Raw genomic sequence first — 115,343 nt, 5'->3', positions numbered from 1 at the left:
CTGGTCCCACCGGCGTCGATCCTGATCCTCAAGAAGTACAGGTCTCCCGTTCGCGTCGATCCTCGCGGGAAAGCGTGCGGCCGTCAGTTCCATCAGCGCAAGCAAGCCAAACACCTCTGGTTCTGGCGCCAGGCGGATAAGAACACGGGCCAGTCGTCGTGCTTCACTGGCCAGTTCAATACGCATCCACGAGTCACCGCTGCTGGCGAAGGAACCCTCAGTGAAAATCAGGTACACCACGTGCAGTACTGAACCAAGCCGCTCAGGAATGTCAGCTGGTTCCGGAACGGTGAAGGGAACGTGCGCGGCTGCAAGAGTCTTCTTGGCGCGGGTGATGCGGGCTTGGATGGTAGGGACTGGGACAAAGAACGCCTTGGCGATCTCCTCTGTGCCAATGCCGCCCACCACCCGCAGAGTCATGGCAATCCGCGCTTCCCGAGACAACACCGGGTGACATGAGATGAACATCAAAGCCAGCACGTCGTCGTCGATCGAGTCCGGATTGAACAATGTATCCACGCCCGGTTCCTCCTCGGCGAGGCCGCGTGCCAGCAGGGCGTACTTTTCCTCAAGGGCAGCCTTCCGGCGGAAGGAATCGATTGCCCGGCGGCGGCCGGCAGTCAGCAGCCATCCGGCCGGTTCTGCTGGGACACCATTCACGGACCAGGACACCAAGGCCTCAGCGAGTGCTTCCTGCGCGAGGTCTTCGGCCAAGGCGAAGTCACCCGTGTAGCGGGCAAGGGCGCCGACAATGCGGGCGGATTCACTGCGCCACACCGCTTCGACGGCCGCCCTTGCCACGTTGTTTCCCATGTCAGGTACTGCTGTCTCCAGTTTTACGAACAGCTCACGACAGTATCCGGGACCGTTATCAGAGCTGGCCGGTCTGTTCGCGCCACGCCCGTTCCTTTTGGATCCATTCGTTGTCCTGCGGGAATTCGTCAATGCTGGTGACGCGTCGGATTTCAGTCTTGGTGCCGGCAGTCATGGGCGCGCGCTTGGCCCACTCGATGGCTTCCTGCTTGGAGGCAACGTCCAGGATGTAGTAGCCGCCAAAGAGTTCCTTGGTTTCGCCGTAAGGCCCGTCCGTGACGACGGGGGTTTCACCAGTGAAGTCAACCACGACACCCTCTTTCGCGTCGTCCAGGCCTTCCGCTGCGAGGAGGACTCCTGCACGGATCAGTTCGTCATTGAATTTGCCCATGGCATCGAGGATTTCGTTGAAATCGATATTCTCGAACTTGGCGTACGAAGCGTCGTCCGCCCGCATGATCAACATGTATTTGGCCATCTGACTCAATCTCCTGTGTTGTGGAAGGTCGCCCTTCGACCCTCTCATCCATAGGTCGAACAGCACGAGCGTAAATCGACAACATTTTGAGATGAATATCCGGTTCCCAGTTAATGTCACCGGCGTAGTCTGAAAGAACGGTGGAAAACGATTCTGTTGAGTCTGCCGGGAAGTGGTTCGAGGCACCATGGCACCAGAACATTTGTCCGATGAAGTTCTGCCGGACCAGGGTGCCGCCCGGACCGTCACCACCTACGCCACTCTCTTGCGGTCCGTACGCAGTGCCGGGCTCCTGAAACGCAGGCGAGGTTTCTACATCACGGTTTTTATCATCCTGATGGTGGCGTGGGCAGGCACGTGGGGCGGCTTCCTCCTGCTGAGGGACACATGGTTCCAGCTCCTCATTGCTGCGGGAATGGGTGTGGTCCTTACCCAGTTCGCGTTCCTGGCGCATGAAGCCGGCCACCGGCAGGTGTTTAAGTCCAAGGGTATGAATGAGTGGTCCGCGAGGCTTGTTGGTACGGCGTTGGTGGGTATCAGCTACTCCATGTGGGCACAGAAGCACACCCGGCATCACAATTTTCCCAACGTCATCGACAAGGATCCGGACATCCATACGGGCGTCATCGCATTCCACCCCGAAGCAGCAAGCACGCGCCGTGGCTTCATGGTGCACGTCACCCGCAAGCAAGGCTGGCTGCTGTTTCCCCTGTTGTTCTTCCTGGGCGTGAGCTTGCACGTCGACTCCTTGAAGTTCTTGCTGCATCAAAGAAAAGTCGATCACCGATGGGTGGAAATCCCGGTCATCCTGCTGCGCCTGCTGGCCATGCCCTTGCTGGTGTTCTGGCTATTGCCCCTGGGGATGGCGTTCGCGTTCCTTGGCGTTCAGTTGGGCGTGTTCGGCTTCTATATGGGAGCGTCCTTCGCGCCCAACCACAAAGGGATGCCCATCCTGGCTTCCTCAACCCGGACCGACTTCCTTAACCGTCAGATCCTCACGGCGCGGAATATCTCCGGCGGCAGGTTCATGGACGTGCTGATGGGTGGCTTGAACCGCCAGATCGAGCACCATCTTTTCCCCGACATGCCGCGCCCCTACCTGCACCGCGCCTCAGGGATCGTCAAAGCGTGCTGCAACGAGCTGGACATCCCCTACACCGAAACCAGTTTGGGGGCGTCCTACATGACAGTGGTGAAGTACTTGGACGAAGTTGGCTTGTTCGCTGGAGAGCCCTTCGAATGTCCCGTGATGAACCAGTTCCGTCCCCGCTAGCCAGTTCCGTCCCCGCTAAGTGCCAGACCACGTAGTAACAAACTCACTTGGGGCAGACCAGAAAGGATCCCCCGGACGTCGCCCGAGGGATCCCTCGCATCTGCCGAGCAGCCGGTCAGTTGCTCGGCGGCTCAGCGGCTGGGCCGATCAGCTCTCGGTGTCAGCGGCCACCTCCGCCGATAACTCCAGCCTCCACGGCTTTCGCCACCGCGTCGGCTTCTGCCTGGCTGAGTTTGCCGTCAGTAACAGCCTTGTCCAGTCTGGTCTTCAGCGCAGCCGAACGCTCCGCCGTAGCTTCCGTGCGTATCTCCTCCAACGCGGTGGTGACCTTTGCTTCGTCCACCCCCAACGCTTCGGCCAGCGACTTAGCCAGGGCCGCGTTCTGCGCCGTCCGGTCCGGCTTGGTTCCTTCGGTTCCTTCGGCAGGAGGCGCAGCGGGCTTGTTCGCCTCACGGAATGCCTTCAAGGCTTCGGTGACCTTGGCCTCGTCAACTCCGAGCTTGCTGGCCAGCTGGGTTGCGATCTGGCCGCCGTCCCGACCATGGCCGTGTCCGCCGGGCTTTCCGCCGCGGTCTGACGGAGTGGTGGCATCTGCAGACGAACTGGCGCTCGGCGACGGCGTGGTGGCTGCTGTCGCGATGCTGGTTGCGCCCAGGCCTGCGCCCAATGCCAGGGCTCCGGCCGCCACGCCCAGCGTTATTCTCTTGGTTTTCGACATGTACCTCTCCTCAATGAGCCGTTGATACGGCTGGTGTCTGAGGGACGAGCCTGAGTGCCGTCCTCTTCCAACGATGAGAGGACAACCCCAGCCCGCGCTGTCGCGAACCTGTCATTCGCCTGTGAAAGTGAACCGCAAGCTGTGAAGGAACTCCAAGAGCATCCGGTCCGTCAACGGCTGCGGCGGCTCAGCGTTCGCGGTCCAGGGCGTCCAGCAGCCGTTTGACCGATCCTCCCAGGTTCCACTCGGTGGCCAACTGTTCGAGTTCCGTCCGCGCCGCGCCGGTTACAGGACGCAGCTGAGCACCCGCATCTTCCAGTGTGGGCACCTTGAGGTCGCGCACCACGTTGACGACCGCGGGTGCCACCGTGAGGTAGTCGGCTGCGGCCGACAGTTTGGCTCGGATGGAAGCGGACAACCCGCCGTCGGGGTCTTCTGCTGCCATGAGCAGGCCTTCCAGCGAGCCGTGCTCGCCAAGCAAGGACGCAGCAGTCTTTTCTCCTATCCCCGCCACGCCCGGAAGTCCGTCTGAAGCGTCACCCCGCAAGGTGGCAAAGTCGGCGTATTGCTGGGGAAGGACACGGTATTTACCCACCACCACGACGTCAGTGACGAGCTCCAGGTTCCGCATGCCGCGTGCGGTGTAAATGACCCTGACCCCACGCCCGTCATCCACCAATTGGAAAAGATCGCGGTCTCCAGTCACCACGTCCGTGGGGATCTGGGCCTGGCTGGCATAGGTGCCAACAACGTCGTCGGCCTCGTGCTCATCTACCCCCACAACAGCAATGCCGGCGAGGTCAAGAACATGACGGATCAGGGGAATCTGGGCTTCCAGCGGGTCGGGCACCACCTCGAGGTCGGGACCATCGTGGTTGATCTCAGCCACCCTGTGCGACTTATAGCTGGGAATCAGGTCCACCCGCCATTGCGGCCGCCAGTCGTTGTCCCAACAGGCCACTACGTGGGTCGCTTCATAGTCGGTGGTGAGGCGGGTGATCATATCCATGAGCCCCCGCACGGCGTTCACCGGTGTTCCGTCGGAGCGGCGTATCGAATCAGGGATACCGTAGAAGGCACGAAAATACAGCGAAGCGGTATCCAGCAGCATCAGTCGGGGCATACCTGATCCTGACACGTCCGCGGCCCTTTGGGCAGGAACCCCTGGTCGATGCGGTGGTGAGGCGCCACAAACACTTGAAGACTACTGTGAGCGGCATTACGATTGTGTGAGCGATAATAGAACAACCTGTTCTATTATAGAACAAACCAGCGATTGATTGCCCACAAAGAAGTGAGGAAAGCCCGTGCAGTTCCACCACCACGGTTACGTATCCGGTGACCCGCGAGTCGAACCGGCCGCCGGCGTCGGCATCAACCGCCCAACCGGGCTGCCGGAGGAAGTTGACGTCCTCATTGTGGGCACCGGCCCTGCCGGAATGCTGACTGCGGCGCAGCTGTCCCAATTCCCCGACGTCACAACGCGGATCGTGGAGCGTCGCCCCGGCAGGCTCGCCATCGGCCAGGCCGACGGCATCCAGGCCCGCAGCGTCGAGACCTTCCAGGCGTTCGGGTTTGCCGAGCGCATCATCGCGGAGGCCTACCGCATCACTGAGATGGCCTTCTGGAAGCCGGACCCCGCCGACCATTCCCGCATTGTCAGGGCTGCCCGGGCAGTGGATGACCCCGCAGGGATCAGTGAATTCCCACACCTGATCGTGAACCAGGCCCGCGTGCTGGACTACTTTGCCGAGTTCATGGCCAACTCGCCCACGCGTATGACGCCGGACTACGGCTACGAATTCCTGGGTCTCCAGGTCACTGGCGAAGGTGAGTATCCCGTCACGGTGACGCTGGCCCATACGTCCGGTCCCAATGAAGGCCAAGAGCGCATCATCCGAGCGAAATATGTGGTGGGTGCTGACGGTGCCCGCAGCAAAGTCCGCGAGTCGATCGGCTGCCACCTTGCCGGCGACCAAGCCAACCACGCCTGGGGTGTCATGGACGTCCTCGCCGTCACCGACTTCCCGGATATCCGCACCAAGTGTGCCATCCAGTCCGGCGCCGGTGGCAGCATCCTGTTGATCCCCCGCGAGGGCGGGCATCTGTTCCGCATGTACGTGGACTTGGGCGAAGTCAACCCCAATGACAAGGGCGCGGTGCGCAAGACGACCATCGAGCAGATCATCCAGAAGGCAAACGACATCCTCCACCCGTACACGTTGGATGTCCGCAACGTTGCGTGGCACAGCGTGTACGAGGTAGGCCATCGCCTCACGGACAGGTTCGACGACGTTCTGCCGGAGGACCGCGGAACGCGCGCCCCACGGGTGTTCATCACCGGCGATGCCTGCCACACCCACTCCGCCAAGGCCGGCCAAGGCATGAACGTCTCCATGCAGGACGGCTTCAACATCGGCTGGAAGCTCGGCCACGTCCTCGAAGGCCGCAGCCCCGAAAGCCTGTTGGACAGCTACTCGGCTGAACGCCAGGTAGTGGCCAAGAACCTCATCGACTTCGATAAGCAATGGTCCACGCTGATGGCCAGGAAGCCCGAAGAGTTCGAAGATCCCGCAGAACTGGAAACCTTCTACACCAGTACCGCCGAATTCCCGGCCGGTTTCATGACGCAGTACGCGCCATCGATGCTGGTAGCCGAAGCACAGCACCAGGGACTCGCTACCGGCTTCCCCGTGGGTAAACGCTTCAAATCCGCGCCCGTTCAGAGAGTGTGCGACACCAACCCCATGCACCTGGGCCATCACGCCAAAGCGGATGGTCGTTGGCGCATCTACGTCTTCGCCGACACCGCACAGGCAGGGGCTCCGGGCCCCGTGGCGGACTTTGCCGAGTGGATCGCGAACTCGCCGGACTCGCCGCTGGCCGCAACGCCGTCGGGCGCTGACCGCGACGCCTGGTTCGACGTGAAGGTGATCTATCAGCAAGACCACACCGCCGTGGATATTAATGCCGTACCTGCAGCTTTCAAGCCCACGGTGGGACCGTTCAAGCTCACCTATCTTGAAAAGGTGTTCGGCACCGATCCCAACAATGACATCTTCGACCTGCGCGGACTCAGTCGTGACGGCGTAGTTGTGGTGGTTCGCCCAGACCAGTACGTCGCCAATGTGCTGCCGCTGACTGCTACTGCCGAACTCGGTGGGTTCTTTGCGCCATTGTTGGCTTCACGCCCGGGCGCTGGGCTCATTCAGGCGTAGCAACCAGCCGGTGGACGCAGAGGTCCCATAGGCGGATTGGGGAATGCCGGCAGGCCGCGACGGCCTGCCGGCATTTTTTACACCCTTGTAACGCAAACCACTAGAAGCAAACCAGATTGCAGAGTATCTTTATTGCAATACAGTTTGCAGAGTGATGTGGGTTACAAGGAGATTCGGTGAAGATCAGCCAGGACCAAGTGGGGGCACCCTCCGGGGCACGGGAGTCCGTGGACCACGCGTGGCTTGGGGACGCGCTCCCGGACGTAACCCTGTCCAAATCGCAAGCGCGGGTGGTGGAAGTCATCGCCCGCAATCCGCAGCTCTCCTCCTACGCCGATATAGCCGAAATCGCCCAACGGTCGGACGTGAACAACTCCACCGTCGTCAGGACGGCACAGCGGCTCGGATACCGGGGTTGGCCCGACCTGCAACGCGAACTCCGCTCCCGGTACCTGGTGATGATCTCCACCGAAGACACCCTGCTTGAACACGGTGAACACCGCAGTCCCCTCCATGATGCTTTGAACCATGACATTGAAAATCTCCGGCTGACCCTCGACTCCAACACTGCCGAGGATGTCGAGGCTGCCATCAGCGCCCTTGCCGCTGCCAAGTCCATCACCGCTATTGGCATCGGATCCTTCGCAGGCCCGGCAAGCGTTATGGCCCACCTTGGCTCGACCATGGGCTACCCCATCACGCTGGAAAACCGCGGCGGCGTCCACTTCGCGTCGGCGGCGAACAACCTCGGCCCCGGCGATGTCCTGGTGGTGGTCAATATGTGGCGGTCCGTCCAGCAAGTCATCGTCACCGCCGAAGCTGCCAAGCAGTCCGGGGCCACAGTGGTGGCCATCAGCGACATGCGCCGTGGCCGTCTCGCAGCAGCTGCTGACCACTTGCTGATCGTGGCATCAGAAGGCATCTCCTTCTTCCAATCCGTCACGGCCGCAAATTCGATGGTCTATGGACTGCTCGCCGGCATGGAAGCGGCCCACCCGGAACGCAGCCGTGCCGCCATCCGGCGTACGCAGCAGCTGTGGAAAGACCTGGATATCTACCTGGACTAAGCACCCACCACGGCCAGCACCCCGGCCATCAAGACCCATGCATTGCCCCAGCAAGGAGTACCACATGAGCAACAATCGTCGCGTCGCCGTCATCGGCCTCGGATCCATGGGCGGAGCCATGGCCGCCACCCTGCACCGCGCAGGCTGGGACGTTACCGGCTTCGATCCGTCGGAAGCCGCAAGGGAAGCTGCCGCCCGCACCGGCATTTCCACCACCGCAGAGATCAGTGAACTGGCAGGAACCCCCTACGCAGTCCTGTCCCTGCCCTCGGCCAAAATCGTGGAGGCCACCGTTCCGGCGCTTCTCGCAACCCCTGGCACTATGGCGATCATCGACACCACTACCTCGGAGCCTGGGACCAGTAAATCCATGGCCGGACTCGCCGCTTCCAGCGGTGCAGCATTCGTGGACGCCCCGGTTTCCGGCGGACGCGTCGGCGCGGCCAGCGGAAGCCTCAGCGCCTTTGTCGGTGCGACCACGGACGCTCTGACCGCCGCACGTCCCGTTCTTGAAGCGCTGACGGGCGGCCAGTACGCCCACATCGGCGGCCCGGGCAGCGGCAACGTCGTCAAATTGTTGAACAACGTTTTGGCCGCTGCCAACCTGGTGTCCGTGGGTGAAGCCCTGGGCGTGGCGAAGGCTTACGGCATTGATCCGGCCGTGGCGGCAGCCAGCATCAGCAACGCCTCCGGCGGCAGTAAGGTCTCAGCCGCCATGTACCCCACGTGGGTCCTGTCCGGCACGCATGATTCCGGATTCTCCCTGGGCCTTATGGCCCGGGATGCCGCCTTGGCCATTGACGTTGCCCGGCAGCTGGGTGAGGAACCGGAACTCCTGGCCGCGGCCGCCGGCCAGTGGCAGGACGCTCTGGCCGCCCTGGGCCCAACTGCCGACTTCACTGAAATCGCCCGGACCGTGGCACCTTCCATTACACCTGCCGGCGCTCCGAAAAGCACCCCGGACGCGTAGCACGCACTCCCTGAGAGAAGGACAGCATCTTGAGCATCACAACAGCCCCCACAGCATCCTCCACGGAGACCGCCCGGACAATCCTGGACGCGGCTTTTCCACATGGCCTCGGCGCTTTCATGGACGGGAAAGTAGTCCCGGGTTCCGGCAGCACCATCAATCTCACGTCCGCAGCTACAGGCGAACCATTCGCCGGCTACGCCGATCCTGGCGCCGAGGGGGCCAACGCCATCCTTGAAAGCTCGCTCCGCGGCGCCGAAACCTGGGGAAGGTTGAACGGCTTCGAACGTGCGGCCATCCTCCGCAACGTCAGCACAGTAGTTGCCGCGCACACCGAGGAACTGGCCATCCTGGAAGCAGGAACCACTGGCAAGCCCATCCGTGACGCCCGCGCCGAAGCCGCCAAAGTCGCCGAGATGTTCGGGTACTACGCTGGCTGGGCGGACAAGCTCACCGGCCAGACCATCCCCGTTCCTGGCCCGTGGCACACGTATACCGAGCGCGTACCTTGGGGAGTCGTCGTGGCCATCACGCCGTGGAACGCCCCGCTGTTCACCGCTGGCTGGAACTCAGCCGCTCCGCTGGCCGCCGGCAACGCCGTGATCATCAAACCCAGTGAGTTCACCCCCGCTACAACGGTGCGGCTTGCCCAGCTGGCCCACGACGCAGGGCTGCCCGACGGCGTCTTCAACGTTGCTGCCGGGCTGGGACAGACCGTTGGAGCAACGCTCACTACAGACCGGCGAGTGGGCAAGATCAGCTTCATAGGGTCGGTTCCCACCGGGCGCCGGGTGGCCGTTGCGGCCGCTGGTGCCGGTATCCCGGCCCTTCTGGAGCTTGGCGGCAAGAGCGCCAACATCGTTTTCGCCGATGCCGACCTCGAACGGGCCGCCGACGGGGCCATCTCAGCGATCTTCTCCGGCGCAGGCCAGTCCTGCGTTGCCGGTTCGCGTCTGCTGGTGGAGCGCAGCGTCCACGCCCGCTTCGTCGAACTGGTCGCCGACCGCGCCGCCAGGCTCCGTGTCGGGGACCCGTTGGACGCTGACACCGAGGTGGGGCCGATCATCACCGCGCCACAATTTGCGACCGTGACTTCGTTGATTGAGGCCGGAATGAACGACGGCGGCCGTCGGGTGACGGACCCGGCGCTCCCCGAGGCGCTGGCCGGCTCGGGCCTCGCCGGGGGCCACTGGGTCATGCCGACACTGTTGGACGGCGTCACACCTGCCAACCGATTGGAAACCACCGAGGTCTTTGGTCCTGTAGTGGGTGCCGATGCCTTCGACACCGAGTCGGAGGCGATTGCCCGCGCCAACAACACCAACTTCGGCCTGGCAGGAGCCGTATGGACCTCCGACATTTCCCGGGCACACCACATCGCCCGTGAAGTAAAAGCCGGGACTTTTTGGATCAACTCTTATAAGACCATCCACGTCGCCGTCCCCTTTGGCGGCTTCGGTGATTCGGGGCACGGCCGTTCCTCCGGTCCGGGCGTCCTGGATGAGTACACGCAGACCAAAGCGGTCTGGGTACCCACACGGGCAGCTGGCTCCCCGTTCCCGTCCCTGTCCTACTAGCAGGAATGATCATGGAAAATACCAACACAACATCAGCAGCTGACGATCTGCGCTCTGCGTTGAAAGACGGCGTCGCCACGTGGAGACCGAGGGTGCAGGCTCTATCTGAGAACCTGCACGCCAACCCTGAGATCTCCTTCGAGGAAGTCCAGGCGGCCGAAGCCATCACGTCCTTGTTGGCCGAGGGCGGCTTCGAGGTGGTCAAGGGAACAGCGGACCTCCCCACAGCGTTCTCGGCGAGCGCCGGAACCGGTGACCTCGTGGTGGCACTTTGCGTGGAATACGATGCTCTGCCATCCGTGGGGCATGCCTGCGGGCATAACCTCATTGCCGGGGCTTCGGTGGCTGCAGCTTTGGCTCTTCTCCCCCACGTTGATGAACTGGGCATCACTTTGAAGGCGATCGGGACGCCCGCCGAGGAACATGGCGGGGGCAAGGTACTCATGCTCGAACGCGGCGCCTTTGACGGCGTTGGCCTGGCCTTGATGGTCCATCCTGTCCAGGATGGCATCACCTACAACCCGGCAGGAACCACCGCACAGGCCGTGGGCCGGTACGAGGCAGTCTTCACCGGCAAGGCCGCCCATGCTGCGGCCGCCCCACACATGGGCGTCAATGCCGGTGATGCTGCGGTCCTGAGCCAGGTGGCCATCGGCTTGCTGCGGCAGCAGATACCGGGCGATCACCGCATCGCCTGCTACGTGGCTGAAGCCGGACATGTCACCAACATCATTCCTGATCATGCAGTGGTGCCGTTCGAGTGCCGGGCGTTCACGATCCCTGAGTATGAGGCGCTGATGGAGCGCGTCAAGCGATGCTTTGAAGGGGCGGCCCTGGCCACGGGAACCACCCTGGAAATCACTGCAGCGGAGCCACTGTACGAACCGTTGCTCCAGGACGGGGACCTGGCCGGCCACTGGACGGCAGCGATGGACGTCTTCGGCAAGGACACCTCGCCGGCGGCGGGCATGGGCGGTGGCTCCACGGACATGGGCAATATCTCCCAGGTCATTCCGTCCCTGCATCCGTGGCTCAGCATTCCCGGAGCAAACGTCCCTATTCATTCGCACGGCTTCGCGGCCTTGGCGAACACTCCCCAGGCGTACGCCGTGATGTTCGAGGCAGCCGCAGCGCTGGCTTGGACCGTGGCAGGCGCCGCATCCAATCCCCAACAGAGAGAACGCTTCGTCAAGGCGGCCTACCGCCGCGAAGCCCTGATCCAGGAAGCATCATCATGAGCACCAGCACCCCAACCGCGCGGACGGACAAGGCCGGCACACGGCTTACGCTTCCGATTGCCGCGCTCGCGTTTGTCATTGCCCTTGCGGTTCAGTTCATTGGCCAGGCCAAAATCGATCTGGGCATTGGCGCGATCATTATCTTCCCGATGGTGTGGGGCCTGATCCTTGGCCTGCTCGTCTCCATCCAGAAGTTCAAGCCGCTGGGCCTTGACCTTCAGCGGGTAGCCGCCGCACTTGTGGGCGTTGCTGTCTTGCTCTTGGTGGCAAGGCTGGCGTTCAATATCGGTCCGAGCCTTCCCAGCCTGATCAAGGCCGGCCCTGCCCTCCTCCTGCAGGAAGTGGGCCACTTGCTGGGAACCATCGTCCTTGCACTTCCGTTGGCCGTGCTGTTGCGGATGGGCAAGGCTACTGTCGGCGCCACCTTCTCGCTGGACCGCGAGCCCTCATTCGCCATGGTCTCGGAGAAGTATGGTCCGGACTCTGACCAATACCGCGGTGTCTTGGCCATGTACGTCTTCGGCACACTGTTCGGCGCCATCTTCATTACGCTGCTGACCTCCTTGGTGGCCAACTGGAAGATCTTCGATCCCCTGGCCCTGGCCATGGGCGCCGGCGTGGGCTCGGGCTCCATGATGGCCGCCTCCGCAGCGAGCATCATCGCGGCGTACCCTGCCGATCAGGAAGCAATTCTCGGCATGGCCGCAGTCTCCAACCTCATCACCACCATTCTGGGCGTCTATGTCGGCATCTACATAGCGCTTCCCGTGGCTGACAAGTTCTACAAGGTGCTGACCCGGAACAAGGAAAGCCAGAAGGTTGCCGCCGGCTCGGTGTCCCAGGTCCGGTCAGAAGCCGAGCTCGCCCAGGACGAAGTCCAGGCCGAAGAGAACCGCCGTTTCCGTGAGGAGGTCGCCAAGTCCTCCGCCGCAATGACGTTGCCGCTGTGGCTTTCCCTGTCAGTATTGACCGTTCTGGGTGTGGGTACAGCGGCGGTGGCGGCCAAGGGCTTGAGCCTTTCCATCCTGGCCGGTTACGGCATCATGCTGGCCCTTGTCCTGGTGAGCCTGTTGCTGGCCAAGATCACCAGGAAGATCTCCGCAATCGTGTTCATCACCACCATTGGCGCGTACATTTCCAGCCCGTGGTTCTTCGGGTCCGGTGTCCTGAACGAAGCCGTCAAGACCGTGGACTTCCTCTCCATCGCTACGGTGATGCTGACCCTCGCCGGCCTGTCGCTTGGCAAGGACATCCCCCTGCTGCGGAACATCGGATGGAAGATCATCCCCGTTGGCTTGGTGGCCATTACGGCGTCCTTCCTCCTCTCCACGGTGATCGCGGAATTCGCGTTGGGACTCTGGCACTAGTCAGCTCCGCCACTGCGAAAAGGTCTGTTTCCCGCTCGGGAAACAGACCTTTTTGGTTTCCTGACGCTCTGCCTGAGGAATGTCGGGGCAGTTGCCGTTCACCCTCCCGGAAAGCCGGGGATGTCTCGGCAGGCAAGTGCTGGATACGGCCCTAGTATTCGGGGCGGCTTGGGCGTAGAACGGCCCTATGGGCGATTGGCGCACGACGCCGGGGACAGTCCTGATGGTCACCTTGGCATGTCTGCTCACGGGATGCACCGTTAGCGGACCAGTTCCTGCGCCTACCCCTACAGGTACGGCCCCGGCTGCCGTTGAGTCCTTGGAGGGCACCATTGGCCGCTTCATGGAGGACGACGTCACCTCCGTAGTGGTGCAGGTGCGCTGGGAAGGCGGGGAATGGTCGCGGGCCTACGGCCTGCGTGATGGCCTGACCCGATGGCGGGACGGATGTTCGCCCACTGGCTACGGCTACGGCCACCGGGGAAGCGTCTACGGCTACCTTTCCACGTCGATCTCCAGCGATGACGGCGCCAGACAAGTCACTATAGGAATGGCCTTGCCCACCCTTCCAACGGAAGACGGGGATCCTGTAACCGGGCGCCGACTGGATCGGTACGCGTCGCAAATGGAACTGGCTGCGCAAAAGACAATAGAACAGTTGTGCGGATGACTACCATGAACCCCGCCGCACGGAAGATCCAGCGCGTCTATCTGACACTGACGCTGGGCAACACGATTGCGGCCTCCTTTATCTGGGGCATCAACACGTTTTTCCTGCTGGATGCCGGTTTGAGCAACCTGGAGGCTTTCGCTGCCAATGCTTTCTTTACGGTGGGAATGGTGGTGTTTGAGATCCCCACGGGAGTCATCGCTGACGGGTGGGGCCGGAGGGTTTCCTTCCTGCTGGGTACGGTCACCTTGGCCGCCTCCACGTATTTGTACTTTGTGCTCTGGCAGATCTCGGCGCCCTTCTGGATGTGGGCGGTGGTGTCCGTTCTGCTGGGCCTGGGTTTCACGTTCTTCTCCGGTGCTGTGGAGGCCTGGCTCGTTGATGCCCTGCAATTCTCGGGTTATGAGGGCGGACTTGAGACGGTGCTGGGCCGCGGCCAAATGGTGCAGGGTGTTGCCATGTTGGCAGGTTCCGTGGCTGGTGGCGTCATTGCGCAGGCGACCAATCTCGGAGTGCCGTTTCTTCTCCGGGTGGGCGTCTTGCTTGCCATGTTCGTCGTCGCTTTCTCCTTGATGCACGACGTCGGGTTCTCGCCTGAACGTTCAACCCACCCCCTCCGCGCGACCCGGGCGGTGCTGTCCGCATCGATCGATAACGGTGTCAAAAACCCGCCCGTCCGATACGTGATGTTGGCAGCTCCCTTCAGTGCCGGCGTCGGAATCTATGTCTTCTACGCACTGCAGCCCTACCTCCTGGACCTGTTTGGTGACCCGCGCGCCTACTCTGTTGCCGGGCTGGCCGCGGCGATCGTGGCTGGTTCGCAGATCCTTGGCGGTTGGTTGGCACCCCACGCACGGAGCCTTTTCCACAAACGCACGTCCGTCCTGATCTTCGGCGGTCTGGTGGGTGCCGTGATTCTCCTGGCCTTGGGTTTCACCGGCAGTTTCTGGGCGGCGCTGGCACTGCTGGCGCTCTGGGGCGTCGTGGGTTCCGCCGTAACTCCCGTACGGCAGGCCTATATCAACGACATGATTCCGTCGAAGCAGCGGGCCACAGTACTGAGCTTCGACTCGCTGATGGGTTCAAGCGGCGGCGTGGTGATCCAGCCGCTCCTTGGCCGGGGAGCCGACCTCTACGGCTACCCTGCGTCCTTGGCCATGGCCGGTGTCATCGAACTGCTTGCGGTGCCTTTCCTGCTGGCAAGCCGGAAGCAGGGATCGATGGCGGACCGGGCCAGCACCGCCGCGAGCGGAACGGACAAAGAGTCCTTGCCGTGACCAGCGGTCTCCCGGTCGCTATACCCCGCCACGGATGGACCCTGGTTAGCTGCCTTGACCGGAGGAGACAGTGACCGGATGTGCCGTCACGGGGAAAATGAGGTGCAGCCGGGAACAGGCCCGCTGAACCACGGACCGCAGCCAGGCGTTGGCTGGGTCTTCGGTTTGAGATGGATGCCAGTACATAGCCTCCACCAAGGAGGCCTCCAGGTCTCCGGTGAACTCCAGAACCTCGATCCCTGCCCCGCGTTGGGCCCTGGATGCCAGCATCCGCGGGACCAAAGCCACCAAGTCCGTACCCTCAACCAGGAGGGGCAGGGACAGGAAGCCTGCCACTGTCGCTGCCACCCGCCGTCGAACGCCCCGTGACTCAAAAAGTTTGTCAGCGGGGGTGCTGATCCCCTCACCGAAGTACCCCACCGCGTGCGGGACGCCAACTAAGTCCGCCAAGGTCACGGCGGGCAGCTGGAGCAACGGATTGGCGGCATCGACCACCGCCACAAAACTGTCACGGAACAGTTGCTTGTTCTCACCTTGCATCTTGTAACCGGTGGGCCCCACCAACAGGTCCATCTTGGAATACTCGGCCATGGTGCCCTCAAGACCGGAGGTTGGAACGAAGTCCACCACCACGTGTGGCGCCTCCTGCTGCAGGATGCCCCGCAGTGGTCCCACCATGAGGGCCGCCGCGTAGTCGGACGCCGCAATGACGAACTCCCGCTCGCTTGTGGTGGCATCGAATCCGGACCGGACACGCGTGGCCCGCTGGACATGAAGCATTGCCTCATCCACCAGCGGGACCAACGACTGCGCAAAGGGTGTGAGGTCGTACGTGCGGCCATGACGAACCAGGAGTTCGTCGTCGAAATGCCGCCTGAGCCTGGCCATTGCTGCACTGGTTGCCGGCTGGCTGAGTTGGAGCCGCTCAGCCGCCCGGGAAACGTTCCGCAATTCCAGCAGCACCTGCAATTGGGGCAACAGGTTGAGGTCCAGGTTCTTCATCCCCCTAGGTTATCCAGCCACGGCTACATCAGTGGCTGACCGGCACCAGCCGCGGTCCGCGAAACAGCACAGCCAGCAACGCCAGTGCGCACGCCAGGCCCAACGCCCCGAGCGCGAGGCCGAGGTTGCCGAGTGCGGCGGCTGTTGCGCCGAGGACAATAGGCGTCAGGAACTGACCAATGAACAAGGTTCCGGTCCAAATGCCGGTGCCCCGGCCGCGCTGGGAGAAGTCCAATCCGTTGACCGCCCACGTCAGCAGCGTCGGCAACAAGATACCCGTACCCGCACTGGCGATCACGGCCCCGAGGACGGCCACCGGAACGCTGCCCGCCACGGAAACAACGCAGAGCCCGACGGCGGCGAGGCCGAAAGCGCCAGCCAACAGTTTCCGGGTGCCCAGCTTGGCCAGGAAGCGGAATGAGATTGCCCCTGCTGCCGTTGCAAGCGAAGCGATCGCAGCCGCCCCGCCGATGAGGGCGGCATCCTGGACTCCCAAACCTGTAATGACGTACGGCAGGTGGACTATCAAGGCGTAGAAGACAATGCCGCCGAACAGTGTCACAGCAGCAGGTGCACCGATCTGCCGCCAGGGCACCGGCTGTTTCGCTGCCAGGCCCGTGGCTGGGTCCTGGGCCAGACTTTTGGCCGGTTCCCAGAGCTTGAAGATCATGGGGACCACCAGGACTGCGCTGACGGCGTACAACCAGAAGGGCGTCCGCCAGCTGATGCTGCCCAACGCGCCGCCCAAGGCAAAGAATGCTGTGGCAGCCAGTGCGCTCACCATGGTTTGGAGGCCCAAATATTTGTTCCGTTGCTGCCCCGCGTAGTAGTCGGTGATCAGGGTTGTGCAGCACGTCATGATGGCTGCCTCTGCAATACCTGCGCCGATCCGGGAGATCGCAATGGATTCGAGGGTGTCCAGCCATAGAGGTGCCGTGCCAAAGAGTGCGTAGGCCAGCATGGCGTAGATCAACAACTGCTTACGGCCCATCCTGTCAGCCACGTATCCTGCCAGGGGCGAAAACAGGGCCACGAACAGCGCTGGAAGTGTCAGGACCAGCGGCACAAGAATGGCGACTCCTGTGGTGTCCGCGAAAACCTGGTTGAGGGTGGGCAGGACAGGTGCCAGCAGGACCGCGCCCAGGACAGGCATGCAGCTTCCGGCAACGAGAAGTGCGGCTTGTGCCCTGCCCGCTTCCCGGATGGAGTCCGGACGGCGCGACTTGAGCGCAGTTGGATCGATGATGCTCATGGGTTGTTCCTTCGCCGTTGAAGAGTCCCTGGTATCGGCAGGGTCGCCGAGGGGATGCCCCCCGCTGTGACAAGGCTCACTTCATCGGGGAATAGCTGTTTGGGTATAGCTGGTATTCATGCGGCTGATAGATATGCCCGCTCCAACTATTTGTTTGACGGATAGCTCCTATCAGATACTTGCCCTTCTCCGGATAGGTGATGTGGCTCATGGTGGTTACAGGACCTGCAGAGAACTGTCCGAGCCATCAGTACATAGAAGGAATTCATCGTGGAAACTCCCCTCTCCCATCTTGCCCACCTCGAGATCACCACTCCGGACGTCGAAGCCTCGGCCCGTTTCTACGAGGAAAAGTTCGGCATGCGGATCATCGACCGCGTGGATGGCAACGTCTACCTTCGCTGCTGGGGCGATTACTACCGCTACAGCCTGGTCATCACCGAAGGACCCGAAGCATCGTTGGGCCGGATGGCCTGGCGCACCAACTCCCAGGCCGCACTCGAAGCCGCCGCAGCCCGTGTTGAAACAACCGGTGTGCAGGGCACGTGGACTGCTGGCGGACACGGTTTTGGCAAGGCTTATGAGTTCACCGGTCCCTACGGCCACCACATGCGCCTGTTCTATGACGTGGAGAAGTTCGTTGCCGAGCCCGGCTTCGAATCCACCTACCCCGACCGCCCTGAGCGTCGCAGCAGCCACGCAGCCGCTCCCCGATTCCTGGACCACGTCACGGTCGCCTCCTCCGACGTCCGGGGATTCGCCCAGTGGTACAACGAAGCCCTCGGCTTCCGTGTCATGGCCTTCGTCGATCTGGATGAAGCACCCATCACGGTCTTCTCCGTACTGACCACCAACGAGAAGTCCCACGACCTCGGCGTCGTCCTCGACACTTCCCAGCGCGCCGGCCGTGTCAACCACATCGCCTTCTGGGTGGACGCCACCGAAGACCTGCTCCGCACCGCCGACGTGATGATGGAAAACGGCACCCCCATGGAATACGGACCGTCCATCCATGGCGTGGGCGAGCAGAACTTCCTGTACTTCCGCGATCCGTCAGGCCTGCGGGTGGAGCTGAACTCCGGCGGCTACCGCAACTACGTCCCGGACTGGGATGCCAATACGTGGAAGCCGTCCGAAGGTTCCAATAACTTCTACAAGAACGGTGCCATGCCGCATTCCATGACCGAATCCTTCCCACCGGCTGAGGGTTTCACTGCAACGGAGGAAGGGGCTTCCGCCGAAATGAAGGAAGCCCTCCTGAACCCCTACGCAAAGCAGGGTCGGGGCTAGAGAACATGGCACACGCAACGTACTCCCTGATCCGCTTCCAGGAGCCCGGCGACACCAAGGCCAAGGCAGGCTTGCTGGTAGGCGAAAGGGTTCTCCCCCTGGACGAGGACGTCAACTCCCTCATCCTGCACTGGGAAACCACCGAAACCGAGCTGGACGATCTCGCGGCCACGGCCGGCGAGGACGCGGGCCTGGCCCTGTCCGCCGTCGAGGTCCTTGCCCCGGTTGAACCCGCTCAGGTGCTGCAAACCGGCGCCAACTACCGCAAGCACGTGATCGATCTTGCTGTGGCGCACCGCGAAGCGGGCCAGGATGCGGAAGAGGTGCGGGCCAAGACTGCTGCCATGATGGACCAGCGCGCAGGTCAGGGCACACCGTACTTCTTCATCGGACTTCCCACGGCCATCGCTTCAGCCACGGACGACCTCACCCTGCCGGCCTACAGCAAGTCCCACGACTGGGAACTGGAGCTCGCGGCCGTGATCGGTAAAGAAGCCTTCCGTGTGAGCCCCGAAGAGGCCCTTGACTATGTTTTTGGGTACACAATGGTCAACGACATCACCACCCGCGAGTACGTGTTCCGCAAGGACATGCCCGCGATTGGATCGGACTGGTATCGGGCCAAGAACGCCCCTGGCTTCCTGCCGACGGGGCCCCTCCTGGTGCCGGCCAAGTTCTTCGGTGATCCGCAGGACGTCCAGGTCACACTGAAGCTCAACGGCAAGGCCATGCAGGACGAGTCCACACAGGACATGATCTTCGGGGTTGCCAAGCTGGTGAGCGAAGCTTCCCAGACAATGCCGCTGAAGCCAGGCGACCTCGTGTTGACCGGCAGCCCTGCCGGTAATGGCCAGCACTGGGGCCGGCTCCTGCAGGACGGCGACGTCATGGAAGGCACCATCACCGGCCTCGGCACCCAGCTCATCCACTGCAAGGACGAACAGTGACCACCGATGCCGTTAACGTTGCCCTGATCCAGCGGAATGACCCGCTGGCCAGCATCGTGGCCGCCGCCAAGCAGTACAACAACTGGGGCCGCTGGGGCGAAGACGACGTGCTCGGCACCTTGAATTTCATTGATGCGGGTAAGCGGGTGGAGGCCGCATCGCTGGTAACCACCGGCGAAGCGTTCTCCCTGTCGCAGCCCTTCGACACCAACGGCCCGCAAAAGGGGTGGCGTCGCCGGACAAATCCCGTGCACACCATGACGGATACCGGCGTGGACGCCGAGCGGGGGAACCAAGGGTTCCCCCACGGCTTCGGGGGCGCCGATGACGTGATCGCCATGCCGTTGCAGTGTTCCACCCAGTGGGACGGGCTGGGCCATATCTTTGATCGTGGCAAAGCCTGGAACGGCCGCGCAGCCGGGGATGTAGTCACCTCCGAGGGCGACCTCGTCACCGGAATCGAAACCGCCGCAGCCAAGATCGTCACCCGCGGCGTGCTGCTGGACGTCGGCCGCGCACTCGGCCCGGACCTGGGACGCACCGATGGCGAACTGCCCGACGGTTTCGCGATTACCCCGGAACACCTGGAACGCACCATCGAACGTCAAGGCCCCTCCTCCGCTGTTCGCCGTGGCGACATCGTGGTGATCCGCACAGGCCAGTACACCCGGGTCCGCCGCGACGGGTGGGGCGACTACGCAGGAGGGTCCGCTCCCGGCATGTCATTCAGCACCGCCGAATGGCTGCACACCTCGGAAATCGCCGGAATCGCCACAGATACCTGGGGCTTCGAAGTGAGGCCCAATGAGTTTGAGGGCGCGTTCCAGCCCTTGCACCAGATCGCCATTCCCAACCTTGGTTTGTTCCTGGGGGAAATGTGGGACCCTGACGCACTGGCTCAGGCGTGCGCCGCCGATGGCAGGTATGACTTCATGCTCACTGCGGCCCCACTCCCCATCACCGGGGCTGTGGGGTCGCCGGTCAATCCCATCGCGGTCCGCTGACACCCCGTCCGCCACCACACGCAGCACAATAGGCAGTAACGCCGTCGACACAAAGGAGTCTTCAGATGGCAGCAGTACAGAGGGTCGGAATCGTTGGAGCGGGAGCCGCGGGGCTTACTGCCGCCATCCTCTTGGCCGACGCAGGCATCGAGGTGGAGGTCCTTGAGAAGGCCGCGGAGCCGCAAACCCTGGGTTCCGGGATCACGCTTCAAGGCAACGCCCTGCGAATCCTCCGTGACCTGGGTGTTTGGGATCGGGTGCAGGCGCAAGGGTACGCCTTCAGCACCCTTGGCCTGCGGGCCCCGGACCCCGCCGGCACAGTCATCGCAGTCCTGGAGGACATCCGGACCGGCGGCGACGATCTTCCGGCAACGCTCGGAATGTACCGGCCGGAGCTTACTGCCATCCTCCGCGACCGCGCCCAACAGGCCGGCGCCCGGATCAGCTATGGCAAAACAGTTACCGACATCGCTGACGACGGCGGCACCGTCACGGTCCGCACGGCCGATGGCTCCAGTGCCTCCTACGATCTCCTCATAGGCGCGGACGGGCTCCATTCCGCAGTCCGTAAAGCGATCGGCATCGACGTCGAGCCCAACCCCACCGGCATGGGCATTTGGCGGGCATTCGTCGAACGGCCCGACGACGTTGACCGGACCGACCTCACCTACGGCGGCCCCTGCTTCATTGCCGGCTATTGCCCCACCGGACCGGACAGCATTTACGCCTACCTCGTGGAGAAGGCGCAGGAACGCAGGCACGAAGACGGCCCCCGGGTCATGGCAGAACTTGCTGCAGCCTACGGTGGTCCGTGGAAGGAAATCCATACCAACCTGGACCACAGCGCGCGCATCAACTACACGTGGTTCACCTCGCATGTGGTGGAGGGCCCCTGGAATCGCGGCCGCACCGTCATCATCGGCGATGCCGCACACAGCTGCCCTCCTACGGTTGCCCAAGGGGCCGCCATGGCCCTGGAAGATGCCGCGGTGCTCGCGGAACTTCTGATCTCCGCTGACCACCTCACTGACACCCTGTGGAAAGAGTTCGAGGATCGACGCTTGGAGAGAGCCACAGCCGTGGTTAAGGCGTCCGTGCAGTTGGGCCAGTGGATGCTGGACGGCGTCCGGGACGCCGATGTGCCCGGACTCATGAATTCTCTGTCCACCATGTTGAAGGAACCCGCGTGAACACCCCTGCCCCAGACCATCAACCCGTCATCGATGTCCACGCCCATGTCCTCATTCCGGCCCTCCAGCAAGTAGTGGCGGCAGGTGACCCGGAGGGATTCGCGGCGCTCCAGGCCTTGGAAGTACTGAGGAACGGGCCCGAATCCATGGCCGCCTCGGGCGTCATGATCAAGGAGCGGTGGCAGCAGCTCACGGACCTGGACCGACGCTTGGCTGACATGGATGCCCAGGGCGTGGATGTTCAACTGGTCTCCCCGTCGCCTTCGCACTTCTATTACTTTGCCGGTGCGGAGCTCGCGCTGACATTGGCCAAGCAGGCGAACGAGGCAGTCCGGGAGCTCGTCGACAGGGCTCCAGACCGGTTGAACGGATTGGGGCTGGTGCCTTTGCAGCATCCCCACCTCATGGTCGAAGCGCTGGAGCACGCCGTCCAGGAGTGCGGCCTGCCGGGCGTGGAGATCGGTTCGTTCGCCGGCACGCCCGGCGATCCCGGCGATGGGGAGCGGACCACCGTGGAGCTGTCCGATCCCCGGTTGGAACCCTTCTGGAGCCGGGCGGAGGAACTGGGTGCCCTGGTTTTCCTGCATCCGTTCGGTTGTTCCCTGGACGAGCGTCTTGACCGGTTCTACCTGGCCAACACCGTTTCCCAGCCGGCTGAGAATGCTGTGGCCCTCTCCCACCTCATCTTCAGCGGGGTCCTGGACCGGTACCCGGACCTGCAGATCCTCGCCGCCCATGGTGGGGGCTACCTTCCCACCACGATCGGCCGTTCAGACCATGCCTGGAAAGTTCGCCCCGAGGCGCGGCGCTGCGCCGAACCGCCGTCGTCGTATCTTCAGCGGATCTTCTTCGATTCGCTGGTCCATAATCCCCGCGAACTGAGGGCCCTCATCGAAGCGGCCGGGCCCTCCCAGGTGATGCTCGGCTCTGACTACCCCTTTGACATGGGCGCGGACCACCCTGTTGATGAGGTTCATGCTGCCGGGCTCTCCGAAGCCGATTCCTCCCGGATTCTTGCCGGCAATGCCGCCCGGCTCGGTATCACCTCCGCGGCAGCCCTCACTGCCCGCCCCACCGCCTAAGGAAGAAACCATGGTCAAGATCGCCCGCTGGAACTACGACGGCGGTACTCGGGAAGGGTTCGTCGACGACGACAACTGCTTTGCCCTGTCCGAGGGACGCACCGTCCAACACCTGCTGGAAGCCGGGCTCGAGAAGACGCTGTCCATCGCCGCCGAAACCCGACGGACCGTGCGTCCTGTTGCCTTGCGGGACGTGCAGTTGCTGGCACCGCTGTTGCCGGGCACTATCAGGGATTTCGTTGCTTTCGAGGAACATGTTGAGGGGGTTCGCAAGAGCATCGATGGCGTGGCGGGCGTGGTGGCCGAATGGTACGAAGCACCGACGTTCTATTTCACGAATCCTCATACGGTGACCGGCACCGGCGCGGTGATCGGCATTCCTGCGGGGTGCAGCGAGCTGGACTTCGAGACTGAAGTCGCGGTCGTCGTCGGACACGTACCAGGCAGTGAGGGCAGGAACCTGTCCGGGTCGGACGCGCACCGCCACATCTTCGGCTACACGATTCTCAACGATTGGTCGGCGCGCGACCTGCAAAGGCGGGAGATGAAGGTCAGCCTTGGCCCCTGCAAGGGAAAGGACTTCGCCAACACCCTCGGCCCCTGGATCGTGACCGCCGATGAGTTCGAGCACCTGCACGACGACCAGGGATTCCTCCCCCTCACCATGGCGGTGGAGGTCAATGGCGACGTTATTGGCCAGGACCTCCTGTCCAACATGGGGTGGCCCTTCGCAGAGTTGGTGGCCTACGCCTCCCAGGACTCAGTGGTCCGCCCAGGCGATGTCCTGGGTTCAGGAACCTGTGGCAGCGGCTGCCTGGCCGAGCTATGGGGCCGGAACGGCGCCAAGACTCCCCCGCCCTTGAAGACCGGCGATTCCGTGCGCATGAAAGTGGGCGGTATCGGCTCGATTCTGAACACCGTCGGTGAACGGCGCGAAGCCGTCACCAGGGTTCCTGCCCGCTGCCGGCCAGGCACCAAGGACCTCAGCAGCCGAAAAATGGGGGAAACTGTCACTAACCACTAAAGAAAGCGCGGTCCACCTTTGATCTCCCTGCAGCAGGACCCTGAAGGCTTCGTTCGGATGAAGAGGCACTTCCCAGGCGGTGCCTCAGTATCCATACTCTTCACTGACGGAACCCAGGAAGTCTTTACCGGGCAAAGGCTCAACGACATCTACGACGAAGCGCTGGCCGCGTATCGCGCCGGCAACCACCTTGACGCCAAGGGATTCAACCGCGGCCCCCGGAAGAAGGTCCAGCAAACCATCGAGTTCATTCCCGTCTCGCCGGGCATGTCCGGGTAGCTCACCGTCGCCGGCCGGAGGCGTGTTCCACGCAGAAGGGCGTCCACGGCCGTGCCTCAAGCCTGTCCTCCGGAATGGCCGCTCCGCAGACCTGGCACGTTCCGTAGCTGCCTTGGGCAATGCGCCCCAAAGCAGCGTTGATCGCCTCCAGGCCGGCACGGCTTTGATCCAGGAGGGCTTCTGCCTGCGAGAGTTCGAACGCTATGGTGCTGCCCTCGGGATCATGTTCGTCGTCCACATTGGAGTCTTGACGTGCAAGGCTCACCGAGGTGATGTCGCTCCGCAGCGCCTTCACCAGCCCTAGTTTGAGGTCCCGCTCCTCCTCAAGGAGGACCCTGAACCGCTCTGCGTCCACCACGGAGGTTCAGAGTTCCACTGTTCCGCTCTCGCCCACACTGAACCGGGAGTTGGTGACCTTGGACTTAACCCACTGAAGCACCGTAGCGGCTGTTCCGCCCGGACTGGTCCAATACTCTGCCGAGTCCGAATCGACGTGGAGCAGGCATACCTCCGGAGTATCCGGCCCATCCGGATACCAGGCTTCCACCACCTGGTTCCACATGTCCCGGATCTTCTGGCGATCAGTGACCACTTCGGCGATACCAGCCACCGAAACCCACTCGGTGTTCTTGCCAAAGGAAACGTTGACCCTGGGATCCTGCCGCACATGCGCCACCTGCGAGGTGTCCAGTCCCGTAAAGAACCACATGTCGCCGTCGTCCTCGACGTCCTGAACGGCGAGCGGACGGCTGACCAGCGCGCCTTCTTGGTTGATGGTGGTCAGCATTCCGATCCTGGAGTCGTTGATGATGCCCGTGACCTTCTTGATGCCCTGCTCTTCAGTCATGCCTCGCCTCGCTCTTCTCCGTGCCGGGGACTTTCCCCAAACGGACAGCCTAATAGTAAGACTACTGATTTACTAGGAGGCCGAGGAATGTCGATAAAAGGCCAGGAATGCACGGCACTCCGCCTGCCGGGAATCATGGCGGCCTGTTGTCCGTTCTTCTTGATGATGACGGCCGACGGCGGTCAGGCATGCCTCCAAGGGGCAGCACACGACGGGAAGTTTGGGGACTGCCATGACGTTGGACGAAACACTTGGCCACTTGCGGGCCGCGCACCTCATGGTCCGCGATGCCCAGGAATGGGACGGTCTCACCACGGCACTGCGTTCAGCGTATGCTGCCGGCGACGAAGACCTCATCGAACAACTGAGACCGCCGTACCTCCAGTCATGGCGGACCGTGACGGGCAATGTCCTCAGGGACACGTTTGACTCCGCCGGCATTTCGGTTGCCGATCCCGCCCATCCTTGGGGAATTGCCACCTTAACCGCGAACGGATTCAGCGCAGAACCGGTGCTGTGCCTTGTTGATGAAGCGCACGCCGACGCCTCGGAAACTGCCCGGCCGGACACCGTCCGACTCCTTACCTTTTCCGAAGCACTGGACCACTACGCGGACTGCCTGGCGCCCTTCTTCGGCGATCGTGCCCAGCAACAACGGTGAAAATCCTGTCTCCCCACCGAATCCCTCGGCCGCTACGAAGCGGCTGAGGGCTCCTCCAGCAACGCAAGCAGCCGGGAAACCGCGTCCGGGAGTTCGGCACCGTGGGAAAACACCATCCTGTCCGGAGCCATATGGGCGATCTTCCAGAGCGAACGTTCGGCCTCCGCTGGATCAGCTGTGAAAGGCGCGGGTGGTCGCACCATGGTCCCGTCCATGACACCCACGGTGTCGCCCACGAACATCAGGCCCTTATCTTCCAGCAGCAAACTGATGTGGCCTTCGGTATGCCCGGGTGTCCGGATAACCCGCAACCCGCGGATCTGCTGACCCTCGGAGGCTCGCTGCATCAGTCCACCCGGGACCACGGCATCGGACTCGCCATCGCCGGCCCACACCGCAGCACCCGTCGTCCTGGACAGGACGTCCTCCAACCCGCCAACGTGATCCGGATGCGAATGCGTGAGCACAACGTCCGAGACGTCACCCCAGCCCGCGCCAACCCGGTCCAGCCCCCGTTCGATGTCGACCATACTGCCGGCCAGGCCCGCATCAATCAGCACAATCCCTTCAGCGACGGGAAGCACGAAGCAGCGTACGTCAAAGCTGAGCTTGTCCGGTCCTGCCATTCCCGCAGGCAGATGCACTTGCTGGACGATCGTTTCCAGCGGCCGGCTCATGGCTGTCGGCTTCCCGGCGGTCCGTCGATGATGCTGGGGATGTACTCCAGCAACTGGGAGCGCCCATCAAAGGTCCGGCTGTCCACCCATCTCAAGTGCGACGTCGGGGTAGCCATCGTAAATCCGTTCACGTCCGGTCTTTCCGGTAATGACGGGGAACACCACCAGCCGATACCTGTCCACCAAACCGGCCGTCAGCAATGAACGGCACAGGCTCAGACTGCCGAGGGTACTCAGCGTGCCCGTGCGCGTCCGCTTCATTTCCTTCACCGCTTCTACGGCATCGCCGGACACCAACTCCGAATTGGGCCAGGCCAAGGGCGCTTTGAGGGTGGAGGAGAAGATGACTTTGGGCATGGCCGCCAGACCTGACAAACTGGCGCCTTCCTCGTCGGAAAATCCGGATCCATCCCCCGACGCCTGCTCGGACATGCTGGACATCACCCGATAGGTGTTGGCGCCCATCAGCATGGTGAAGTCCTTCTTGCCTTCCTCCTCCAGCCACGCCAAGTACTCAGGGCCCTCAAGGCCCCACCAGCCTGGCCACCCCTCCGCGGAGGCGTAGCCGTCCAGGGAGATAATCAGGTCCACCATCAGGGTCGCCGATGACTCGCTTGCGGTTGACTGGCTCATGAGCTGCCTCCTCGGATTTACCGTGCGGGCCATGCTAGCCCCGGAGGGGAGAGCCATTCAAGGGTTCGGGGCTAAAGCACCAGGAGGGCAAATCCGCCAAGAGTACTCAAGATGCCGACTCCAGTGAGGATCCAACCGACAATCAGCACAGTGTGGTCGTGCCGCGGTGGTTCAAGTGCGCAGCGCGAAGGGTGGCAGACGTCGTAATGGACCACCACCGCCTGGGGCTCATGGCCTCCGGCGCCGGCAGGGACATCCAGCAGAACTTTTCGTTCCTCATCTGACTGGTCAACCCAGTGGAGGCCCATGAATCCCCCGGCGGAGAAGCGTTCACCGTCCGCGGTCACCCAAACGCATCGGCGCTTGGCGATGATCCAGGCACTGATCAACAAAGTCACGCCCGGGACAAACCCCACCCAGGTCATCATTTCCAGAATGGGGCCAAGAACGTCCACAGTACCGGCCATAGAGTCGATCCTATGTGCTGCGGGCCGGTGTCCGGGAGGTCATGAAGAAGGAGGTCAGACGTTGCGGTCCACCCGGGAGCGCCACAAAAGATAGACGAAGTATGGCGCTCCCACCAGAGCCGTCATGATGCCCGCCGGAATCTGCGCGGGAGCAATGACCGTCCTGCCAATCACGTCTGCGAACACCACCGTGCCGGCGCCAATGAGGGCGGCCACCGGAAGGACGCGGGAGTGCCGGGCCCCCACCAAGGTTCGGGCGGCGTGTGGCGCCACCAGGCCGACGAACGCGATCACGCCCACCGATGAAACAGCCCCCGCAGTCAAGAGCACCGCGATGGAGAGCAGGAGGAGGCGTGATCCGGAGAGCCCGATGCCCAGCACACGGGGAGAATCATCATCCACCGCAATGAGGTCCAGGTCCCGTCGCATTCCTGCCAGCACGGGAAGCGAGACCAGCAACGCAAGGAGCGGCGGCAGGACCGACGCGAAATTACGGCCATACGTGGAGCCGGACAACCACGTCAGCGCCTTCGTCTGGTTGGACGGGTCCGTACTCACCAAGAGGACTGTAATCATTGCGGCCAATCCCGCGGAGACACCGATGCCTATCAATACCAGGCGGTTCTGCTGCAGCCCGCCGCGGAAGGCGAGGCCAAAGACCAGCAATGCCGACAACGCCGCGCCCCCCAGCGCGGAGCCGGTGATGATCCAGGATCCTGCGGTGGGGACGGTGGTGATGACGATGATTGCCGCCAGCCCGCCACCGCCGGAGACGCCCAGGATTCCGGGCTCAGCCAAGGAGTTCCGGGAGACTGCCTGGATGAGCGCACCGGCAAGAGCCAGGGCAGCTCCTGCAAGAACCGCTGCCAGGACCCGGGGCATGCGCGTACCCAACACGGCACTGACACGGTTTCCGGACTGGCCCGTGAGCCAATTGACCAGATCACCGAGCAGGAGTTTCGCATCACCCAGCAGGGCTCCCGCCACCAGCAAGCCAGCGAGCACCACCAGAAGCCCGATCAATACCGTGAGGAAGAACCGGCGTGAACGCAGCCGCGCCAAGGCGTCGCCTGCAACACTCAACCCGGCATCGGACATCCGCATGGCCAGGACCACCAGGAAGACGGCGCCGAAGACCGTGGTGACTGCACCGGTGGGGACTTCGACGCCGGCTTGGGCACCGAAGAGGCCACGGACCAGCACGTCAGCCCCGATGACCACCACGGCACCGGCCAACCCGGAGATGGGCAGCAACGCCCGGTGCCGGCCAAGCCCGCGGAGCCGCGAGGCCAGCAGCCGAACAATGGCCGGGGCGCACAGACCCACGAACCCAATCGGCCCGGCGATGGTGACGGCCGCTGCGGACAGGACGACGGCAAGTACGACGGCGCCGACCCGGGCCAGGCGCGGATCCGCACCTGCCAGCCGGGAGGCGTCGTCGCCCAGGCCGAGTAGATCCATCCTGCGGGCGAGGAGGAACAAGCCTGCAATGGCCAGAAGAATGACCGGTGTGAACTGGATCAGTTCATCGGTGCGTGACTGGGCAAGGCTGCCCTGCCCCCAAGCGTAGAGTCCGGTGGTTTCCTGGCTGAACAACAGCAACAGCGCGCTGGTGGCCGAATGCAGGCCGAGGGCCAGGGCCGTGCCGGCCAACACCAAACGGATGGGACCGCCGTTGCCGTTGGCTCCCCCACCGGACAACGCCAGAACCAGCATCGCTGCAGCAAGTCCGCCGATGAAGGCAATACCACCGGACAGCAGCGCCGGCAGCGTCAGCCCGAAGGCGGCCACTGCCACGATGGCAAAGTGGGCGCCGGCGTTGACGGCCAGAGTGTCGGGGGAAGCAAGAACGTTGCGGGTGGCCGACTGCAATGCTGCACCGGCCACCCCCAACGAGACGCCGACCAACAGGCCGGCGAAAAGCCGCGGTACGCGCGAGGCGACCAACACTGCGGTTTCCTGGTCTGTTCCGCTTCCGGTGACCAGACCCAACAACTGCAACGGACCGACGTCGGCCGTTCCTTGCGTGAGGTGGATCGCTGAAAACAGAACCAGGACAACCATCCCGGCCGCAGCCACAAGGACCGGGCCGGAAAGACGCTGGACGCCTTTGCGTGCGCCGTGTCCGGTGGACGGTGCGGGGACGGGAGCACCCGCCACGGCCGTGGGTACGGTCATGGCGGGCCTCTTCACAGTGTCGGTCATGAGGTGGGATTACTTGGTGAGGGACGCGACGATCGCGTCGACATACTGGGTCATCGAGGCAGGGCCACCGAACATCCAGATGCCGTCGGAAAGGCGGTGCACTTTGCCGGAGGTTACGAACGGAAGTGACTTCCACACGGCGTTGTCGGTCAGCTGCTCGGTGAAGTCACCGTCAGCACTGTTGGTGATGTACACAAAGTGGTCGGCATTGACGGCGGTCAGGCCTTCGACGTCCGTGGAGCCCAAGCCGTAGGCGGGGTCGCCTTCAACAGTCCAGGGGTCGACGAGCCCGAGTTCGGTGTTGATGTCAGCCAGCAGGGATCCCTTGGTGTAGGGACGGATGGAAACCTTGCCGTCAGCAACCCAGCCATCGGCGAACGCCACGCGGGAACCGTTGAGGCCGGCCTTCTCAAGATCAGCTTTGCCCTTGGTGACAGCGGCATCGAACGCGGCGATGGCCTCCTCAGCCTTCTTCTCCGTGCCGGTTGCCTTGGCTACCAGCTTCAAGTTGTCTTCAGCCTGCGCAATTTGTCGGCTGCCATCGGCGGACTTCACCACAACAACGGGAGCCAACTCTTCGAGCTGCTTGATGACTGGTTCCGCCAGATCGGTGGTCGCAACGATCAGGTCAGGATCGAGGGACGCAATGGTGTCGAAGCTGGGCTCGTTGCGCGTTCCGATATCCGTGGGGGTGCTGTCCAGCTTGCCGGCGGTAACCCAGGCGCTGTAGCCCTTGACGTCTGCAACGCCTACGGGCATGACGCCGAGGGTGGTCAGGTTCTCCACCACGTTCCACTCGGTGCCCACCACGCGCTTGGCTGGGCCGTCCAGCTTGACTTCGGTGCCGCGGGCGTCAGTTACGGTGATGGGCTCGCCGGCCGCGGCGGTGCTGGACGCCTGGCTGGCGGGACCTTCGGTAGTGCCGCAGCCGGTGAGCAGGACTGCCAAGGCAGCGGTGGCGGCCAGGGCCTTGTGGATCTTCATGGACACGGGGGTCCCTTTCGTGTTGGGGTGCTTACGTTTGGTTGGAGGTCTTCAGCTGTCGTTGTGCCGGCCCACCGCGCGGGTGCGCAGCCGGCCGGTCAACGGATCAGTGTGGGTCACGATGGGGATTGAATAGACTTCGCTCAACAGCGCTGCGTCGAGGGCTTCGTGGGCTGGACCCGCTGCTGCAATCCTGCCCTCCGAGAGAACCACCACGTGGTCGGCCAGCGCGGCCGCTTCATCGAGGTCGTGCAGGACCACGCCGATCGCCACACCGTGGACGCGGGCGAGGTCGTACACCAGGTCAAAGATCTCCACTTTGTACCGGAGGTCCAGGTGGTTGGTTGGTTCATCCAGGAGCAACACCGACGTATCCTGGGCCAGGCAGCTTGCCAGCCACACCCGTTGCAGTTGTCCGCCGGAGAGTTCCTGGACACCACGATCGGCAAGTTCAGCGACGCCTGTCAGTTCCATGGCGCGGTGAACAGCGGAGGGTCCCTCGGGATCGGCAGCACGCCACCGTCCGCGGTACGGATGGCGACCGAACTCCACGACGTCACGAACGCTCAGTCCGTGCGGCACGGGCCGGCTCTGCGACAACAACGTTACGTGGCGGGCGAAGTCGCTGCGCTTCATCATCAGCGCATCCGATGCTTCTCCACCTCCAGGCCGGACCTTGATAGATCCTGAGGAGGCCTCATGCAGACGGGCGAGCGCACGGAGCAGCGTGGATTTGCCGCTGCCGTTCGGACCTACCAAAGCCACGATGCGGCCCGGCTCCAGGCGGAGTCCGGCACCGTGCACCACGTCCTTCTCCCCATAGCGGAGGACCAGGTCTGTGGCTTCAAGCCCGGAGAGCTCACTCAGTTCAATCACAAAACGAAAGATTAGCTTAGGCTTACCTAATTTCTAAAACCGTGTCAGAGGATGTCTCCCACACGCCGCCTCGGGACGGCTCGGGACGTGCAAGGCTTGAGACATGGACCTGGACATCTCCCCCACAGTGACTGTTCCCGCCTCGGAGCTGTCCTGGCGGTTTTCGCGGTCGTCGGGACCCGGTGGCCAGCACGTCAACACCACCGACAGCCGGGCCGAATTGATGTGGAACGTTGCCAAGACTGCGGCCCTGACGGATGGGCAGCTCCAGCTGCTGCTCAGGCGACTGGGGCCGAAGCTTGTTGACGGCGTCATCACAGTGACGGCCTCCGAGGAGCGGTCACAGCTGCGCAACCGCGAGATCGCCCTGGCCAAACTCGCTGACATCGTCAGGGCGGGCCTTGTTCCCGAAGTCATTCGCCGCCGCTCCAAACCCACCCGCGGCTCGGCCCGCCGGCACCGCGCGGCCAAGGAACTCAGGTCCGCCACCAAGCAGCAACGACGCCGGCCTCCAGCCGAGTAGTTCAGATTTCGGGCGACAATGAGCCTGACTAAGCCGTAGTGACCTCAACCCATTGCGCGCGCCACTCGGGAGCTTGGAAGGCTTCGCTCCAGTAGGCGGTTTCCTTGATAATCCTGCCGCCACGGAATTCGAAGATGAACACCGTCTGATACGCGGTTCCGCCATAGTCCAGCAGGGCCTCGGCCGTCACCAGGTTGCCGCCGCTCAGGAGGCGGCGCGGACTAATGGTGGGGAGTTGCGGGAAAGCACTGTAGATGGCCCTGCGGTTTTCCGCCCCGCGCACCACTTCCCCGGACTGGGGCCAATGCATCACGGCGTCGTCATGGAACAGCTCATCCATGACCTCGATATGCCGATCGTTGATGCAGTCGATCAGCCGCTTGACCACGTTCTCGTTGGTGCGCTGTTCATCCAGGATTTCGTCAGCCATGATCCGCATTGTCCTCCTGGGAGCCCTGTTGCACTACTGCTTGAGCGGCCCGGATCAGTTCTTCTTGATCAGGTCCATGAAGGCCTGGAGATGTTCGGCCATGTCTACTGATTCGTCGTAAAGCCAGCTAAGCTGGATGCCGTCCACCAATGCGGTGATGTGGCGGGCGAGGACCGACGGCGGGAAGCCGTCCCTCAGGCGTCCGGCGGCGAGTTCGCGTTCCAGCTCGGATTGAACTGAATCCACAAAATCCTGATTCCTCCGGAGGAGGAAATCGTGGGCCGGATGGTCCGGGCTGATGGCTTCGGCCCGGAGGGTGGCGTCTAGGTGGATGACGCCGCGGATTCCCGCGTTGTGGCGCATGACGGCAGGAACGGTTTCCAGCAGGCCCTTCTGGCTGATGAGCTCCCGGCGCCAGGGGCCCTCACGCTCTTCGCGGAGGACCAATACCGCCTCCAGCAGCGCTTCTTTGCTCCCGAAATGATGGAGGAGGGCGGTGTGGCTTGTGCCGACAGCCTCGGCTATCTGCCGGATGGACAAACCCAGGTACCCCTTTTCGGCGAAGACGACGAAGGCGGCCTCCACCAGTTCGGCGCGTTTCCTGGCGCCGTTGGCATAGGGGGCGCGCTTTCCTGTTCGGCCCGGTGCGCGGGCCGGTTGCTCGCGGGTTTCCTGGTTCATGTGACGACCTCCTTGGGATGAGGCTACCAAGTTTCTTTTCCACTTTGGTAAAGAAATCTGTTTGAAAGTATTCCAATATGGTCAAAGTTTGGTTAGCGTTGCTCGAAGACATCACGGGCCGCGTCCTCACCGGCCCGGATCACCGATCCCAAAGAGCCAACGGTGGCTCTGGTCCAAAGGAGGATTTTCATGGGTGACTCCACAGCGCAGACGCAGGTCCTGGCACCTGCCGGGCCAACAGCACCGGGCTCAACAGCCAACGCACCAGCCATCGCGCCGCCGTCGGGCAATGCACCGCAACAACCGCTGTCCAGCAAGAGGACCATGGCGCTGGTCCTGATCGCCGCCTTGGGCATGTACATCATGAGCCTCACGCTGGGCACGGCACTCTCGCTGCGCCTTGCCGTAGTTGATCCGGCGTCCAAGGAGACCAGCTATGGCATGGCCGTGTCCATCAGTTCGTTGATTCTCCTGGTCACCATCCCGCTCACCGGCGCCCTGTCCGATCGCACCGCAGGCCGGTTCGGACGGCGGCGTCCTTGGATCATCGGCGGGTTGGTCCCTGCGCTGATTGCCGCGGCAGTCATAGGCACTGTCCCCTCCACGCCCGTCATCGTGGCGGCGTACGTCGTTGCACTGGTGTCGGCACAGGCCGCCTTCAACGCTTACGCCGTCATTCCCATCGAGGCACTGCCTGACAATAAGCGTGCTCGGGTCATGGGTGCAATGGGCATGGCAGGCGCACTGGCAATGTCCGCGGGGTCCTACCTCGCCGCGTGGCTGGTGGACGCACCGTTGCTCATGATGTGCGTTCCCGTCCTGCTGGCGCTCGTCTGCAGCATTCCGCTGTTGGTCCTGTACAGGGATCCAGCGAAGACGCGCGCTGAATTGCCGCCGCTGGACCTCAAGGGCCTGGCGAAATCTTTCCTGGTAGATCCACGAAAACACCCCAACTTCGCGTGGGCGTGGGTTTCCCGGTTCCTTGCCGGCATCGCCATGACGGCGTTGTTCGCCTACTTCATCTTCTTCCTGATGGACGGGCTCGGCATGTCCATTGCTGAGGCCGGAAAGAGTGCCGGCCTGCTCACTCTGATCTCGGCTCCAGTCAGCATCCTGTTCTTCACCGCTTCCGGTTGGCTCTCGGACAAGATTGGCAGGCGCAAGCCGTTTGTGATCGCTGCTGCTCTGCTCATGGCCACGGCCCTGGTGCTCGGTGCCACGGCAGGCTCCTTCGAGCAGTTCGTGGTTGCCTGGATTGTGTTCGCCATGGGCCAGGCAATGTACCTCACCGTGGATCTGGCGCTCTGCGCAGCTGTCCTCCCGGATGCCCGGGACACCGGCAAGGACATGGCCGTCTTCAGCCTGGCCCTCAGTATCCCCAACATCATCGTTCCCGCAGCCGCCCCCGCGATCCTCGCAATCGGCAGCGGACACAACTATGGCTTCCTTTGGTTTGCAGCAGCCGCGCTGTGTGCCATGGGCAGCATCACCGTCACCTTCATCAAGGGCGTCCGCTGAAAAGCGGGCCACCTTTCCTGCACACAGACCCCAAAGGAACACACATGACCTCCTCCCAGTCCTTCCCCGCCGGCTTCCTCTGGGGAGTCGCCACCGCGGCCCACCAGGTCGAAGGAAACAACGTCAACAGCGACACGTGGTTCCTGGAGCAACTCCCCGGCACGATCTTTGCTGAACCTTCCGGTGATGCGATTGACCACTACCACCGCTACCGCGACGACGTGGCGCTCATCGCCGGCCTTGGATTCACCACCTACCGCTTCTCCCTGGAATGGGCACGCATCGAACCGGAGGAAGGACAGTTCTCGACGGCGGCGCTCAACCACTACCGCCGCGTGCTGGAGGCCTGCCATGAGCACAACCTCACACCGGTAGTGACCTTCCACCACTTCACCTCACCGCTGTGGCTACTCGGGGCCGGGGGCTGGGAAGACCCGGCGACTCCGGAGCGCTTCGCTCGCTATTGCGAGCGGGTCATGGAGCACTTGGGCGATCTCATTGGCGTTGCATGCACCCTCAACGAACCCAACCTCCCGTGGTTGTTGAAGGAATTGGGGATCGGTGGCGGACCCGCCGAGAGCCGTGGACAGGTACCTGTCTGGGCGGCTGCCGCTGAACGCCTTGGCATTGAAGCAGCCCGCATCGCCCCCTTCCAGTTCACGGTCTCGGAGCCTGGCTTTGAGGTCAAGCTCGCCGCGCACCATGCAGCCACGGTCGCCATCAAGGCACGCCGTCCTGAGTTGATGGTGGGTTGGACATTGGCGAACACGGACATTCACGCAGCACCGGGCGGGGAAACCAACGCAGAGCGTATTCGCCGCGACGTCAACGAGCGCTTCCTGGAGGCCTCCCGCGGAGATGACTTTGTGGGTATCCAAACGTACGGACGCACCGTCTTTGGAGCCGACGGCCTTGTGCATGCCGAGGACGGAGTGCCCACCAACCAGATGGGCGAGGAAATCTATCCTGAGGGTTTGGAAGCGACCATCCGCGAGGCTGCCCGCATTGCACGGATCCCGGTGATCGTCACTGAAAATGGCCTGGCAACCGAGGACGACACCCAGCGCTTGGACTACCTGCGAACGGCGGTCGCCGGCGTCGCCTCCTGCCTGGCCGACGGCATCGACGTGCGGGGGTACATCGCATGGACCGCCTTTGACAACTTCGAGTGGATCTTTGGCTATGTCCCCAAGTTCGGGCTGATTGCTGTCGATCGGGCGACTCAGGAGCGTACTCCGAAGCCCAGCGCCACTTGGCTGGGTGGCGTGGCACAGGACAATGGCGCGTCCCTTGCCCTGGGCACGTCCGGGTCCCTCGAGAACCAGCCCGCCTAGGACCGCCAGCCCGTCCGCGCCAACCTACCCTGATACTGGAGACCAATGATGACTACCTGGCATGCCCGCATGATCGCTGCAGACAAAGAGTTCGACGGCGCACCACTGATGCGCGGCGAATTCCGGCTCGACGAAGGCCACGGCGGCGTTGAGTCCGCAACCCTGTTCCTCTCTGCCCTCGGAGTTGTTGAGGCATGGGTTAATGGCCGGCGTGTTTCCGATGATCTGCTGACACCTGGATGGTCCAGCTACGAGTGGCGGGTGCGGTACAGCGAGCTGGACGTCACCCAGCTGGTGGGTCAAACGACTGTCATCGGGTTGGCGCTGGGCAACGGCTGGTATCGGGGGCGGCTGGCGTGGTCCGGCGGGTCCAAATACTACGGGCAGGAAATCGGTGCCTTCGCCGAAGTCCGGATCCGATTTACCGATGGCCACGAGCAAGTCGTCGGGACCGACCCATCCTGGACCGCAGGTGAGTCGGCCACCACGGCGAACGACCTCTACGACGGCCAGTCCATCGATGCCCGAAAGTTCGACGACGCGTGGCTGGCGCCGGGCTTCAGCTCGGGGAAATGGTCGGCGGTGCATGTGCTCGACGACGACCTCAGCCGCCTCGAGCCCTACATTGGTCCGCCGGTCCGCCGCCAAAGGGAGCTGAACCCGGTCAAGATCTGGACGTCACCTGCCGGAAAGGTGTTGGTGGACTTCGGGCAGAACCTGGTGGGGTGGTTGCGGGCATCAGTTACAGGGTCCGCCGGCCAGGTGGTGACACTGCGCCATGCTGAGGTCCTCGAGAACAGTGAGTTGGGTACCCGGCCGCTGCGTTCGGCCGAAGCTACGGATCGCTTCACGCTCTCCGGCGGCGAGGACGTCTTTGAGCCAACGCTGACCTTCCATGGATTCCGCTACGCGGAGGTTGACGGTTGGCCCGGCGGCGCCGAAACCCTGGCCAGCGAAGGTGGCCTGACCGCGGTCGTTATCAGTTCGGACATGAAGCGGATCGGTCACTTTACGTCCTCTGACCCTCTCCTGAACCGTCTTCACGAGAACGCGGTGTGGGGCATGCGCGGCAATTTCGTGGATGTCCCGACGGACTGCCCGCAGCGTGATGAGCGCCTTGGCTGGACAGGAGACCTCTCGGCGTTCGCGCCGAGTGCCGCGTTCCTGTTCGACAGCAAGGACTTCCTCCGCGACTGGTTGCGGGACCTTGCATTGGAGCAGAAACACGACGCCGATCTGGTGCCGTTTGTTGTCCCCAATGTCCTGAAGTACATCGAACAGCCGGCCGAGTTCGGCGCCCCGGACACCGCTGCGGTGTGGAGCGATGCTGCGGTATGGGTTCCGTGGGCACTCTGGACCGCCTACGGAGACAAGCGCGTGCTGGAAGAGCAGTTCGAGTCGATGACCGGCCACGCCAGGCGGCTTCGCAGCAAACTCTCACCCAATGGCTTGTGGGACACCGGCTTCCAGTTCGGAGACTGGCTGGATCCCGACGCCTCCCCGGACCAACCGTGGGCCGCAAAAGCCGACAAGCATGTAGTGGCGACACTGTGCGCCTTCCGAACGGCGTCCTTGGTTGCCGCAACAGCGGAGGTCCTCGGAGATGAGGGGGCTGCCACCGAGTTCGGAGCCATGGCACAGGAACTGCGGGCGGCATTCACGGAGCACTACCTTTCCCATGGCGTCATCACCAGCGACTGCACCACTGTCTACGCCCTGGCCATCGTGTTCGACATCCTGGGTGAGGCAGACCGGGAAATCGCAGGGCGCCGGCTCGCGGAGTTGGTGGAAAAGTCCGGTTTCCGCATCTCCACCGGTTTCGCGGGAACACCGTTCGTCACCGACGCACTGACAGTCACAGGCCACCTCGACGAGGCATACCGTCTGCTGCTCCAAACCGAAAACCCCTCCTGGCTGTATTCGGTCACCATGGGCGCCACCACCATCTGGGAACGCTGGGACTCAATGCTGCCGGACGGCAGCATCAACCCCGGTGAGATGACCAGCTTCAACCACTACGCGCTAGGAGCGGTAGTGGACTGGATGCACCGGACCATAGGTGGGCTGGCGCCGCTGGAACCGGGATACCGGCGCATCCTCATGGCGCCACAGCCTGGCGGCGGGCTGCAGTGGGCTGAAACCAGCTTGGAAACGCCCTTGGGATTGGCCTCGGTCCGCTGGGAAGTGGTTGGCGGCCGACTGGAAATCTCCGCAACAGTTCCGGATGGCGGCGAAGCCGTCCTACGGCTTCCCGGCGGGGACGACCAGATCCTGGGGCCGGGACATCACAGGCGCACCGGTGCCCTGCCGGAACTCACCTTCCATTGAGTGAAAATCGCAAGCCACGACCTGCCATCAATGGGCAAAGCTTGAAACAGGTATTGATGCCGACGAAGGAAAGAAGGAACCACATGTCCCTCAGCGTCGAGGAAATGAACACAACACTCCCCCTGGCCAACACGTTGCCAGGCGAGGCCGTCCCCTACTACATGGCTTCCGGGGAAGGCGCACGGTACGAGATCAACGGCCAGCTGGTCACCGTGATTGCCCGCGCCGCGGACACAGGCGGCATTTTCAGCGCCGCGTACGTTTCGGGCGGCATGGGTGCTGAGTCTCCTTTTGTCAGCCATGCGGTTGAACATAAAACGCTGTATGTGTTCGACGGTATCCTGCACGTCTGGCTGCCCGGTGAAAGCCGCGTCCTGACACCAGGTGATTCCGTGGTCATTCCTCCGGGAACTCCGCACGCTTACCGCATGGCCAGCCACTACACGCGCTTCCTCAATTGGATGACTCCAGGCGGGGCGGAGGCCTATTACGAACGCGTTGGTACACCCATCGACTCCCACGTTCCGCCAGTGCGTGCCGGACACAAGTTGACCGTCCAGGAGCAGGCAGAAGTTGGCGCCGAATTCGGCATCACGTTCCCGGACGTCGAACGCGTCCAGCCGAGCCTCCAACAGAATGCCGGCCTGCCGTCGTCGCTGAGCCCGTACTTCCTCAGTGCGGGCGAAGGCGAACGGCTGGTCAGCTACCAGACCATGTTCTCCTACCTCTCACGCCCGCAGAACACAGGGGACAACTACTTCGCAGTGCACACCAAGGGTGCCAAGTCGCCGTACATTCCGCTGCACTTCCATTCCGAGCACACTGAGAATTTCCTGTGTACTGAAGGCAGGATGTTCCTGTACGCCAATGGCCGCGAGATGCTCCTGACCAAGGGCGATTTTGTGCACGCCCCAGCCGGCACCATCCACTCCTTCGCGTTCGACGCCCACAACACCCAGATGGTGGGTTTCCTCACGCCATCGGTCTTCAACGGCTTCTTTGAGTACTTCAACAAGCCCACAGAGGACTACATCTACACAGAGGGCGGCGAACCGTACATGGACATGGAAGGCTTCGGCCGGGCCCAGGCCGAGATGGACCTGACCGTGGTGGGACCTCCCCCGCAGCGGCGGGTTGCCCTGGACCTCTAGTCCAGCCCAACGAGTCCAGCCCAACGCAAGCACAACGCAAGCACATCGCAGGAGGCCCGGATCCTTTCCAAGGATCCGGGCGTCCTGCGTTGTGGCGTTGAGTGGGTGCGGTGCTGTCTTAGCCGCGTTGTTGTACCAGCGCCCGTCCGTAGTCGTTGCCGTTGGGAGTCCGGACTACGCTGTGCATGTGGAACGGCGCAGGTTGGTCGTTACCGAGGAAAACGCCGCAGTGGTGATCCAACTCAAGAATGACCACGGGACTCTGGATGCGGAAGTAGAACGGATCCCCACCCTGCCAGCCGCCGATCCAGCAGAACCAGGTTTCCGCGTAGTGCTCCCGGATTTCCCGCAGGCGTGCAGCCTTGGGTCCCGCCGGCAGATAGGCGATGGAGTCGTCCACCACCCCTTCCAGCAAAGCCAACGCCGGGGCAGGCATGGAACTGACAGGGATGCCCTCGTAGGCAATGACCCTGTTGTCCTGGAAGCATCCAGCCAGATGCCGTTCGTCTCCCGGGTGCAGCCGTCCTTCAGGCATGGCAGGGTCTTGCAAGTGCTCGAAGATCACTGCCTCGGCACGGAGCGCCTCCGGCAGGGCCGCCATGAGTTCCCGGGCCAGGTGGATGCGTTCCTTGAAGACCTTCACGCCTTGGTGCGGGCCGTCGTCGATGACATCCGGTTCCGCACCCAAAAAGACCGGCGAGATGACCATTCGGGTCCCCATCACCAAACAGTTCAGTGCCAAGTGATGGCCGAACAGTTGCCAGCCCCACGGCTCGGATTCGGACGGCGTGCCATAGAGGGCAAAGTTGTAGCTGAACTCATTCATGAGGAGAGGCAGGTCCACCAAGTCACCCAGGAAGCCATTGATTCTCATCAGGTTCCGCGCCAATTCATAGCCCTGGGGGCTGAGGCTGGCCTTCACCAGGGACAGGGCAGCGTCACGGACGGCGGAGTCCTGTTCCTCCAGACGAAGGCCGGTGTCATGCTGCATGAATTCCGGGTTGGCCCAGCTCTGCCATTCGAGAGCGTCTACCGGGTAGCTGATACGCTCGCGCTGCGGCGCGCCCAGCAACGCGAACAGCTTGTCCGCAGCGGCCACCATGTCCGACGTCGGAGCCTCCTCGCCGGGACGGGCTTCACTCAGCGGAAACAAGCCTTCACGGATGGTGCCGTCACTGGTCACGCCCACAAATGGCGCCGGGTAGAGCTTCTTCCAGCCTTCGATCATGGGCCCTGCGAAAGAGTCTTCCTTGGCGGCCTCAGCGTAGGAGCGTGCATCCAGTCTCCGGAGTTTCGCCACCCGGGGATGGTCCGGCGCGTACAGGGAGTCACGAAAGGACGGCGTCGACATGTGCGGCCTCCTGGGTTGTGAGTGATGCGGGGTGGCTCCAGCCCGCGGCGACGAGCACGGCGTGTGCCGCAGCGTCAGCAGACGAACCGCGCCAGGCAACGTGTTGGTCAGGGCGGACAAGGACGGCGTCGGCAGCCCACAGCTCTGACATGGGCGTGCCGCTGCTGCCCGGCCGGATGGCCAGCACGGTCAGCGGCACGCCCTGGCCGGCAGCTGCAGCCAGAACAGGGGCATAGATGTCCTCAGTGGCGGCGCCGGCCAATGAACCAGAGTCCACCAGCAGCGTGAATCCGGGACCCAGAACGTCATAGATGGAGCTGCCACCCTCCAGCCATGCGTGGGGAAGCAGCGCACCCGGTGTGGCCGAGGCGACGTAGCGGATGGGGTCTTCGGCCGGTACGGGCGATCCATCCGGGACAACCAGCGGGGACCCTATGTAGGAGTAGCCGAGGACAAGGCCCAGTGAATCGAACTCGCTTTGCTTAACGCCAAGGGCTTCGTGGGCGCTTGCCCGCGCGGCGTCGCCGGCTGTTCCTTCAACTTCCAAAGCAGGATCAGCAAAGTGGTATGCGAGTGCCTTGCCGTTGGCCGCGGCGTCGTTGATGGTTCGTTGCGCCACTGGCCGCCGCTCCAGGCCGTAACTGTCCAACAGCTCCGGCCCGGCCCAGCCTTCCAAGGCGGCGGCAATCTTCCAGGCCAAATTCGCGGCATCGCCAATGCACGTATTGAATCCGTGGCCACCCCACGGAGGGTTCTGGTGTGCTGCGTCGCCCACCAGGAACACCCCATCCCGGCCGTAGTTGGGAGCCAGGAGCATCCGTGCCGTCCAAGGATCTGTGGCGATCACGTCGACATCGACGTCGGCCCCTGCCAGTGACCGGACCAATGCCACCGGATCCACGTCCTGGCCACCGGCTGAAACGTCCACCCCCTGGATGATGGCCCACCACGTCCTGTCCAAGTTCATCCGGCCCACCATGCCGGCCGTCCGGGGGCCAAGAACCCAGTACTGCACCGCCGGGTCAAGAGTGATGGTGTCCGCGAGGTCGGTGGAGCGGAACAGGATGCTGATGTTGGACAGCGCTGCCGATCCGCCCTCGAGGCGGATTCCCAAGCCACGGCGGACGGTGGACGAACCGCCGTCGGCTGCAGCCAGATAGGTGCACTCAACGGTTCCGAGGTTGCCGTCACTGTCGCTGACGGTGACGAGCTGTCCGCCGCCTGTGCCAGCCAGGAAGTCTTCAACCCTCAAACCGGTCAGCATTGTGGCATGCAGGGAGGCAGCTACTGCATCCCGAAGCACTGACTCCAGCACTGGTTGCGGCACTTGTTGACCACATTCCGGTTGAGGTTCGTAGCGGCCCGTTTCCAATTGGAAGGCGTGGGTAAAGCGCCGGATCTCCCGGCCAGTCAGCGAGGAACAGAAAATGACGTTCTGCGCGTACGCCACGGGAAGCGGAGCAGCGGCCCGCAGTGCCGCAGACAGCCCGATCCTGCGCAGATGCGTCATGGTCCGGGCATTGGTGGTCTTTGCCCGCGGACGGTCCTGGTCAATGGTGGTGCGTGGCTCAATGACCAGGCTCCGGATCCCGCGCTGGGCGAGGTCCAGGGCCAGGAACAGTCCGCTGGGCCCGCCACCGGAGATCAGGACGGGGACGTGGTCCGGCAGGTCCTCCAGTCGCGCGTTCGGGTCGGCGCCCATCAGGCCCTCGCCCGGAGGAACGGTTCGCCGACAGGGGTGACCAAGGTACCCAGTTTCTCGATGTCGACCTCAACGGTGTCACCTGGCTGCAGGAGCCATTGAGGTGACCTGGCGTATCCCACGCCTTCAGGCGTGCCGGAGGCAATGATGTCCCCCGGGTGCAGGGTGAAGGTTTCACTGATCAAGGAAATGATGGCCGGGACAGAAAAGATCATGTCCCGGGTGTTGCCGTTCTGCACTTCGGTTCCGTTGACGCGGGTGCGGACCTGGAGGCCATCCCGCAGATCGCCAACCTCATCCCTGCTGACCAAGGGGCCCAGCGGTCCTGTGAAGTCGCCGTTCTTGCCCAGCGTCCATTGGGACGTGAGTTTCTGGGCGCGGCGGGCGGTGAGGTCGTTGAACGTGGAGTAACCGAAGACGGCGTCTTCCGCGGTGGCCTCGTCAACGGACTCGACGCGTTTGCCGATGTAGGCAGCCACTTCGCCTTCCCAGTCGAGGCCGGCTTCGCCGCCCGGCACGGGCACCGGCACGTTACCGACGGACAGCGAGGCCGTCCATCGCCCGAACAGCGTGGGATACGGCGGCAACTCCACATCTTTGTAGCTGCCTTCGGCGGCATGGGCCCTGTAATTGAGTCCCACGCAGATCACGCGTGCCGATGCCGGAACCAGCGGCACCTCGATCACGTCCTGCCGCTCATGCCCGGAGCCAACATCAGCGATGATGGCCGGAGCTTTCTCCTGCCACCGGACTGCGTCGGCCCAGAAGTCCGTGATGGACGCCAGCGGGAAGACTTTGGTGCCGCTCAGGGCGGCAACCCAAGTACCGTCGTCGTGGTTGATACCTATGTACTGCATGGTGGACCTTTCAGCTTCGCCCGGAGGCGGTTGTTAGTAGGAGGGCACGGCAAAAGAGCCCCAATGCTTCTTGCCGGAGAAATTACGGGAGGCCGGCCTGGTGCCGGAAGAACGAGACCGTGGCGGACAGCGCCTTTTCGGCCGCCGCCGTGCTGCCGTCCGGAAGGGACCACATGTGGTCAGCCCCCTCCAACAGGAGAAGTTCGACGTCGGTGCCCGCCTTCTGCAGTTCACCCGCCAGGGATTGCGACTGGGCTGCCGGAACAAAACGGTCCGCTGTGCCGTGGATCAGCAGGAAGGGTGGGGCGTCGGGTCCCACGTAGCTGATGGGGCTCGCTGCAGCAGCAAGGTCCGGGTGGTCGGCCAGGACGGCGCCCACCAGCAACTCCTCGCGGGAGCCGGGATCGCTGGCCTTCGCCACGGCGTTGGACAGCGCCTGCTCCCCCATATGGTTCAGGTCCGTGGGCGGATACCAGGCCGCAACTGCGGCGACACCGCTCCCACCGTTGTGAGGGGATCCGTCAACAAGCCCCACCAGGCTGGCAAGATGGCCACCCGCTGAGTCGCCCCAGGCATAAATGCGGACGGGATCCACGCCGTACTCGTCGGCATGGTTCCGGAGCCATCGCACCGCAGCCTGGGCATCATGCAACTGGGCCGGGAACGGGGCCTCGTCGCTCAAGCGATAGTCAGCGGAAGCCACCACGAATCCGGCCTCCGTCAGCCTTTCGAAGGGATTCAGACCGAAACCGTCACAGACCGGTCCCAGCGATGAACGCTCACCGACGCGCCAGCCTCCACCGTGGAAATGGACGACGGCGGGACGTCGCCTGGCCTTGGCTCTGTCCGGGGCGGCCGGACCGCCCGGCCCCAACGAACCGTCCGGCAGGTACAAATCCAACAACAGCGGGCGGGATCCGTCGTCGCCGGTGCGGGCGAATTCAAGGCCCTTCAACACGCGACCATCCGTCATCGTCGACTCCCTTTGTTGCTTCTGCCGGATCCTCGATGTCCCGGCTTGTTCCTCCAAGGGTGCCTGACCGGCACCCGGACCTGAACTGGTGATTTCACTCATTGAAACCGCCGTGCTGTCATCAACGCACCCAACCCAGTACCAAGCCTCATACGATCCGGAATTCACGCCGGAAGAAGTCGACCGACCTTTCCAGGATCCCGTCCAGCTGGTCTTCGGCGAAGAAGAAGCAGTGGTCCGCCCCCTCAACCGTGACGAGATCATGGTGAACCCCTGCCCGCTCCAAGGCGCCGGCGAGCAGTTCGCTTTGAGAGTGCGGCACCAGTCCGTCGCTGTCGCCGTGGACCAGCAGGAACGGTGGAGCTTCGTCCGTGACGTACCCCAGGGGGCTGGCAGCATCCAAAAGGCCCGGATCTGCCGTGCCTCCCACCAACATGGTGCCGGGGTCGAGCGAAGCACCCTCAGGCACCGCCGCCACCAAGGGGCCGTTCAAGAATTCCTCCACCCCCTGCCTCCGTTGAACATGGGTGAGCGATGAGATGCCGTAGAAGTCCACCACGGCGGTGACCGAACTGGACTGCCCCTGGGCGCCCAGGCCACCCTCAAGGTCGTCGCGGGATCCGGTGAGCCCAAGGAGGGCCGCCAGGTGGCCGCCTGCCGATTCGCCCCAGGCACCGATCATTTCAGCGTCGATGCCGAAGACGTCCGCGTACTGCCGCAGATAGCGGACAGCCGCTTTGATGTCGTGGAGCTGGGCCGGGAAAGGCGCTTCCAGGGCGTGCCGATAGTCCACCGTGGCACAGGCAATACCCGCTTCGTTGAGGAGGCGGAACACCGAGTCCGGGGTGAACGTGGGTGGCAGCTCCCGGCGGTCCCCCAGCTGAAACGCTCCACCATGGATCCAGACCACCAGCGGAACTGGGCCGTCGCCCGTCTTCCTGGGCAACCACACATCCATGGACAGGCGGCGGAAGCCCACAGCGATGGCGTAGTTGAGTTCACGGTGCACCAGCGAGTGCTCGGACACTTCCTGGGGCGTGCCCGGAACCTGATAGGCGGGGAACGGCGGCGGCGCGGGCATGCGGCGTGGTTCGGCAGCAGCTGTGGTCTGAAGTGTCATGGGTGGCTCCTTAAGTATGGGGATTAATCATGGGGAAGTTTTTCAGGCGTAGTGGCAGGCGACATCCGAATCGCCCAGACGGCGCAGAGCCGGACGTTCGGTAGCGCAGAGTTCAGTGGCCAGTGGGCAGCGCTGACGGAACGGGCAGCCACCCGGAGTCGCCGCGACGGCCGCGGCAGTACGGACGCCCAGCGATTCCCGGACAGCCCGCCGCTCCGCTTGTTCCGCGGGACGCGGTACGGGCGAGGCTGCCACCAGGGCCTGCGTAAACGGGTGCTTCGGGTTCTCCGTCACCTCTGATACCGGGCCGGACTCCATCACCTGTCCCCGGTACAGCACCACCACCCGTTGGGCGAGGAACTGGACCACGGAGATGTCATGGGCAATGAACAGGTAGCTCAGGCCGCGCTCGTCCCGGAGGTCCGCCAGCAGATTCAACACTTGTGCCTGGGTAGAGAGATCCAGGGCGCTGACGGCTTCGTCGCAGACCACCAGCCTTGGCTCACAGATCAGGGCCCGGGCCACGGAGATGCGCTGCCGCTGGCCGCCGGAGAACTGGCTCGGGTACCGGTCCACTGCTTCACGTGGGAGCCCCACGCGTTCCAGCATGTCTTCCGCCTTGGCCCGGGCGTCAGCCGCCTGGACACCCCGGACCCTCAAGGGTTCGGCCAGGGACGCTCCGATGGTCTTGCGGGGATTCAGTGACGAGTTGGGGTCCTGGAAGACAGCACGGAGCTCGCTGCCAATGGCGCGGCGCTGGGAAGGATTGGCAGCGGTGATGTCCTCCCCCTGGAATGCCACGCTGCCGCCGGTAGCCTTCTGCAGTCCCAGGATCGCCTTGCCGATGGTTGACTTACCGGACCCGGACTCGCCCACCAGCCCCACGGTTTCGCCAGGTTGGATAGTGAAGCTGACATGGTCGACGGCGGGAGGTGCGGAGGCTGCTTTCCTGCCGCGGCCGTATCGGACCACCAGGTCTTTTACCTCGAGCATGGGCTCCTGGCGGAGAGTGGTCCCGGTGGATTGCCGGAGTGGAGTTTCGATGCTCATGCCATGTCCTTTTCGATGATGTCCAAGCGGTGCCGGGCAGGAACTTCGGCCGGGACCGCGTGCTCCAAACGAACGTCCGTGGCCACCCACCCGAGGCCTTCCATGGCGAGTTCGTCGGCTTTGACGCACCGCACCCTGCCCTCGCCGGATCCTGAGGAAAGCAGGGGAACGGGCACCTGGCATGCTGACCCGGCGAACTGGCATCGGGCTGCGAACCGGCAACCGGTTGGCCAATCCTTGGGCTGCGGAACCTGGCCCTTGATGGTAGCGAGGCGTTCAGGCATGTCGTGGGCGGTATTGGCGTGTGGATCCGCCGCCAGGAGGGCCAGTGTGTAGGGGTGCCGCGGATTGTCCAGGATGGTGGCGGTTTGCCCGTTTTCCACCACCTCGCCGGCGTACATGACCGCTACCTGGTCACAGATGTCGGCAACAACGCCGAGGTCGTGGGTCACCATCACCACGGACATTCCTGTGTCCTTCACCAGGGACCGCAGCAGGGAGAGAATTTCCGCCTGGACGGTGACGTCGAGCGCCGTGGTGGGCTCATCAGCCACCAGCAGGCGCGGCTTCCCGGACAAGGCCAGGGCAATGGCAACACGTTGCGCCATGCCGCCGGAGATCTGGTGCGGATACGTTGTCAGAATGCGCTCACCGTCAACGATGCCCACCTTCTCCAGCAGGCCCAGGGCCTCGATCTTGGCCTCGGCCCGGCCGACAGACCGGAGCCTGCGGATCGCTGAGGTCAGCTGGTAGCCCACAGTGAACATGGGGTCCAGGGCGCGCATGGGTTCCTGTGAGATCAGGGCAATATCGCGTCCGCGGATGCCTTCCAGCTCCTTGTCCGTGGCGGCGGCCAGGTTTTTGCCGTTCCACAGGATCTGGCCGCCGGTGACTGCCACGCCGGACGGCAGCAGCCCCATCAGCGAAAGCGCGGTCATCGTTTTGCCGCAGCCCGATTCTCCAACAAGGCCCAGGACACTGCCGGGTTCGACGTCGAAGGAGACGTCCGTGACCAGCGGCGTTCCGCCGTCGACCCCTACAGAGAGTCCGCGGACGCTCAGCCGGCCCGTGGCGGGCGGGTTTTCCACCCCCGGCGCTGCTGCCGCCGCGGCGGCTGCCTGGGCAGAGCGTTTGCGGCGGATGGCCGCTGAGGGCAAATGCGAGGCAACGGCGTTGGGGGCCTTGCCCAAGGCATTACCGATGGCGTTGGCGGACAAGACGGTCAGTGCCAGCACCACGCCTGTGGGAACCATCAACCATGGGGCGTCGTAGACGTGCTGCGAGGCACTCTGGATCATTCCGCCCCAGCTGGGCTGCGGGAGCGGCGGGCCGAACCCGATGAACGCAAGCCCTGCCTGGATCAGGAGGCCCACGGCGAAAATCAGCGCGGATTGGACCACAATGGTGGTTGCCAGCCCGGGCAGTACGTGACGGACGCTGATGGCGAGCGGATTCAGTCCGTCGACTTTGGCGGCATCAACGTACAGCTGGTTTTGCAGCGATTTCGCTTGGCCGAGCATGACGCGGTAGATACCCGCAGAGATGAGCACACCAAGGATCGCCATGATCAACGGAATATTGGTACCCACCGCACCGATGACGGCAAGAATAATGACGGTACCGGGCAGGGACATCATGATTTCGGTGACGCGGCTGATGATGCCCTCGCCGCGGTGGCTGTTTGCCGCTGCCAGGGCCAACAGGGTGCCGAGTCCGACGCCGACAATCACCGTGATGAACGAGGTCCCCAACGTTTCGGCTGCTGAGGCGAAGATGCGGCTCAGGATGTCCCGGCCCAATTCATCAGTACCCAACCAGTGGGCAGCCGTGGGACCGGACAGGACGGCGGTAAAGTCCTGGTCTTCGGTTTTGAAGGGCAGCCACCACGGTGCTGTCAGTGAGGCTACCACCATGGCGGCCAACCACAGCGTGCCGGCAACGCCGGCCGGGGAAGCGAGAAGGCGGTGCCCGGAGAGCCTGGTGCGTGCGGTCTTACGCAGGGCGGCGGGAGGAGTTGCAGGAAGGGTGGGAATCATGAGGCACGCAACTTGGGGTCAAGGAATTTGGTGGCAAGTTCAAGCACGAGGTTGACGGCGACGACAACCACGGTGGCGATGACCACGACCCCTTGAACGGCGGGGGCGTCGTGGGTGCTGACGGAGGTCTGGACGGCTTGTCCAAGGCCCGGCATCGCGAACAATTGTTCAGCGATCACCGAGCCGCCGAAGAGCCCGATGAACTGCAGGGCAATGCCTGCCACGATCGGAAGGCTGGCGTAGCGCAGGGCGTGGACGTACAGGATCTTCCAAGTAGGAGTGGCTGTGGCCCGGAGTGTCCGGATATGTTCCTGCTGCAAGGCCTCCAGCATCGACGCCCGGGTTTGCCGCGCAATGAACGCTGCACCGCCCACCGCCAGGGTGATCACCGGGAGTGCCAGGGACATGGCCCAGTCCTGTGGTGACACCTCGAAGGGAACGTAGCCGGTGGCCGGGAACATCGAGGACTGGACAGCGAAGAGATAGACGAAGATGACGCCGATCCAGAAAGCGGGCAGGGCCACCAGAAGTCCAACAAAACCGCCAATGAGCTGATCCAGGAAGCCACCCCTTACCGCAGCAGTGACACCCAGGACGATGCCGAAGATGGCACTGAGGATGGTGGCCCCGGCGGCCAGTGAAGCAGTCACCGGGAGCCTGTTGGCAAGATCGGACGTGATGGACCGGCCATCAATCAAGGAGTTTCCCAGGTTGCCCTGGACGGCATCACCCAGCCAGCGGAAGAACTGGACCAGCAACGGATCATTCCAGCCGAGGGACTGGTTCAACTGGTTGATGGCTTCCTGCGAGGCGCCGGCTCCCAAGGACACTGCCCCGGGGCTGCCTGGCATGGCGTGGACCAGCAGGAATGCCAGCACCGCCACCACCAAGACGGTGGCAAGCGCCATCAACAGGCGCTTGGTGGCAAACATTGCCATGGTGACCTCCATTGGTCGGGCCGGACGCCAATCCGTTGAGGACGTGGCGTCCGGCCTGTTCGGTGGATCAGTTGGTGGGTGCGTAGGAGGAGAGCAGCGGGTACACGTTGGTACCGGCGAACTTCACCTCCTGGACCTTTTTGGTGTTGTAGCCCTGGTTGGTGAGGGATTCGTACAGCGGGATCATCCAACCGGACTCCACCAAGCGGGTGTTGACCTTGGTCAATGCGGCCTTCTTTGCGGCGTCGTCCTTGGCTGCTGCGGCCTCGGCTGTGGCCGCGTTCAGCTGATCATCCGTGGCCTTCTGGACGTTGGTGAAGCCGCTCAGGATTGCTCCATACATGAGCCCAACAGGGTTGTCCCAACCCAGTGGGGCGTAACCCAGCGGGGTGGTGGCTACCGCGGCGAAAGCTTCGTCCGTGGATGCTGCCAGCTTGACGTTCATGGTGATCCCTACCGCGGCCAGGTCCTTCTGGACTGCCTGCAGATCGGTTTGCGTTTGGGCACTGGCGATGATGGTGAAGTCGAAGCCATTGGCGTAGCCGGCCTCCGCCAGCAGGCTCTTTGCCTTGGCGGGATCATAGGCGTAGGTGGTGTTCAGCTCTTCAGTGAAGCCTGCGGAATCCTTGGGCAGTGCGTTCCAGGCAGGGATGTCTCCCTTGTGGAGGGCGTCCACCAAAGCTTTGCGGTTGATGGCGTATTGGAATGCCTGGCGGACCTTTTCGCTTGCGAAGGCCGGTGCGGTCTTGCCAATCTTGTCGAACGAGATCATGGTCTGGACAGTGCCTCCGATCTGGGAGACGCCCACGCCCTTGGACTTGGCGAAGTCCACCGTAGGCGAGGTCAGGGAGGCAACATCCGCCTGGCCGGATACCAGCGCATTGGCCCGGGCCTGGGGATCCATGATGACGCTGAAGGTGATCTTGTTGTAGGGATACTTGGACGCGTCCGTGTTCTTCTCGTTCTTGGTGAACACGTACTTGTTGCCCTTCACGGTGGTGGCACTGTCCAAGGTGTAAGGGCCGGAACCGTCCGGGGTGGTGGCCAGGCTGGCGGTGTCAGTGACAGCGTTCTTGCCCACAATCATGCCCAACGTGGAGGTGAGGTTCTTTTCGAAACCGGGCTGGGCCTTGGCAAAGGTGATGGCTACCTGGGTGGGGCTCACGACGTCAACGGAAGCAATTTCCTGCGCGCCACCCTTGGCAACGGCCGAGTAGGCGCTGAGGGCAGTGTCGCTGCGGCGGTCGAGGTTGGCCTTGACCAAAGCGGCGTCCAAGGTGGAACCGTCGGTGAAGGTCACTCCTTCCTTGAGCGTCAAGGTGAGGACGGTGTTGTCCGCGTTGTAGCTGAACTCCTTGGCCAGGCCAGGGCCCACGCTGCCATCAGGCTGCAGGGTCATCAGGTTCTCGTACAGGCCTTCGAAGAACTGCCGCTGGGCGTCCGATACCCGCAACGGGTCATAGCCGAACGATGCGCTGTCGCTGTCGGTTGCGATGGTCAGCGTGCTCTTGTCCACAGTGGACGTGGCGGCAGATCCGCCGCCGCAGGCCGTCAGGGATCCCAGGAGGAGCGCGCCTGCCAGGACGGCTGCGCTCCGACGTGCAGGTGAGGTGAGGAGATTCATGTGCTGCGCCTTCGCATTCGTGGTGGAATCGTGTGTCGAGATGTGGGACCGGCGGCCTGGAGGGGGTCGGCTGTGACCTCTCCGGGCCGATCCGTCGGCGCCCTCTCGTCAGATGGCTTCCGGTAACCGGCTTCTTCAAGGGTCATAGGCAGGACGCATCCGGCCCTACGTGAATTCCATTGGTTGAAACAGTATTGTGGTGGAGGTCACTCATTCCTCTGAAAGGATTCAGGTCATTGTTGGCAGATGATGGCGCCGGTGCCGCAAAACCACAGCGGGGAAAACGCCCCAAACAGGGCGAACCCGTCATAGACCGCGCACTGAGCCTGCTCGCCGTCTTCAGCGACCGCCGTCGTGCTCTGACCCTTTCCGACATGGCGAGGCTGGCTGACATGCCGGCCCCCACCGCCCTGCGCCTGATCGCGAGACTGGTGGCGTGGGGTGCTTTGGAGCGACTTGAGGATGGCCGCTACGTAGTGGGAGTCCGGCTGTGGGAGGTGGCATCATTGTCGCCCCGCGGCCACGGCGTGCGCGAGATTGCGCTGCCCTACCTTGAGGACCTCTTCGCCGTCACGCGGCATCACGTGCTGCTGGCCGTGAGGGACAAGAACGAAGCCGTCCTGATTGAACGGCTCTCCTCCAAAGAGGCAACCGAGGTGGCCTACCGCGTGGGTGGACGCGCGCCGCTGAGGTCGACGGCGGTGGGCTTGGTCCTGCTGTCAGGGGCCGACGCCGCGTTCCAGGAAGCAGTCATCAACCAGCCGCCGGACGTTGAAGTGGGGGTGGATTCCATGCCGGAGGGCCAGTTGAGGCGAACGCTGTCCGACGTCCGGCGGACCGGCCTTGCCATGATCCGCCGCACGGCGCCCTCGCGGACAGTCTCGGTCGCTTCCCCCATTTTTGGGGCAGACGGACTGGTAGTGGCGGCACTGTCGATCGTGGTTCCCGACGGCGCGACCCCTCCGAACGTCCTGGCGCCGGCCGTGCAGGCGACGGCAAGGGCCGTCTCGCGAAACCTCGGCTACAACGCCGGGCCGAGTGACAGTGTGCGGATGCGCTAGAGGCGTTCGGCCTCGGCCGCATGGTCGGGGGTCAAGAGCGCCAGCGCGAGTCTTCGCGCGTAGTCACCAATAGCTGCCACCAAGTCAAGTTCGCCCCCGGAAAGTACCCACTGCAACTGCAGCCCGTCACTCACGGCGATGATCTCGCGGGCGCAACCAATGACGTTGGTTTCTGCCCTGAGGAAGCCATGCTCGACGCCGGCAGCCAGGAGCTGGGCGGTCTCCCCCACCGCCCGCTCGTACCAGGTGGCATAGAGCTGGTGCGCGGGGGTTGACGAATCCGCCGCCTCTGCCGAAACCAGCACGAACAGCTCGATGAGCCCCGGCTCCCTGAGCAAAGCGCGGGTGGATTCCACCATGGTGGTGAAGACCTCCAGAGGGTCATCAGAGTTCTGTTCCCGCTGGGAGCTCCACCACTGTGCTGTCTGCTCGAGACGCCGCTCAGCAACGCCGAGCAGCAGGTGCTTCTTGGAACGGAAGTGGTGGAGCAGGCCACTTTCGCTGAGGCCTGCGTCTGCAGCTACCTGCGACAACGGCACCTTGTGGTAGCCGGATGTCGCGAAGAGCCGCGTGGCCGCATCCAGGATTTCGGCACGCTTGGCCCGCCCAACTTCATAACTCCCCGATTTACGCCGTGTTCGCACGTTCTCAGGGTAACTCTGTGCCCCGTTTCATAAAAACAGTGCAGACACGGTTTTTATGGCTTAGCATGGGCGAAACATCCCCTTCAGGCCAAACTCCCGAGGAGTCCCCTTTGATTGACCATGTGTTCAATTCCTCCGTCAGCGAGGCCCTGCGTCAGGCGTCCTGGATCTCCCCCCGGGAAGGCACGCGCGCCGCGCCGGGTAACCGCCCGGCCTATTGGCTGCGCAGCAGCTTCGTTTGGCGTCCAGGCCACGGACAGGTGACGGTCCATGCCACAGCCCACGGCATCTACGAGCTGTTCATCAACGGCAGCCGCGTGGGCGACCAGGAGCTGACCCCCGGCTTCACGTCCTATCGCAAGCGTCTCCAGGTGCAGGAATGGGACATCACCGAATTCCTGGACGAAGGAGTCAACGCCATCTCTGCGCTGCTCTCCGACGGCTGGTTCCGCGGCCGCCATGGCTTCGAACGCAGGGCGGACGGCTTTGGCACGGAGACCGCGTTTCTCGCCTCTGTTGCCTGCGCCGGAGGGGTCCTGGCAGCAACCGACGGGACGTGGCAGTCAATCGAAAGCCACATCACCAAGGCGGATCTCATGGATGGGCAGTCAGTGGACCTACGTCGCTTCCACTTTCTGGAGGAAAGCACGACGACGGAGGGCTGGCTTCCGGTGGTCGTCCGCAACGGCGGGCTCTACGACCACCGGGAACGGCTGATCCGGCCGGTTGCACCCCCTGTACGCCGCCTTGAGTACCTCAGCCCCACCAGCATCGCCACACCCGAGCCAGGACTGATGGTGGTGGACTTCGGGCAGAACATCAATGGCTGGGTCCGGCTGGGCAACCTGGGCCCTGCCGGCACACGCGTCACACTCCGGCACGGTGAAGTGCTGGACGGGACTGGCCAGGTATCCACCACGAACATCCAGGCCTTCGATTTCGCCAGCAAGACTGCACTTCCCGCCGGCCAAGTGGACCACGTGATCTCGGCCGGCCGAACCGGTGATGTCTTCGAACCACGGCACACCACCCACGGTTTCAGGTATGTCCAGATTGAAGGCAGTGCGGGCCCCCTCTCGCCCGACGACATCACTGCGGTGGTGGTCCATACGGACCTGCATCGCACCGGAACCTTTGAATGCAGCGATCCCCGGTTGAACGCCCTTCACAACGCCATTCTCTGGAGCTTCCGGAGCAACGCCTGCGATGTTCCCACGGATTGCCCGCAGCGCGAACGATCAGGCTTCACCGGTGATTGGCAGGTCTTCGTGGACACCGCGGCCCTGCTGTTCGACGTCTCTGGATTCAGCACCAAGTGGCTGCGTGACCTGGACGCTGACCAGTGGCAGGACGGCCGCGTACCCACGGTCATCCCGAATCCCGCCGGGGATGGTCCATCAGGCAACGTCTTCGAAGACCTCGCCACGGGATCAGCAGGCTGGGGTGACGCGGCCGTGCTGGTTCCATGGTCCCTGTGGCGCGCCTACGGCAACAGGGAAGTGCTGGCAGAGGCGTTTCCCTCCATGCGCGCCTGGGTTGATTACTCTGCCAGAGCCGCTGCCGCCCGCCGTCACCCTGATCGCGCGGCAGCCCGCCCAACTCCCCTGCCCCACGAACAATACCTATGGGACACCGGATTCCATTTTGGCGAGTGGCTTGAGCCGGACACACCACCGAATCCCGATCCCTCCAGGGACCACGGGATCGTCGCCACCGCATTCCTGTTCCGGTCAGCAACCCTGCTGGCCAGGACCGCCTCAGTACTGGGAGATTCCGGTGCCGAATCCCACTACGCCACCCTGGCCGCACACGTCCTCACCGCGTGGCAGACCGAATACCTGGACGGCAGCGGCAGACTCAGCGAAGAGTCCCAAGGCCACTATGTGCGGGCCTTGGCCTTTGGACTGGTTCCGCCCAAAACCCAGAGCTTGACCGCGGCCAGGCTGGTGGAACTCATCCGCAACAACGGAAACCGGCTGGGCACCGGATTCCTCGCCACCGGCCTCCTCCTGCCCACCCTCGCCGACCACGGCTACCTCGACGTAGCCTACGAACTGCTGCTGTCCAACGGCACCCCCTCCTGGCTTGGAATGCTCGACTCCGGCGCCACCACCATGTGGGAGTGGTGGGACGGGATCACCAGCAACGGGGCGCGCGGATCCCTCAACCACTACAGCAAAGGCGCAGTGGGTTCATTCCTGTACACGCACATCGCCGGCCTCCTGCTGCCTGACCACCCGGAGCCCATGGGGACGGCTTACCGTACGGTGACCATCGCCCCACAACCAGGCGGGGGCATCACGTCGGCGCGTGCCGCCGTCGAGACCACGATGGGCCGCATCAGCAGCGCATGGGAGATCGAGCGTGGAAAGTTCACTTTGCGCGTGGACATCCCCCGCGGCGTCGACGCGACAGTTCAACTACCGGATGGAACCAGGCACCCGGCACCTGCCGGCAGGCACGACTTCATCATTCCCGCCCCTTAGCGCCGGGGCTGGGAGCCGGCCCCAGCAAGCGCCCGGCTGCGAACGCCGCTAGAGTCATAGCAATGGACAGTGTACTGACAAATTCCCAGCGGCCCGTTCCCGAGGTGCCGGCAACGCCGTCTACCGAACCCGAGGACGGCTTCGTCCGAGTCCGGGGAGCACGCGAAAACAACCTCCGCGCCGTAGACGTGGACGTCCCCAGGGATGCGATCGTCGCCTTCACCGGCGTCTCCGGATCCGGAAAATCCTCCCTGGCCTTCGGCACCATCTTTGCCGAAGCACAGCGCCGCTACTTCGAATCCGTGGCCCCCTATGCCCGCCGCCTGATCCAACAGGGCCACAACCCCAAGGTGGAGACCATCACGGGGCTGCCCCCCGCCGTCGCGCTCCAACAACGCCGCGGCACCGCGACCGCACGTTCCAGCGTGGGCACAGTGACAACCCTCTCCAACTCGCTGCGCATGCTGTTCTCCCGGGCCGGACGTTATCCGCAAGGCGCCAGGCAACTGGACTCAGACGCGTTCTCCCCCAACACCGCTGCTGGAGCATGCCCCGAATGCCACGGCCTTGGCGTTGCCCACACGGTCAGCGAATCATCCTTGGTTCCAGACCCCTCCCTCAGCATTCGCGACGGCGCCATAGCCGCGTGGCCAGGCGCCTGGCAAGGCAAGAACCTCCGGGACATCCTCACCCACCTGGGCTACGACGTGGACACACCGTGGAAAAAACTGCCGAAAAAGGACCGAAACTGGATTCTCTTCACCGAGGAACAGCCAGTGGTGGAAGTGACACCCCAACGCGACCGCGTTGCCAAGCCCTACAAAGGGCGGTTCTGGAGCGCTAAAAGCTACGTCCTCCACACGCTCGCGGACTCCAAGAGCACCACCATGCGGGACCGGGTGCTGCGCTTCATGGAGACCGGCCGATGCCCACGGTGCGACGGCAGCGGACTCAGACCCGACGCGCTCGCAGTCACCTTCGCCGGAAAGACGATCGCAGAGCTCAATGCCCTGCCCATGACCCAACTGGCAGAGATCATCAGGCCCACCGCCGGGCTCACCGCTGCGGGTACGGCGTCCCGCACCCAGACGTCCGGAGAAAGCAACGAGGTGGCAGTCGCCATCACGCGGGACCTGCTCGCCAGGGTTACTGTGCTCCTGGAACTTGGCCTGGGCTACCTGGCATTGGGGCGCGCAACACCCACGCTCTCCCCCGGCGAGATGCAAAGGCTCAGGATCGCCACGCAGCTGCGCTCCGGCCTTTTCGGCGTCATCTACGTGCTGGATGAACCGTCCGCCGGGCTTCATCCTGCTGATGCCGAACCCTTGCTTGAGGTCCTGAACCAGCTCAAGGCGTCCGGGAACTCAGTGTTCGTTGTGGAGCACAACATGGACTTCGTCCGGGCCGCTGACTGGTTGGTGGACGTCGGACCGCATGCCGGCGAAGGTGGCGGGCAGGTCCTCTACAGCGGCCCCGTGGGCGGTCTGGAAGATGTGCAGGATTCCGTGACCAGGCCCTTCCTTTTCCCCGAAGGCAGCAGGGCGGGTACAGGTGCTGCCCGCTCATGGGATGAGTCGCTGGAGCTACGAGGAATCACCCGGCACAACCTCCGCGGGCTTGCGGTCGATTTTCCCTTGGGCGTGCTCACGGCTGTGACGGGCGTATCCGGCTCGGGGAAGTCCACGTTGGTCAGCCAGGTCCTGGCCGATGTTGTCAGCGCCGAACTGCATCCGGAGTCCACGGACAGCGGGTCGCCCGCCGCAGCACCGGGGACCGCGGCCGTGTCCGGGCTGCACCGGCTCGATCGCCTCGTGAAAGTGGACCAGAGGCCCATCGGCCGCACTCCGCGTTCCAACCTGGCCACCTATACGGGCCTCTTCGATGGCGTGCGGAAGGAATTCGCGGCCACTGATGGCGCCCGGGCCCGGGGTTTCGGCGCAGGAAGGTTCTCGTTCAACGTCGCCGGAGGCCGCTGCGAAACATGCCAGGGAGAAGGGTTCGTAGCGGTGGAGCTGCTGTTCCTGCCAGGGAGCTACGGCCCCTGCCCCGAGTGCAACGGTTCCCGCTTCAACCCGGAGACCCTGGAAGTTACCTACCGCGGCCGGACCATCGCCGAGGTCCTGGGCATGACCGTTTCAACAGCGTCCGAATTCCTCTCAGATCTGCCGTCCGTCTCGCGAAGCCTGCAAACATTGAAGGAAGTCGGCCTGGGTTACCTCCGGTTGGGTCAGCCTGCCACGGAGCTATCCGGCGGGGAAGCCCAACGCATCAAACTCGCCACCGAACTTCAGCGCGTCCAGCGCGGGCACACCCTGTACCTGCTGGACGAACCCACCACCGGATTGCACCCCGCTGACGTCCAGTTGCTGATGAAACAACTCCACAGGCTCGTCGACGCCGGCAACACTGTGATCGTGGTGGAACACGAAATGGACGTGGTGGCGGACGCAGATTGGGTGATCGATTTGGGACCCGGCGGCGGCGACGCCGGTGGCAAGGTGATCGCCACCGGCCCGCCCGCCGTCGTCGCGAGCTCAACGGACAGCCGGACGGCCCCGTACCTCGCTGCCGCGCTCAGGCCGTGACTCAGCGCCTCGGGATGTTTCGCAGGTTGCTGCGGGCCATGCTCACGGCCTCGCCCGCGCCCCTGTTCAGGACCACTTTGGACATGGCAGTAGCGAATCCAATGACCTGGGATCCGGAGATCTTGGGCGGAATGGACAGCGCGTTCGGATCGGTGATGAGCTCCACCAGTGACGGTCCAGGATGTGCAAACGCCTCCCGGTACGCAGCCTCGATGTCCGCTGGATCCGTGACGCGCACTGCGTGGAAGCCCAACGCCTTGGCAACTTCGGCGTAGTTTGCGTCCGGGACGTCCACACCAAAGTCAGGGAGTCCATCCACCAGCATCTCCAGCTTGACCATGCCCAGGGTGGAGTTGTTGAACACCACTACGTTCACGGGCAACTTGTGCGCGGCAACGGTGATGAGCTCACCCAGCAACATGGACAGGCCGCCATCACCGGAGACCGAAACCACCTGTCGGCCGGGATATGCCACTTGCGCACCAATCGCGTGCGGCAGGGCGTTGGCCATGGAGCCGTGAAGGTAGGAACCGATGAGTCGCCGCGTGCCCAACGGGTTGATGTAGCGCGCGGTCCAGACGTTGCACATGCCGGTGTCAGCGGTGAAGATGGCGTCCTCTGCTGCAACCTGATCCAGCAAGGAGGCAGCATATTCAGGGTGGATCGGCTGTTTTTTCTCCACTTTCCGGGTGTAGGCCCCCACGGCTTTGTTCATCAGGCGGTCGTGCTTTTTGAGCATTTGATCCAGGAATTTGCGGTTCTTCTTCGCTTGGATCAGTGGCAGCAGGGCTTTAAGCGTTGGGAGAACGTCGCCATGGACCGCAATATCGACGTCGGTCCGCCGGCCCAGCCGCTGCGCGGCCCGGTCTACCTGGGCAGTCCGGGTATCCGGCAGGAATTGATCATAAGGAAAGTCGGTGCCCAGCAGGATCAGCAGGTCAGCGTCCTCAATACCCTCCGCCGCAGCGCCGTAGCCGAGCAGCCCGGTCATGCCGATGTCGAACGGATTGTCGTATTGGACAAAGTCCTTGCCCCGGAGGGAGTGGCCAATGGGAGCCTTGATGAGCTCTGCCAGCGCCATGAGTTCGCCGTGGGCCCCCGCAACGCCGGCGCCGGCGAAAACAGCTACCTTTTCGGCGTCGTTAATGGCCTTGGCCAGGTCCTGGACGCTCGCGGGATCGGGCACAACCGTTGCGGGCCGGAAGGTGGCAGGCGCCGGCGTGGGGGCTGTGGCTTCAAGGCCGGCAATGTCGCCCGGGAGGGTGACCACCGAGGCTCCCCTCAGGGCAATCGCGTTCTGGATGGCGCTGTGCATGACCCGTGGTGCCTGCTCCGCGGTACTGATCAATTCCGAATACACCGAGCATTCCGTGAACAGCCGGTCCGGATGGGTTTCCTGGAAGAAGCCGCTGCCGATCTGCTTGCTGGGGATGTGCGAGGCGATGGCCAGCACCGGGGCGCCAGTACGGTTGGCATCGTACAGGCCATTGATCAAGTGCAGGTTGCCGGGGCCGCATGATCCCGCGCAGACCGCGAGCTTGCCGGTTAATTGCGCCTCCGCAGCGGCGGCGAACGCTGCAGCCTCCTCATGGCGTACATGAATCCAGTCGATGCCTCCCTTCACCGAACCTCCGGTCTGGCGGACAGCGTCCACGATCGGGTTGAGGCTGTCACCAACGATTCCATAAATCCGCTGCACGCCGGCAGCCTGGAGTTGTTCAACGAGTTGGGTGGCGAGTTCCTTGGCCATAGTGTGCAGACTCCCTCAGTGGATGGTGGTGGGCTGACATGGCCAAATATAGTCGGATTGCCTTTGCGTCGGCTGGATGGCTGCTAGGCCGCCAAACGGGTCTCGAAAAGCCTTTCCGCTATGGTCAACAAGTGTTCCGGGACGCAGGTGTCCTCACCGTTGGTTGCATGGCCGAGAAAGACTGCGTCGCCACTGACGGTGTCCTCAATCCGGAGGCCCGCTTCGCGGATCAACACCTCTGCGCGCGGGTTAAGGGGCAGGGGAATGAACTTGGCCTCATCATTCAGGAAAACATGCCAACCTCTGCCATTGATTGTCTCCACATTTCCTTTTACCAGTTTTTGCCGGAAATGAAGATCATGCCCAATCCACTCCAAATGAATTGGCAGGAAGATCCGCGCAGGCACAATAAGTGCCGAGACTTTTTCTTTCATTGATGCGCTTCCATAACCTCAACGATTAATCCATCACGACTGGTAGGCCCTCCGAGGACTTGCCTTGTCCTGGCTACCGCTGGTTCTTTCGCGGTTTCGAGAAGACATTTTCGCTAACCTCAGCTTTTGCCCTCTTTTATGCCCGCTTTTCCAAGATGGTCTTTCCAGATTTTTTCGACTTTGCTCCGTTTGGTGATTTTCCTGACAATCCGATCACTCCATTCGTAGATCCTTTATCATCACCATACCTACTTTTAAATTAAATGCCAGTTCTGTAAATTTGCTGGCCGCGGCAACGGCATTGAGCCACTTTTTCTTCGATTCCTCTGGTTGGGACAGCCGTTCGTTGCTAGCGTGACCGCATGAGCCCCTCCAAGACCCCCGCGGAGATCCTCGACATCGACGGTGCCGAGGTTCGTGTCTCGAATCCGGACAAGGTGGTTTTCCCCGAGCCCGGGCTGACAAAACTCGATCTGGTCCGCTACTACCTTGCGGTGGCCGAAGGTGCGCTGAGGGGAGCCGGGGGCCGGCCAATGGTCCTCAAGCGCTTTCCCAAAGGCATTGATGCCGAGCCGTTCTTCCAAAAGCGCGTGCCGGAAAACCATCCGCCGTTCATCGACACGGCTACGCTGCATTACTCCTCCGGAACTTCCGCTGAAGAGACGGTCATCCGGGACGCTGCGGGCTTGGCCTGGGTAGTGAATCTTGGTTGCCTTGACCTCAATCCGCACCCCGTCCGCGCCGAGGACCTGGAGCACCCTGACGAGCTTCGCGTGGACCTCGACCCCATGCCGGGAGTGGATTGGTCCCAGATCGTGGACACAGCGTACGTCGCGCAGGACGTTCTCACCGACGTCGGGCTGGTGGGGTGGCCGAAGACGAGCGGTTCGCGGGGCCTTCACATCCTGGTGCGGATCGCCCCCAACTGGTCTTACCGCGAGGTGCGGCTCGCCGCCGAAACCCTGGCCCGGGAGGTGGAAAACCGTGCTCCGGGGCTGGCCACCGCCAGATGGTGGAAAGAGGAACGGGGTGAGAGCGTGTTCGTCGACTTCAACCAAAACGCCAAGGACCGCACCGTCGCTTCGGCCTACTCGGTCCGTTCACTCCCCGATGCCCGCGTCTCGACACCGCTGAACTGGGCTGACGTACGCTCAGCCCGGCCGGACCAGTTCACGGTCCTCACCGTCCCCGACCGTTATGCCGATGTGGGTGACCCCCATGCCGGCATCGACCACGGCGTGGGGTCACTTGACGGGCTGCTGGCGTTGGCTGCCGAGCTGGGTCCGGCAGAAAGGGCTCCACGGAGCGGGGACGGATCAGGCCGCCGGATGTCCACGATGCCACTCATCGAGGTGGCCCGCACCAAAACAAAGCCAGAGGCCTTCGCCGCGCTGGAGGAATGGAAGGAACAGCATCCGGGCCTCGTCTCCGCTTTGCACCCGGCAGATGTCCTCATTGACGGGATGAGGGGATCCAGCTCGCTCTGGTACAGGGTTCGCGTCAATCTACAGCACGTTCCCGAGACCGAACGCCCGCCGCAGGAGGACCTGCTTGCCGACTACGACCCGTGGGCGGGCAAGACATGGCCCGGACGGCCCGGGGCCTGACATGCAAGGCCTGTCCGCGTCACTGGTCCTCATCGCAGCGTTGGCAGTTGTAGCACCCATAGCCGTTCGGCTGCTGGATCCCGTGGTCAAGGTGCCGATCGTTGTTTTCGAAATTGTCCTGGGGATCCTCCTTGGCCCCAGCCTGCTGGGATGGATCCAATCCACGCCCTTTACTGACACCCTGGCGGATTTCGGGCTCGCCATGTTGTTTTTCGTGGCAGGGAACGAAATCGACTTCAGGGCAATCCGCGGGCGTCCCATCAAACGCGCTTCGGCAGGGTGGGTGATCTCCTTGGCCGCCGGAATTGGTGCCGGCTTTGTCTTGGCTCCCGCTCCGGAGTCCGCCGTGATCATCGGAATCGCCTTGTGCTCCACAGCTTTGGGAACCCTCCTGCCCATTATCCGCGATGCCGGCGAATCCAAATCTCCCATCGGCACTGCCGTAGCAGCCCTGGGTGCGGTGGGCGAGTTCGGTCCCCTGATTGCGATTTCGCTGTTCTTCACCGGGAAGCAAGTGGGAACGGCCTCAGTGGTGTTGTTGGGATTTGTCCTCCTGACCGGCGTGGCCATCTTCTTCGCTTCAAAGGCCCGGCACACTCTCTTCCACGCCCAGGTCACCAGGACCCTCCACACCAGCAGCCAATTCGCCATGCGGTCCATCATGCTGATCCTCAGCTCCCTGGTTGTCCTGAGCATGGTGCTTGGGCTGGACATGTTGCTGGGTGCCTTCGCGGCCGGCGTCCTCTGGCAGGTAACCATCGCGCGTGCTCCCGAAGCTGACCGAAGAGTCATTGAAACAAAAATCGATGCGGTCGCCTTCGGATTCCTGGTGCCCATCTTCTTCATCGATACCGGCATTGATTTTGACCTCGGCGCGTTGACGTCCAGCCCGGCTACGCTCGCCCTGGTCCCGCTGTTCCTGGTCCTTCTGCTGGTCATCCGCGGCCTGCCGTCCTTGCTGGCAGCGCCCCGGGGTTCGACGCGTGCCCATCAGCGGGCACTCCTGCTCTTCGGGGCAACGGGACTGCCCATCATCGTGGCCGTGACCACCATCGGACGGGAGCACGGATTCATCACCAGCGGATTCTCTTCCGCACTTGTAGGTGCCGGAATGCTCTCCGTCCTGCTGTTCCCCCTGTTGGCCCTGCGACAGCTCCAACGCAGGGACCCAACTGCCCCTGCGGCGGAACTGCCGTCCGACAGCAGTGCGCAACCAACCCACCAGACACCAACCCAACAGACGCACGACGGCGACCTCCCGCCGTCGGGCGCTTCCGGCACCTAGGGTGCCGCGAACGTCGGGCAGAAGGGAACCGCCAACAGGTTTTACACATGTGCTCAGGCATGCTTAGGGTGGATTCATAAGCTTCCTTAGCTTATGGCCGGCTGTACCGAAAGACGTTTCCCGTAGACAACAGGAGGACCACCATGACTGATCAGTACACGTTCCGAAACCCTGTCACCGCCTACGAACAAATATCCCCGCCGAAGCAGCACCAACCCGAACCAGGACTGGACGCAGAGTTGACGCCCACGGCGGATCTTGGCGAGGAGACCTACCGCGGAACCGGTCGGCTGGAAGGGCGCAAGGCGATCGTTACCGGCGCGGACTCGGGCATCGGCGCGGCCACGGCCATTGCCTTCGCAAGGGAGGGTGCCGACGTCGTGCTTTCCTACCTGCCCGAAGAGGAAGAAGATGCTGCCCGGATCGCCGGCATCATTGAAGCTGCGGGCCGCAAGGCCGTCAAGGTGCCCGGAGACCTCAAAGACTCCGCTACGTGCCAGGAAATAGTGGACACCGCCGTCGCCGTCCTCGGCGGGGTGGACATCCTGGTCAATAACGCAGGCAAGCAAGTGGCACAGGAAGACCTCGCAGACATCACCGACGAGCAGTTTGACCACACACAGAAGACGAACGTGTACGCCATGTTCTGGCTGACCAGGGCTGCGCTCCCCCACCTTCCCGCCGGTTCGACCATTATCAACACAACATCGATCCAGGCCTACAGCCCTTCACCCACACTGGTGGACTATGCAACCACCAAGGCCAGCATCAACAATTTCACCAAGGGCCTGGCCCAGCAGCTCGCCCCCAAGGGCATCCGGGTCAACGCGGTGGCACCCGGCCCCATCTGGACCCCGCTGCAGGTGAGCAGCGGCCAGCCCAAAGAGGCCTTGCCGGAGTTCGGACACTCCACTCCCCTGGGCCGCGCCGGCCAGCCGGCGGAGCTTGCTCCGGCATACGTGTTCCTCGCTTCGCCCGAATCCAGCTACGTAGTTGGCGAAACCCTCAACGTCAACGGTGGCAGCCCCACGCCCTAGCCGGGAACCCGCAGCTGCGTGGCTGACGTGGTGGGAATGGACTCGCCCTTAGGCCCTGCCCTTGAGGATCATGTGCCAGTAGACCTGGGGAAACATGATGCGGTCCACCCACCACGACAACCGGCTTTCCTTCCACGTGGGCACTTTAGGGATGGTAGGCATGGGGCGGTAGTGGTCATCGAATTCAGCGAAGACCACCGTGGTCCGCGAAACGGTGAAGGGGCATACGGAGTAGCCGTCGTACTTCATCGTCGGTGGTTTTCCCTGGCGGGCCGCCACGAGGTTCTTCGCCAGCACCTTGGTCTGCTTGCGCAACGCACCGCCGGACTTGGAGTTGGTGGTGGCTGCAGCGTCGCCCAGGGACCATACGTTGGAGTGGCGGACGTGGCGCAACGTTTCGGTGTCCACTTGGACGAATCCGTCCTGCAGGCCAGGGGCCGGAAGATCCGTAGCTTTGAGCCACTCCGGCGCAGACTGGGGCGGGACGGCGTTCAGGACGTCGTACCGCAGCTCCTCAGTTGTGTTGGTGGCATTGTTGCGGATGGTCGCTTGCCTGCTGGCTGCGTCCACGGCCACCAATTCGCTGTTGGTCCGGAGCTCAATGCCGTATTCAGCGATTTTCCGCTCAAGCTCCCTGTCCACCTCGGGGATGCCAAAAACGGTGGGATAGGGCTGCACCATCACCACTCTGATATTGTCCAGGACACCTTGTTCCCGCCAGTAGTCACACGCCAGGTACATGGGCTTCTGGCTGGCGCCCCCACACTTAATGGGTCCGGAGGGCATGGTGAAAATTACTGTGCCGGACCGGACGCTGCTCAGGAGTGACCAGACCTTGGGTGCGAGCTCGAATTCGTAGTGGGACGCGCCGTACGGGGAATGGACAGCCTCGGCCAACCCCGGCACTGAATCCCATCGGTACTGGAGCCCGGGACACACCACCAGATGTTGGTAGCTCACGGCACCGCCTGAGGCCAGCACCACCGTGTTGGCCCTGGTGTCCACGTCCACGGCATGGTCTTTGATCCAGGCAACTCCCTTGGGTATCACGGATGCCTGGCTGCGGGTGGCTTCCTTGACCGCAGCCCTGCCGCCGGCGATGTGGGAGAACAGCGGCTGGTAAAGGTGATGGTCTTTGGGTTCAATGAGGCCAATATTCCTGACCCCGTATCTGGTCAGCCGGGCCGCGAGCGAGACTCCCGCATTGCCCCCGCCAATGATGACTACATCGTGCTGATGGGACATATCGCTAGTTCTTTTCGGTCAACGCGGAGCCTTTGTGCGCCGCCCGTGCGCCGGTTTTGCCTGATTCCACCACGTACTGCGGCTCGTCTTCAGTGGCTCGGTGGGTGTTGCCGTCCAGAACGAAGTCACTGGTTTTCTTCTCCACAATCTTTCCGTGCGTCTTGCCTTGGGAGGTATTCCACTCCACGCGCGTTCCCTTGCTCAGTGCCATGTCCGCTCCAATGTGTGGTGTTCAGCTCTGACTTCAAGCGCTCCACAATAGTAAGCATGATGATCTTTTTCGCGGAACCCTCCTGCGGACGTCGCTGGCCCGGTCTTAGCCCGGCGGGTCTTGCCCCACGAGACCGTCCACGGATTCGCGGATAAGGTCTGCATGGCCATTGTGGCGCGCGTACTCCTCAATCATGTTCAAGAGGATATAGCGCAGGCTGGGCAACTCAATATCCGGACGGGATGCGACAGTGCCTTGCCGGGACGGGCCGCCTTCTGCCATGGCTGCCTCGAAAAGGACCCGGGAACGTGCAACAGCTTCACGCCACCTTTCATACAGTTCGTCGGGAGAGTCGCCGGCGGCGGAGTTCCAGTCCCAGTCGGGGTCAGCGTCCCAATCCACGGAGTTCCACGGGGGAAGTTGCCTGCGGCCATGAAGCCACTCGGTGGACATATCGTCCTCGAAGCGGGCCAGGTGCTTGAGCAACCCGCCCAAGGTTAACGATGACGGAGCATGCCGGGCCCGCAGGCTTTCCCGGTCGAGTCCCCCTGTCTTCCATGCGAACGTAGTCCTCTGCCGCTCAAGGAAGCCAAGCAGGGTGGCGGCTTCATCGCCGTCCAGCGGAGGCTCGGCGTTGACCGGTTCGGTAGTGCGTACTTGATCGTTCACGGCGACTCTCCTTGTTCTTCAGCCGGAAGGAGTTCCCTGCTCCCGGTCGCGTGACCCTGCTGAAGCAGAAGACTTTCTGGTGATAAGCCACGTGATGAACCAGAGCACCACGCCAATGGCCATAAGCCCGCCGGCTACCTGGTACTGGATGGGGTTCCTGCCCACCCAAGGACCAGCGAGGAAGGCGCAGAGGATGGCGGCCACCCATGGCAACTGACCGGGCGAGGTGAAAAACACCTTGCGATCAGGGTCCCTCTTGCGGCGGAGCACAACGCACGCCACATTGACCACGGTGAAGACGCACAACAGCAGAAAAGCAGTTGTCCCCGAAAGGTTGGCCACGATGTTGCTGTCCGGATCGATGCTGACGTACCAAATCAGTCCCAAGGCGAGCGCGGTGGAGAAAGTGATGCCGGCCCACGGTGAACGGCGCCCGGGCAACACCTTGCCCAAGCCACGGGGAAGGACATGCTGGCGGGCCATCCCATAGATCAGCCGGCTTGCCATCAGCATGTTGATCAAGGCAGTGTTAGCCACCGCGAAGACTGCCAGGAACGGAAAGATCTTATCGATCGGGAAATCCGGGGACCCTTTGTGGACGACCTCGAGGAGTGCCGCCCCTTCGGATTCCCTGATCTCACCCAACTCGGCAGGAGACAACACACTGACAACAGACACCGCAACCAGCATGTAGAGCAACACTGCGATGCCGAGGCCCGTCAACATGGTTCGGGGAAAGATGCGCTCCGGGTTCTTGGTCTCCTCCACCATGTTCACCGAGTCCTCGAATCCAACCATGGCAAAGAAGGCAATGGACGTGGCGGCCGTAACAGCCAGGAACAACCCCTTGTCCTGGTAGTCGGTGAACACCGTGATTTCTTGAATGTTGCCTGTTCCCTGCGCCATCACGAAGAACCCCACGCCGATCACAATGCACAGTGCGAGTACCTCAACCGAGGTCAGCACCACATTGAACTTCACGCTCTCGCCAACCCCACGCAGGTTAATCACTGCCAGCAACAGCATGAAAACCATGGCGACCAGCGTGATCATGCCTTTGTCCGGTGCGCCCATCCACCCGTTGACCTCCAGACCCCCGAACAGGTTCTGGGCGAGGACATTTGCCGATGTTGAGGCGCTGGTGATGCCGGAGCAAACGACGGCGAACGCCACAAGGAAAGTGACAAAGTGGATCCCGAAGGCCTTGTGCGTATACAGGGCCGCACCCGCTGCCTGAGGGTATTGCGTCACCAGTTCCAAGTAGGAAAAAGCCGTCAGTGTCGCCACGATGAAGGCCAGAAGGAACGGCAGCCAGACGATGCCGCCCACAGTCCCTGCCATCGTCCCCGTGACCGCGTACACGCCCGCTCCGAGAATGTCGCCCACGATGAAGAGGAGCAGGAGTTTGGGTCCCAAAACCCGCTTGAGCTGTGGTTCTTCGTCTGGGGGTGAAGCTTGGTAGACGTCGTCGGATGTGGTGCTCATGGTTGACCTCCACGGCGGATACACGGTTCCCTGATCGTGTTCGTGACCTGACGTATCCCACTGTGAGCCTGTCCGTTGACTTTGGCAACACTGTCGGACCCGAAAACCTGCCCTTCCGGACTGTTGCACGCTTGCAATATTCTGGGCCCACCAGCCTGCGGCGGACGGAGGGCCGGGAGCCGCAGGATACTGACAGTTCCGAAAGGACCATCCATGCTGATTTGCGGTGCCTGTGCGGTGGAACATGATGAACCCGTTCCCGAGGTTTGCCCCATCTGCGCCGACGAACGGCAGTACGTGCCTGAGGAAGGGCAGCAGTGGGTCAGTCTTGACCAGCTCGGGACGGCCGGTCAGCGGATATCGTTCTCAGAAAACGAGCCAGGTCTTGTCGGCATCAGTACTGACCCGAAGGTCGGAATCGGCCAGACGGCCCAGCTGGTGGTGACGTCCAAGGGTTCGTTGCTGTGGGATCCGGTGGGCTACATCGACGACGACGCTGTGAACGCGGTGCTGGAGCACGGACCCGTCCTGGCGATCGCCGCCAGCCATCCCCACATGTTCGGCGTGCAGGTCGAATGGTCGCGGCGGCTGGGCGGCGCCCCGGTATGGGTGGCTGAGGCGGACCGCCAATGGCTGGGACGCGATGATCCAAACATTGCCTGCTGGTCTGGCAGCACGTCGATCGCGGCCGGGCTGACCCTGCACCAAACCGGCGGACACTTTCCCGGCAGCGCCGTGGCACACTGGGCGGCAGGAGCAGCCGGTGCGGGAGTTCTGCTGACCGGTGACAGCGTCTTTCCCAATCCTGATCGTCGCTCCATTTCTTTTATGCGCAGCTACCCGAATCGCTTGCCGCTGTCCGGGGCAGTGGTGTTGCGGATCGCCACGCAGCTGGACACCCTTGCGTTCGATCGCATCTACGGGAATTTCAACAACGTCATAGCGTCCGGAGCCAAAGCCGTTTTGCGCGATTCCGCTCAACGGCATGCTGCCTGGGTGCGTGGAGACTTCGATCACCTGACATGAATCGGCGCTAAGGGGCAGTCCTGATCTTTTTCAGGTGCAGTCCCCTGCACGGAATCGCGGCCGAGACCAAGTCTTTGCTGTGCTGGTGCTGCGGGTCAGCGAAGAACTTGTCGGTGTCGGTGAGCTCTACCAAACGCCCTTGGTAAAGGACAGCTACTCGGTGGCACATGTGCCGCACCACGTCCATGTCGTGGGTGATCATCATCAGTGACAGTCCCCGCTCACGGTGCAGGCGTTGCAGCAGGTCAAGAATGGTCCGCTGCGTCAGGGCGTCCAGTGCGGACGTTGCTTCGTCACAAATAAGCACTTCCGGCTCCATCAGGAGCGCCCTGGCGATGGTGACCCGCTGCAGCTGGCCGCCTGAACATTGGCCAGGGCGCCTGTCCAGCAGCGCGGGTTCCAGTTCCACCTCTGTCATGGCGTCGTTCAGACGCCGGGTCTTCTCGCTCGATGGGAGCCGCCGTGGCAGGGGTGCTTCCAAACTGGCGCGGAGCGTCATGCGGGGGTCGAAGGCGTCATGTGGTTCCTGGAACACCAATTGGACAGCAGTCGGATCGGCACGACGGTCTGCTGACAGAGCCCGGGTGATGCTGCCGCCGCTGATTCCGTCGAGACCAACGATGGCCCGGGCGAGGGTGCTTTTCCCGGATCCTGACTGGCCGAGCACCCCCAGGATCTCGCCCTTTTTCAGCTCAAGGGAAACAGCGTCCAGTGCTGGACTGCTGCCTCGACGGCTACGTCCGAAATTCTTCACCACGCCGTCCAGGGTAATGACACTCCGCTCTGGCTGCAGCTGCTTCACAGTCCCTGATGGCAGGAGGTTTGAGGCTTCCAGGAGCCTTTGCGTGTAGGGAACCTTGGGACTTCCCAACACTTCTTCGGCGGTGCCCGATTCCACGATCTTTCCTGCATCCATCACCAGGACACGGTCTGCGAAGGCAGCAACGGAGGCAAGGTTATGCGTGATGTAGAGAATCCCCAGACCACGCTGGATCCGTTCGCGGTCCAGCAACTGCAGGATCTGGCGTTCCAGGACCTTGTCCAAAGCGGACGTCGGTTCGTCAGCCAGCAGGATCTCAGGCTGGCCCGCCAAGGCCATGGCCGTCATGGCACGCTGGGCCATGCCACCGGAAAGTTGATGCGGGTAGGCCCTGGCGCCCCATTGCGGATCCTCGAACCCCACTTCATCCAACAGTTCCAGCACCTTCGCATCCGCAGCTCTGCCGCGCAGGTTTGAATGGAGTCGGAGGGGTTCCCCAAGGTGGGCGCGGATGGTCTTGTTGGGGTTGAACATCTTCTTGGGCTGTTGGAACAGCATCCCCAGCCGGCCACCCCGGATGCGGTTCAGCTCAACTTCAGGGGCACGGGTCACGTCGACGGAACCCACATGGATGGACCCGGAAACAATGCGCAATTGTTGCGGCAGCAACTGCAGGACGGACCGGGCCGTCATGGTTTTGCCCGACCCCGAACCTCCCACGAGCGCTACAAATTCGCCGGGATGCACTGCAAGGCTCACGCCGGAAAGAATGGGCCGCCCGGCGTCGGCGCCCAGCACCGTCAGGTCCTCGATGACCAGTTCAGGCATGCCGGCCCTCCACCACCAGGACATCCACCGGGTCGGCTGCCCGCCGTGACGTCCGCTGACCGATCAGCGTCACACACAGGGCAACCAGGAAGATGGTGAGTCCCGGCGCAATGATCCCCCACGGTGCCCGCTCCGCGTACGGCTGGGCCGCTGCCACCATGGAACCCCAGTCCGATTGTGGCGGTTGAACGCCCAGCCCGAGGTAGGACAGGGCTCCCACGCTGATCAGGAGCTGCCCGAAACGCAGCGTCGCCTGCCCCAGCATCGGGGCTGCGAGGTGCGGGATGATGTGCCGGAATACAATGAACGACGGCGAACAGCCCACCACGCGCGCTGCTTCGACAAAGCCGCGTGCAGAGACGTCATAGGCCAACGTCCGCGCCAGGCGGGCAAACGGCGTCCACCCTGTCACGGTCAACGCGACCAGGAGCGAGGTAAAGCCTGTGCCCATGGCAGCGACGATGAACAACGCCACCACCATCTCCGGCAGCGCCAACAAGACATCATTGGTGCGGGTGAACAGTTCGTCTACCCAGCCCTTCCGCCGCGCGCTGAGCACACCGACCACCAGACCAATGATTCCGGTCAGGACCGTGGCCAGTGCCGCCACCACCAAGGAGAACCGACCGCCGTCGAGCAAGCGGCTGAGCGTATCCCGCCCAAGGTGGTCCGTCCCCAACCAGTGTGTGGCACTGGGTGGCGCAAGCCGCGCAGCAAGATTCTGATCGTCCGGCGGAAAAGGTGCCAGCCACGGCGCAGCCGCCACGGCGGCGACTATCAGGAGGAGAATAACGACGGCGGCGCCGTCGAACACTGACCGCTTACGCAAGGGCGCCACTCACCTTTGGGCTCAGAATCCGGTGCAGGAAGTCCGCGAGAGTGGTGATGGCGACGGCCAAAGCCACCACAACCACCACGCCGCCCTGTGCCAAGGGGATGTCACTGTTGACCACGGCGTCGTAGAGGAGGCGTCCCATGCCGGGAATCGCGAAGATGACCTCCACAATGACCGAACCTCCCAGAAGTCCCGCGAACCACACCGCGAACAACGTGGACAACGGAACCAGGCCGTTGGGAACCACGTGCCGCAGGACGGTCTGCACGTGGCTAAGGCCCCGGGCCCGGGCAGCGGGAATGTGCTCGGCCTCAAGGGCGTCGATCATGCCTGAGCGGACCGCTGAGGTGAAGAAACTGATGGGCCGAAGGGACAGTGTGGCGGCCGGCAGGACAATGGACGACGCCGTGTTCCACCCCGCTGAGGGCAGCCAGGAAAGCTTGAGGGCAAAGACCAGGACCAGCAGTGGTGCCAACCAGTATTCCGGCATGGCAATAAAGGACTGCGTGACAGTGGTGATCAGTTTGTCGGTTTTGCTGCCTTGTTTCAGGGCCGCCGCAATCCCCAGGGGCAGGGACACCACCACGGCCGTGCCCAAAGCCACCAGCACAAGGCTGAGGGTGATCCCCAAGGCCGGCAACACCTGATCAATCACGGGTGTACGGCTGATGTGTGACAACCCCATGTCGCCCGTGAAGAAGTCACCCAGCCACCGCAGATATTGCACGGGAAACGGATCGTTAAGCCCCAGGCTTTCCGCCAGTGCCTGAACGGTGGCTTCGTCCACCACGTCCCCGGCCACACGGGAACGGATGATTTTACGGACCGGATCGCCCGGCGTCACGTAAGGAATCAGGAAGACGGCGAAAGACGACAGCAGGACGGCGACCACCAAGGTCGCCGTCCGCTTCGCAAGGAACGTGATCATACGTGCTTCGGCTTGTCTCAGCCCGTTGCTAGGAGCCGGCCTTGGCCGTTTGCGCGGTCAGGACGTACCGGGACAGCGGATCCTGGACGTAGGACAGGACGTTGCTGCGGACAGCGTCAGTGGCCTGTTCATTAACCAACCACAGGTTCACGGCTTGGTCGTTCAGGAGTTGTCCGGCTTTGGCATACAGCTTGTAGCGTTCCTCGGTGTTGGAGGTCCGGGCTGCTTCGGTGATGAGAGCGTCGTACTCTTCGTTGCAGAAGTGGCTCAGGTTGTACGTGCCCTTGCAGGTGTAATCGGCCGTCAGAAATCCAATGGGATCGGCAATGTCGATCAGCCGGTTGCGTTGGCTCAAGATCATGTCATAGTTGCCGGCCAGGACATCCGGTTCCGCCGAGGCGTATTCCTTGGCTTGGATGCTCACCGGAACACCGATGTCCTTGAGGTTGTCCTGAACCACGGTTGCTACATCGGCGAACTCCGTCCGCTCCACGATGGCGATGATCTCCAGCGGCTTGTCGGCGGTGTAGCCGGCATCGGCCAAGAGCTTCTTCGCCTCGTCCAGGTTCTGCTTGGGTGGCTTGGCTTCGCTGGAAGCCCATGGTTCGGAGGGTGCGAAGGGGCCAGTGGCAGGCAAGGCCGCGCCTTCGTAGACGCTGGCCGCCAAGGCTTCAAGGTCCAGAGCGGAGCGGAGCGACTTGCGGAAATCCACGTTGTTGAAAGGTGCCCGGCCGTTGTTCATATACAAAGTGGCCGTGCGGGGCGAATCTGCCTTCAGGACGGAAACATCGGGTGCACTTTCAAGCGTGGACAGTGCGGAGGCCGGAATGGACAGGGAAATGTCGGCCTCGCCGGTTTGGACTTGGGCGGCCCGGGTAGCGCCGTTGGTGATGAAGCGGACTTCGGCGCCTGCCAACTGCACCTTGCCGCCCCAGTAATTCTCGTTGCGGTCCAAGGTCAAGGACTGCTTCGCCTTCTCCGACACAGGTGTGAACGGGCCGGTGCAGTGACCGAACGGATCAAGCGTGGCGCCGGCATAGGCGGCAGGTGCGAGGATGCCCGTGTTGACGCTCGCCAAGCGGAACGGCACCAGCGGGTTCTCCACCGGCGTGGTGACGCGAACGGTCTTGGCGTCCGTCGCTTGAACTGCGCTGACAATGCTCGGGCTGAAAGCCCTTGCAGGTACCTTGGCCTTCAGGACCGAGTTCAGCGAAGCGGCGACGGTCTCTGCGGTGAGATCGGTACCGTCCTGGAACTTCACGCCGTCACGGATGGTGAAGTCCCATTCAAGCGGTGAGACCTGCTTCCATTCTGTTGCCAGGAACGGGACCACTTTGCCCTGGGCAGAATCGTACTTGGTCAGCGTTTCCAGGCAGCCGGACAACGACAGGATGTACGCGGCGTCGGACTCAAGCGCCCAGTTGGCCACGGGGGCCCGGAAGTTATCCACGACGATGCGTTGGTTGGTATCGGCCACCTTTTCGGTGGTGCCTGTCTGTCCACCGCTAAGACCACAACCGGTCAGCGAAAGAAGTGCAGCGACCCCAAGGGCTGCTGAGGAACGGCTGAGTGTGCGCAAAGGGAACCGCCTGCGATGTATGCCCGGAACGGGAGGGCATGGGGAACTGGAGACTATTTAGGTTAGCCTTACCTCGGCGCCACACCAAAAAGAGGACGCTTCGCAGACGCGTCACAATGTGCCTGACATCACCCGTAAGCCCAACAATCCCCTCGCCACGGCATCCTGCCCTCGGGTTCAGCTTTCGCGGGCTTTTCGGGTTGCGGCGTCATTGGCTTTCTGCAGGGCTTGGACCAGCTCGTCCTTTGTCATGGTTGAACGACCCTTGATGTCCAGCTCGCGGGCCCGCCGGTAGAGGTGCTCCTTGGAAGCGTTGGCGTCCACTCCGCCAGCAGTGGGCTTATCCGAGCTGATCCCTTCCGCCGCATGGTCATCCGAAGGTCCACGTTCTTCCTTGGGTTCCCAATGGTCGCCCACCTTCTCGTAGCTGTGCTTCAGCGACGCGAAAGCCGTGCGGGCGGCCCTGCTCTCATCGCCGTCGTAGGAATCCATCGCCGAGTCGTAGGTCTTGGCAAACGTGTCTTGGGCTTTCTGGTCCGAGCGCTGAAGGGTCGAAGGCAACTCGCTTTTTCGGGCATGATCGTTTTTGCCGGTCTTGGGCATGGCACTCACACTCCTGATCCAGGTCACACATTGAGCCTGCAAGAGCAGACGGATTGATGTTCATCCAGCCTACTCAAGGGCCGGAATTGATGGGGGCGTAGGGTGGGAGCAGGACGAAAGGAGCACTTCATGAAGAAAATCCTCATGGTACTAACCAGCGTTTCCGAGCTCGGCGACACGGGAGAGAAGACCGGCTACAACGTAGCTGAGGCCGCACATCCCTGGAAGGTCTTCAAAGACTCAGGACACTTCGTCGATTTTGCTTCCATCAAAGGAGGCCAGCCTCCGCGCGATGAAGTGGACGCGGACGATCCCATCCAGGTTGCCTTTACCCAAGACGAGACAACGCGCGCCGGGCTGTACAACACCGCCCGCGTCGACGTCGTAGATCCCGCCCAGTACGATGCCATCTACCTCGTGGGTGGCCACGGCACCATGTGGGACTTCCCGGACAGCGAAGGCCTGCAGAACCTGGTGGCCAGCGTGTACAACGCGGGCGGCCTGGTGGGTGCCGTCTGCCACGGGCCGGCCGGCCTGTTGAACGTGGAGTTGGACAACGGGTTCAGGCTGGTTGAAGGCCGCGACGTAGCAGCCTTCACCAACGACGAAGAAGTGGCTGCAGGGAAAGACAAGGTCATCCCGTTCTTCCTGGCGGACCGGCTTGAGGAACAGGGGGCCCGCCACGTCTCCGCAGGGGTTTTCGAAGAAAAGGTGGCGGTGGACGGTCGCCTGGTGACCGGCCAGAACCCCGCCTCGGCCGCTGGCGTGGCCAAGGAAATGGAAAAACTCTTTGCCGAAGTCATCCACCAGGAGAAGGCAGAAGAGCAACACGAAGCAGAAGCAGTGCGTGCAGAGAAGGACGCGGAGAAGAGCGCCCGGAAACAGGCGGATTCTGACGCCGACCACTGATTAGACGTAGTCGCGCCCCCGTTCGCGGGCGATTTCCAACAACGTGGAGTGGAACGCAACTTCCGCGGGGGCGTAGACCTTGTCCTGGCGCTGGGCCAGAAGTACCCGCCTCAGGGGGGCGTCGGGGCCCAGACTGAGGACGCGGACGTCGGGATGCTGAAGGGCAACAGCCGTCTTGGGCACCATTGCCACGCCCATGCCCACGCTGACCATGGCCTGCGCCTCCTGATAGTCGTTGGCAAGGAACCCGATGTTCGGCTCAAAACCGGCATCGTGGGCAGATCGCTGAAGCACTTCCACTACCGGATGAGCTTCAGCGCGAACAATCCACGACTCCTTCCGGAGTTCACTCATATTTACTTCATCACGGTCAGCCAGGGGGTGCCCCTTGGCCACCAGAATCACCGTGCTCTCCTGGAAAACCTCGGTGATGCGGATGGACTCATCACTGAAGCGGTTCCAAGGGTAATCCCAAAGCAAGCACAGTCCCGTCACCCCGGACTCAAGATCCGAGACCAACTCCTCGAAGCGGGCACTGCGGACAGAAAGTCCAATGGCGGGGTAACGCTTTTTGAAGGCCCGGATGACAAGCGGGAGAAACGATCCCGCCAGCGTGGGAAACGTACCAACGGTCAGTGAGCCGCGCCGCAGGCCCGCGATCTGATCCAGGTCGGCGCGGGCCGCCCGCATCTGACCCACGATCTTCCGAGCGTGCCCTGCCAGTAACTGGCCTGCCTCGGTGGGGACTACGCCGCGCGAACGGCGGTTGAGCAGCGGCTGGCCGACTTCCTGTTCGAGCTTGCGCAACTGCTGTGAAACCGCCGACGGCGTGTACATCATGGTGTCGGCCGCGGCGGTGATGGATCCCTGCTCGACCACTTCCACCAGCAGCGCGAGCCGCCGGATATCGAATAACTCGGGGGCGTCATCATTAAGCATGCGTTCATGCTCCTGTCCAAGTGGTTCATTCACTGTATTTACGGGTCATCATGTTGCCGTGGAGCTTGCTGTTCATGCGTTCGACACATCATGATCCACTCGCTGCGCCTTATTGCCCAAATGATTTAAGCATCACTACAATCCCCATCATATATCCAACATTGTCTTCATTTGTGATCCGGATCATTCTCGTAACAGGAACAACATCAACGAGATGCAGGGAACACCATGAAGATAGAAGCGGAATGGATGCGCGGAGGCACCAGCAAATGCTGGGTCTTTGAAACTGCTCATCTGGAACAAGCCGGCACCGACGTCAACGAGCTGCTTCCCAGGCTCTTCGGAAGCCCGGACTCCCGCCAGATCGACGGAGTTGGAGGGGCCACCTCCACCACCAGCAAGGCGATGATCCTCAGCCGGCCTGACGACGATGAAGTTGATGTCGAATTCACCTTCGCCCAGGTAGGCATCGAAGAGGCAGCCGTGGACTGGGGCAGCAACTGCGGGAATTGCTCCGCAGTTGTGGGCCTGTACGCCATTGAAAAAGGCTGGGTTTCACCCGGCGGCGATTCCACCCGCGTCGTCACCCGCAACACCAATACGGGCCAGATCATCATCCAGCGGGTCTCAACCCCCGACGGCGCCCTGCCGATCGTTCCCGATGCAGAAATGCCCGGAGTCGTTTTTCCCGGGTACAGGGTGGGTCTGGGCTTCCGTGATCCGGCGGGAAAGACCACCGGAAGGCTCCTTCCTACCGGCGCGCCGACGGACATCATCCTCGCAAGCGGCACCCGGTGGACGGTATCAATGGTCGACGCCGGAGCGCCAGTGGTCATGCTGCGCGCCGAAGACCTGGGATTGGACACTGCCCGCTATGAAACGTGGGGCGCCGGCGTGGAGCTGCAGCTGGATACTTTGGACGTGATCCGCCGGCAGGCGGCTGTCCGGATGGGATTGGCGCCCAGTCCTTCGCAAGCAGCGCGGGCCGTCCCCAAGCTTGCGATCGTGGGCGCACCCGCCGGGGCAGACCCGGAAGGCGACGTCAACGTCATGATGCTCTCCATGGGCAAACCGCATCCGGCCTTGGCCATCACGGGAAGCATCGCTTTGACACTGGCCGCCCGCACCACGGGAACAGTGCTGAACCACATCACCGGCACCATTTCCCGCCCCACCCTGAAACTCCGCACGCCGGCCGGTGTGATCGAAACCTGGACCGAACACCGGGACGGTTCCCTCGTGGTGGGCGTCGACCGGACTGCCCGCACCATCGCCACCAGCATCATCCACCTCCCGGAGACTCTCGGCAGTGCCGTCGAAGCCTCGCTAGCATCAGCCACTCAATGAGGAGACACCACCATGGCTAAAGTCACTTACCACCCAGCTCCGGAATCGGAGAGCGAAACCCGGGAACAAAATTCAGGCAGTCCCAACCGCCGCCGCCGTATCCTGCTCGTAACGGTTGCCGCTTCCGTGATCCTGGGCCTGGTTGCCATCCTGTTCGGGGGCGCCATTTTCAACCCGGCGGCCACCCCGGAATCGGAGCCGACCATGACTGCCACACAGATCATCCCGCTGGTCATCCTCGTGGTGATGTTCGTCGTCGCCACCAAATGGCCGCTGAACATAGGCGTCATGGGACTGGTGGCATCCTTCGGCGTCGGCTACTTCATGCTGGGCATGACGGACAAGGAAATCCTGACGGACTTCCCCGCCAACATCGTCATCACCATCATCGGTGTCACGTACTTCTTCAGCATGGCCCAGCGGAACGGGACCATCGACATCATCGTCCAGACGTGTGTTCGGCTGGTTCGCGGTAAAACCATGCTCCTCCCGTGGGTGTTCTTTCTCCTGGCAGCATCGCTGACAGCCCTTGGGACCTTCTCCCCTGCCGCCGTCGCCCTCCTGGCCCCTGCCGCCATCGGGTTGGCCTATGAATCACGCATCCACCCCGTCCTCATGGGCGCCTTCATCATCAATGGAGCACATGCTGGTGGATTCTCGCCGCTGTCCGTGGCAGGCGTTCTTGTGCACGACATCGCGGTAAAGAACGGCTTCCCCATTTCGCAGGGCTCACTCTTCGCCGCCAGTTTTGCCCTGAACCTCATCCTGTCAGTCCTGACAGTGGTGCTGTTTGCCCTCCTGGGTAAAATCCGCGACGGCGCCACAGGCCAGCTCGCTGATCTGGACACCACGCGGACCGCCCGGCCACACGGCCAGCAGATCCTCTGGCTGGCACTGATCGTCGCAATGCTTGTCTGCGCCTTGGGCTTCCACATGCCCATCGGCTTCGTGGCACTCTCCGCAGGACTCCTCCTGGCACTGGTCAACATCAAGGAACACCAGACGTTCATCGGCGGAGTCTCTTGGTCCACCGTGCTCCTGGTTGCCGGCATGATCACCTACGTATCCCTGCTGCAGCACGTTGGCGTGATCGATACACTCGCCGAGCAGGCCCTGGCACTCGGGGCGCCGCTCCTGATTGCACTGGTACTTTGCTACGTCATCGGCGTCGGCTCGGCCTTTGCCTCCTCCACCGCCCTGCTCACGGCATTCATCCCCCTGGCGGGACCGTTGCTGGCGACCAGTTCACTGAGCGCCTCGGGCACAGTGGCCGCACTGGCCATCGCCGCGACGGTTGTCGATGTATCCCCGTTCTCCACTGACGGCGCACTGGTTGTCGCCAACGCCCGCGAAGACGATCGCCAGCGCGTCTACAAGCAACTGATGATGTACGCCGGCGGAGTGGTCCTCGTTGCACCCGCACTGGCCTGGGCACTGCTGGTCCCCACCGGAATCATGTAAGTCCCGGACCCCACCGACCGCCGAAGAACAGGTTCGGCAAGCGTAGGGAACCGTACCTGCACACCATCGCAACAGGAAGCCCGAACCTCGGGCGCAGGGACCGGCGCCTTACGCGCCAAAGGCAGGGCCACCGTGAGGTGGCCCTGCCTTTGGTGAGATAACTCCACTCAGAGCTGAGTGCCCTCAGAAGATATTCCCTTGAGTTCCCGTATGGTCAAGCCCCGGAACGTAGCCGCTCCTTCATGGGCGTAGAGGCGGATGCCGTCGTCGCCTTCAAGGGGGAATACCCTGTGCGAGTGCACCACGCGCCCATCTCCAACGAACATTTCCACACTGGTTCGATCCACCAGGATCCGCAGCGTGAGGCGGCCTGTAGCAGGATCTACCGGCGTTTGGGTTTCGCCTGCCGTCGGGTTGATCGTGGGGCGGCGATTGACGTAGGCAAACGGGCCACCCACGAAAACACCCGCTGCCACGTGCCTGCCACCACCGGGTGCGCGGCACAGCTCCAACCCGAGATTGGCAGGCGGCGCAGCCGGATCCCACACCAGCTCGCACGTGAGGTCGTAGGCGTTCGAGCGAATCTTCAGGTCATGAGTACCCGCAACCGGCACATCACCCAAGCGATGCGTTCGCTTCACGTGGTCCCCCAGCGCAGACGTGGGTACGGAAGCGAGAAAGTAGGCCCCGTTTCCACGCTTGAGCCGGACATCCCGGACGATCATGTCATCGCCGTTGTAACCGTCAGTAGCCAGGGTTGGTGTGTTGTGGGGGTAATCCCAGAAATTTGCCCACCCGATCGCCCGGCGGAGGGTTGGGTCCTCCGCACCCGACGCATCGTGATGCGGGTAGGTGACCGCGCCATAAAAATCGAAGCCATAATCGAGCCATTCAGGCTCGGGACGGTCCGGGGTAAAGGAGCTGCCGTCAAAAGCTCCTGTCCAGTAGGCATACGTTGCCGGCAGTCCGCGGCCCTTGCCATTTGCGCTGGTGCCCAACACCCAATGCCGGGTGCCGTCGTCGGCGGTCATCCTAAAGAGGTCGGGGCACTCCAGCAGCCCCAAGTCGCTGCGAAGAAACTCGCCAACCCGTTTCCAGGAGCGCAGGTCCGGTGACGTGTAGAAGCCCAGCTTCTGCCCCTCCGCGTTGGCCATGAACCACCGGCCGCGGTCCTCGTCCCAGATCACCTTGGGATCACGGAAATCGGGCACCCCCGGGTTGGGCAGCACCGGCGCCTGGCCACCTGGCTTGAAGGAGCGACCCTTGTCCGTGGAGTACCAGAGGTACTGTGCCTGCCGGCCTTCCGGTGCCTGGGTGACAAGGGCTATCACCGCGCCGGCCCCGTAACCCGCAGTATTCCGCTCATCAACCACCATGCATCCGGACCAACAGTCGCCGTTGGAATTGCTGAACTTCGGTATCGCGACCCCGCGGTCCCGGAACGCGACGTGATCAGTGGTGGTGGCCCGTCGCCACGATGTGCCACCACCCCCTTTGATGTAGTCGGCGTTGTACAAGTAGTAGTAGTGGTACTCCCCGTCGAGGTAGATGGGGCGCTGGGGATCGTTCTTCCAGTTATCAGGCACGCTGAAGTGATAGACCGGGCGCATCCGGGTTGCTCCTTTCGACGATGGGCCGCCCGCTGCCGTGGCTGCCGCAACGGGGCTGGCCTGCGCTGCGGCACCAGACAGCGCGATCGATCCACCGAGGGCGACTGCACCGGTTCCGGTAAACAGCGCACGACGGGAAAGCGATGGTGATCGTTCCATGGGTTTCACAGTCCTTCCGGGACGAGGTTGCGGGGGCTTTCAAAGATCCCGGCCATGGTCCAGGCATCGAAGGAGAGGAGCCGCGCCGAACCTTCCGTGGCCGCCAGCGTCACGCGCCTCCCGCCCAGGGTCGGGTAGACACGGGCCGTGAGCGGCTTGCCATTGGCGAAAATTTCGACGGCGGACCTGTCCACCAGGACGCGCAGGCGGACCCGACCGTCCGTCATGGGAACGGGCCCGGACTTGTCTTCACCATCAATGGCAGGGTCGAGGCTGGAACGGCTGCGGTCAAGGCGGAGGTTGCCGGTGCGGGATCCGTCGGCGGCCCGGCTCAGCACAACCACCGTCTCCTCGGCACAGTCCGGGGACGTCAGCACTCCGAGCCGAACCTCCGCACCGGGAGCAAGTTGCACGTCCAGCTCAAGGTCCAGCTGGTTGCCGGACACACCGGTCTCCACGGACGTTCCCGCCCCCACCAGCACTTGGCCGGGGACGCTGACGTGGCTTCTGCGCAGCTTCTCTACTTCGGGAACCGGTGCGAATTCCAACGTTCCATCGTTGGCCAACGTGGTGACGCGCGGCAGGCTCATGACGCCCGACCAGCCGGCTGCGACCATGGCGGCATCGCTTCGTCCTTCCTGCATCCAGCCGAACATGACACGGCGGTTTGACTCGTCCTGGAACGATTGCGGTGCGTAGAAGAAGCGGCCTCCGTAGTCCAGCCGGTGCAGCGTATCCGGCTCGAAGGTATCGCCGGCGTAGCGGCCGGTCCAATACAGCGGGTGGCGGGTTACGCCGTCGTCCCATGCTGAGAAGACCAGCACATCAGGCGAGCCGTCAGTGGGCGCAGACCCCAACGATCCCTGCCCCGCACGGAACAGGTCTACGCATTCCCACATCGTCCCGGTCCAATCAGTGTCCGCAGGATCGCCCTGTGAGGCATCCCCGATAAAGAGTGGTCCGAGGTAGTCCCACGACCGTAGGTCCGAAGACTCATAGAGGAACGCCGTGCCGCCGAGGTGCCGAATCCCTGAACCCACCAGCTGCCGCCATGTGTTTCCCTCGCGCCATACGCAGTGATCGCGGTAGGCCGTGACGTCAACACCGGCCGGCGGGGCACCAATAACCGGGTTCCCGGGGTCCTTGGTCCAGCTCAGCAGGTCCGGGGTTCCCACAGCGACGCATGGGAGCTCCTTGCCCTCCGCACGGCCCGAATACACCAAGGTGGGCGTCCCGCCGTCGTTCACCAACACCCCGGACCAACACCCCTCGGCGTCCGGCCCCTCGGACGGTTCCAAAGCAACAGGCTGGTCAACCCAGGTGACCAGGTCGGTGCTGGTGGCGTGACCCCACTGGATGCGGTGATGGAAAGCGCCCTCAGGGTTGTACTGGTAGAAGAGGTGGTAGGTGCCGTCCCAGTGACTGACACCGTTGGGGTCATTGAGCCAACCGGCCGGTGAGACAAAGTGGAAGCGCGGCCTCAGTGGATCGGCTTCGGCGCGGGCCACCAACTCCTCCTGCGGAACGGTAGCGAGCGGGTGGGTCAGTTCAGTCATGCGGAAGCCTCTTCTTGAGCGTTCGACGCCGGGTGGCCGGGTTGGAGTGGTTCACTCGCCAGGGCATGGCCGCCGGCGGCAGCCCAGGGGCGGTACAGGTGGCAGCGGACCCAGTGACGGTTTTCGGGGTCCCCCACCTGATGGCGGACAGGTTCTTCGGCCGAGCAGGCCTGGTCCGGGTCGCCGTCGAAGGCGCAGTGCGTGGAGGCCATGACGGCCTGCCGCAATTCGGCCCTGCGAACGGGATCGTACGAGCCTGCCCGGGCGGGATCCGGGACAGCGGACACCAGGAGTTGCGTGTAAGGATGCGCGGGGTTGGCCAGCAGATCCAGGGACTCGCCTTCCTCCACCAGTTCACCGGCGAACATGACCGCCGTCCGGTCCGCCAGGTATCGGGCGGACGCGAGGTCGTGGGTGATGTAGAGCATGGAGATGCCTTGCTCGTCGCGGAGTTTGCGCATGAGGTTGAGCACGCCGATCCGGACGGAAACGTCCAGCATGGAGGTAGGCTCGTCGGCCAGGATGACCTGCGGTTCAACGGCGAGGGCCCGGGCTATCGCAACGCGTTGGCGCTGACCGCCGGAGAGCTCGTGCGGATACGAGTTCAGCATGTCGGCCTCCAAGCCAACCGTGGTCATCAGCTCTGCGAGCCGCCGCTGCGTCTCCTCCTCGGAACTACCGTTCTTGCCGTGGATCGCCAGGGAGCGCCGCAGGAAATGCTCGATCCTGTGGGCCGGGTTCAAGGAGCCGAAGGGATCCTGGAACACCATCTGCAGCTGGGACCGAAACGCCCTTGACGCCTGGAAACGATCCCGCTTCAGGACATCGACGCCGTCAATGAGAATCTCCCCGGAGCTCGGCTTTTCGAGCCGGGCAACACAACGGGCCAAGGTGCTCTTACCGGAACCGGACTCCCCCACGAGGGCCACGATTTCGCCCTTGCCAATGGTCAGATCGATCCCCTGCAAAGCGCGGACAGAATCGCGGGAGAACAAGCCGCCAATCGGGAAGGTCTTTCCCAGGCCTCGAATCTCAAGCGCGGGGGTGCCGGTAGTGGACACGGGGGCTGGGGTCATCAGGGAATGGCTCATCGTGCGGCTCCTTCCAGGTTTGCTGAATCAACCACCGGGGCGTCGGCGCCGAACGGTGCCACAAAGTGCCCGGGTGCAGCCTCGGTGAGGTCCGGGATGTTCCGGAACTTCACGCCGTCGGGCAATCCCGTCAACGGAACGCGGGGACCGGTGAGCGGCGGGAAGGCGCCCATCAGCGCCTGGGTGTACGGATGGCGGGGGGTGGCGTAGACATCCTGGGCTTTGGCGGTTTCCACGATCCGGCCTCCGTACATCACGGCCATGCGGTGCGAGAGTTCCACCATGAGGGACATATCGTGCGTGATGAAGAGGACGGAGAAGCCGAGTTCGCGCTGAAGCTCCTTGATCTGAGCCATGATTTCCTGCTGTACCACCACGTCAAGCGCGGTGGTGGGTTCATCGAGGATCAACAGTGACGGCTTGAGCGCAACGGCCATGGCAATAACGGCACGTTGTCGCATACCGCCGGAGAGCTGGTGCGGATAGGACTTCAGCCGTGCGGGATCGATCCTCACAAGCTCCAGCAGCTCACCGGCGCGCCGCATCGACTCTTTACGGGAGTAACCGGCGTGGGTGGTGAAGATGTCCACGATCTGTTCGCCGATGGTCAGCACCGGATTGAGCGAGTTCATGGCTGATTGGAAAACCATTGCCACGTCCTGCCAGCGGAAGCGCCGCAACTCTTCCGGGCTCATGGCCAGGACGTCCTTGCCGCCAAAGGAAATGCTTCCGCCCGCGATCTTGGCGGGATCCTTCAGGAGCCTCATGATGGAGTTGGCAATGGTGGACTTCCCACAGCCGGACTCCCCCGCAAGGCCGAATACCTCACCGGTGCCGATGCTGAAGGAAACGCGGTCGACGGCGGTGGTGGAGCGGGTGTCACCGATGTACTTGACGGTGAGGTCCTTGACGTCAAGGACCGGTTGGTGGGAGCCGAAAGAAACTTGGGAGATGGTCATTTGGCGGCGCTCCTTTCGGTGTTCGTGGGTGCTGTTTTAGGCGTTTTGATCTTCCGAAGCCGCGGATTGGTGACCTCGTCCACGGCGTAGTTGATGAGGGCAAGGGCGAAAGCTACCAGCGCGATGCACACGCCTGAGGGGACAAAGACCCACCAGCTTCCGGTGAGCAGGGCGCCTTCGTTGCCGGCCCAGAAGAGGTTGTTGCCCCAGGAGACCGTGCTGACATCGCCCAGGCCAAGGAACTCCAGGCCCGCTTGGGCGCCGATGCCGTAGATGACGCAAGCCAGCAGGGTGCCCATGACGATCGAGGCCATGTTGGGCAGGATCTCGCGGAACATGATCAGGCCGGCCCTTTCGCCTGACACCACGGCCGCAGCCACAAAATCCTTGGAGCGGATGGACAGCGCCTGAGATCTCAGTACGCGGGCGGAACCGGCCCATCCGGTCACCACGAGTACCAGGATTACGGTCCCCAGTCCCGGCGGAAGGAAGGCGGCCAGGATGACCAGCAGCGGCAGGCCGGGCAGGAGCAGGAAAACGTTGGTGACCAGGGACAGTGCTTCGTCAATGAATTTGCCGAAGTACGCCGAGGCAAGGCCCACCAGGATGCCGATGAAAGTGGATGCCAAGCCCACGGTGAGTCCCACGAACAGCGAGCTCCGGGATCCATGGACGGTCAGTGCGAGGACGTCCTGTCCCTTTGCCGTGGTTCCCAGCCAGTGCCCGGACGATGGTTCCAGTGAAGCCATGGCCGTGATCCGCGACGGGTCCCCGGGAAACAGGATCGGTGCCAGGAGGGCCAAGGCGATGAAGATGATCATCACGGCCATGCCCGTCAGGGCTTTCTTGTTGGTGAGCAGTCCGTGGACGAAGCTGCGGTTCGGCTTGCGGACCGGCGTTGGAGTTGGCTGCTTCAGAAGTGCGGTTGTCATGTCAGTCCCTCTAGTTGCTGCGCACGCGCGGGTCGAGGCGGACGTAGAGGATGTCCACCAGGAAGTTGGCAAGCAGAACAGCGGCGGTGATGGTCAGGAACAGGCCCTGCATGAGCGGATAGTCGAGGCCTTGGACAGCGTTGAGGAGCTGGTAGCCGACGCCGGGATAGGCGAACACCACCTCTGTGAGCAGGGCACCACCCACCACGAATCCCAGTCCCATGCCGAAGCTGGTCACCGACGGGAGCATGGCGTTGCGTGCCGCATAGCGGAGCATGATGCGGCCCGGGCGGAGTCCCTTGGCTTCGGCCATGGTGATGTAGTCCTCGGAGTTGGTGGCAATCATGGTGTTTCGCATGCCGAGCATCCAGCCGCCGATGGAAACCAGCACGATCGTGAGTGCCGGCAGCACAAGGTGCGCACCGACGTCGCCGATGAACTCCCAAGTGAACGCCGGCTCCAAACCGTCAGTGAACGCATGGCGGATCGGGAACCAGCCCAACACCACGCCAAACAGGTAGAGCGCGCCCATGGCAAGCCAGAAGTACGGGAACGAACCGATGAACACCAGCACCGGTGGAAGCGCGGAGTCGATCGCGCCGCCGCGTCGCCAAGCCGCCAGGATGCCCAGCAGGTTACCCACGACGGCGGCAATGACCAGTGCAGTACCGCCCAGCAAGAGTGTCCAACCGATTTGGGACGAAATGACCTCGGTGACCGGGGTGGGGAAACGGGAGATGGAAACACCCATCTGCCCGGTGAAGATGTTGTGCATGTAGTCGATGTATTGCTCCCAGATGGGCCGGTCGTCAACACCCAGCAGCTTGCGCAGGGCCTCGATCTGTTCCGGCTGCATTCGGTCTTGGGAACGGGCGAACATGCGGGAGACGGGGTCCCCTGGCATGAACCGCGGAAGCAGGAAATTCAGGGTGATGGACGCCCAGAAGGCGATCAGGTAGAAACCCAGGCGGCGCAGGATGAAGCGCACGGTTTCCCTCCATTCGGGAAGTGCGGAAAGTATGGGAGGCACGCCCGGCGGGGTCGGCAGGGTCAACGGCGTAGAACCGCCGGGCGTGCGCTGTGAGGCCCGACTGGGCCTCATGCGAACGAGTCGTTACTTGCGCGGTTCCAGCGTGGTCAGAACCAGCACCGTCGTAGGTGACCGGACCGAGAGCGTGGCGTAAGGGTTGCCCTCGGTGGGCCAGCCGGTGAAGCGGGTGTCGTTGAAGGCACCCCATTCAGGGCCGGAGAACAGCGGCACCAGCGGTGCGACGTCGTTGTACTCTTCCTGCAGCTTGTTGGCGATGTCCTTCTGCTTGGACTGGTCAGCCTCCGCCGCAAAGTCGGCCAGCAGGGCATCCGCCGTGGTGTCGCCGAACCGGTGGTAGTTGTCGAACGTCTTGGTACCAACGGGCTTCACAGTGCCTGTGCCCATGGAGGTGTTGAAGTACTTGTACGGGCTGGGGTCGTTGGCACTCCAGACAATGCCGGAGTCGAAGTCACCGGTTTCATAGCCGGCAACCACGGCGGCCCAATCAGGAGACTCCACCTTGGTTGTGACTCCAACCTCGGCCAGGTTCTGTGAGATGACGTTGGCCACGGACAGCCAGTCGGACGAACTGGCGCCCACGGAGATCTTGAATTCGAAAGGCTTGCCGTCCTTCAGCGTGCGCTTCCCATCAGCTCCCTTGGGGTAGCCCGCCTTGTCCAGCAGCTCGTTGGCCTTCTGGACATCGTGGTTGGTCCACGTGCAGTTGTCCTTGACCTGGGTGTTCTTCCAGGTCTCGTAGTTGCCTGACAGTCCGGTGCAGTCGGCCGGCTTGGCGTAACCGCTCATGCCGATCTTGGTGACTTGCTCGCGGTCCACTGCCATACTCAGTGCTTTGCGGACATCAACGTCGTTGAAAGGCGCCTTAGTGGTGTTGAGCTGCCAGTTGATCATGGCACCCGTAGCCGGGAACCAGTACTGACGGTGTTCCTTGTCTTTGGAGACAAAGGTCTTTTCGATGTTCGGGATGTACTGGGGGGCCCAGTCGACGTCGCCGTTCGCTGCGGCGAGGTTGGCACCGTCGTTTCCTGCGAAGGCGAGCAACTTGATGCCGGCAATCTTCTGCTTTTCCGGCTGCCAATAATTGGGGTTCTTCTTCAGCACAAAGGACTGGGCCTGGAAACTGTCTACCTCTGTGTACGGTCCGGTGCCCACGGGTTTGGCGTTGGCGTCCTTTTCCGGATCCGGCACTGCAGACCAGATGTGCTTGGGCAGGATGGTGAGCTGGCCGACGTCGTAAAGGGCCGGCGACCACGGCTTGTTGAAGTTGAAGGTGACCTTGTTGCCCTCGGCGGTAACGCTGTCCAAGTACTCGAAGCCGCCCTTGATCTTCTTCTGAAGTTCGAACGTATAGGCAACATCGTCAGCCACGAAGGGCTGCCCGTCGGACCATTTCACACCGTCACGGAGGGTAAACGTGACTGACTTGCCGTCCTCGGCCGCCTTCCACTCCGTAGCGAGCCACGGCACAGTATCACCCTTGGCCGGGTTGAAGATCAGGAGGGATTCGTAAATGGACTGCTGAACCATGGGGTTCACCGTGGGAGCAAACGGGTTGAAGTTCTGCACGAACGTGCCCATGTCCTCGCGCGGAATGGTGAGGAACGCGCTGGCGTTCGCTCCGGCGTCGGAAGTGCCTGTCTTGGAGACGTTGGCCGTGCAGCCGGTAAGCAGCATAGCGCCCACTGCGAGGCTCGCTGCCGTCATTCGGGCAGCCCTGAATCGGGGGTGTGTCATGATGGTTATCTCTTTCCTGTCTTCATCGTCCAAGGTGAAGGGGTGGGTAAGGGGTTTGCTCTTCGACGTTGATTTCGCGGTCAGACCGAAGAGCGTTCTAGCAGCGGACAGCCGACCAATTGCTGGTCGGCAATGATCGGCTGTCCTGCTGTAAGAGCGGCTAGCGTTTGGACGCCCAGGGCGCCCATTTTTTCGAAAGGCAACGCAACCGTGGTCAGTTTTGGCCTGAGGTAGGCCGCAATCAGTTCCTGGTTGTCGAAGCCGATCACAGCGATGTCCCCGGGGATGGTCAGGCCCCGTTCCTTGATGGCGTCATAAGCGCCCATCGCCATACGGTCATTGAGGCAGAACAGCGCAGTTGGCCTGTCCTTGGGTGGATAACGGTCCAGAATCCGGCACGCGGCATCGTAGCCGCCATCCGCCGTTGCGTATCCGGACACCACCAGTTCGGGGTTGAGCTCCAGTCCGGCGGCGGCGAGTGCTTCGCGTGCACCCGCCAACCGCCCCACTGCAGCAGGAATAACCGGGTCAAGATTGATGACTCCGATCCGCGTGTGGCCGGCTTGAAGCAAACGCTCGACGGCGACGCGGCCGCCCCCACGCTCGTCGGGGACGATCGAGGGCAGCTTTCCGTCAGCGTCGAAGCAGTTGATCAAGACGGTGGGTACTTCGTTGGCGCTCACCGGAACCCGGACGCCCCGGTGAAAAGTGGCTGCGTAGAGAAGTCCTTCCACCCGTTGCTCCAACAGTTTTTCGATGGCAGCATCCTCCAGGCCCTGGTTGGGTCCTACGGCATCCGCTTGGTCCGATGGCGCGATGAGCAGGAACCGGCGGTCAAGCCAGGCCTGGTCCTGCGCGCCCTTGATGATGTCAACGGCGAAGGGTGCCGTGACGATCTCCGTCACGATTCCGTACCAGTCCGTGCGCTGTGATGCCAGCGCACGGGCACCGGCATTGGGGCGGTAGCCCAATTCCAGTACGGCATCGTTGATCCGGGTGCGGGTTTCCTCGGAGATGCTGGCATTTTCGCGGTTGCTCAGCACAAAGGAAACAGCAGTCCGGGAAACACCGGCGTGGTCGGCGACGTCTTTCATGGTGACTCCGCGCTGCCGGACAGCTGCGGTGTTGCCGGGGGTGGTGCTTTTCGCCATCGAATGCTCCGGTGTCCTTCGGTGTTCTGAGTGTTGCGCCAGACCTTCTTTGTCTGACTGACCTGCCTGGTAAGGCAGCGCTGGTAACGCGCGTTACTAAGTGGGCATGTGACTTAGGTTACCCGCGTTACTTCGAGTCTGTCAACACTCCATTGAGGCCCCGGGGGACTAATTGTCGTCAGGCTTTTCCTTGCTTGTTTCATGTTCGTCTTGACGTGGCGCATCGTGGACCTTTCTCGGCCTCTTGCCCTCAAGGTCGGCAGGTACGGGCGGATCCTTCTCTTCATCAGTTGACATGAAGCCAGCATAGGTGGCGCACCCGCGGCGATACAGGGAGGGCAAAGCCAGGTTAATTTCACGTGGCAATGTCGCAGTTAAGGCGCGTCACGCCCACCCCCGGTTTTACCAGCCAACGTATAATCCGAGCATGCCTTTCATGCTCCTCGTACCAGCTTTCCATGCCCAGCCATCCGCTCTTGAGCAGGATGGAGCAGCTCTGTGAGCGGCGGTCTCGTCGCCCTGCTGGATGACATTGCTGCTCTGGCCCGCATCGCGGCTGCCTCAGTGGACGACATCGCAGCGGGAGCAGCCAAGGCCGGGGCCAAAGCTGCCGGCGTCGTGATCGACGACGCCGCTGTCACCCCGCAGTACGTGTCCGGAGCTGACCCATCCCGCGAACTGCCCATGATCAAAAAGATCTTCTGGGGCTCACTGCGCAACAAACTGGTGATCATCCTGCCGGCGCTGCTGCTCGTCAGCGCCTTCATCCCGGGAATCATTCCGTTCATCCTCATGCTCGGCGGTTCCTACCTCTGCTACGAGGGCGCCGAGAAGGTCTGGCACAAACTCCGGGGCCATGCTGCTGCCGAGAAGACACCTGCTGTCCAGCGCGGCCCTGAAGCCGAGGCCAAGGTCACCAAGGGAGCCATCACCACCGACTTCATCCTGTCCTGCGAAATCATGGTGATCGCCATGAACGAGGTAGCCACTGAGTCCCTCTGGGTCCGGGCGCTCATCCTCGTCGTCGTAGCGATCGCTATCACGGTCATCGTGTATGGCGCCGTTGGACTGATCGTCAAAATGGACGACATCGGCCTGCACCTGACCACCAAGGACTCCGCGGGCTCCCAGCGCTTCGGCCGGCTTCTCGTCAAGGGAATGCCCGCCGTTCTGGCCGCAATCACCCTCATCGGGACCATCGCCATGCTCTGGGTTGGTGGCCACATCATGTTGCAAGGGGCACACGACCTCGGCTGGCACGGCCCGTATGACCTGGTTCATGTCCTCGAGACGCCCTTTGCCGGAATCCCCGCTGTAGGTGGCTTCCTTGCCTGGCTGGTCAACACGCTGTGCTCGGCCATTCTTGGCGCCATCTGGGGCCTGGTCATCATGGTCATCCTGCACCCGCTGCTCAAGGTGCTGCCGTTCGGCAAGAAGAAGGACGGGCACGAAGAAGGCGATATCCGCGCCGCGATCTCCGGTCACAGGCCCGCTGAAGGGCATGACGGTCCGGTGTCCTAGGGGGCTGAAGGAGCGGGAACGAACCCGAGTTTTTTGTCCACGACGTTATGCAGTGGTTGACCCCGGCTGAACCGTTGGAGGTTTGCCACGAACAGCTTTCCCAGATCGTCGAGGTAGTCTTCGGTGTCGCCGCTCATGTGAGGGGTGAGGATGACGTTGTCCATGCTCCATAGCGGATGTTCCGCGGGCAGGGGTTCAGGGTGGACCACGTCGAGTGCCGCGCCGGCTATTGATCCCGAGCCGAGCGCGTCCACCAAAGCGTCTGTGTCCACCAGTTCCCCGCGCCCCACGTTGATGAGGTGGGCCGTGGGCCGCATGGCTGAAAGGACGTCCTCGTCCACCAAGTGCCTGGTGTCGTCGGTCAGCGGGGCTGCCAGCACAACGTAGTCAAAGTCGCGGACAACCAGGGCCAGGCGTTGCGAAGAGTGGATCTCTTCAAAGCACCCATGCCCGGGCCGGCTGCTGCGCCCAGCACCGCTGACCCGTAGGCCAACGGCACTGAACAATGCCGCAATTTCCCGCCCTATGGAGCCCGTTCCTACTACCAGCGCACGCTGGCCTTGGACCTTGCGGGTGACCCGATGCTGCCAGCGCCCGCCCTGCTGAAGCTTCAACGAACCCTGCGAATCCTTCGCAATATCCAGGACAAACCCCAGCGCGAACTCCGCTATTGCGCGGCTGAGGACACCGCGCGAGTTCGTGTAGGCGACGTCGCTGTTGATCAGTTCATCGAACAGGTGCTGGCTGACGCCGGCCGCTGAAACGTGGACCCATTTCAGCGTCGAGGCTGCGGCCCAGTTCTCGCGCAGTGCAGGTGAGAAGGAGTGCCATTGATACAGCACATCCGCGCCGTTCATTGCAACAGCCAGGCCCTCTGCCGTGGTGAGGCGGACGTCGGCCAGCTCTTCGATCTCGTCTAATCGGGGCGGCAGGGCCTCCCGGTACAGGACAGCAACTATAGGCCGTTGAGCGTTGGCGGTCTTCATGTTTACGACGCCGCTGCTGCCGCTGGCTTCGCTGCTTCGACGGCTTCCGACCGGCCGACGGCCGCCACGACGTCGATGGCAGCCAGGACGGCGGCAGTGAACTCCGAAGTGGACGAGGGTCCTCCAACGTCGCGGGTGCCCAGGCCCTCCCGCAACACTGACTCGAAGGCCAATTGCAGGTGCCCGGCCGCTTCCGGGTGGCCCAGGTGCTGGAGCATCATTGCCCCTGACCACATCTGGCCAACCGGGTTTGCCAGCCCCTTGCCCGCGATGTCCGGGGCTGACCCGTGGACCGGCTCGAAGAGGGACGGGAAGTCACCATCCGGATTGAGGTTGGCGCTGGGGGCTACGCCGATGGAACCGGTGACGGAGCTGCCCAAGTCGGAGAGAATGTCGCCCAGCAGGTTTGAGGCGACAATGACGTCGAAGGTCCAGGGCTTCAAAACCAAGTGGGCAGCCAGCGCGTCAACCAGTTCGCTGGTCAGCGTCACGTCAGGGTAGAGGCGGGTGGTTTCTTCCACTACTTCGTCCCAGAACGGCATGGTGTGGATGATGCCGTTGCTCTTGGTTGCCGATGTCAGGTGACCTTTTCGGGATGAGGCGAGCGAAGCGGCATAGTGAGCGGCCCGCGATACCCCCAGGCGGGTGAAAATGGTCTCTTGGACGGCTGTCTCATGGGGCAGCCCGCGGTAGGCGCGGCCGCCGACCTCCGAGTACTCCCCTTCGTTGTTTTCACGCACGATGAGAATATCGATTGGTGCCTTGTTCTCCAGTGGTGATTTGACGCCGTCGAGCGTTTTCACCGGACGCAGGTTGATGTACTGCTGGAACTCCCGCCGGATGGGGATCAAGAGTCCCCAGAGGGATTCGGCGTCCGGAACCTCCGGGGAGCCGACTGCACCCAGGAAGATGGCATCATGCTGCGCCAGCTGTTCCAGCCCGTCCAGCGGCATCATTCGCCCGTGCTCTCCGTAGTAGTCCGAGCCCCAGCCGAAGTGGGTGAACTCGAGGTTGATGGTGTGGAGTTGCGCGATCCGTTCGAGGCATTCGATGGCGGCGGGAACAACTTCCTTGCCGATTCCGTCGCCCGCGATAACTGCGATTTTGTGGGTCGTCATGATGCATTCCGTTCTGAGGTGGCATTGAGCTGCTGCCAGCGTGTGGCCGGCTCGGCCAATTTGATGATGGTGCTTTTGGGTTCGGTCATCTCGCGTACCGCGTGCTTGACGCCTTCGCGGCCCACGCCGGACTTCTTGAACCCGCCGAAGGGCATGGAATCGATCCGGACATCGCTGGTCTCATTGATCACCACGGCACCCACGTGCAGCTTGTCGGCTATGGCCAGGGCCAGCTCGATCGACTCCGTGAAGACACCGGCCTGCAGCCCGTAATCGGAGTCGTTGGCGGCCAGGATGGCATCGCTGACCTGGATGAACGGCATGAGGCTGACCACCGGGCCAAACACTTCCTCGCGGATGACCAGCGCATCTGCGGGCACGTCCGTGAGTACGGTCGGCTGGTAGAACGCGCCGTGGCGTTGCCCACCCACGTGGACGGTCCCGCCAAGTGCCTTGGCCTCGTCCACCCATTCCTCCACGCGGCGGGCCTCAGCCTCGCTGATCAAGGGTCCGACGTCAGTGGAGCGATCGAACTTGGCCCCGACGCGAAGCGCCCGGGTCCCAACGACCACCTCTTCGAGGACATGATCGAACAGTGAGATGTGAACGTAGACCCTCTGCACCGACAGGCAATTTTGCCCTGCCACTCCGAATGCGCCGGCAACTATCGCCTGGGCGGCGGCCTTGGCGTCAGCGTCTGCGCAGACGATTGTTGCGTTGTTGCCGCCGAGTTCAGAGAGGATCTTCTTCGCTCCCGCGGCGGCAGCGATACGGTCGGCAGTATTCGGTCCGCCCGTGAACGAGATGAGATCAACCTTTGGGTCGGTCACGATCGCCTCCGAAACACCCGGTCCCGAAACGATGGCGGCAAGTCGACCGGCAGGAACGCCCGCCTCCAACAACAGTTCGATGAAGGCAAGCCCGGTCAGCGGTGTGCGTCCTGAGGGTTTAAGTACGACGCCGTTGCCTCCGATCAACGCCGGGCCCAGCTTATGCGCTACAAGATTGAGCGGATCATTGAAGGGGGTGATGGCCGCGATAATGCCCACGGGTTTGCGGATGTACCAGCCGATCTTATTGGCCCCGGCGACACTGTCGTCAAACGCCAGAGTCTCTCCGACAAGTTCGCTGGACGCAGCAGCGGATAGTCGCAACGTCTCGATGCACCGGCGCACTTCACGCTCAGCCTCGGTAATGGTCTTGCTGCTTTCCGCGGCAATGATCTCCGCGAACCGCCCGCCTTGCTCCGCGAGCAACACCGCAGCACGGTCCAAGGCCTCCCGCCGTTCCCGGAGAGTCCAATCAAATTCTTGTAGATGGCGATAAATGAAGGCAACCGCCCGCCGTACATCCTGTGGAGTGGAGGAACACACTGTCCCCAGAAGAACGCCGTCTTCGGGATCCCGGACCTCAAGGATCCTGTCAGCCGTCTCCCAACGGCCCTCCAGGAAAGCACCGCCGGGCAGGGCGGCGATACTTGCCCGCCTGTAGGCGGTCTCCTGCCGTGTTTTTGGGCGCGCTTGAGCGACTTTGGTCGATGAACTCATGGGTCCTGCCCTGCCTATTTGATGCGGTCGATGATCTTCGCGGCTCCACCAATGAAAGGCAGGAACCACGGCGGGCCGAAGTGGCCGGGCACAGGCGGGTTCTTCAGGTCTTCCCACACATTCGCCTGCTTATCTCCGGCCATGTAGTGGGCCATCTTCTTGCCCATATGGGCGGCCATCTGTACGCCATGGCCGCTGTAGCAGAGCGAATAGAACAGCCCGTCATGAACGCCGGCGTGCACCATCTGGTCCATGGAAAGGTCCACAAGGCCACCCCAGATGTAGTCCACTTTGGCCTTGGACAGATAGGGGAAAAGTTCGGTCATTGCCTTGTGCAGGATCTCTGCACTTTTGACGTCCGAATCCGGGCTGGACAGCGCGAAGCGGGCGCGCCCACCGAACAGCAGTCTGTTGTCCGGGGTAATGCGGAAGTAGTAGGTGAGCATCTTGCTGTCAGATGCTTGGCGCCTGTTGGGAAGAATGCGGTTGACCACCTCTTCGGACAGTGGCTCAGTGCAGATGATGAAGCTGCCTACCGGAATCACACGGCGCTGCAGCCACGGGGTGACGTTGCCCGTGTAGCCGCTCGTGGCCACCAGGACCTGCTTTGCACGGGTAATGCCCCGGGTGGTGTGGACGTCGTGCACCGTACCAGAAACCTTGTTCAGCTCCGTGACACTTGCGTTTTCGCAGATATCTGCGCCGTGGTCGGCGGCCACCTTCGCCAGCCCGTGAACGAACTTGCCCACATGCAGGCCTGCACCCAGGGGATCCATCATGGCCCCCTGATAGAAGTCCGTCCCGATTTCGCTGTGGATCTCTGCCTTCGGGATGACTTTTACGTGGTGATCCACAAGGTTCGCAAGCAGCTCCTGGGACTTCAGGAAGCCATCGTAGTGTGACTTGTGGAACGCGAGCGAAAGCTTGCCGAAGCGCTTGAAGTCGCAGTCGATGCCGTTGTCGTGGACGAGCTTCTCGATGGTTTCGATGGCGTCGTTGTACTCGCGGAACATCTCAACCGCGCGGGGCGCCCCGTAGCGTTTGACTGCGGTACTGAAACCAATGGCCAAACCAGTGGTAGCCATTCCCCCGTTACGGCCCGACGCACCCCAGCCAACAGTGTGTCGCTCGAAGACAGCCACGCTGGCTCCTTGCTTGGCAAATTCAAGGGCCGCGGACAGCCCCGTAAAGCCCGCGCCGATGATCGCAACATCAACATTTTCCGGGACCGGTGTTCGGCGGTAATCGCCGGATGGCTCTGCAGTATCAAGCCAGTAGGGAACAAGTTTCACGGGGTGGCCTTTCGCCTCGTAGTCGTTCTAGAGTCCGAGGTGCTTGTTGATCTCGTCCAGGGATTTCGCAGTGCTGAGGTCGTAGCCATGACCGATGGGGTCGTAGCCGCGGTCCAGCATCCAGAGGTTCCGGAAGCCCATGTCGTGCATGGGATGCATGTCGTAGCGGGTGTGTGAGGAGATGTGCAGGAAGTCTTCAGGCTTGGCGTTCAGGGTGTCCAGCATGTACTCGAAGGCCTGGTAGCGCGGCTTGTACGCCTGGGCTTGCTCGGCAGTGAAGACGGAGTGGAAGTTGGCGCCGAGCTTGGGAATGCTGATGTCCAGAAAGCTGGTGTCCGCATTGGACAGAGCCACGAGCTGGTAATTGTCACCCATCAGCTTCAGCGGGGCCGGCACGTCCTCATGGGCAACCCAGCCGCGGACTGCGTCAGCGAAAGCTGCGCCGGCGCCTTCGGTAGGTCCGATCCCCCAGCGCTTGCACACGCGGTCAAAAGAGTCCTGGAGGATCCGCTCGTATGGCTTGTAGTCACCGAGGACTTCGTCAAAGCGGTATCCGCGAAACTGCTTCTTGAACGTGGGCCACTGTTCTTCAGAGATACGTCCATCCAGCAGACGCCGGGTGGTGGGATCTATGTCGAAGTTGATCAGGGTGCCGTAGATATCAAAGGAGATGTACTTCGGCCGGAAGTTTGTCTCTGCCATGTCGATTCCGTTTCTTGTCAGGTGTCTGGGGATGGGGGCGGTCCGGCCGTATGTGAAGGTGCCGGATTCGATGGGGCTGCACCGCAATGTCCTGCAGGGCGGGCCGGGAAGCTGCTCGACCATTGCTTCGACTCTAGGACGCCAAATTGTCAATTGTCAACAGTTACGGCGTACATCCAGAATGATTCTCAACTGAGTGAGCGGGGTCAAAAAAGTTTTCTGTAAATTGTTGACAATCTACTGTTGAGGGGGTTGCATTGCACTAGATGACGGAGAGATCCGGATCACATTTCAACTCAAGACTTCCCCCTCCCCACCGCCCGACTCCCTCGAAGGGAACTACTATGAAGATCCGAACCAAGGCGCAGACCGCCGCTGCTGGACTTGCCGTTCTGATGGCGCTGACCGCCTGTGGAGGCGCCGCCAACAGCGACTCCGCGGACAGCAGCAAGACTGCCGACACCACAGACATATCCGAAGGCGTGCAGCCCGATTCAGCTGCCGTGGCCCTCTTGCCACAGGCCATCAAGGACAAAGGCGAGCTGACGGTCGCCATGGACCTTCACTACCCGCCCACCACGTTCCTGGCTGAAGACAACACAACTGCGATTGGCCTCAACCCGGACATTGCCAGGCTCATTGCAAGGAAGCTTGACCTGAAGCTGAAGTTCGTGGACACGAAGTTCGACACGATTGTTCCCGGGCTCGATGGCGGTCGCTTCGACTTCACCGCCACCACCATGTCCAAGACTGAAGAACGACTGAAAGTCCTGGACATGATCGATTACTTCAAGGCCGGCAACTCTGTGGCTGTGGCCGCCGGCAACCCGCTCAACCTCACGGTAGAGACCCTGTGCGGCAAGAACATCGCCGTAACCCAGGGATCAACGGGCCAGCTCAAGCGCCTCCCCGCGCTGAGCGAGCAGACCTGCACGTCAAAGGGACAGCCGGCCATCAACGGTGTGACGCTGCCCAACGTCCAGGACGCGCTCACCCAGCTGCACTCCAAGCGCATCGACGGCATTCTGTATGACACCACCGCACTCGGATGGGCCGAGAAGCAGCAGCCGGGCTCCTTCGTCCTCGTCGGTCGGGTCGACGTCGGTTCCAGCGACCTGACGGCCATCGGCCTGAAGAAGGGTTCACCGCTGGTCCCGGCCTTCCAGGCAGCCCTCCAGTCCGTCCTTCAGACCCCGGAGTATAAAGAGTCCCTCGACAACTGGGGGCTGGAATCCGGAGCCATCACTGACGCCAAGCTGAACTAGTGGGCGCTCCTATGAAGCAAGTGACTATGGAAAGAAGTAAAGCGATGAGCGGGTTGGATTCGGCGCTGAAGCCGCGGTTGAAGCGGCGCAGCACGTTTGAGTACGCTTCCTGGGTCGTGTGCATCCTGGTCGGCATCGGCGTCCTCAGTTCGGTCGCGACCAACCCGAACTTCAAGTGGGATGTCGTAGCGAAGTACTTCACCCACGAATCCATCCTGCGCGGGCTGATGCTCACCATTTTCCTCACCGTGGCGAGCATGGCCCTGGGCACCCTCCTCGGACTGGGCCTGGCCATCATGCGGGCTTCCACCATCAAACCCATCGCCGCCCTCGCCGGGGTCTACATCACGATCTTCCGCGGCACCCCGGTCCTGGTCCAACTGATCTTCTGGTTCAACCTCTCGGCCCTCTACCCGAACCTGAGCATCGGTATCCCGTTCACCGATATTGGCACCGCGATCGACACCAACGCCCTGATGGGTCCGATCACCGCCGCCCTGATCGGCCTGACCCTGAACGAAGCCGCGTACATGGCCGAAATCATCCGCGGCGGATTCTCCTCGGTCGGCAAAGGCCAAATCGAAGCGGCCGATTCCCTGGGCATGAGCGGGGCCATGAAAATGCGCAAGGTCATCATCCCCCAGGCCATGCCGTCCATCATCCCCGCCACCGGCAACCAGGTCATCGGCATGTTCAAGGGCACCTCCCTGGTCAGCGTCCTGGGCGTAGCAGAACTGCTCCAAAGCGCCCAATTGATCTACGCCCGAACCTACGAAACCATCCCGCTGCTGATCGTCGCCAGCCTCTGGTACCTCGTGATGACCATGCTGCTGAGCTACCCCCAGTCCAAACTCGAGCAAAAGTACTCACACACCTCCGCCCGGGTCCCCCGCAAAGCCCGCAAAGTGACACTCACCGCACCGGAAGGGATAGCACGATGAACGCTGACGGCACCATCCAGGCCCAAAAAATCCGGAAATCCTTCGGACCCAAAACAGTCCTCAAAGATGTCGACCTTGAAATCGCCAGCGGAGAAATCTGCTGCATTATTGGCCCCTCCGGCTCCGGCAAGTCCACCCTGCTGCGCTGCATCAACGGCCTCGAAACCGTCGATTCGGGCATCCTGAAAGTCAACGGCGAAGACTTCGGCTACTACGAAACCGACACCGCCTACCACGCCCTCCCACCGAAAAAACTGGCCCAACAGCGCACCCGCGTGGGCATGGTGTTCCAGTCGTTCAATCTCTTTCCCAACATGACCGCCCGCGAGAACGTCATGGCCGGCCCTGTCCTTGTCAAACGCGCCGACAAAAAACAATCAGCCAAGCAAGCCCAGGAACTGCTCACCAGCGTCGGCCTCGGCGCTTTCGGCGACCGTTACCCCGCCGAACTCTCCGGCGGACAACAGCAACGCGTCGCCATCGCCCGGTCCCTGGCCATGAACCCCGAAATCATCCTCTTCGACGAACCCACCTCCGCCCTGGACCCCGAAAAAGTCGGCGAAGTCCTGGCCGTCATGCAAGACCTCGCCAAAAAAGGCATGACCATGGTGGTCGTCACCCACGAAATGGGCTTCGCCCGCGAAGTTGCCGACTCCCTGATCTTCATGGACGAAGGCAACGTCGTAGAACGCGGCGACGCCCGCGAAGTCCTCACCAACCCCAAGGAACCCCGCACCCAATCCTTCCTCAAGCAGGTCCTCTGATCATGGACGGAAAACTCGCAATCATCGGCCTGGGCAGCATCGGCAGCATGGCCCTCTGGCAAGCCTCCCGACTCACCGATTCCGTCGTGGGATTTGAAGCGCACTCCCCTGCACACGCACGAAGTGCCGCCGGCGGAGACACCCGGCTCTTCCGGATGGTTTACCGCGGCAACCCTGCCTACTACCCCATCCTGAGCCGCTCCCGCGAACTCTGGGCCGAACTCGAAGCGGAGACCGGGCAAGACATCCTCACTCGCTGTGGCGGACTCTCCATCGGCACCACCGACGGACCATACCTCCAGAGCTTGCTTGAGACCACACGAATCACCGGAGCCGTCCACGAGATCCTCAGCCGTGAGGAAATGGCCACCCGCTACCCGCAACACAATCTGCGTGCCGACGACATGGCCGTCTACGACCCCAAGGCCGGCGCCCTGCGAACGGACCGCGCCATCACCGCCGCCATCACCGCAGCCGAGGCCAACGGCGCAACCATCTACAGCAACACGCCGATCGATACCATCACTGAAACCGACGACGGCGTCGTTATCACGTCGGGGACAAAATCCTGGACCTTCGAACGAGCCATCGTCGCCTCGGGCGCTTGGTCCAAGCAGCTCATGCCTGAATACCTCAGGGCTCACACCGAAACCAAGAGGATCTTCCTGTCATGGTTCGTCGCCCGTGACGCAGAACAATTCTCACCGGAGAAATTTCCGATCTTCATCAGGATTTCCGGCGATAGCTCTATGTACGGTGCACCGGCAGTGGATGGCGTCACCGTCAAAGCCACGCTTGATGGTCGTGGAGCACCAACTCCCGCCGCCGACTCAGTGCCCCGGGATCTAACACCTGCAGAGATTGCTGAAACCACGGAGACAGTTTCGGAGTTCTTCCCTGGCCTGGTCCCAAGCATCGTACGCTCGGATGCCTTCCCGGACCTCTTCACCTCGGACTCGCAGCCGTTGATGGGCTTCCTCGGCGAGTCCAGCCGGATTTACTCCGCGACCGGGTTCTCGGGAGCCGGTTTCAAGATGGCTTCCGGTTACGGGGAAATTGCAGCCAGCGAAGCACTTGGCAAGCGCTGGTTTGACGGCTTGGACTTCCTTCGGCCACAGAGGTTCCAAGAGACCTGAAGAGTTCCGCCTCGGCGGGGGAATACCCTATCGATCGCGTATTGTTGACAATCTACAGTTCCTAAGAAAGTATGAAGCCATGGCAACACTTAGCCCTATCCTGAAGCAAGCCACCCCTGTGGTTGTCGACCACGCGGCCGGCAGCTGGATCCACGCGACCGACGGCAAGAAATACCTCGATTTCACTACCGGGATAGGTGTGACCAGCACCGGTCACTGCCACCCCGATGTTGTGGCCGCAGCCCGTGAACAGGTGGGCAAGATTGTCCACGCCCAATACACCACGGTGATGCACAAGCCGCTGTTGGAACTCACCGAACTCTTGGGCACCGTATTGCCACAGGGTTTGGACAGCGTCTTTTACGCCACGTCAGGCTCCGAAGCTGTTGAGGCCTCCATCCGCCTGGCGCGTATGGCCACCGGCCGTCCCAACATCATCTCCTTCCAGGGAGGGTTCCACGGCCGGACCGTCGCCGCGGCATCCCTGACGACGGCCGGCACCAAGTTCCGATCCGGGTTCTCCCCCATCATGGGTGGGGTTCATGTCGCCCCGTTCCCGCACTGGTACCGGTACGGCTGGGACGAAGCTAGCGCCGTCGACTTCGCCCTGAAGGAACTGGACCACCTCCTGCTGACCATCAGCGCCCCCAGCGACACTGCCGGCTTCATCATCGAACCAGTGCTTGGTGACGGCGGATACATCCCCACCCCCGTGGCCTTCCTCCAAGGCCTGCGTGAACGAGCAGATCAACACGGCATAGTGCTGATTCTTGATGAGGTCCAGGCCGGGGTAGGCCGCACCGGTAAATTCTGGGGTCACGACTGGGCCGGAATCACGCCCGACGTCGTCATTACCGCCAAGGGCCTCGCCAGCGGCTTCCCCATCTCGGCAATCGCCGCCTCAGCAGAGCTGATGGGCAAAGCCTGGCCTGGCTCCCAAGGGGGAACGTATGGGGGAAACGCTGTGGCCGCAGCCGCCGGCGTCGCCACTCTTGGCGTCATCCAGCGCGAAAACCTCGTGGAAAACGCGCTTCTTCGCGGCGACGAACTGCGGACTGGCCTGGAGGCGCTGCAAACCGAGTTCGCCGGAATTGGCAATGTGCGGGGCCGGGGCCTGATGCAGGGCGTCGAGTTCACAGCCGCTGACAAGGCCCCGGACGCAACCACTGCTTTGGCTGTCCAACAGGCCGCCATCAAGGAAGAGCTCCTGCTCCTCACCTGTGGGCCGCACGGGAACGTCATCCGCCTCATCCCCGCGTTGAACGTCACAAGCGACGAAATCCAAGCCGGCCTGACCAGGTTCACGCAAGCACTCAAAGCGGCCACCTCCTAACCTGACGACCACTGAAAGAGCCATCATGACCACCTCCTTTGACCCCGCAACACTGCAGACCGATCTATTCATCAACGGCGTGTGGCAGAAGGCTGCAAACGGCGCCACTTTTGCTGTGGAGAATCCCGCCACGAACGATGTCATTGCGCATGTCGCCGATGGCACCCCTGAAGATGCAGCCTTGGCCATCGAAGCTGCAGGACGCGCACAGGCAACGTGGGGGAAGTCCACTCCCCGTGAGCGCGCAGACATTCTCCGCCGCGCCTTCGACCTCGTCATCGCCAATACAGATCGATTGGCAGCAATCATGACTGCCGAGATGGGCAAACCCCTCGCCGAAGCAAGGGGCGAAGTGGCTTATGGCGCCGAGATGCTCCGCTGGTTCTCCGAAGAGGCAGTAAGGATCGGTGGCGACAACGCCTCCTCCGTGGACGGCAACACGCGCATCCTTATTACCAAGGAACCCGTTGGGCCTTCCGTGCTGGTGACGCCGTGGAACTTTCCGCTCGCCATGGGCGCGCGGAAGATCGCGCCGGCAGTGGCTGCCGGTTGCACCATGGTGTTCAAGCCGGCGGAGCTGACGCCCCTCACGTCGTTGGCGCTCGTGGCGATTTTCAAGGAAGCAGGACTTCCCGACGGCGTGCTGAACGTTGTGACGACGTCGAGCGCTTCCGGCGTGGTCCGGACCTGGACGGACAGCGGGATCGCCCGCAAGATCAGCTTCACCGGTTCTACCGAGGTGGGTAAGGTTCTCCTGCGGCAGGCTGCGGACAACGTCATGCGGTCCTCCATGGAGCTGGGCGGCAACGCCCCCTTCATCGTCCTCGCGGATGCAGACATTGAGAAGGCTGTAGATGGAGCCATGAAAGCAAAGATGCGGAACATGGGAGAGGCGTGCACGGCAGCCAACCGCTTCTTCGTCCACCGTTCCGTGGTGGAAGAGTTTGGCGAGAAGTTCTCCAAAAAGATGTCAGAATTGCAGGTGGGCAATGGCGCTTCGGCAGGGACCGACGTCGGACCCCTCATTGAGCAGAAGGGCCTGGAAAAGGTCGAAAGCCTTGTTGCAGATGCCGTTTCCAAGGGCGCGCGCATCCTCACCGGCGGAAGCCGTCCGGAAGGGCCGGGCTACTTCTACTCCCCCACCGTTTTGATGGATGTGCCTACCAACGCCGCGTTGATGTCCACGGAAATCTTCGGCCCAGTAGCTGCCATCACGGCGTTCGACAGCGAAGACGAAGTCCTCCGCCTGGCCAATGACACTGAGTGGGGCCTTGTGGGGTACGTGTTCACCGAGAGCATGGAAAAGGCATTGCGGTTCTCGGCTGACCTGGAAGTTGGCATGGTCGGACTGAACACGGGCCTGGTGTCCAATCCCGCCGCTCCGTTCGGCGGGGTCAAGCAGTCAGGGTTGGGCCGCGAAGGCGGCAAAATTGGGATTGAAGAGTTTTTGGAATACAAGTACACCGCAGTAGCGGTCTAATAGATTCAACTTGCCGAGCATGGAATGAGGGGATGTCAATGGCGGCACCGGAGGGAATGTTCGTTCTGGAGGGCCGGCCCACGGCGCAGCTGATCGCTGACCAATTGCGGGAGCTTATTGTCCAGGGAGCCTTCAGGCCTGGACAGCAAGTCAACGAATCCGCACTGGCCAGTCAGCTCAGCACGTCCAGGGGCCCGCTCCGCGAAGCACTGCAGCGGCTGTGCCAGGAGGGCATCCTGGTGAGCAAGCGCAACCGGGGCGTCTTCGTACTGGAGCTCTCCACAGAGGACGTCAGGGAGATCTATGCCGTCCGCGAGGCAGTGGAATTGGCTGCCGCCAGCACACTTCTGGATTCCGAGCCGGATCAGGTTGCTGATACGTGCAGGGAACTCAAGGGCATCATCCGAGGTATGGCCAAGCAGGTTGCAGCTTCGGACTGGCAGGCTATCGCCCGGCTGGATATGCAGTTCCACACGGCGTTTGTGTCCGGAACCGGAAACACGCGCCTGATCCGGATCTACGAGACCCTTGCTGCCGAATCCAGGATGTGTATCCTCAGCCTGGAAGTGGCTTATCCGCGTATCGATGCACTGGTGCAGGAACACCAGATGATTCTGGACCTGCTCGAAGCACGTGACCGGAGCGGCCTTCAGGACGCCATCAAACGCCACATGCACAAGGCCGTGGAGGACCTCACCTCCAAGCCTGAAGTAACGGGAATAATCGCCTAGGCCTCATCGATTATCCGCATCAAAGGAAGGGCCCGGTTCACTGAACCGGGCCCTTCCTTTCATCTATGGGACCTTCGCTGTTAGACCTTGGGAAGGTCGGCCACTACCCACATCTTCCGCAGTGTTTCGTGGATGGTCCACGTTCCCGTCCAGCCGGCCGGCGTAACGAACAACGAGCCGGGGCCGACGTCGAAGCTGGTTCCATCTTCCTCGGTGATGGTCGCTGAGCCACTGAGGATCTGGCAAATCTCGTCATAGCCGGGCCTGGTACTCGTGGACACACCGGGGGTCGCCTCCCAGATACCGGTCTTTAGTCCTTCCCGGGCCCACAGGCGGAGTGACACTTCCGTCTGACCGGGAGTGCTTGATGTGGGCTTTGGAAGGTGTTCGCCGGGGTTCTGGGTGTTGGCATTTTTCATGACAGTGGCCTTGACCATTGCTGCTCCTTCTGGGTCTCAGACCCGTGTAAATATGCCCGCCGTCTTTGGAAGAGCACATGCCCCATCCTAACAATTGTCAACAATCGACGATAGCTTTGAGTGGAAATGGTCACGGTGTGGACACAGGAGGGACAACCCGGTAGAACCGGGTGGGCGGAAATTGAGCCGTTAGGCGTCCCTCTATGGTCTGGCCCGCATCGCCTGGCAAGAGTAGCGTCACTCTAGGGATGCAGCAGGACAGCGAGGACGCAGCAGGACCGCCAAAGGAGCCCGGAAAATGGCCGGATGGAATGCCGATACCGCCGCCGGCCCTCTGGGCGCCGGGACAGTGACCTTGGTGGAGGGAACCTCGTTCTGTATCTCGCAGCCCAGCGGTGATATCACTCCGGATCATCCGCACGGCCTGTTCTTCCAGGACACCCGGATACTCTCCGCGTGGGGCCTGACGGTCAACGGGCAGTCTGTGGAACCCCTGACAGCCCAAACGAAGGAACCCTACAGGGCAGGCTTCGCCGGACGTATCACCATGTCCGATGGATACGCGGACACCCCGTTGATCGTGGAACGCACCCGGGAGTTGGGCGTTGGCATGGTGGAACACATCACCGTGCGCAACTATTCTACGAAGCCGGCAGATTGCCTCATCGCGATCAGCGTAGGTTCTGACTTCGCTGATGTCTTCGAAGTGAAGGAAGCGCGCGTGCAGACGCAGTGGGAGGTAAGCCGCGAGGCCGATGCCACCACACTGACAATCCGCGCCCGTTGGCAGGACGTCCGGAAGTCCGTCGTCGTAAGTTCCGACATCCCTGAAGCGGACCGTGACGGTTTCAGCTACCGGACAACCATCCCGGCGCGAGGCTCCTGGAGCGCCGAACTCACCGTCACGCCCGGATCTGAAGGGGCGGTTTTGGCAGGGTCCGTAGTGCGTCCCGCCGTCGGCGAACTGTCCCGAAGCGATCGACGCCGGCAGGAATGGGTGGCCAAAATTCCCGTTCTGCAGATGGGTAACCGCTCGATCGAAAGGACACTCCGGCGGAGTTATGACGATCTCGGGGCCCTTCGAATCGAGGACCCTGCCCACCCGGAAAGAGTGGTTGTGGCCGCAGGAGCCCCGTGGTTCATGACGCTGTTTGGTCGGGACTCGTTGTGGGCGTCGGAAATGGCCATGCCGGTTGATCCCTCATTGGCCTTGGGAACGTTGCAAACCTTGGCTGAGCGGCAGGGCAGGGTGGTTGACCCTGCGACTGAGGAAGAACCGGGAAAGATCCTGCATGAGGTCCGGTTGGATGTCTCCAGCAGCCTGGCCCTGGGCGGGAAGTCCATCTACTACGGCAGCATCGATGCCACTCCCCTGTTTGTGGTGGTGCTGGGTTCGGTGAGCCGCTGGGGTTTCGCCAAGGACACCATCGCCGCCCTGCTCCCCCACGCAGACCGTGCCCTCGAATGGATCCGGGACTACGGGGACAGGGACGGCGATGGTTTCATCGAATACGAGCGACTCAATGATCGCGGGCTGATCAACCAAGGGTGGAAGGATTCATGGGACGGGATAAACTTCGCGGACGGACGGCTCGCCAAGCCGCCGATCGCGCTGTGCGAGGTCCAGGCATACGTCTATGACGCGTACATGGCCCGGGCGTGGATGGCGTACGACGCCGGAGACGCACCGTTGGCGCGCGAACTCGCCGATCGCGCGGCCCGGTTGAAAGCACGTTTCAACGAACAATTTTGGATGCCGGACCGGGGCTACTACGCGATTGCGCTGGACGGCAATAAGCAGCAGGTGGACGCGTGCGCCTCCAACATGGGGCACTGCCTCTGGGTCGGCCTAGTGGACGAGGACAAGGCGCCGCTCGTGGCAGAACGGCTGATGTCACCTGAGATGTTCAGTGGCTGGGGCGTGCGCACGCTGGCAACCGACATGGGCGCCTACAACCCCGCCAGCTACCACAACGGATCCGTCTGGCCGCACGACAACGCTGTCATCGCGGCGGGGCTGATGCGCTACGGATTCGTAGAGGAAGCTCAACGGATCGCTACAGCCCTGCTCGATGCCGCCGACCACTCCGAAGGCCGCCTCCCCGAGCTGTTCTGTGGATTCAGCCGGGAGCAGTACAGCGAACCCGTGCCCTACCCCACAGCCTGTTCACCCCAAGCCTGGGCTGCCACCTCACCCATCCAGCTGATCACGAGCCTCATGAGGTACGACGCCCATGTGTCCCACGGCGGATTCTGGATGGATCCCCAGCTGCCGGCCTCTTACGGCGACTTGCACATCACCAACGCGCCCATGGCGGGCGGCAGGGTGACCATCGACATTGCCGATTCGGTCCCCACCGTGCAGGGACTGCCGGATGGGATGGTGTTCCATCAGGGACACCGGCCGTGGCTGACCGAACTCGTCGAACAGGCAGGGCTTCGCAAAAAGGGCTAGGACGCGTGAAGCACGGAGGTCGACCTGATGACCACCACCCGGTCTGGGCAGTGGTGCCAACCACCGGATCGACGCAGCTCTGTCGGCACGAGCCGTCAGGCGAACCAGCGCCACCAGCGTGAAGGCTCCGGTTCCGGAGCAGGTTCCGGCTGCGGCTCCTGGCCCAGGGCAAGAGCCGCCTCAACGATGTCATCCTCGGTGAGCGTGATGACCGCTTCACGGTCGAGTGCGTCGAGACTCTGTTCGTCGCCGCGCGTCAGCCGCAGTGCCTGGCGATTAAGTGACTGCTCAAACAGGGTGCGGGCGAAACGGGCGTTCCCGGAGTCTTCGCCCGCGTGAAGCCCGGCCAGGATGCGCCGCAACATCTGATCCGCGCCTGGCTCCAGCGTGTACTCGTGTTGGGCCAGCATCTGCTGGAATATCGTCTCGAGTTCGTCCACGGAGTAGTCGGGGAAGGTGATCTCGCGGGCGAAACGGGACCGCAGCCCGGGGTTTGAGAGCAGGAAGGATTCCATGAGGCGCGGGTAACCGGCCACGATCACCACCAAACGGTGGCGGTGGTCCTCCATCCGTTTGAGCAGGATCTCGATAGCCTCGGGGCCGAAGTCCATCCGGCCGTCCTCCGGGGCCAGCGCGTAGGCCTCGTCGATGAACAGGACGCCGTCCAGCGCCCGCCGGATCACCCGGTCCGTCTTGATGGCCGTTGCCCCAACGTACTGCCCTACCAGGCCGGAACGGTCCACCTCGACCAGGTGTCCTTTCTGCAGCAGGCCCACCGCACGGTACATCTCTGCCAGGAGCCGCGCCACGGTGGTCTTGCCCGTGCCCGGGTTTCCGAGAAACACAAGATGCTGGGATGTGGCCACCTCCGGCAGTCCGTGGGCTTTGCGACGTGCCTGGACCTGAAGCAATGCCACCAAGGCCCTGACCTGTTCCTTCACGGTCTCCAGTCCGACCAGCGCATCAAGCTCGGCCTGGACCTCGGACAACGGCCGTGCCGGACCGGGCCGGGCACCGATGAAATCACCCACAAGGTCGTCAACGCGTTCTGAACCTGGCAGCTTGAGTTGATTGGCCAGATGGCCAATGGTTTCCCTCAGCTCATCGAGCGGATTGCGGCCTGCAGCCATACATCCACTGTAGTACTCGCGATCTGAAGCGGCCACGGATCAAACTGCCCGCAATTGGGCGTTTCGGCATCTCCGACGAGCGATTCGTACATAGGTAACTGACACTCCAAGGACTGAGGCTTAGAGGACAGCATCACCGCCCTACCCAAGGAGATCCCGTGACTACTTACAACCTGGCCCTGATCGGTTTCGGAGGCGTTAACCGCGCCTTGGCAGAACTGATCCGCGATGAACCGCAGCGCTTCGCTTCCCTCGGCTTCGAGCTTCGCGTCGTAGCCATCACCGACCTCGCCTTTGGCTCGCTGGTCCAGGGCGATGGGATTGATCTTGCCGCTGTTTTGGCCATGCCTCGCGGGTCTTCTTTCGACGGGCTGCCGGGCGGCAGCCACGACCCCCGCAACGAAGAGGTCATCAAGAACAGCCCCGCCGACATCGTCGTCGAAGCCACCTTCACCAGCCCGGTCGACGGCGAACCAGCCGTCTCGCACGTGAAGTGGGCCATCGAATCGGGCAAGCACGTGGTCGCCACCAACAAGGGACCGGTGGCTCTGCAGGGCACGTCATTGAGCAAGCTCGCTGCAAACAACGGCGTCCGCTTTGAGTATGAAGGCGCCGTCATGAGCGGTACGCCAGTGATCCGTCTGGCCCACAAGATGCTTGGGGGCCTGGGACTCAATGGCATACAGGGGATCCTGAACGGAACCAGCAACTACGTGCTGGGCCGGATGGAAGCCGGTCTGCGCCTGGACGAGGCCATTGCCGAAGCCCAGGACCTCGGCTACGCCGAAGCTGACCCCACCGCTGACATTGGCGGTTCCGACGTTCGGCTCAAGGTTGCCATTTTGGCCAACGAACTTCTCGGCGCCAACATCCACCCCACTGACGTGGAAACCACGGGCATTCAGGACATCACCAGTGACGACGTCGCCCAGGCCTTGGCAAACGACCTCCGTTGGAAGCTGATCGGCGAAGCCCGCCGCGAAAGCGATGGCCGCATCACCGCATCTGTCCAGCCCATCGCCCTTCCGGCTGACCACCCGCTGGCCGGGATTTCCGGTGCCACCAACGCCGTCTCCTTCACCACCGACTTGCTCGGGGCTGTCACAGTTTCCGGCCCGGGTGCTGGTCGCGTCGAGACTGCTTACGCCCTCATTTCCGACATCATTGCCGTCGACGAATTCGTCAAAGGAGCCGTCCGTGCCTGAAACAGCGATTGCAGAAGCCAACTCGCCGGTGGCAATCCAGGATCTGGTGGTGCGCAACAAGTTTGACGGCACCGTCCTGGCCACACTGGACCAGTGCTCCGACGCTGACGTCCGCGTAGAACTTATCCGCGCGGCTGCGGCCGCTCCGGCAGCGGCCGCCATGCCCCGGCATGAGCGCGGCCGGATCCTGGATACCGCCGCCGATCTTCTGCAGGAGCGTTCCCAGAAGGTAACTGAGCTGATCGTCGCCGAAGCCGGCAAGACCATCAAGCAGGCCCGCAAGGAAGTTTCCCGTGCAGTGAACACCCTCAAGCTCTCTGCGGCGGAAACCCGCCGGAACGTTGGCGAAGTGGTCCCGTTTGACTCGTTCGCCGGTTCTGAGAACCGTCAGGGATGGTTTACCCGTGAACCGTTGGGACTCATCGCCGCGATCACCCCGTACAACGACGCATTGAACTTGGTAGCGCACAAGCTCGGACCGGCGATCGCCGGCGGGAACACAGTGATCCTGAAGCCGTCGCAACTGACACCGTTGACGGCTATCCTCCTGGTGGATCTGCTGCGTGAGGCCGGACTGCCCGCGGAGTTCGTCAGTGTTGTCCTGGGCGACCGCACGATCGCCCAAACGATCATTTCCTCCAGGCTGGTCCGCATGGTCTCCTTCACCGGGGGCTTCGCCACCGGCCGGGCGATCGCTGCGAACGCCGGCCTCAAGCGCCTGTCCATGGAACTTGGCGGCAACGCGCCCGTTATCGTCTTCGACGACGCGGACCTTCCAGCCGCCGTCGAAGCCTGCGTCTCGGGCTCTTTCTGGGCCGCCGGGCAGAACTGCATCGGTGCCCAGCGCATCCTTGTCCACCGATCAGTCTTTGACGCCTTCGTTCAGGCCTTCGTCGTGCAAACCGCTGCACTGAAAACCGGGGACCCGCGAAGCGAACAAACCGACGTCGGGCCCATGATCAGCAATGCCTCCGCCGCCGACGCGAAACGGAAGATCGATGAGGCTGTGGCCGCCGGGGCTCAACTCCTCACGGGCGGAACCCTGAACGGGCCGGTCCTCACACCCGCTGTTCTCACCGGAGTCCCCCGGAACTGCGAAGCCTGGAGCGAGGAACTGTTCGCCCCGATCGTCCTGGTCGAGCCGTTCGACACCGCCGAGGAAGCCATCGCACTGGCCAATGACAGCGAATACGCCCTGCAGGCAGGGGTTTTCACCAAGGACCTGGGCCGGGCCCTGGCCACCGCCAAAGCGATTGACGCAGGCGGAGTGATGATCAACGACTCCTCCGACTACCGCCACGACGCCATGCCCTTCGGCGGTTCCAAGTACGGCAGCATGGGCCGCGAAGGCGTCCACTTCGCCTACGAGGAAATGACCCAGCCCAAAGTCATCGCGATTACTTCATGACCACAGGACTAAGAATCGAGCACGACAGCCTCGGCTCCATGGCTGTCCCGAAATCCGCCCTGTGGGGAATCCACACCGAACGGGCCATCCTCAATTTCCCCATCAGCGGCATCCAACTGGGAACCCACCGGCACCTTGTCCGCGCTCTCGCGTTCGTGAAGAAGGCCGCAGCGCTGACCAACACCGAGCTGGGCCTGATCCCCGCCGAGATTGGCGAAGCCATTGCTTTGGCCTGCGAAACTGTGGCCTCCGGCGACGTTGACCACGCATTTCCCGTGGACGTCATCCAAGGCGGCGCCGGAACATCCACCAACATGAACGCCAACGAGGTCATCGCCAACCTCGCACTGGAGACCTTGGGCCATTCCCGCGGCTCCTACGACGTAGTGGATCCGATCGGGCACATCAACAAATGCCAGTCCACCAATGACGTCTACCCGACGGCGGTGCGCCTGGCCCTGGTGTTCGCACTGGAGGACTTGCTGGAACGCCTGGGCCTCCTTTCGGCAGCGTTCGCCGAACGGGGCCAGGCCTTCGCAGCCATCCCCAAGGTTGGACGCACGCAATTGCAGGACGCCGTGCCGATGACCCTCGGTCAAGAGTTCACTGCGTTCTCCGTGACACTCGAGGAAGACCAACGGCGTCTGCGCGAGGCGGCTGCCCTATTGCTCGAGTGCAGCCTGGGCGCCACGGCGATCGGAACGGGCATCACGGCCGACCCTTTGTATGTTGAGCGCATCATCGACAAGCTCTCAGCGGTGAGCGGAGTGCAACTGGTCCGCGCCCACGATTTCGTCGAAGCAACCTGGGACACCGGTGCGTTCATGACGTTCTCCGGAGCGCTCAAACGCACCGCCATCAAGCTCTCCAAGATCTGCAGCGACCTGCGGCTGCTTTCCAGCGGTCCCCAAACAGGGCTGGCCGAGATCCGCTTGCCTCCGCGGCAGGCGGGCTCCTCCATCATGCCCGGCAAGGTCAACCCAGTGATTCCGGAGGTCGTCAACCAGATAGCCTTCTTCGTGGCCGGGGCCGACCTCACCGTCACCATGGCCGCAGACAATGGGCAGCTTCAACTCAACGCCTTTGAACCGGTCATCGCTCACGCCCTGCTGCAATCACTGAGCTGGCTGACCAACGGGACAGATGTTCTGCGGGACCTTTGCGTTGAAGGCATCGAAGCGAACGAGGCCTTGCTGCGGTCCCGGGCACGGGCCTCCACAGCACAAGCCACAGCGTTGCTTCCGCTGCTGGGCTACGCCGTTGCTGCCGACATCGCCCACAAGGCTCTTGTGTCCGGACAGAGCGTCCTCGATATCGCTGTGGGTGAAGGTCTGCTGTTGGCCGAACAAGCCGAGGCCCTGATGATGGCCTGAGACGGGAACACGCGATTCACCGAACCACGCAGGTACGGGCGGGGAACTAGGCTGGGTGGATGGCGACAGTTATTCTCGTGCGGCACGGCCGCACCACAGCCAATGCCACTGGACTGCTGGCTGGCCGGGCCGATGGCGTGAGCCTGGATCAAATGGGGTGCGAACAGGCGGCTGTGACAGCAGACCGGCTCGCAGCCGTGCCGGTAGTCGGGGTGGTGTCGAGTCCTCTTGAGCGCTGCCGGCAGACCGCCCAGTTGATTCTCGCCCGCCAGGCCGGCACGCCATATGCGCCGGTCGACATCGATCTCACCGAATGTGATTACGGCCAGTGGCAGGGCCGCATGCTCAGTGAGCTCGCAACCGAGGATTTGTGGCCAGTAGTGCAAACGCAACCATCCGCCGTCGTGTTTCCCGGGGGAGAATCCATGGCCGCGATGCAGGCCAGGTCCGTGGCGGCAATCAGGCGCCACGATGCAGCCTTCGAAGCCGAGCATGGGCCAGGAGCGGTGTGGGTGGCGGTGAGTCACGGTGACATCATCAAGTCAATCCTTGCCGACGCGCTCGGCATGCACCTTGACCTTTTCCAGCGTATCAACGTTGGCCCCGCCTCCATTTCGATCGTGCGCTACGGGGCTGATCGGCCGAGCGTCTACGCGACCAACACCGATGCCGGTGATCTGTCATGGCTGTCGAACGGCATGCATTCCGGCGATGCGCCGGTGGGCGGCGGTGCAGGTCAGAACGCGCCGTGAATCTTATGTGCCTAAAATACTGACATGCCTACAAGTGTTCACGAGTTTGCCTGGCCTGATCGGGTTGTAGTTGGGACCATTGGCCTTCCGGGGTCGCGGACGTTCTACCTGCAGGTGCGCGCGGGGAAACAGATCGTGAGTATTGCCCTGGAGAAGCAGCAGTCGGCCCAGCTTGCGGAGAAGATCGACGAGATCCTTGACCAGCTCATCACCGTTCAGGGCAACCCGTTCAGCGTTCCGACGAGTACTCCCATTGAGCTTGTGGACAACGAGCCCCTTGAGGCAGTTGACGAGCAGTTTCGCGCCGGAGCCATGAGCTTGGGTTGGGATCCGACCACGGCGCAGGTGGTGATTGAGGCCTACCCCATCGCCGAGGTCGATGCTGATGACAACGACGAACCGCTTGTTGAGGACGGCGCAATCGAAGCCGAAATGCTGCTGGTCCGCATGCCTGTAGGCACCGCCCGTGCATTCGCCAAGCGCACCCGTGAAATCGTCGGCGCCGGGCGCCCGACGTGCCCGCTGTGTGGATACCCCGTAGACGCCGACGGGCACAGTTGCACCCTTCCCGAGGCGTGATGCCGGCGCCGGACTTGGCGACCGCCGAGCTGACGCTCTCTGGCCGCATCACGACGGCTTCAAACGCGACATTCCTGGGCGCCATCGGGGACGTCACAGTCGTTTACAAGCCGATAGCAGGCGAAAGTCCGCTCTGGGATTTTCCCCATGGCAATCTGGCTCACCGGGAAGTGGCTGCCTACCTGGTGTCGCAGGTATTCGGTGGGGACATCGTGCCACGCACCTGGCTGCGCGATGGCCCGTTGGGCGAAGGAATGGTGCAACTCTGGCAAGAGCAAGACCCTTCCCAGCGCGCCGTGGACCTGGTCGCAACGGACCGCGTGCCGCAGACGGGATGGAAGCACGTGCTCGAAGGACAGGATGAGAAGGGACAGATGGTCGCCCTCATTCACGAAGACTCGCCGGCGCTAAGACGCATGGCGGTCTTCGACATGATCGTCAACAATGCCGACCGTAAAGGCGACCACATCCTTGCCATGACGGACGGACGCCGACACGGCGTAGACCATGGACTGACCTTCCACCATGACCACAAGTTGCGCACGGTGCTGTGGGGATGGCTGGGCGACCCGCTTGCCGCCGGGGAACTAGAAGGCATCGATCGTGTGGCCGAGGGTTTGAACGGTGGGCTGGGTCAAAACCTCGCGGACTTGCTGAGCGCCGAAGAAGTCGCATCACTGGCCACACGCTGCGCCAGATTGCGCCTGCTAGGACAGTTCCCGGCTCCAAGCGGTGACATGCCAGCGGTGCCCTGGCCTCTGTTTTAGGGGGAATCCCGGCAACGGGATTCCCCACGAAAACCACCCCACCCACTACTCCGCGAGAAATGAATATGGAACTTTTTGACGCCCACACCGTTGTGATTTCTGCCGTGCTCCTGGTGCACATCACAGGGGTGATGATCGTGGCCGCCTCAGTTGCCGGCCTGGTGATCTCACTCTTCATCGTTGTTCTCGCCGTGCACTCCATCCGAACCACCTGGGACCTGACGCACAACCTGCGAAGCAAGGATCGCTTCAGTGGCATCCTCCGTAAGGTGCTGTCTTCTGTGAAGTCAGGAGCCCTGGAAGCACGTCCCCTGATTTCTGCTGCACGACAGAGAATCCGCCGACTCTCGCCCTTCAAGCCACAGTAGAAGCCGGGCTGGGTCAGGCGGCCGGCACGTCCCTATTGATGTACTTGCCCGGACGCCAGACGTACGCGAAGCAACGGCGGCGGCGCTGAATCGGTCATGCAAGCTAACCAGTCGGTCACCGAGCGACATCGGGCTTCTCGGCGCGACGCCTGGGCGTAGCAAACAGACCACAACTGTCATCTTCGCCGTGCTGGCGGGCGAAGCAGCACCCCCAATAAACAATTCTTTCGCTGAATGACGTTCTCTTACTTAATAGTCCTGTTTACTACCCCCGGTTGAGAACTATTGATCGACGTTTCAGGAAACTCGCGCGTAAATTCCGAATCCCGCTAGCTTTTGAGGACCCAGTCATTTGTGACCGGGATTTCCATCACAAGCCTTTGGGTGCTTCGCGCAGGAATGCCTTGTCATGCACCCGGACGGAGAGACGCCCGCATGACAACACAACAGCTCACCGAAGAACACACCGCATTGCAGGACTACATCCGTGAACTCTCGCGACGAGTCGAAGGCATTGAGATCCTGGCTCCCGGCCCCCGGACCACCCGCTACGGCCACGACGCAGCCACGGCAAAAACTGCAGCCGACAGCGGAAATCCGGGCCCCGGCGTCGTTCTTCCCTCGACGGCCGCCGAGGTTCAGGCGGCAGTGCAGCTGGCCGCGGAGCTTGGCGTGACGGTGGTGCCGCGTGGTGCTGGAACGGGCCTGTCGGGCGGAGCCACCGCACGACAAGACCAGGTGGTCATTTCCACCGAGAAACTCACCAGCATCCTGGAGGTCTCCCCTTTGGATGAAGTAGCTGTAGTAGAGCCCGGTGTCATCAATGCGGATTTGAATAAACACCTTGAACCGTTTGGGCTTTTCTACGCTCCTGATCCAGCGAGTTTCGATATTTCCTCCATCGGCGGCAATATTGCCACCAATGCCGGCGGACTCAGGTGCGCCAAATACGGAGTAACCCGCGAGTCCATCCTGTCGCTCGACGTCGTCCTCGCTGACGGTAGCCTCATCACCATCGGCCACCGCTCCATCAAGGGCGTTACGGGACTGGACCTGACCTCACTGTTTGTCGGCTCGGAGGGAATCCTGGGCATCGTTACACAAGCGACGGTCCGCTTGCGTCCCATCCCGGTGGCCCGCAAGACCGTCAGCGCGTTCTTCAACAGCACAGCGGAGGGCGCCGAAGGCCTCGCGGCCATCACGCTCTCCCCCGTCCGTCCGGCCGCCATCGAATTCTTCGACACCCCCAGCTTGGCCAACATCGACGCCTACTCCGGAACCGCCCTGCGGGAACGCGGGGCCGCCTTGATCCTCATGGAAATCGACGGCTACGGTATCGGCGACCAAGCCGCCGACCTCGCCACAGCGCTCACCGCCGCCGGCGGGCGGGTCACCGTGGAGTCCGATGACGA

The 115,343-nt window shown here is 62.7% G+C and carries 101 protein-coding genes and 1 pseudogene (2 of these 102 cut by a window edge); 49 read left to right on the top strand and 53 right to left on the bottom strand.

Annotated elements, in window-relative coordinates:
- Both AB4Y77_RS15525 and AB4Y77_RS15520 read right to left on the bottom strand, forming a co-directional pair.
- Positions 1-813, bottom strand: the 5' portion of a protein-coding gene (locus AB4Y77_RS15525; protein WP_311212100.1) for an RNA polymerase sigma factor. The gene continues 441 nt to the left of window position 1, outside the view; only the first 813 of its 1,254 coding nucleotides appear in the window; the start codon lies at positions 811-813; the stop codon falls past the left edge of the window.
- Positions 814-871: 58 nt separating this feature from the next.
- Positions 872-1,291: a YciI family protein gene (locus AB4Y77_RS15520; RefSeq protein ID WP_311212101.1), complete on the bottom strand. Its 420-nt coding sequence runs from the start codon at positions 1,289-1,291 to the stop codon at positions 872-874.
- Between the two features lie 187 nt (positions 1,292-1,478).
- Here AB4Y77_RS15520 and AB4Y77_RS15515 point away from each other — a divergent pair, with 187 nt between their 5' ends.
- Positions 1,479-2,564, top strand: a complete 1,086-nt coding sequence (locus AB4Y77_RS15515) for a fatty acid desaturase family protein (protein WP_311212102.1) — start codon at positions 1,479-1,481, stop codon at positions 2,562-2,564.
- 160 nt (positions 2,565-2,724) lie between these two features.
- Here AB4Y77_RS15515 and AB4Y77_RS15510 read toward each other — a convergent pair whose 3' ends face one another.
- Both AB4Y77_RS15510 and AB4Y77_RS15505 read right to left on the bottom strand, forming a co-directional pair.
- Positions 2,725-3,282 carry a Clp protease N-terminal domain-containing protein gene (locus AB4Y77_RS15510; protein WP_442014541.1) on the bottom strand — a complete coding sequence of 186 codons (558 nt, stop codon included), beginning with the start codon at positions 3,280-3,282 and terminating at the stop codon, positions 2,725-2,727.
- A gap of 187 nt (positions 3,283-3,469) precedes the next feature.
- Positions 3,470-4,405, bottom strand: a complete 936-nt coding sequence (locus tag AB4Y77_RS15505; RefSeq protein WP_442014540.1) for a 5'-3' exonuclease — start codon at positions 4,403-4,405, stop codon at positions 3,470-3,472.
- 184 nt (positions 4,406-4,589) lie between these two features.
- On the opposite strand from AB4Y77_RS15505, the gene AB4Y77_RS15500 reads away from it, so the two are divergent.
- The 8 genes from AB4Y77_RS15500 to AB4Y77_RS15465 all read left to right on the top strand — a co-directional run bounded on the left by AB4Y77_RS15500 (position 4,590) and on the right by AB4Y77_RS15465 (position 14,666).
- Positions 4,590-6,500, top strand: coding sequence for an FAD-binding monooxygenase (locus AB4Y77_RS15500; RefSeq protein ID WP_442014539.1), 1,911 nt, complete (start codon positions 4,590-4,592; stop codon positions 6,498-6,500).
- A 182-nt stretch (positions 6,501-6,682) separates the two neighbouring features.
- Positions 6,683-7,567 carry a MurR/RpiR family transcriptional regulator gene (locus AB4Y77_RS15495; protein WP_396136272.1) on the top strand — a complete coding sequence of 295 codons (885 nt, stop codon included), beginning with the start codon at positions 6,683-6,685 and terminating at the stop codon, positions 7,565-7,567.
- Between the two features lie 64 nt (positions 7,568-7,631).
- Positions 7,632-8,537, top strand: coding sequence for an NAD(P)-dependent oxidoreductase (locus tag AB4Y77_RS15490; RefSeq protein WP_442014538.1), 906 nt, complete (start codon positions 7,632-7,634; stop codon positions 8,535-8,537).
- Positions 8,538-8,566: 29 nt separating this feature from the next.
- Entirely contained in the window at positions 8,567-10,114 is a 1,548-nt protein-coding gene (locus AB4Y77_RS15485; RefSeq protein ID WP_442014537.1) for an aldehyde dehydrogenase family protein, read from the top strand.
- 11 nt (positions 10,115-10,125) lie between these two features.
- The gene (locus AB4Y77_RS15480) at positions 10,126-11,352 is read left to right on the top strand and encodes an amidohydrolase (protein WP_442014536.1); all 1,227 of its coding nucleotides are present in this window, start codon (positions 10,126-10,128) and stop codon (positions 11,350-11,352) included.
- Positions 11,349-12,719, top strand: coding sequence for a DUF3100 domain-containing protein (locus AB4Y77_RS15475; RefSeq protein WP_442014535.1), 1,371 nt, complete (start codon positions 11,349-11,351; stop codon positions 12,717-12,719). The genes AB4Y77_RS15480 and AB4Y77_RS15475 overlap by 4 nt, the downstream gene beginning before the upstream one ends.
- Positions 12,720-12,906: 187 nt before the next feature.
- Positions 12,907-13,389 (top strand): hypothetical protein, encoded by a 483-nt coding sequence (locus tag AB4Y77_RS15470; RefSeq protein ID WP_311212111.1) that lies wholly within the window; start codon positions 12,907-12,909, stop codon positions 13,387-13,389.
- A gap of 5 nt (positions 13,390-13,394) precedes the next feature.
- Positions 13,395-14,666 carry an MFS transporter gene (locus AB4Y77_RS15465; RefSeq protein ID WP_442014545.1) on the top strand — a complete coding sequence of 424 codons (1,272 nt, stop codon included), beginning with the start codon at positions 13,395-13,397 and terminating at the stop codon, positions 14,664-14,666.
- 45 nt (positions 14,667-14,711) lie between these two features.
- On the opposite strand, the gene AB4Y77_RS15460 is transcribed toward AB4Y77_RS15465, so the two are convergent.
- Together AB4Y77_RS15460 and AB4Y77_RS15455 are read right to left on the bottom strand one after the other, a co-directional pair.
- Positions 14,712-15,668, bottom strand: a complete 957-nt coding sequence (locus AB4Y77_RS15460) for a LysR family transcriptional regulator (RefSeq protein ID WP_311212112.1) — start codon at positions 15,666-15,668, stop codon at positions 14,712-14,714.
- 28 nt (positions 15,669-15,696) lie between these two features.
- Positions 15,697-16,920, bottom strand: coding sequence for an MFS transporter (locus AB4Y77_RS15455; RefSeq protein ID WP_442014534.1), 1,224 nt, complete (start codon positions 16,918-16,920; stop codon positions 15,697-15,699).
- 270 nt (positions 16,921-17,190) lie between these two features.
- Here AB4Y77_RS15455 and AB4Y77_RS15450 point away from each other — a divergent pair, with 270 nt between their 5' ends.
- From AB4Y77_RS15450 to AB4Y77_RS15420, 7 genes are all read left to right on the top strand, one after another.
- Complete coding sequence (locus AB4Y77_RS15450; RefSeq protein WP_311212114.1) at positions 17,191-18,210, top strand: VOC family protein; 1,020 nt, start codon at positions 17,191-17,193, stop codon at positions 18,208-18,210.
- Between the two features lie 5 nt (positions 18,211-18,215).
- The gene (locus AB4Y77_RS15445) at positions 18,216-19,157 is read left to right on the top strand and encodes a fumarylacetoacetate hydrolase family protein (RefSeq protein ID WP_311212115.1); all 942 of its coding nucleotides are present in this window, start codon (positions 18,216-18,218) and stop codon (positions 19,155-19,157) included.
- On the top strand, positions 19,154-20,161 hold the full coding sequence (locus AB4Y77_RS15440; RefSeq protein WP_442014533.1) for a cyclase family protein: 1,008 nt from the start codon (positions 19,154-19,156) through the stop codon (positions 20,159-20,161). The genes AB4Y77_RS15445 and AB4Y77_RS15440 overlap by 4 nt, the downstream gene beginning before the upstream one ends.
- Positions 20,162-20,226: 65 nt before the next feature.
- A complete protein-coding gene (locus tag AB4Y77_RS15435; RefSeq protein WP_442014532.1) occupies positions 20,227-21,351 on the top strand; it encodes an FAD-dependent monooxygenase in 1,125 nt (374 codons plus the stop codon).
- Positions 21,348-22,433, top strand: coding sequence for an amidohydrolase family protein (locus tag AB4Y77_RS15430; RefSeq protein WP_442014531.1), 1,086 nt, complete (start codon positions 21,348-21,350; stop codon positions 22,431-22,433). Before AB4Y77_RS15435 ends, AB4Y77_RS15430 begins: the two co-directional genes overlap by 4 nt.
- A gap of 10 nt (positions 22,434-22,443) precedes the next feature.
- Complete coding sequence (locus AB4Y77_RS15425) at positions 22,444-23,457, top strand: fumarylacetoacetate hydrolase family protein (protein WP_442014530.1); 1,014 nt, start codon at positions 22,444-22,446, stop codon at positions 23,455-23,457.
- Positions 23,458-23,475: 18 nt separating this feature from the next.
- A complete protein-coding gene (locus tag AB4Y77_RS15420; RefSeq protein WP_311212120.1) occupies positions 23,476-23,736 on the top strand; it encodes a hypothetical protein in 261 nt (86 codons plus the stop codon).
- 1 nt (position 23,737) lies between these two features.
- Here the strand turns inward: AB4Y77_RS15420 and AB4Y77_RS15415 are convergent, their stop codons facing one another.
- Both AB4Y77_RS15415 and AB4Y77_RS15410 read right to left on the bottom strand, forming a co-directional pair.
- Entirely contained in the window at positions 23,738-24,094 is a 357-nt protein-coding gene (locus AB4Y77_RS15415) for a TraR/DksA family transcriptional regulator (RefSeq protein ID WP_442014529.1), read from the bottom strand.
- A 6-nt stretch (positions 24,095-24,100) separates the two neighbouring features.
- Entirely contained in the window at positions 24,101-24,583 is a 483-nt protein-coding gene (locus AB4Y77_RS15410) for a pyridoxamine 5'-phosphate oxidase family protein (RefSeq protein WP_311212122.1), read from the bottom strand.
- Positions 24,584-24,815: 232 nt separating this feature from the next.
- Here AB4Y77_RS15410 and AB4Y77_RS15405 point away from each other — a divergent pair, with 232 nt between their 5' ends.
- Positions 24,816-25,244: a hypothetical protein gene (locus tag AB4Y77_RS15405; protein WP_442014528.1), complete on the top strand. Its 429-nt coding sequence runs from the start codon at positions 24,816-24,818 to the stop codon at positions 25,242-25,244.
- A gap of 32 nt (positions 25,245-25,276) precedes the next feature.
- Here AB4Y77_RS15405 and AB4Y77_RS15400 read toward each other — a convergent pair whose 3' ends face one another.
- The 6 genes and pseudogenes from AB4Y77_RS15400 to AB4Y77_RS15375 form a co-directional block, all read right to left on the bottom strand.
- Positions 25,277-25,921 (bottom strand): MBL fold metallo-hydrolase, encoded by a 645-nt coding sequence (locus AB4Y77_RS15400; protein ID WP_442014527.1) that lies wholly within the window; start codon positions 25,919-25,921, stop codon positions 25,277-25,279.
- A pseudogene (locus AB4Y77_RS15395) lies at positions 25,918-26,554 on the bottom strand (dihydrofolate reductase family protein). Before AB4Y77_RS15395 ends, AB4Y77_RS15400 begins: the two are co-directional and overlap by 4 nt.
- Before the next feature lie 71 nt (positions 26,555-26,625).
- Positions 26,626-27,021 (bottom strand): hypothetical protein, encoded by a 396-nt coding sequence (locus tag AB4Y77_RS15390; RefSeq protein WP_442014526.1) that lies wholly within the window; start codon positions 27,019-27,021, stop codon positions 26,626-26,628.
- 54 nt (positions 27,022-27,075) lie between these two features.
- Positions 27,076-29,226, bottom strand: a complete 2,151-nt coding sequence (locus tag AB4Y77_RS15385; protein ID WP_442014525.1) for an iron ABC transporter permease — start codon at positions 29,224-29,226, stop codon at positions 27,076-27,078.
- Positions 29,227-29,235: 9 nt separating this feature from the next.
- Positions 29,236-30,216, bottom strand: coding sequence for an ABC transporter substrate-binding protein (locus AB4Y77_RS15380; protein ID WP_442014524.1), 981 nt, complete (start codon positions 30,214-30,216; stop codon positions 29,236-29,238).
- Positions 30,217-30,261: 45 nt separating this feature from the next.
- Positions 30,262-31,086, bottom strand: a complete 825-nt coding sequence (locus AB4Y77_RS15375) for an ABC transporter ATP-binding protein (RefSeq protein WP_442014523.1) — start codon at positions 31,084-31,086, stop codon at positions 30,262-30,264.
- 103 nt (positions 31,087-31,189) lie between these two features.
- Between AB4Y77_RS15375 and arfB the strand changes: the two genes are divergently transcribed.
- On the top strand, positions 31,190-31,609 hold the full coding sequence (gene arfB / locus AB4Y77_RS15370; RefSeq protein ID WP_311212130.1) for an alternative ribosome rescue aminoacyl-tRNA hydrolase ArfB: 420 nt from the start codon (positions 31,190-31,192) through the stop codon (positions 31,607-31,609).
- Between the two features lie 28 nt (positions 31,610-31,637).
- Here the strand turns inward: arfB and AB4Y77_RS15365 are convergent, their stop codons facing one another.
- The gene (locus tag AB4Y77_RS15365) at positions 31,638-32,039 is read right to left on the bottom strand and encodes a nuclear transport factor 2 family protein (RefSeq protein WP_311212131.1); all 402 of its coding nucleotides are present in this window, start codon (positions 32,037-32,039) and stop codon (positions 31,638-31,640) included.
- A gap of 54 nt (positions 32,040-32,093) precedes the next feature.
- Positions 32,094-32,720 carry a TetR/AcrR family transcriptional regulator gene (locus AB4Y77_RS15360; protein WP_311212132.1) on the bottom strand — a complete coding sequence of 209 codons (627 nt, stop codon included), beginning with the start codon at positions 32,718-32,720 and terminating at the stop codon, positions 32,094-32,096.
- A gap of 189 nt (positions 32,721-32,909) precedes the next feature.
- Here AB4Y77_RS15360 and AB4Y77_RS15355 point away from each other — a divergent pair, with 189 nt between their 5' ends.
- The 4 genes from AB4Y77_RS15355 to AB4Y77_RS15340 all read left to right on the top strand — a co-directional run bounded on the left by AB4Y77_RS15355 (position 32,910) and on the right by AB4Y77_RS15340 (position 39,051).
- Complete coding sequence (locus AB4Y77_RS15355; RefSeq protein ID WP_311212133.1) at positions 32,910-34,238, top strand: MFS transporter; 1,329 nt, start codon at positions 32,910-32,912, stop codon at positions 34,236-34,238.
- Positions 34,239-34,282: 44 nt separating this feature from the next.
- Positions 34,283-35,572, top strand: coding sequence for a glycoside hydrolase family 1 protein (locus AB4Y77_RS15350; protein WP_311212134.1), 1,290 nt, complete (start codon positions 34,283-34,285; stop codon positions 35,570-35,572).
- A gap of 48 nt (positions 35,573-35,620) precedes the next feature.
- Positions 35,621-37,900, top strand: coding sequence for a family 78 glycoside hydrolase catalytic domain (locus AB4Y77_RS15345; RefSeq protein WP_442014522.1), 2,280 nt, complete (start codon positions 35,621-35,623; stop codon positions 37,898-37,900).
- Positions 37,901-37,983: 83 nt separating this feature from the next.
- Positions 37,984-39,051: a quercetin 2,3-dioxygenase gene (locus AB4Y77_RS15340; RefSeq protein ID WP_442014521.1), complete on the top strand. Its 1,068-nt coding sequence runs from the start codon at positions 37,984-37,986 to the stop codon at positions 39,049-39,051.
- Between the two features lie 118 nt (positions 39,052-39,169).
- Here the strand turns inward: AB4Y77_RS15340 and AB4Y77_RS15335 are convergent, their stop codons facing one another.
- The 9 genes from AB4Y77_RS15335 to AB4Y77_RS15295 form a co-directional block, all read right to left on the bottom strand.
- Positions 39,170-40,402 (bottom strand): DUF3500 domain-containing protein, encoded by a 1,233-nt coding sequence (locus tag AB4Y77_RS15335; protein WP_442014520.1) that lies wholly within the window; start codon positions 40,400-40,402, stop codon positions 39,170-39,172.
- Positions 40,380-42,104, bottom strand: a complete 1,725-nt coding sequence (locus AB4Y77_RS15330; RefSeq protein ID WP_311212138.1) for an FAD-dependent monooxygenase — start codon at positions 42,102-42,104, stop codon at positions 40,380-40,382. The genes AB4Y77_RS15335 and AB4Y77_RS15330 overlap by 23 nt, the downstream gene beginning before the upstream one ends.
- On the bottom strand, positions 42,104-42,961 hold the full coding sequence (locus tag AB4Y77_RS15325; protein ID WP_311212139.1) for a fumarylacetoacetate hydrolase family protein: 858 nt from the start codon (positions 42,959-42,961) through the stop codon (positions 42,104-42,106). The genes AB4Y77_RS15330 and AB4Y77_RS15325 overlap by 1 nt, the downstream gene beginning before the upstream one ends.
- An 82-nt stretch (positions 42,962-43,043) precedes the next feature.
- A complete protein-coding gene (locus AB4Y77_RS15320; protein WP_442014519.1) occupies positions 43,044-44,036 on the bottom strand; it encodes an alpha/beta hydrolase fold domain-containing protein in 993 nt (330 codons plus the stop codon).
- A 46-nt stretch (positions 44,037-44,082) separates the two neighbouring features.
- Entirely contained in the window at positions 44,083-45,054 is a 972-nt protein-coding gene (locus AB4Y77_RS15315) for an alpha/beta hydrolase fold domain-containing protein (RefSeq protein ID WP_442014518.1), read from the bottom strand.
- A 42-nt stretch (positions 45,055-45,096) separates the two neighbouring features.
- Complete coding sequence (locus AB4Y77_RS15310; RefSeq protein WP_442014517.1) at positions 45,097-46,104, bottom strand: oligopeptide/dipeptide ABC transporter ATP-binding protein; 1,008 nt, start codon at positions 46,102-46,104, stop codon at positions 45,097-45,099.
- A complete protein-coding gene (locus tag AB4Y77_RS15305) occupies positions 46,101-48,140 on the bottom strand; it encodes a dipeptide/oligopeptide/nickel ABC transporter permease/ATP-binding protein (protein WP_442014516.1) in 2,040 nt (679 codons plus the stop codon). Before AB4Y77_RS15305 ends, AB4Y77_RS15310 begins: the two co-directional genes overlap by 4 nt.
- A complete protein-coding gene (locus tag AB4Y77_RS15300; RefSeq protein WP_442014515.1) occupies positions 48,137-49,090 on the bottom strand; it encodes an ABC transporter permease in 954 nt (317 codons plus the stop codon). Before AB4Y77_RS15300 ends, AB4Y77_RS15305 begins: the two co-directional genes overlap by 4 nt.
- 55 nt (positions 49,091-49,145) lie before the next feature.
- Positions 49,146-50,702 carry an ABC transporter substrate-binding protein gene (locus AB4Y77_RS15295; protein WP_442014514.1) on the bottom strand — a complete coding sequence of 519 codons (1,557 nt, stop codon included), beginning with the start codon at positions 50,700-50,702 and terminating at the stop codon, positions 49,146-49,148.
- Between the two features lie 236 nt (positions 50,703-50,938).
- Here AB4Y77_RS15295 and AB4Y77_RS15290 point away from each other — a divergent pair, with 236 nt between their 5' ends.
- A complete protein-coding gene (locus AB4Y77_RS15290) occupies positions 50,939-51,763 on the top strand; it encodes an IclR family transcriptional regulator (RefSeq protein WP_442014513.1) in 825 nt (274 codons plus the stop codon).
- On the opposite strand, the gene AB4Y77_RS15285 is transcribed toward AB4Y77_RS15290, so the two are convergent.
- Positions 51,760-52,407: a TetR/AcrR family transcriptional regulator gene (locus AB4Y77_RS15285; protein ID WP_442014512.1), complete on the bottom strand. Its 648-nt coding sequence runs from the start codon at positions 52,405-52,407 to the stop codon at positions 51,760-51,762. The two genes, AB4Y77_RS15290 and AB4Y77_RS15285, sit on opposite strands and share 4 nt — an antisense overlap.
- Positions 52,408-52,517: 110 nt before the next feature.
- Between AB4Y77_RS15285 and AB4Y77_RS15280 the strand changes: the two genes are divergently transcribed.
- Entirely contained in the window at positions 52,518-54,893 is a 2,376-nt protein-coding gene (locus AB4Y77_RS15280; RefSeq protein ID WP_442014511.1) for a family 78 glycoside hydrolase catalytic domain, read from the top strand.
- Positions 54,894-54,955: 62 nt separating this feature from the next.
- Positions 54,956-57,478 carry an excinuclease ABC subunit UvrA gene (uvrA, locus tag AB4Y77_RS15275; RefSeq protein ID WP_442014510.1) on the top strand — a complete coding sequence of 841 codons (2,523 nt, stop codon included), beginning with the start codon at positions 54,956-54,958 and terminating at the stop codon, positions 57,476-57,478.
- 1 nt (position 57,479) lies between these two features.
- Here uvrA and AB4Y77_RS15270 read toward each other — a convergent pair whose 3' ends face one another.
- Both AB4Y77_RS15270 and AB4Y77_RS15265 read right to left on the bottom strand, forming a co-directional pair.
- Positions 57,480-59,228: a pyruvate dehydrogenase gene (locus AB4Y77_RS15270; RefSeq protein WP_442014509.1), complete on the bottom strand. Its 1,749-nt coding sequence runs from the start codon at positions 59,226-59,228 to the stop codon at positions 57,480-57,482.
- A gap of 83 nt (positions 59,229-59,311) precedes the next feature.
- On the bottom strand, positions 59,312-59,662 hold the full coding sequence (locus tag AB4Y77_RS15265) for a DUF3846 domain-containing protein (RefSeq protein ID WP_442014508.1): 351 nt from the start codon (positions 59,660-59,662) through the stop codon (positions 59,312-59,314).
- A gap of 362 nt (positions 59,663-60,024) precedes the next feature.
- On the opposite strand from AB4Y77_RS15265, the gene ligD reads away from it, so the two are divergent.
- From ligD to AB4Y77_RS15250, 3 genes are all read left to right on the top strand, one after another.
- A complete protein-coding gene (gene ligD, locus AB4Y77_RS15260) occupies positions 60,025-61,269 on the top strand; it encodes a non-homologous end-joining DNA ligase (protein WP_442014507.1) in 1,245 nt (414 codons plus the stop codon).
- Between the two features lies 1 nt (position 61,270).
- Positions 61,271-62,554, top strand: a complete 1,284-nt coding sequence (locus tag AB4Y77_RS15255) for a cation:proton antiporter (RefSeq protein WP_442014506.1) — start codon at positions 61,271-61,273, stop codon at positions 62,552-62,554.
- 143 nt (positions 62,555-62,697) lie between these two features.
- A complete protein-coding gene (locus tag AB4Y77_RS15250) occupies positions 62,698-63,591 on the top strand; it encodes a glucose 1-dehydrogenase (protein ID WP_442014505.1) in 894 nt (297 codons plus the stop codon).
- A gap of 48 nt (positions 63,592-63,639) precedes the next feature.
- Here AB4Y77_RS15250 and AB4Y77_RS15245 read toward each other — a convergent pair whose 3' ends face one another.
- The 4 genes from AB4Y77_RS15245 to AB4Y77_RS15230 form a co-directional block, all read right to left on the bottom strand.
- Positions 63,640-64,836 (bottom strand): NAD(P)/FAD-dependent oxidoreductase, encoded by a 1,197-nt coding sequence (locus tag AB4Y77_RS15245; protein ID WP_442014504.1) that lies wholly within the window; start codon positions 64,834-64,836, stop codon positions 63,640-63,642.
- Positions 64,837-64,840: 4 nt separating this feature from the next.
- Positions 64,841-65,047, bottom strand: a complete 207-nt coding sequence (locus tag AB4Y77_RS15240) for a DUF2945 domain-containing protein (RefSeq protein WP_311212155.1) — start codon at positions 65,045-65,047, stop codon at positions 64,841-64,843.
- Between the two features lie 105 nt (positions 65,048-65,152).
- Positions 65,153-65,716 (bottom strand): DinB family protein, encoded by a 564-nt coding sequence (locus AB4Y77_RS15235; RefSeq protein ID WP_311212156.1) that lies wholly within the window; start codon positions 65,714-65,716, stop codon positions 65,153-65,155.
- 18 nt (positions 65,717-65,734) lie between these two features.
- A complete protein-coding gene (locus AB4Y77_RS15230) occupies positions 65,735-67,201 on the bottom strand; it encodes an APC family permease (RefSeq protein WP_442014503.1) in 1,467 nt (488 codons plus the stop codon).
- Positions 67,202-67,414: 213 nt separating this feature from the next.
- On the opposite strand from AB4Y77_RS15230, the gene AB4Y77_RS15225 reads away from it, so the two are divergent.
- Positions 67,415-68,227 (top strand): hydrolase, encoded by an 813-nt coding sequence (locus tag AB4Y77_RS15225; protein WP_442014502.1) that lies wholly within the window; start codon positions 67,415-67,417, stop codon positions 68,225-68,227.
- A 7-nt stretch (positions 68,228-68,234) separates the two neighbouring features.
- Here AB4Y77_RS15225 and AB4Y77_RS15220 read toward each other — a convergent pair whose 3' ends face one another.
- The 5 genes from AB4Y77_RS15220 to AB4Y77_RS15200 form a co-directional block, all read right to left on the bottom strand.
- Positions 68,235-69,815, bottom strand: coding sequence for an ATP-binding cassette domain-containing protein (locus tag AB4Y77_RS15220; protein ID WP_442014501.1), 1,581 nt, complete (start codon positions 69,813-69,815; stop codon positions 68,235-68,237).
- On the bottom strand, positions 69,808-70,653 hold the full coding sequence (locus AB4Y77_RS15215; protein ID WP_311212160.1) for an ABC transporter permease: 846 nt from the start codon (positions 70,651-70,653) through the stop codon (positions 69,808-69,810). Before AB4Y77_RS15215 ends, AB4Y77_RS15220 begins: the two co-directional genes overlap by 8 nt.
- Positions 70,637-71,578 carry an ABC transporter permease gene (locus AB4Y77_RS15210; protein ID WP_442014500.1) on the bottom strand — a complete coding sequence of 314 codons (942 nt, stop codon included), beginning with the start codon at positions 71,576-71,578 and terminating at the stop codon, positions 70,637-70,639. Before AB4Y77_RS15210 ends, AB4Y77_RS15215 begins: the two co-directional genes overlap by 17 nt.
- 28 nt (positions 71,579-71,606) lie before the next feature.
- A complete protein-coding gene (locus tag AB4Y77_RS15205) occupies positions 71,607-73,157 on the bottom strand; it encodes an ABC transporter substrate-binding protein (protein WP_442014499.1) in 1,551 nt (516 codons plus the stop codon).
- A gap of 177 nt (positions 73,158-73,334) precedes the next feature.
- Positions 73,335-73,760 carry a ChaB family protein gene (locus AB4Y77_RS15200; RefSeq protein ID WP_311212163.1) on the bottom strand — a complete coding sequence of 142 codons (426 nt, stop codon included), beginning with the start codon at positions 73,758-73,760 and terminating at the stop codon, positions 73,335-73,337.
- A gap of 129 nt (positions 73,761-73,889) precedes the next feature.
- Here AB4Y77_RS15200 and AB4Y77_RS15195 point away from each other — a divergent pair, with 129 nt between their 5' ends.
- Positions 73,890-74,669 (top strand): type 1 glutamine amidotransferase domain-containing protein, encoded by a 780-nt coding sequence (locus tag AB4Y77_RS15195; RefSeq protein WP_311212164.1) that lies wholly within the window; start codon positions 73,890-73,892, stop codon positions 74,667-74,669.
- On the opposite strand, the gene AB4Y77_RS15190 is transcribed toward AB4Y77_RS15195, so the two are convergent.
- Positions 74,670-75,608: a LysR substrate-binding domain-containing protein gene (locus AB4Y77_RS15190; protein WP_442014498.1), complete on the bottom strand. Its 939-nt coding sequence runs from the start codon at positions 75,606-75,608 to the stop codon at positions 74,670-74,672.
- A gap of 228 nt (positions 75,609-75,836) precedes the next feature.
- Between AB4Y77_RS15190 and AB4Y77_RS15185 the strand changes: the two genes are divergently transcribed.
- The gene (locus AB4Y77_RS15185; RefSeq protein ID WP_442014497.1) at positions 75,837-76,955 is read left to right on the top strand and encodes a PrpF domain-containing protein; all 1,119 of its coding nucleotides are present in this window, start codon (positions 75,837-75,839) and stop codon (positions 76,953-76,955) included.
- Between the two features lie 12 nt (positions 76,956-76,967).
- Positions 76,968-78,416: an SLC13 family permease gene (locus AB4Y77_RS15180; protein WP_442014496.1), complete on the top strand. Its 1,449-nt coding sequence runs from the start codon at positions 76,968-76,970 to the stop codon at positions 78,414-78,416.
- A 167-nt stretch (positions 78,417-78,583) separates the two neighbouring features.
- Here AB4Y77_RS15180 and AB4Y77_RS15175 read toward each other — a convergent pair whose 3' ends face one another.
- From AB4Y77_RS15175 to AB4Y77_RS15140, 8 genes are all read right to left on the bottom strand, one after another.
- Complete coding sequence (locus tag AB4Y77_RS15175) at positions 78,584-80,026, bottom strand: glycoside hydrolase family 32 protein (RefSeq protein WP_442014544.1); 1,443 nt, start codon at positions 80,024-80,026, stop codon at positions 78,584-78,586.
- Positions 80,027-80,190: 164 nt separating this feature from the next.
- A complete protein-coding gene (locus AB4Y77_RS15170) occupies positions 80,191-81,741 on the bottom strand; it encodes a glycoside hydrolase family 32 protein (RefSeq protein WP_442014495.1) in 1,551 nt (516 codons plus the stop codon).
- Positions 81,738-82,832: an ATP-binding cassette domain-containing protein gene (locus AB4Y77_RS15165; RefSeq protein ID WP_442014494.1), complete on the bottom strand. Its 1,095-nt coding sequence runs from the start codon at positions 82,830-82,832 to the stop codon at positions 81,738-81,740. Before AB4Y77_RS15165 ends, AB4Y77_RS15170 begins: the two co-directional genes overlap by 4 nt.
- Complete coding sequence (locus AB4Y77_RS15160) at positions 82,829-83,791, bottom strand: ABC transporter ATP-binding protein (protein ID WP_442014493.1); 963 nt, start codon at positions 83,789-83,791, stop codon at positions 82,829-82,831. Before AB4Y77_RS15160 ends, AB4Y77_RS15165 begins: the two co-directional genes overlap by 4 nt.
- Complete coding sequence (locus AB4Y77_RS15155) at positions 83,788-84,723, bottom strand: ABC transporter permease (RefSeq protein ID WP_442014492.1); 936 nt, start codon at positions 84,721-84,723, stop codon at positions 83,788-83,790. Before AB4Y77_RS15155 ends, AB4Y77_RS15160 begins: the two co-directional genes overlap by 4 nt.
- A 10-nt stretch (positions 84,724-84,733) precedes the next feature.
- Entirely contained in the window at positions 84,734-85,711 is a 978-nt protein-coding gene (locus AB4Y77_RS15150; protein ID WP_144650234.1) for an ABC transporter permease, read from the bottom strand.
- Positions 85,712-85,837: 126 nt separating this feature from the next.
- On the bottom strand, positions 85,838-87,508 hold the full coding sequence (locus tag AB4Y77_RS15145) for an ABC transporter substrate-binding protein (protein ID WP_442014491.1): 1,671 nt from the start codon (positions 87,506-87,508) through the stop codon (positions 85,838-85,840).
- An 80-nt stretch (positions 87,509-87,588) separates the two neighbouring features.
- The gene (locus tag AB4Y77_RS15140; RefSeq protein ID WP_311212173.1) at positions 87,589-88,659 is read right to left on the bottom strand and encodes a LacI family DNA-binding transcriptional regulator; all 1,071 of its coding nucleotides are present in this window, start codon (positions 88,657-88,659) and stop codon (positions 87,589-87,591) included.
- Positions 88,660-89,157: 498 nt separating this feature from the next.
- Here AB4Y77_RS15140 and AB4Y77_RS15135 point away from each other — a divergent pair, with 498 nt between their 5' ends.
- Entirely contained in the window at positions 89,158-90,180 is a 1,023-nt protein-coding gene (locus tag AB4Y77_RS15135; protein ID WP_311212174.1) for a DUF808 domain-containing protein, read from the top strand.
- Here the strand turns inward: AB4Y77_RS15135 and AB4Y77_RS15130 are convergent.
- From AB4Y77_RS15130 to AB4Y77_RS15110, 5 genes are read right to left on the bottom strand one after another with little or no spacing between them, the layout of a single operon-like run.
- Complete coding sequence (locus AB4Y77_RS15130) at positions 90,177-91,166, bottom strand: D-2-hydroxyacid dehydrogenase (RefSeq protein WP_442014490.1); 990 nt, start codon at positions 91,164-91,166, stop codon at positions 90,177-90,179. The two genes, AB4Y77_RS15135 and AB4Y77_RS15130, sit on opposite strands and share 4 nt — an antisense overlap.
- A 2-nt stretch (positions 91,167-91,168) precedes the next feature.
- Positions 91,169-92,284: a tartrate dehydrogenase gene (locus AB4Y77_RS15125; RefSeq protein ID WP_311212176.1), complete on the bottom strand. Its 1,116-nt coding sequence runs from the start codon at positions 92,282-92,284 to the stop codon at positions 91,169-91,171.
- Positions 92,281-93,831: an aldehyde dehydrogenase family protein gene (locus AB4Y77_RS15120; protein WP_311212177.1), complete on the bottom strand. Its 1,551-nt coding sequence runs from the start codon at positions 93,829-93,831 to the stop codon at positions 92,281-92,283. The genes AB4Y77_RS15125 and AB4Y77_RS15120 overlap by 4 nt, the downstream gene beginning before the upstream one ends.
- A 14-nt stretch (positions 93,832-93,845) precedes the next feature.
- Positions 93,846-95,123 carry an NAD(P)/FAD-dependent oxidoreductase gene (locus tag AB4Y77_RS15115; RefSeq protein WP_311212178.1) on the bottom strand — a complete coding sequence of 426 codons (1,278 nt, stop codon included), beginning with the start codon at positions 95,121-95,123 and terminating at the stop codon, positions 93,846-93,848.
- 27 nt (positions 95,124-95,150) lie between these two features.
- Entirely contained in the window at positions 95,151-95,825 is a 675-nt protein-coding gene (locus AB4Y77_RS15110) for a haloacid dehalogenase type II (protein ID WP_311212179.1), read from the bottom strand.
- A gap of 344 nt (positions 95,826-96,169) precedes the next feature.
- On the opposite strand from AB4Y77_RS15110, the gene AB4Y77_RS15105 reads away from it, so the two are divergent.
- The 7 genes from AB4Y77_RS15105 to AB4Y77_RS15075 all read left to right on the top strand — a co-directional run bounded on the left by AB4Y77_RS15105 (position 96,170) and on the right by AB4Y77_RS15075 (position 103,475).
- Positions 96,170-97,090 (top strand): ABC transporter substrate-binding protein, encoded by a 921-nt coding sequence (locus AB4Y77_RS15105; protein ID WP_311212180.1) that lies wholly within the window; start codon positions 96,170-96,172, stop codon positions 97,088-97,090.
- A 44-nt stretch (positions 97,091-97,134) separates the two neighbouring features.
- Positions 97,135-98,031: an amino acid ABC transporter permease gene (locus AB4Y77_RS15100; protein WP_311212181.1), complete on the top strand. Its 897-nt coding sequence runs from the start codon at positions 97,135-97,137 to the stop codon at positions 98,029-98,031.
- Entirely contained in the window at positions 98,028-98,795 is a 768-nt protein-coding gene (locus tag AB4Y77_RS15095) for an amino acid ABC transporter ATP-binding protein (protein WP_311212182.1), read from the top strand. The genes AB4Y77_RS15100 and AB4Y77_RS15095 overlap by 4 nt, the downstream gene beginning before the upstream one ends.
- Before the next feature lie 2 nt (positions 98,796-98,797).
- A complete protein-coding gene (gene solA, locus AB4Y77_RS15090) occupies positions 98,798-99,931 on the top strand; it encodes an N-methyl-L-tryptophan oxidase (RefSeq protein ID WP_311212183.1) in 1,134 nt (377 codons plus the stop codon).
- A gap of 79 nt (positions 99,932-100,010) precedes the next feature.
- Positions 100,011-101,264 (top strand): aspartate aminotransferase family protein, encoded by a 1,254-nt coding sequence (locus AB4Y77_RS15085; RefSeq protein WP_311212184.1) that lies wholly within the window; start codon positions 100,011-100,013, stop codon positions 101,262-101,264.
- Between the two features lie 25 nt (positions 101,265-101,289).
- Positions 101,290-102,744: an NAD-dependent succinate-semialdehyde dehydrogenase gene (locus AB4Y77_RS15080; RefSeq protein ID WP_311212185.1), complete on the top strand. Its 1,455-nt coding sequence runs from the start codon at positions 101,290-101,292 to the stop codon at positions 102,742-102,744.
- 38 nt (positions 102,745-102,782) lie between these two features.
- A complete protein-coding gene (locus AB4Y77_RS15075; RefSeq protein WP_311212186.1) occupies positions 102,783-103,475 on the top strand; it encodes a GntR family transcriptional regulator in 693 nt (230 codons plus the stop codon).
- Positions 103,476-103,555: 80 nt separating this feature from the next.
- On the opposite strand, the gene AB4Y77_RS15070 is transcribed toward AB4Y77_RS15075, so the two are convergent.
- Positions 103,556-103,912 carry a cupin domain-containing protein gene (locus tag AB4Y77_RS15070; RefSeq protein ID WP_311212187.1) on the bottom strand — a complete coding sequence of 119 codons (357 nt, stop codon included), beginning with the start codon at positions 103,910-103,912 and terminating at the stop codon, positions 103,556-103,558.
- A gap of 280 nt (positions 103,913-104,192) precedes the next feature.
- Here AB4Y77_RS15070 and AB4Y77_RS15065 point away from each other — a divergent pair, with 280 nt between their 5' ends.
- Entirely contained in the window at positions 104,193-106,349 is a 2,157-nt protein-coding gene (locus tag AB4Y77_RS15065; RefSeq protein WP_311212188.1) for an amylo-alpha-1,6-glucosidase, read from the top strand.
- Between the two features lie 95 nt (positions 106,350-106,444).
- Here AB4Y77_RS15065 and AB4Y77_RS15060 read toward each other — a convergent pair whose 3' ends face one another.
- Positions 106,445-107,479, bottom strand: a complete 1,035-nt coding sequence (locus AB4Y77_RS15060; protein ID WP_311212189.1) for an AAA family ATPase — start codon at positions 107,477-107,479, stop codon at positions 106,445-106,447.
- A gap of 158 nt (positions 107,480-107,637) precedes the next feature.
- On the opposite strand from AB4Y77_RS15060, the gene AB4Y77_RS15055 reads away from it, so the two are divergent.
- From AB4Y77_RS15055 to AB4Y77_RS15020, 8 genes are all read left to right on the top strand, one after another.
- Positions 107,638-108,684, top strand: coding sequence for a homoserine dehydrogenase (locus AB4Y77_RS15055; RefSeq protein ID WP_442014489.1), 1,047 nt, complete (start codon positions 107,638-107,640; stop codon positions 108,682-108,684).
- The gene (locus AB4Y77_RS15050; protein WP_442014488.1) at positions 108,677-110,092 is read left to right on the top strand and encodes an aldehyde dehydrogenase family protein; all 1,416 of its coding nucleotides are present in this window, start codon (positions 108,677-108,679) and stop codon (positions 110,090-110,092) included. The genes AB4Y77_RS15055 and AB4Y77_RS15050 overlap by 8 nt, the downstream gene beginning before the upstream one ends.
- A complete protein-coding gene (locus AB4Y77_RS15045; protein WP_442014487.1) occupies positions 110,089-111,465 on the top strand; it encodes an aspartate ammonia-lyase in 1,377 nt (458 codons plus the stop codon). Before AB4Y77_RS15050 ends, AB4Y77_RS15045 begins: the two co-directional genes overlap by 4 nt.
- A 59-nt stretch (positions 111,466-111,524) precedes the next feature.
- Positions 111,525-112,217 (top strand): histidine phosphatase family protein, encoded by a 693-nt coding sequence (locus AB4Y77_RS15040; RefSeq protein WP_442014486.1) that lies wholly within the window; start codon positions 111,525-111,527, stop codon positions 112,215-112,217.
- A 24-nt stretch (positions 112,218-112,241) separates the two neighbouring features.
- Positions 112,242-112,796: a DUF3090 domain-containing protein gene (locus AB4Y77_RS15035; protein ID WP_311212194.1), complete on the top strand. Its 555-nt coding sequence runs from the start codon at positions 112,242-112,244 to the stop codon at positions 112,794-112,796.
- Positions 112,796-113,563, top strand: a complete 768-nt coding sequence (locus AB4Y77_RS15030) for an SCO1664 family protein (protein WP_442014485.1) — start codon at positions 112,796-112,798, stop codon at positions 113,561-113,563. The genes AB4Y77_RS15035 and AB4Y77_RS15030 overlap by 1 nt, the downstream gene beginning before the upstream one ends.
- A gap of 65 nt (positions 113,564-113,628) precedes the next feature.
- Complete coding sequence (locus AB4Y77_RS15025) at positions 113,629-113,931, top strand: hypothetical protein (protein WP_311212196.1); 303 nt, start codon at positions 113,629-113,631, stop codon at positions 113,929-113,931.
- Between the two features lie 435 nt (positions 113,932-114,366).
- A protein-coding gene (locus AB4Y77_RS15020) for an FAD-binding oxidoreductase (RefSeq protein WP_311212197.1) crosses the window boundary here: on the top strand, positions 114,367-115,343 show its 5' portion. The gene runs 436 nt beyond the window's last position; only the first 977 of its 1,413 coding nucleotides appear in the window; its start codon is at positions 114,367-114,369; its stop codon lies off the right edge, out of view.

The sequence above is a fragment of the Paenarthrobacter sp. YAF11_1 genome (assembly GCF_052113445.1).
Taxonomy (GTDB): domain Bacteria; phylum Actinomycetota; class Actinomycetes; order Actinomycetales; family Micrococcaceae; genus Arthrobacter.
Note: the sequence above shows the minus strand (reverse complement) of the source record. Positions and strands in the feature narration are given on the sequence as shown.

What these genes read in the sequence shown, in the direction of transcription:
- AB4Y77_RS15520 (WP_311212101.1), bottom strand. Translation starts at nt 1,291, where the DNA reads ATGGCCAAATACATGTTGATCATGCGGGCGGACGACGCTTCGTACGCC.
- AB4Y77_RS15515 (WP_311212102.1), top strand. Translation starts at nt 1,479, where the DNA reads ATGGCACCAGAACATTTGTCCGATGAAGTTCTGCCGGACCAGGGTGCC.
- AB4Y77_RS15510 (WP_442014541.1), bottom strand. Translation starts at nt 3,282, where the DNA reads ATGTCGAAAACCAAGAGAATAACGCTGGGCGTGGCGGCCGGAGCCCTG.
- AB4Y77_RS15505 (WP_442014540.1), bottom strand. Translation starts at nt 4,405, where the DNA reads ATGCCCCGACTGATGCTGCTGGATACCGCTTCGCTGTATTTTCGTGCC.
- AB4Y77_RS15490 (WP_442014538.1), top strand. Translation starts at nt 7,632, where the DNA reads ATGAGCAACAATCGTCGCGTCGCCGTCATCGGCCTCGGATCCATGGGC.
- AB4Y77_RS15480 (WP_442014536.1), top strand. Translation starts at nt 10,126, where the DNA reads ATGGAAAATACCAACACAACATCAGCAGCTGACGATCTGCGCTCTGCG.
- AB4Y77_RS15475 (WP_442014535.1), top strand. Translation starts at nt 11,349, where the DNA reads ATGAGCACCAGCACCCCAACCGCGCGGACGGACAAGGCCGGCACACGG.
- AB4Y77_RS15470 (WP_311212111.1), top strand. Translation starts at nt 12,907, where the DNA reads ATGGGCGATTGGCGCACGACGCCGGGGACAGTCCTGATGGTCACCTTG.
- AB4Y77_RS15465 (WP_442014545.1), top strand. Translation starts at nt 13,395, where the DNA reads ATGAACCCCGCCGCACGGAAGATCCAGCGCGTCTATCTGACACTGACG.
- AB4Y77_RS15460 (WP_311212112.1), bottom strand. Translation starts at nt 15,668, where the DNA reads ATGAAGAACCTGGACCTCAACCTGTTGCCCCAATTGCAGGTGCTGCTG.
- AB4Y77_RS15455 (WP_442014534.1), bottom strand. Translation starts at nt 16,920, where the DNA reads ATGAGCATCATCGATCCAACTGCGCTCAAGTCGCGCCGTCCGGACTCC.
- AB4Y77_RS15445 (WP_311212115.1), top strand. Translation starts at nt 18,216, where the DNA reads ATGGCACACGCAACGTACTCCCTGATCCGCTTCCAGGAGCCCGGCGAC.
- AB4Y77_RS15435 (WP_442014532.1), top strand. Translation starts at nt 20,227, where the DNA reads ATGGCAGCAGTACAGAGGGTCGGAATCGTTGGAGCGGGAGCCGCGGGG.
- AB4Y77_RS15425 (WP_442014530.1), top strand. Translation starts at nt 22,444, where the DNA reads ATGGTCAAGATCGCCCGCTGGAACTACGACGGCGGTACTCGGGAAGGG.
- AB4Y77_RS15410 (WP_311212122.1), bottom strand. Translation starts at nt 24,583, where the DNA reads ATGACTGAAGAGCAGGGCATCAAGAAGGTCACGGGCATCATCAACGAC.
- AB4Y77_RS15405 (WP_442014528.1), top strand. Translation starts at nt 24,816, where the DNA reads ATGACGTTGGACGAAACACTTGGCCACTTGCGGGCCGCGCACCTCATG.
- AB4Y77_RS15400 (WP_442014527.1), bottom strand. Translation starts at nt 25,921, where the DNA reads ATGAGCCGGCCGCTGGAAACGATCGTCCAGCAAGTGCATCTGCCTGCG.
- AB4Y77_RS15390 (WP_442014526.1), bottom strand. Translation starts at nt 27,021, where the DNA reads ATGGCCGGTACTGTGGACGTTCTTGGCCCCATTCTGGAAATGATGACC.
- AB4Y77_RS15385 (WP_442014525.1), bottom strand. Translation starts at nt 29,226, where the DNA reads ATGACCGACACTGTGAAGAGGCCCGCCATGACCGTACCCACGGCCGTG.
- arfB (WP_311212130.1), top strand. Translation starts at nt 31,190, where the DNA reads ATGGACCTGGACATCTCCCCCACAGTGACTGTTCCCGCCTCGGAGCTG.
- AB4Y77_RS15365 (WP_311212131.1), bottom strand. Translation starts at nt 32,039, where the DNA reads ATGGCTGACGAAATCCTGGATGAACAGCGCACCAACGAGAACGTGGTC.
- AB4Y77_RS15360 (WP_311212132.1), bottom strand. Translation starts at nt 32,720, where the DNA reads ATGAACCAGGAAACCCGCGAGCAACCGGCCCGCGCACCGGGCCGAACA.
- AB4Y77_RS15355 (WP_311212133.1), top strand. Translation starts at nt 32,910, where the DNA reads ATGGGTGACTCCACAGCGCAGACGCAGGTCCTGGCACCTGCCGGGCCA.
- AB4Y77_RS15350 (WP_311212134.1), top strand. Translation starts at nt 34,283, where the DNA reads ATGACCTCCTCCCAGTCCTTCCCCGCCGGCTTCCTCTGGGGAGTCGCC.
- AB4Y77_RS15345 (WP_442014522.1), top strand. Translation starts at nt 35,621, where the DNA reads ATGACTACCTGGCATGCCCGCATGATCGCTGCAGACAAAGAGTTCGAC.
- AB4Y77_RS15340 (WP_442014521.1), top strand. Translation starts at nt 37,984, where the DNA reads ATGTCCCTCAGCGTCGAGGAAATGAACACAACACTCCCCCTGGCCAAC.
- AB4Y77_RS15335 (WP_442014520.1), bottom strand. Translation starts at nt 40,402, where the DNA reads ATGTCGACGCCGTCCTTTCGTGACTCCCTGTACGCGCCGGACCATCCC.
- AB4Y77_RS15330 (WP_311212138.1), bottom strand. Translation starts at nt 42,104, where the DNA reads ATGGGCGCCGACCCGAACGCGCGACTGGAGGACCTGCCGGACCACGTC.
- AB4Y77_RS15325 (WP_311212139.1), bottom strand. Translation starts at nt 42,961, where the DNA reads ATGCAGTACATAGGTATCAACCACGACGACGGTACTTGGGTTGCCGCC.
- AB4Y77_RS15320 (WP_442014519.1), bottom strand. Translation starts at nt 44,036, where the DNA reads ATGAGTGAAATCACCAGTTCAGGTCCGGGTGCCGGTCAGGCACCCTTG.
- AB4Y77_RS15315 (WP_442014518.1), bottom strand. Translation starts at nt 45,054, where the DNA reads ATGACACTTCAGACCACAGCTGCTGCCGAACCACGCCGCATGCCCGCG.
- AB4Y77_RS15310 (WP_442014517.1), bottom strand. Translation starts at nt 46,104, where the DNA reads ATGAGCATCGAAACTCCACTCCGGCAATCCACCGGGACCACTCTCCGC.
- AB4Y77_RS15305 (WP_442014516.1), bottom strand. Translation starts at nt 48,140, where the DNA reads ATGATTCCCACCCTTCCTGCAACTCCTCCCGCCGCCCTGCGTAAGACC.
- AB4Y77_RS15300 (WP_442014515.1), bottom strand. Translation starts at nt 49,090, where the DNA reads ATGGAGGTCACCATGGCAATGTTTGCCACCAAGCGCCTGTTGATGGCG.
- AB4Y77_RS15295 (WP_442014514.1), bottom strand. Translation starts at nt 50,702, where the DNA reads ATGAATCTCCTCACCTCACCTGCACGTCGGAGCGCAGCCGTCCTGGCA.
- uvrA (WP_442014510.1), top strand. Translation starts at nt 54,956, where the DNA reads ATGGACAGTGTACTGACAAATTCCCAGCGGCCCGTTCCCGAGGTGCCG.
- AB4Y77_RS15270 (WP_442014509.1), bottom strand. Translation starts at nt 59,228, where the DNA reads ATGGCCAAGGAACTCGCCACCCAACTCGTTGAACAACTCCAGGCTGCC.
- AB4Y77_RS15265 (WP_442014508.1), bottom strand. Translation starts at nt 59,662, where the DNA reads ATGAAAGAAAAAGTCTCGGCACTTATTGTGCCTGCGCGGATCTTCCTG.
- ligD (WP_442014507.1), top strand. Translation starts at nt 60,025, where the DNA reads ATGAGCCCCTCCAAGACCCCCGCGGAGATCCTCGACATCGACGGTGCC.
- AB4Y77_RS15255 (WP_442014506.1), top strand. Translation starts at nt 61,271, where the DNA reads ATGCAAGGCCTGTCCGCGTCACTGGTCCTCATCGCAGCGTTGGCAGTT.
- AB4Y77_RS15250 (WP_442014505.1), top strand. Translation starts at nt 62,698, where the DNA reads ATGACTGATCAGTACACGTTCCGAAACCCTGTCACCGCCTACGAACAA.
- AB4Y77_RS15245 (WP_442014504.1), bottom strand. Translation starts at nt 64,836, where the DNA reads ATGTCCCATCAGCACGATGTAGTCATCATTGGCGGGGGCAATGCGGGA.
- AB4Y77_RS15240 (WP_311212155.1), bottom strand. Translation starts at nt 65,047, where the DNA reads ATGGCACTGAGCAAGGGAACGCGCGTGGAGTGGAATACCTCCCAAGGC.
- AB4Y77_RS15230 (WP_442014503.1), bottom strand. Translation starts at nt 67,201, where the DNA reads ATGAGCACCACATCCGACGACGTCTACCAAGCTTCACCCCCAGACGAA.
- AB4Y77_RS15225 (WP_442014502.1), top strand. Translation starts at nt 67,415, where the DNA reads ATGCTGATTTGCGGTGCCTGTGCGGTGGAACATGATGAACCCGTTCCC.
- AB4Y77_RS15220 (WP_442014501.1), bottom strand. Translation starts at nt 69,815, where the DNA reads ATGCCTGAACTGGTCATCGAGGACCTGACGGTGCTGGGCGCCGACGCC.
- AB4Y77_RS15210 (WP_442014500.1), bottom strand. Translation starts at nt 71,578, where the DNA reads ATGATCACGTTCCTTGCGAAGCGGACGGCGACCTTGGTGGTCGCCGTC.
- AB4Y77_RS15200 (WP_311212163.1), bottom strand. Translation starts at nt 73,760, where the DNA reads ATGCCCAAGACCGGCAAAAACGATCATGCCCGAAAAAGCGAGTTGCCT.
- AB4Y77_RS15195 (WP_311212164.1), top strand. Translation starts at nt 73,890, where the DNA reads ATGAAGAAAATCCTCATGGTACTAACCAGCGTTTCCGAGCTCGGCGAC.
- AB4Y77_RS15190 (WP_442014498.1), bottom strand. Translation starts at nt 75,608, where the DNA reads ATGCTTAATGATGACGCCCCCGAGTTATTCGATATCCGGCGGCTCGCG.
- AB4Y77_RS15185 (WP_442014497.1), top strand. Translation starts at nt 75,837, where the DNA reads ATGAAGATAGAAGCGGAATGGATGCGCGGAGGCACCAGCAAATGCTGG.
- AB4Y77_RS15180 (WP_442014496.1), top strand. Translation starts at nt 76,968, where the DNA reads ATGGCTAAAGTCACTTACCACCCAGCTCCGGAATCGGAGAGCGAAACC.
- AB4Y77_RS15175 (WP_442014544.1), bottom strand. Translation starts at nt 80,026, where the DNA reads ATGCGCCCGGTCTATCACTTCAGCGTGCCTGATAACTGGAAGAACGAT.
- AB4Y77_RS15170 (WP_442014495.1), bottom strand. Translation starts at nt 81,741, where the DNA reads ATGACTGAACTGACCCACCCGCTCGCTACCGTTCCGCAGGAGGAGTTG.
- AB4Y77_RS15165 (WP_442014494.1), bottom strand. Translation starts at nt 82,832, where the DNA reads ATGAGCCATTCCCTGATGACCCCAGCCCCCGTGTCCACTACCGGCACC.
- AB4Y77_RS15160 (WP_442014493.1), bottom strand. Translation starts at nt 83,791, where the DNA reads ATGACCATCTCCCAAGTTTCTTTCGGCTCCCACCAACCGGTCCTTGAC.
- AB4Y77_RS15155 (WP_442014492.1), bottom strand. Translation starts at nt 84,723, where the DNA reads ATGACAACCGCACTTCTGAAGCAGCCAACTCCAACGCCGGTCCGCAAG.
- AB4Y77_RS15145 (WP_442014491.1), bottom strand. Translation starts at nt 87,508, where the DNA reads ATGACACACCCCCGATTCAGGGCTGCCCGAATGACGGCAGCGAGCCTC.
- AB4Y77_RS15140 (WP_311212173.1), bottom strand. Translation starts at nt 88,659, where the DNA reads ATGGCGAAAAGCACCACCCCCGGCAACACCGCAGCTGTCCGGCAGCGC.
- AB4Y77_RS15130 (WP_442014490.1), bottom strand. Translation starts at nt 91,166, where the DNA reads ATGAAGACCGCCAACGCTCAACGGCCTATAGTTGCTGTCCTGTACCGG.
- AB4Y77_RS15125 (WP_311212176.1), bottom strand. Translation starts at nt 92,284, where the DNA reads ATGACGACCCACAAAATCGCAGTTATCGCGGGCGACGGAATCGGCAAG.
- AB4Y77_RS15120 (WP_311212177.1), bottom strand. Translation starts at nt 93,831, where the DNA reads ATGAGTTCATCGACCAAAGTCGCTCAAGCGCGCCCAAAAACACGGCAG.
- AB4Y77_RS15110 (WP_311212179.1), bottom strand. Translation starts at nt 95,825, where the DNA reads ATGGCAGAGACAAACTTCCGGCCGAAGTACATCTCCTTTGATATCTAC.
- AB4Y77_RS15105 (WP_311212180.1), top strand. Translation starts at nt 96,170, where the DNA reads ATGAAGATCCGAACCAAGGCGCAGACCGCCGCTGCTGGACTTGCCGTT.
- AB4Y77_RS15100 (WP_311212181.1), top strand. Translation starts at nt 97,135, where the DNA reads ATGAGCGGGTTGGATTCGGCGCTGAAGCCGCGGTTGAAGCGGCGCAGC.
- AB4Y77_RS15095 (WP_311212182.1), top strand. Translation starts at nt 98,028, where the DNA reads ATGAACGCTGACGGCACCATCCAGGCCCAAAAAATCCGGAAATCCTTC.
- solA (WP_311212183.1), top strand. Translation starts at nt 98,798, where the DNA reads ATGGACGGAAAACTCGCAATCATCGGCCTGGGCAGCATCGGCAGCATG.
- AB4Y77_RS15085 (WP_311212184.1), top strand. Translation starts at nt 100,011, where the DNA reads ATGGCAACACTTAGCCCTATCCTGAAGCAAGCCACCCCTGTGGTTGTC.
- AB4Y77_RS15080 (WP_311212185.1), top strand. Translation starts at nt 101,290, where the DNA reads ATGACCACCTCCTTTGACCCCGCAACACTGCAGACCGATCTATTCATC.
- AB4Y77_RS15075 (WP_311212186.1), top strand. Translation starts at nt 102,783, where the DNA reads ATGGCGGCACCGGAGGGAATGTTCGTTCTGGAGGGCCGGCCCACGGCG.
- AB4Y77_RS15070 (WP_311212187.1), bottom strand. Translation starts at nt 103,912, where the DNA reads ATGGTCAAGGCCACTGTCATGAAAAATGCCAACACCCAGAACCCCGGC.
- AB4Y77_RS15065 (WP_311212188.1), top strand. Translation starts at nt 104,193, where the DNA reads ATGGCCGGATGGAATGCCGATACCGCCGCCGGCCCTCTGGGCGCCGGG.
- AB4Y77_RS15060 (WP_311212189.1), bottom strand. Translation starts at nt 107,479, where the DNA reads ATGGCTGCAGGCCGCAATCCGCTCGATGAGCTGAGGGAAACCATTGGC.
- AB4Y77_RS15045 (WP_442014487.1), top strand. Translation starts at nt 110,089, where the DNA reads ATGACCACAGGACTAAGAATCGAGCACGACAGCCTCGGCTCCATGGCT.
- AB4Y77_RS15040 (WP_442014486.1), top strand. Translation starts at nt 111,525, where the DNA reads ATGGCGACAGTTATTCTCGTGCGGCACGGCCGCACCACAGCCAATGCC.
- AB4Y77_RS15035 (WP_311212194.1), top strand. Translation starts at nt 112,242, where the DNA reads ATGCCTACAAGTGTTCACGAGTTTGCCTGGCCTGATCGGGTTGTAGTT.
- AB4Y77_RS15030 (WP_442014485.1), top strand. Translation starts at nt 112,796, where the DNA reads ATGCCGGCGCCGGACTTGGCGACCGCCGAGCTGACGCTCTCTGGCCGC.
- AB4Y77_RS15025 (WP_311212196.1), top strand. Translation starts at nt 113,629, where the DNA reads ATGGAACTTTTTGACGCCCACACCGTTGTGATTTCTGCCGTGCTCCTG.